Consider the following 98,065-nt stretch of genomic DNA (forward strand, 5'->3'; position numbering starts at 1 on the left):
CTGCTGACGCAGGTTGGGCCAAAGTAGATGGCGTGGGAAGTAATTATACATACTTGAATGAAGGAAATTATTTACGAGTAGGAGCCGATTATAATATCATTCATCGAGATCCATTCGGCAATGCTTTATTCATTGGTTTAAGATATGGTGCTGCCAAATTCGATGAAGAATTGATTCATGCTTTTCAGGCACCAACTTGGGATATTCAGCAAGATACAGTTAGTATATCTGGGGCAAATGCTAATTGGATGGAGTTAGTTGCTGGATTAAGAGTAAGGGTTAGAAATAATTTATTTGTAGGATATACTATCAGATACAAATTAGGCGCAAGTGTAGATTCACGTTCAACGAAATTACAAGGATTTGAAATTCCAGGATATGGCAATGCAGAAAGCGGTGGGTTTAGTTTTGGTTATTCAATAATGTATCGAATTCCCTTTTTCAAACCAGAGCCTCCAAGCTTTGACAAGCTGATGGATAATAATCCAGAGTAAAAAGAAATCTTCAATAATGAAAAATCCCAAACCGATTATTATCAGTTTGGGATTTTTGGTTTAAGGTCAAAACCTAAATCTTATCTATTTGGCAAAGTTGCTTGATTGGGTTTGGTAGGCGCATTTTTCACATGTTCTTCCAACCATGAATCCATTTCGTATAATGTGTGAAGAATAGATTCCTTCGCTGCATAGCCATGACTTTCGTGAGGTAGCATTACCAACCTCGTAGTAGCTCCATGGCCTTTCAAGGCATTATAAAAACGCTCACTTTGGATTGGGAATGTTCCTGAATTGTTGTCAGCTTCACCATGAATCAATAACAATGGCTGATCTACTTTATTCGCATTCATAAATGGCGACATCGTGTTATACACATCTGGAGCTTCCCAATAAGTACGCTCCTCAGCTTGGAAACCAAATGGCGTCAATGTTCTATTATAAGCGCCACTTCTGGCAATACCAGCTGCGAACAAATCCGTATGGGCTAGCAAATTGGCTGTCATAAATGCGCCATACGAGTGACCACCAACACCAATTCTATTTCTGTCCCCAACTCCCATTTCTACCACTTTATTAATGGCAGCTTCGGCATTTGCAACTAATTGCTGAACAAACACATCATTCGGCTCTGTATCTCCTTCACCTACAATCGGCATTTCGGTGCGATCCATAATGGCATATCCACGTAGCACCCAGTAAAGTGGCGATCCCCAGCTAAGGCGTGTAAACGTATATTGACTACCTCTCACTTGACTAGCTACATCCGCAGACTTGTATTCTCTAGGATAAGCCCACATAAGCACAGGAAGTGGTCCGTCTTTCTCCTTATCGTAACCTTCTGGAGTGTATAATACTGCTGACAAATCCACACCATCAGCTCTTTTATATTTCACTAGCTCCTTCTGAATTCCTAATAGTTCCGGAGTTGGATGAGGGAATGCAGTAATTGGCTTTATGGTATTTGCCTTCAAGTCTCTCAGTTGATAATTAGGCACATCATTCTCAGATTCTCTGATAGTAATGATATGCATTTTGTCTAGATCAACCACTTTAGTAAGGCGCTCATAATAGGGTGCTTCGCATCTCCACAATATTTCTTGCTGCTTAGTATTTACATCAAAGCTGCTGAAGAAAGGCATATCTCCTTCAGGTGAACCTCCTGTAGATGTCATAAAAAGTTTATTACCCTCCCGCATCAATACTCTGTGACCGGCATCATTTCTTACGGTAAGTGGTGAACCTGGATCGTTGTAAATATCATCGTAAGAACGTCTGATCATTTCTCGCATAGGCTTATTCGGATCAGATGGATCAAAAATACTTGTCAATTCTGTTCTTGTTGCTCTCCATCTTTCATTCAAAAGAGCGAAATTATCATCACCCCATGAAATGCCCCCATATCGTAGGGAGGTTTTTGCAATTGCTTTTTTCTCACCATTAAATGGTGCTTCTAATGCAAATACAATATCTCTTACTTCAACTTCATTTCTAGGGTCGCCACCATCTTGTGCTTCCACCCAATAAAGCATTGCGTCGGCATCGGCACGCCAGCTGAAGCTTCTAGGCTTATCAACTGTGGCATCAAATCCAGTTGGACGATTTTCATCCAAAGGAAGAGAAGCAATTTTCTTGATATGCTTGCCACTTATATCGTGGATATCCACATCATAAGGAAAACTGTATGCTGGCACTAGATAAGAAAATGGTCTTTGGATAGTTTCCACCTTAATGTAATTGCCATCAGGTGATATGGAATAACTCTTGTAAAGGCCTTCCATATTTAGACTTGTGGCATTTCCATCTACGCTTATTTTCATCAAGCTTGAAGTAGCAAAATAGGCGAATAAAGTTTCGTCATAGCTATTTTGAAGCAAATCTTGGTAAGTGCGACTAGGAGCAGCATCACCAGAAGTCGCTTGAATAATTGGCCCTGATGGCACCTTTGGTGCTTGAGGATATGGGCCTCTATTAATAGGCACAGTCATCACAATCATGTTTTTACTATCTGGCAACCAAGTGATCGTAGAACCCATCACATCTACCAATTTGAATTGCCCTACTCTAGATGCGCTGCGAGTAGCGACATCTGCCATCCAAAGTTGGATTTCTGAATCTGTAGTATGTGTAAATGCAATTTTAGATTCATCAGGCGACCAACTTACATTACTTATTTTCGGATTTGATGGCAGGCCAGTAATTGGGTATTCTGCACCTGATGCCGTATTCTTCAAAATAAGCCCATTCATTCCTGATGAACGACTTGGCCCTGATGTAGCAGGATTAATTCTCATCCCTGCAATTCTCAATTCATCCTGAGCAAGATCTTCGATGGATCCATAACCTGGGCGCTCCATCAAAAGCATCCAATCTGCATTTTCAGTAAAGCTTACTGATGGAGTTGAGGGTGCTTCTACTAGCTTTGCTATTTCGGCGGGAGGCTTTTGATAGCCAAGTTTTTCCTGCGAAAAAGCCGGCATCACCATCATCACGCTAAGCAAAAGAAGACTAATTCTTTTTATTTTCGTAATCATAATCTATGAAGGTTTGAGTTTATTTGTAAATCGGCATCTAACCTTTAAATTTAGAAAAGCTTTTCCATTTTTTAATTAATAATCTCCTAAATGAAATCATCACTCCGACTTTTTGCTCTAACAGGTTTATTTATAGTTTTTTCGGTTTCTTCATGTTCCGTCATCGATCTAAGTAGCTTAGGTGCTGGACCTCTTACAGAAGGTGAAGCACGCTTGGGTATAAATGAAGCATTACTAAAAGGGATAAATAATGGTGTAACCAAGGCCTCAGTTATTGATGGTTTCTTGGGAAATCCTCTTATCAAAATTCCCATTCCACCAGAAGCACAAGGTATAGCCGATGCACTAAACAGAATTGGTTTAGATGGCGAAATTCAAAAAGCGATTACAGCAATGAACCGTGCTGCAGAAGATGCTTCCAAAGAAGCCGGGCCTATTTTTAGAGACGCTTTAAGACAACTCACCATTACAGAAGCTATTGCTATTGTAAAAGGTAGCAACGATGAAGCCACTCGCTTTTTGCAAAGAAATACGCAGGACAAACTAACGGCTGCTTTTAGCCCTATAATCAGAACTCACTTAGAAAATACAAATGCCACTCGTCTATGGGCAGATATATTTACTCGATACAATCGTATTCCACTTGTGAGACCCGTGAATGTAGATTTGGACGCTTATGTAACTCATAAAGCTTTGGAAGGTTTATTTACTCTAGTAGCCCAAGAAGAATTAGCTATAAGAACCAACCCAGCAGAGCGTACTACAGCGATCTTGAAAAGAGTATTTGGCAACGCCACAAACCCGTAATTTCTAAGAAATTAAAAAACCAATTTCTGCACAGGCTGTTATTCCTACATGAAAAAAGGGACAGCAATTGTGTGGTTGAGAAACGACCTGAGACTTCATGATAATGAGGTGCTCAGTTCGGCAATTCAAAAGACTGAATATCAAATTCCAGTATATATCATAGATCCAAGAAGCTTTGCTCAAGGCGATTTGGGATTTTCTAAAATTGGAGCATACCGATTCAAATTCTTATTGGAGGCTTTAGCAGATTTGCGAGGCTCCATGAGAAAAATCGGAGCAGACTTGCTTGTAAAAGTTGGGAAACCAGAAGATATACTTCCTGACTTGGCCCAAAACCTCAAAGCCAATGTAGTTTACACCAGTCAAGAAGTTACACAAGAAGAACTATCAGTAGAAAAAAAACTGGAGAACAAGCTCTTTGCACAAAAAATAAGTATCGAATATTTCTGGCAAAGCACATTATTTCATGTGGACGATATTTCCTATCCCGCACAACATATTCCAGATATTTTTACTGAGTTCAGAAAGGGGACAGAAAAGACCACGAAAGTACGAAAGCTACTTCCAATACCGACTGAAATACAATATCCAAAAGGATTGGAAGCTGGTGAAATTCCGAGCTTGGCATCTTTAGGTTTTGCATTGCCACCAATACAAGTAAACTCTGCCTTTCCATTTGCGGGAGGAGAAAAAACTGCACTCGAAAGAGTGAAATATTATCTGTGGGAAAGTAATCTGATTACAGAATACAAAGAAACTAGAAATGGACTTATAGGTACGGATTACTCTAGCAAATTATCTCCTTGGCTTTCACTGGGCTGTATAAGTCCAAGGTATATATATTTTGAGATCATTAGATATGAAAAAGAGCGAAAGAAAAATCAATCCACTTATTGGTTAATATTTGAGCTTATTTGGAGAGATTACTTTCGATTTATCGCTAGGAAATTTGGGAATAAATTATTTGCCGAAGGCGGACTAAAAGACAATAAATCCATAAGGTGGAGAAATGATATAGCCAAGTTTATAAAATGGCGGGAGGGTGAAACTGGGGTACCTTTTATCGACGCCAATATGCGTGAATTGAAGCTCACTGGATTTATGAGCAACCGAGGTCGCCAAAATGTTGCAAGCTTTCTGACCAAAGATTTACAGATTGACTGGCGATGGGGAGCGGCTTGGTTCGAGCACTGCCTTATCGATTATGATCCATGTAGCAATTGGGGCAATTGGGCATACGTAGCAGGTGTTGGAAACGATCCAAGAGAAAATCGCTATTTCAATATTTTAACCCAAGCCAAAAGATACGACTCAAAAGGAGAATACGTGAGAACATGGATTCCTGAAATCGCACAGATAGAAGGCTTTAAGATTAACAGACCCGATCAGCAGCAAGCCAACATAAAATACTACTCGCCATTAGTCAATATGGAAAAGTGGGTTTAAATTATCTTAAAGAGCGAATAGGAATAAAATTCTCTTTAAAACACTTCCGCTTCTTGTGAGAAATGGTTATATTGTATGGATCAAAAAATAATAGCGTTATGACGATAGAAGTAAAAAAACCTATATCGCTTGATAAGCTCAATCAAGCCTTTGAAGACTTAAACAAAGCAAGCCACAGCAAGAAAATGGCAGGCTTTAATGCCAAAAAGTATAAGGGAAAAATTAGTGGTCTTTTAAAATAACCCAACATGAACAATAACAAGATATTAATTGACACCAGAATATTGGCTGCACTATTGGATGGCAATAGTGAAATAAGCTCATTTCTTCAAGGGAAAGACGTGCATATATCTATAATAACCGAAATGGAATTGCTTGGAAATGCTAGCCTCGATACAAAGAAAATAGTGCTATTAAAGAGAATAATCCGTGAATTCACTGTAATTTCTCTTACCGATTCGGTGAAGGAGCGTGCGATTATTTTAGGTCATGAGTTTGGTGTAAATCTGGATGAAGCCATCAAAGCAGCATCTGCTATCGAAAAGCATATTCCAATGTGCTCATCCAATAAAAACCTATCCAAAATCAGTCAGCTGGATTTACTTTTAATTCATTTATAAAGACCAATTACTCTATAAAAAACTGACCAACCTGAAAAGGCACTTGACCATAGCTAAGGCCGCCGATGTTAGAAAGCACAGCAACGATCACTTCTTCTTCAGGAAAAACGATTAACCAACTGGTGCCTCCTATAGAGCCACCGGAATGCCCAAACCATTTGTATTTGCCCGCCAGAGTTCCAACTCTCCAGCCAATACCATAGCCTGTTTCGGTTCCATCATTTAGCTTTTGGCTAGTTAGCCAGATATCCAATGTTTCTTTTTTCAGATAGCCTGGTTTCATAAAAGCCTCGCCGAATTTGATTAGATCGTCTGTTGTTGAAAGAAATCCTCCTCCCGCCCATTTTATGCTATTGTCTACATGCGGGGCATGTTGCACTTCTGTAGGTGTGAGTTCATAAAACCTTGTCCGCCATGGAATAATCTCATGATTCCAATCTGCATGAGTTTTTTCCAATCCCAAAGGATTGAAAACCTCGGTCTGTACCAAGTTCAAAAATTCCTTTCCCGATGCAATTTCTGTAACTGCACTTAGTAAATTCCACCCATATGTAGAATAATTGTACTGTGTGCCAGGCTCAAAAAGTAAGGAGTCATCCTTGAAAATAGCTAGTCCTTCCCATACGGTTTCGTATTTGTCGTCGCTCAAAAATTCTGTCCCCTTGTAATGACGTACTCCCGCTATGTGGCCAGCCAATTGACGGGTGCTAAAGTCGTAAGCCTTTTTAGGAAATTGAGGTAGATAAGTATAGATAGAGGCATCCAAATCTATTTGACCTCTTTCATATACTTTGGCTAAAGCTGCGGCAGCAATTGGCTTGGAAATACTCCCAATTCGAAACCTCGTTTGAAGCGGGTCTACAGGAACCTGTTGTTCCAAATCTGCAAAACCATAGCCTTTGGACCAAACAATTTCTCCTTTTTGCCAAACAGAAATAGCCAGACCAGGCACGCGCTCTTCTTCAACAAGTGCAGACATTGCTTCGTCTGCAAGTTTTTGATCCATGTAATTTTCATCGGCACAAGCTGAATAGATGAAAACAAGAGCGCAGATGAAAAGCCAAGCAGAATTTCTCATAGTGAATCAATCAATGTTTTTTGAATCTCAATATACAATCAAATTACCTCAATTTTTCCTAATTCAGATGCCTTTAATAAAAATCAATTAATGTATTTAGCAAAAGTCAACTGATTTGTAAAATCAAGTAACGCTTATTAATTGTCTGAAAACAGCACGTCATCCTTTCCCAAAAAAAACATATCTTTGAAGTCCATTTATGAATCATTCATATTCACTCGTCATGACCTTAGATAAAATTCAAGAATTATTAGGAGACGGCGCAGAAAACCTGCTTAGCCATGAATGTAAAACCATCAATAAGGATCTCCTACATTTGCCGGGACCAGATTTTGTAAACGAGATTTTTGCAAACTCCAACCGCAACCCACAAGTATTAAGAAGCTTGGCTCAGCTATTCAATACTGGCCGTTTGGCTGGCACTGGTTACGTTTCAATATTACCTGTAGATCAAGGGATTGAGCATAGCGGGGGAGCTTCATTTGCTAAGAATCCGATATATTTTGACCCTGAGAATATTATCAAATTGGCAATGGAAGGAGGCTGCAATGCAGTAGCAACGACTTTTGGCAACTTGGCGATGATGTCTAGAAAATATGCTCATAAGATTCCTTTCATTGTGAAAATCAACCACAATGAATTGCTTACATACCCAAATAAATTTGATCAAATTATGTTTGGTTCTGTAGAGGAAGCTTGGAATTTAGGTGCAGTGGCAGTGGGTGCAACAATTTACTTTGGGTCAGAGGAATCCTCCCGCCAAATTGTTGAGGTTGCACAAGCTTTCGAAAGAGCGCATGAATTAGGCATGGCTACCATCTTGTGGTGCTATGTTCGTAATAGTGCCTTCAAAAAAGACGGCGTAGATTATCACGTAGCAGCAGATCTTACCGCTCAAGCAAATCATTTAGGAGTGACTATCCAAGCGGATATTATCAAGCAAAAGCTTCCTATGAACAACGGCGGATATAAGGCGCTAAATATGGGGAATTCGAGCTATGGCAAATTAGATGAGAGAATGTACACAGAATTGGCAACCGATCATCTGATTGATCTTTGTCGTTATCAGGTAGCGAATTGCTATATGGGCAGAGCAGGTTTGATTAATTCTGGTGGTGAATCTAAAGGTGCTTCTGATTTGGCAGATGCAGTGAAAACAGCAGTTGTCAATAAAAGAGCGGGAGGTATGGGTCTGATTTCTGGCAGAAAGGCCTTCCAGCGTCCGATGGATGAAGGCGCAAAATTGCTAAATGCAATTCAAGATGTGTACCTTAGCAAGGACATTACAATCGCTTGATTTTTGAATTTTAAAAAATTCCTATGGCTTGGTTTAGAAGAAAAGATAAAGGAATACTTACTCCCACCACAGAAAAGAAGGATGCTCCTGATGGCCTGTGGTACAAATCGCCTTCGGGCACTATTATTCATACCCGTGAGCTCAAAGCCAATAGCTATGTGTGCCCCGACGATGGCTACCATGTGCGCATTGGTTCAAAAGAATACTTCGAAATATTGTTTGATGGAAATAAATTCACCGAGCTTGATGCATCATTAAGTTCTGGCGATCCATTACAATTTGAAGACAGCAAACCTTATCCAAAAAGGATAAAGGAAACGCAAGAAAAGTCGGGATTGAAAGACGCTGTCCGCAGTGCCTATGGAAAAATCAACGGCAAGGACATTGTGATTGCATGTATGGATTTTTCATTTATTGGTGGCTCCATGGGATCGGTAGTTGGTGAAAAGATCGCTAGAGCTATTGATCATGCATTGAAAAACAAAAAGCCCTTCCTAATGATAAGCCGCTCAGGTGGTGCACGAATGATGGAAGCTGGCTTTTCGCTAATGCAAATGGCCAAAACTTCGGCGAAACTAGCTCTTTTAGATAATGCTGGTATTCCTTATATCTCTTTACTTACTGACCCAACCACAGGTGGAGTTACAGCGAGTTATGCAATGCTAGGAGATTTCAATATTTCCGAACCAGGTGCATTAATTGGTTTTGCCGGACCTCGTGTAATCCGTGAAACTATTGGCAAGGATTTACCTAAAGGCTTTCAAAGTTCAGAGTTTGTATTAGATCATGGTTTTCTCGATTTCATCGTCGATAGGAGAAACTTAAAATCGAAACTAAGCTTGCTAATTGAAATGCTAGAAGAGGATAAAAAGGCTAAGAAATAAGCTTGAGCAGTAATAGAAATTAAAACACAAAACCCGAAGCAATTGCTTCGGGTTTTGTGTTTTTGTGGAGCCGGAGAGATTCGAACTCTCGTCCAGATAAGGCGCTTGTAGCGCTTTCTACATGCTTAGTTTTACTTGGATTTTCGAGCCGAGTCGGGTGCAAAACAAACCTTAACTCAAACCTTATTTGCGATTAGTCTTACTTTTGTATCACAACCCTACAAAAGCCAGTTCTGCGTGATGATGCCCAGACGACCACCCGGCAGAACGAAGGGTGATCAGGACACATGCTAGCTAATACTTAGATTAGGCAGCAAGGGCGTAATTAGATTCGCCGTTTGAAATGTTTGAAGTTTGTTTGTTCGGGAAATACCTCCAACTCCCGGCATGCTTACACTCAACCACACATACTGTCAAAACCGGTCGGCCCCGGTCTGAGTGGGAGACAAATTTATAAATAATTTAGTTCATAGGAGAAGAAAATACTTTTATTGATGAACTTATAATGACCTTAGTATAATATACCCTCCCGCCTTTTTGCTTTTGGAAAGCTAGGCGTACTGAAATTAATTAAGCAAATTTTCCTCAAACTATTCGTTTAGCGAAAAAAAAGATTTATCATTAAATGGAAAATGAATAAACTCATCCAATACCTCTATTTTATTGCGCTCCTTTTGCCAAGCATTTGTTTTGGCCAAAATCTTAATATTGATAGCCTTAAGCATCTGGAAAGCCAAACTACAGAGCCAAAGGATAGAATTGAGATATTGAATAATCTCGCTCTACAAACTAGAGAAATTGAATTGCAAGAGGCCAAATTGTATGCTGAGGAAGCAGAAAAATTAGCTTTAGCCATAAATGATAGTCTCGGACTGGGTAGAGCCAAGGGAAACCTAGGCTGGATAAATTATCGCTTAGGTAATTGGGAGGAATCATTTAAGCAATCAAAGGAAGGCTTTCAAATTAGTAATAAGCTGGGCGACTTGGAAGAAGCTTCACGATCGCTAAATAATCTGGGCTCTATATATTATCAGCAACAAAATTACTTGGGAGCCATTCAACAATTCCAGCAGGCTTATAAAATTAGTCTGACGTTAGAAGATACCTACACTACAATTCGAAGCCTCAATAATATTGCCTTCAATTATGTGAAAGCTGGGCAGCTAGATTCTGCAATGCATTACGCCAACAAATCTATCGAATTCAATGAGCAGAATGGATCAATGTATTTGACCAGTTTCGCACAGCGGGTAATTGGTGATGTATATTTAGAAAGAGGGCAAATAGATGAGGCTATTGCTGAATTTAGAGAAGCACTTGGCCTCTCTCAGGAAATTAGTTTTCGGTCTTTTGAGGCGTCAATACTACACCGTTTGGGCAATGCATTAATTCAAAAGGGAAATGATGCCGAAGCCATAAAAACCCTCAAAACTGCTGAGAGAGTATCCAAAGAGCATGGATATATGGATGAACTGGTGAAGAGTTATAAACTCTTAGCAATTGCCTATGAAAACCAAGGAAATATTAATCGTGCTTTCCTGGCACAAAAATCCTACATCCAATTAAATGATAGCATAAACAATGAGGCAGCGAAAAGTAGACTTGCAATAACACAAGGCATGTTCGAATCTGATAGAAAGGAAACGGAACTGAAACTTCTACAAGCTGAAAATGAGCTTCAACAACATGAAATTGAAGATAAAGCTAATCTCATTGCAATAGGCATCTTTGGTATTGTCATTATAGGCGGCTTGTTATTATGGTTGATTGCGATAAATCGTAGAACTAAAATTGTGAATAGACAGCTTGAAGAAACTACGGCTATTGTAAACAAACAGAATCAAATACTTGAGAAAAGAGCAACTGAATTGGAAGAGGTGAATAGGGTTAAAAACAGAATTTTCTCAATAGTTGGCCATGATTTGCGAGCTCCGGTTGGACATGTAAAAAGTGCTTTGGAATTGCTCCACTCTGATATTCTTACCAAAGAAGAGTTTAGCAACTATCTAGGTCAAATGAAGCGGGAGGTTGATGGTGTTTTTGTAACATTAGATAACCTACTAAGATGGTCCAAAGCACAAATGGAAGGCTTTAAAATTGAGAAAGAATCACTAAACGTAGATGCGATCATAGCCAGTACTATTTCAATTTTCACAAACTCAGCCAAAGAAAAAGGAATTAGCTTCCAATTAGATATTGCCAAGGACTCAACAATTATTGCTGATAAAAACTTGCTCGAAGTAGTCATTAGGAATTTGGTAAGTAATGCTATTAAATTTTCAAAGGAAGGATCATCAATCGCTATTAAAACTCAGCAGAATGCAGTAAAAGATTTGATTGTCATCGAAGATGAAGGAATTGGCATGAGCCAAGAACAAATCAATGAAGTACTTAAAGGCTATATATTGCAATCGCAGTCAGGTACACGAAGCGAAAGTGGTACCGGCATAGGCCTTCTTATAAGCAAAGAATTTGTCGAAATGAATGGTGGCAAACTGATTATCCAGAGCGATATCAATCATGGTACCATGATCACAATCGAATTTCCTAAGGCATAAAAAAACCAGCCCACAATGTGAGCTGGTTTTATTTGTAAAATGTATATTATTCTTAATTAGAAAGTGTAACGAACACCAAACTGAGCTCTCCATCTTGAGAAGAAATCATTTTCTACCCATGGCTCAGAGCCACTCAAGTTTGATCTGAATGTTGGAGTGCCATCAGCTCTTGTTCCAGCTACTGTTAGAATTTGAGTACCTGTAGTACTGTAGCTTCTGCCCCACTCTTTGTTCAACAAGTTGCCTGCATTGAACACATCAAATGTGAATTCAAGTTTACCAGCATTCTCAGTGAATACTTCTTGCGCAATTCTCACATCAAATCTATGTTCGAAAGGAGCGAATGCACCGTTACGCTCAGCATAATCGCCTCTTCTAGAATCTAGGTAAGAGTTGTTACTGATGTAAGCATCTAACTCAGCCCATTGCTGATCAGCTGATTTAGTTACTTGACCACCACTTACAACATCCACAAGTTCGATTTCACCGCGATTTGCAGGAACGTAAACCAAATCATTACCAAATATTCTATCTCTGTTCACGTCACCATTATATGTGAATGAAATTGGTGAACCAGATTGTCCACTGTAAAATAAACCAATAGAAGTAGCTAAGTTACCTAGGTATTCTTTTCTGTAAGTCAATGCAGCAACAATTCTATGAGGTACCATGAAGTTTGAGAATGAAAGCTCAGGATCATTAGGATTAGTGTATGTTGGTACACCTCTCCAGTTAGAGATCGCTTGGCTTGAAGTACCTGGATTGATGTCTTTAGATATACCGTAAGTATAGCCTACGTTTGCGTAAAGTCCACCTACAAAAGTTTTGCTTATTTGACCAGTGAAATTAGCTGTATGACCTTTGTTTGTATTAGTCAAATAGATAATATCTGTGTAACCAGAGTTGATAAAGCTACCACCGAATCTCGGTCTATTGTCAACACCAGGAAGAGTAGTTGCCGTTCCATCTTCTAAACCTGACACATTGTAGTTTTGGTATAGAATATTGTTGATGTTTTTAGAGTAGATACCATCAAAAGTAAATACGAAACCGTCACCAAAGTTGTAATCCAAACCTAAGTTAGCTCTGAAAATCTGAGGATACTTGAAGTCAGGATCTAACACGTTGATTTCAGATGTGAAAGTAGATAAACCTAAGTCTTCAGCATCTGGCTGCGTGTTTGGATTTGGATTGAATTGGAAACCGTCAGGAAATTCGTTGAATCTACTTTGAGCTTGCAATCTACCAATCTGGATACCAGTATTAGAGTATTGGTTAGACAACCAAACGAATGGCATTCTACCTGTAAAGATACCAGCACCACCTCTTACTTGTAAACTTCTGTCACCATTTACATCATAGTTGAAACCAACTCTTGGAGACCAAAGCAAATTACCACTTGCTACTTGATTTGTTGCTAACCCATTTTCTCTTGCAATATCTGAATTGTTAAAGTCTGGGTTTGCAGTTGGTTCGTCATTCAATAAAGGAATATCAGCTCTGATACCGAATGTCAATTTCAATTTGTCATTCGCTTGGTACTCGTCTTGAGCATAGAAACCTAATTGCGCTGCACCAAATGATGCTGCCCAGTTTGGTTCGTTAGGTACATTTGAGAAAGAGTAATCGTAACTAACTGGGAATGCTTCATTTGCAGTACCTACTGTCAACCAGTCTTCTAGAGACTCATATCTATAAGAACCAAATGCTTGTCTGATGAACGCATTCTCGATTTGATAAAACTCATTGTGTGTACCAACTGTAAGGATATGCTTTCCTTTATAGAAAGTCAGGTTATCAGTAATTGTTAATACATCTTGGAATAGTCTGTTTACAGTTGAGAACTGCTCAGAACCTAATTGAATACTTCTACCACCATCCAAATCAACCCTAACATAAGGGAATGGATCATTTTGGTAAGTTCTATTATCACGTACTGAAGTGAAACCAACTCTCAATTCATTTGAAATTGTGTTTGAGAATCTAGAAGATAATTCAGCAACTGTTGTGTTTGTCTTACTTGGAAAGAACAAAGCGCCACCTGAAAGAACGAATGTATTTGCATTTCTGAAAATACTCAATGATTCAGAATTCACATAGTTATGACGGATCGAAAACTTATGTCTATCGTTGATACTCCAATCAATTCTAGCGAAAACTTTTTGCGTTTCATCTACTTCATTGAATGGAGATGCATCTCCTACGTCAGCACCTGGAGCAATTCTTTCGATTACACTTAACACTTGATCAATTTCACTTTGAGTGATGTTAGAACCTTCACCAAGACCAAATAATTTAGGCTGAGTACGTTCTGTTAATTCTCCATTGACAAAGAAGAAAAGTTTGTCTTTTATAATTGGGCCACCTAATCTGAAACCATATTGTCTTTCAGAGTAATCAGTTACTTTTTCACCTTCTGTACTTGAACCAGGAATTACACCTTTACCAGTAAGGTTTTGGTTGTTTACAAAGTAGTAAGCAGAACCTTCGAAACTATTTGAACCTGAACGAGTAATTGCATTGATACCACCACCAGTGAAACCACCCATTCTTACATCAAATGGAGCAAGTTCCACACTGATTTCTTGTATTGCATCAAGTGAAATTGGTTGAGTTCCAGTTTGGCCACCATTTGTACCAGAAGCCGCAAGACCAAATACGTCATTGTTTACGGTACCGTCAATTGCAAATTGGTTGTATCTGTTGTTAGCACCAGCAAAAGATATACCTCCCGCACGTGTATTTGCTTGTGGAGTTAATCTTGCATAGTCAGATATACTTCTGCTCAACGTTGGTAAGGAGTTGATTCTTTCAGAATCGATGTTCGTAGCTGCACCTGTTCTATCAGAGCTGAAAGTTGCATCTTGTTTTCCAGATACTACAACTTCTTGAAGAAGTGTTCCTTCATCCAACATTCTAAACGATACGTTGGCTGCTACACCTAGAGAAAGAGTAATATTTTCTTTCACTTGCGGCTCATAACCAATGTAAGATACAGTTACTGTGTAAGGACCTCCTACTCTCATACCTGGAATAGTGTATTTACCATCCATCAAAGTAGATGTAACATACCTTGTTCCAGAAGGAACATGGACTGCTAAAACGTTGGCACCAGGAAGACCTTCGCCATTTTGGTCATTTACATAACCGGTAATAGAAGATGTAGTAATACCCTGAGCTAGCACACTACCGCTCATAAATACAACACCTACTACCATCAAAATTGATAGTAAAAATTTTAGCTTCATAATAAATTGGGATTGGTTTGACATTTTTAATCAAGTCGGTTTATTCAAAAACAAATAGTAAGAACGAGTTTGGAAATACTTAATGATTTGTAAGGCAAAATTAGGTCTTTTAAAGGGGCATTGTGTGAAGAGAACATTAATTTTTGTTTACCCATTGATGGCGCAAAATTAACAATTTTTTAACCTGTTTTGCCTAATTCTGACAAAACAATTTTCAATCCGATACTCTGTTTGGTTTATTTGAAAGTTAACCAAATAAAACAAATATAGTTTTCTGAAAGACAATACAATAGAGGCAAGGCACTATTGACCGATTTGCTCCATCTTTTCATTTTGTTGAGAAATTTTTAATGCTAAATCCAGCTACTGGTTTTTCTTTAATCAGCACTTGAATTAGAGAAAATTTTCGAGTTTATCATCAGCCTGATTATCTATTCGAAAAACACCTATTCCTCCCGCCATCTTATACTCACAATCTGTCTTGTAGAACTAGTAAATAGAATTTTATGGACAAATCTTTAAATTAAGTATTACCAACCAAAGAGAAGGATTTTGAAAATAGACCTACAAAGCGGATATTGTTCTTTTGAATCCCAGAAAACTATACCCCAAAAATTATGAAACATATTTTACTTTTTGCTTTTGCAGTCTGCTTATCATTTGGCAGCATTGCTCAAGTAGATTTATCTTACTATCTACCAAAGGATGTAAGCTACAATAGCTCTATCCCAACTCCAGAAGAAGTGTTGGGCTACCATCCAGGAGAGTGGCACGTAAGCCATGATCAGGTGCTCTATTATATGCGCACAATTGCGGATGCATCAGATAGGATTACGCTTTCGGTACAAGGAAAAACCTACGAAGGTCGTCCACAATTAATACTTACCGTTACTCACCCAGAAAACCACAACAAGATAGATCAAATTAGAGAAGAGCATTTAAAACTGACGATCCCTTCAGAATCAGGCAATTTGGATGTTGCAAATATGCCTTCCGTAATTCATATGGGCTTTAGTGTTCATGGGAATGAGCCAAGCGGTGCAAATGCAGCTCTTATTACCATATATTATATGGCTGCAGCGCAAGGAGCTGAAGTAGAAGACAAACTTCGTAACACAGTTGTTATTTTCGATCCGTCCTTCAATCCAGATGGTTTACACAGGTTTTCTACATGGGTGAATCAACATAAATCGAAAAATATCTCGACTGACCCGCAAGATCGTGAATACAGAGAACCTTACCCTGGTGGCCGCGCCAACCATTATTGGTTCGATTTGAACAGAGATTGGATGCCATTGCAGCTTTTGGAATCTCAGTCGAGAATAAAAACCTATCATGACTGGAAGCCGAATATCCTTACTGATCACCATGAAATGGGCACAAACTCAACGTTCTTCTTTCAGCCAGGTGTGCCATCACGTACACACCCAATCACACCGCAAAGAAACCAGGATTTAACTGCTAAGATTGCTACTTATCATGGCAAATTCTTAGATAAAATTCAATCGCTATATTATACGAGTGAAGGTTTTGATGATTTTTACTATGGTAAGGGATCTACCTTTCCGGACATAAATGGTGCTGTTGGTATCTTATTCGAACAAGCATCTTCTAGAGGACATGCTCAAGAAAGTGATAATGGGGTAGTTACATTTCCGTTTACCATCCGCAATCAATTCACAACAACCCTTTCTACTTGGCAGGCTGGTTACGAAATGCGGGAGGAACTGAACACTTATATGAGAGATTTTTACAATGAATCGAGCAGATTAGCTGCTGCAGATCCTGTAAAAGCAATTGTATTTGGTGCTCCGAAAGATCCGGCTAGATCTTACCATTTGGCTGAAATGCTTAAAAGACACAAAATTGCCGTACACAAGCCAGCCAATGAAATCAATCGCAATGGCAAAACCTACACAGCAGAAGATAGCTACATCGTACCTATGAATCAGAAAGAATATAGGGTACTAAAAGGAATGTTCGAAAAGAGGACTGAATTTACCGACAGTTTATTCTACGATATATCTGCTTGGAGTTATTTGTTGGCTTTTAATCTGAATTATGAAGAACTGAATTCTGGTGCATTTAACAACAATATGTTAGGTGACGAATTTAGCTTTGATGATTTCCCGAAAGGAGAATTGATTGGAGGCTCATCAACCTATGCATATGCATTTGAATGGCATGGATATTATGCTCCTCGTGCTGCTTATAGATTACTGTCCAAAGGCATAAGAGCTCGAGTAGCACATGCTCCATTTACAGATGAAAGAGGAAAAAAATACGACTACGGAACTGTGGTCGTTCCACTTGGTACGCAGGATGTCCCAAGAGCCGAAATTGATGCAATCATCCAAGAAATCATAGAAAACGACGGTGTGGATGTGCACGCAATCAACGCTGGACTTACAGAAGGAATAAATCTTGGCAGTCCAAGCTTCTCAGCAATGGTGGAGCCAAAAATTGCTCTTATGGTGGATGACGGAACTTCAAGCACCGATGCTGGCGAAGTTTGGTTTATGTTAGACCAGCGCTATGATATGCCAATTACAAAATTGCCAGTAAGCTCTTTCAACTTTGCTGACCTGAGCAGATATAATGTCATCATAATGGTAAATGGCAGTTATGGCGGCATGAATAAAGAAAAAATGCAAGAATGGCTTGGCCAAGGGGGTGTAGTAGTTGCTGCAAAAGGTGCTGTCAATTGGTTTAGCAGAAATGATCTTGGTACCTACAAATTCAAAAGAAGCGAAGTAGAAAATCCGGAAGGTCGTCCTTACGAATTACAAAGTAATTATTCTGGAGCACAAGTAATTGGAGGAGCTATTTTCGAAACAAAAATGGACTTAACTCATCCAATTACATATGGCTATGTGAATGAGAATTTACCAGTTTTCCGCAATTCTACGATGTTTCTAGAAAAGCCAAACAATCCATATGCTAGCCCAATCAAATACACGGCAAACCCACTACTGAGTGGATATATTTCTGATGAAAACTTGAAAACATTGGGTGATACTCCAGCCGTAATTATATCTAGCGTGGGTAGAGGCAAAGTAATTTCCTTTACAGATAATCATGCCTTCAGAGCATTCTGGTTTGGTACCAACAAACTAATAATGAATGGAATATTCTTTGGCCACACAATAAGTGGTGGTACTACAGAGAGGTAATAATTATTACTGAATAGATTTTGAAAACGCTACTTGTTACAAAACAGGTAGCGTTTTTTATTGCTTTAGCAAAAAAGCTGAGAAGTTCCTTAGACTCTTTTCTTGCACATCAACACTTGAAACAATTGCCTTTTCAGGGCCAATTTTGCACCAGCTAAGGAAATTCTCCAAATTTTCATTTTCACCTTCTGCTTCTATATAAACACTGCCATCCGCTTTGTTCTGAACCGATCCTTTCAAATTGAGTTCAATAGCTTTGGTCAATGCTGTCATACGGAAAAATACTCCTTGCACTTTACCGTGTACTGATATATTGATGGATTTCATGATTGTAGAGGGTTATAACCTTGCTGCTTCTACGATTGCCACACCTGATGAAGTACCAATTCTATTTGCGCCAGCATTTATAAGCTCGACAGCAGTTTTAAAATCTTTGATGCCCCCAGAAGCTTTGATACCAACATAGTCAGGAAGTGTATCTCGCATTAGTTTTATATGTTCTAGTTTGGCTCCCTCTGGTGCAAAGCCCGTTGAAGTTTTCACGAAATCTACGCCTGCATCGCGACAAAGCAAACAAGCCTTTACGATTTCATCATCCGACAAGTAAGCAGTTTCGATGATAACCTTCAAAATCGCTTCATTTTGATGCGACAAATTTGCCAATTTAGCCATCTCAATTTTGACCCAAGGCATTCCCGATTTAAAAGCCGAAATATTCATGACCATATCCAGCTCGTTGGCTCCGTCATTAAGGGCAACTTTCGCTTCCTCTATTTTGGTTTCGGTCATATTGTAGCCCAATGGAAATCCGATTACTGTCACCAATTTAATATCCCTCCCGCTGATTTCTCGATGCGCTTTTTTCACCCAAAAGGGTGGAAGACATATCCCATGAAATTCATATTTAGCCGCATCTTCTACCAATTGGTATACATCTGCATCAGTAAATATGGGCTTCAAATTAGTCTGTTCTATATAAGTCGATATACTTTTCATTATGAATTAATATGGCAATCTATTTTCCGTCTAAGTAATCTTGAAGGTAGGCAAATTTTTGAGTCAGTTTGCCATTTTTGCAAATGGTGGCATTTTCAATTATTCCCTCCAAATCATCCCCTAGCAAAGCCGGTAACACTCCATCTATAAACATTCGACCGAAGTCCCGTGACGAATCCCTTGGTAATTCACAGGGCAAATTATCTATGGCCATCACATTAATATGTTTATGGCTTGAAAAAGCACTTTCAAGAGTTCCCTTCTCTGGGCAATAATCATAAACTGGATCGTCAATAGTACTTGGCTTTTTGGTACTTGGGATCGACCCTTCTATATCGCAAGTGATGTCAGCAATTACCTTAATGCTAAAATCTTCACTACGCATATCCTCCTCTTTGAATAATACTGGCGCTTTTGGATGCCAATAAGCCGCTGCAATTAAGATATCAGCTTTATGGGCATATTTGAGAAAATCACCTTCATAATTTTCTGGATGCACATAGAAATCTTGTAGATCGAATGATTCTCCGTCTTTTCTAAAATGGTAATCGTCATTATCCAATTGAGCATAAACTGGATAAGAGTAAGATTTGTTGAGAAAATCAATTGGAGATACTTTTCTAACATTCATTCCATCCAAAACCTCCATCGCTCCTTTGGCAACTCTACCGCCACCTGTGAGGATAATTTTGGCGGGAGGAAGCTGTACCTTAGCAAATTCTTGCTTGAGGGCTGCTAAGTCAAAGCAATCTTTGGCTCTCTTCAAGTGGAACAAGGAAGTACGTTTTCCATAAGTCCATATTGCATTATAAGCTCCAACGATTCCTGCATACCTACCAAAAGCAATTATTCGCTGCCCATCAGCATTCACCAAGCATTCGTAGTCAATCAGTCGAATATTCTTATCGACGATAGCTCTCAGTAGTTTCTGATTATAAGTTTGCTTTTTGATAGTATGGCTAAAGAAAAAATAGGTTTTATTAGCAATCAGATTCGCTATCGGTACCTCTTTTACACCAACCAAAATATCACAATCTTGAATATCCTCTTGTGAATCAATCCCTTCCTTATGGTACTCATCTGCAGTAAATGCTCTCACACTACTTGGCTGGAAAACTATTTTGGTATTCGGGAATTTCTCTTGGATTTCCCTCGCTTGGGAAGGGATAATTGCGCATCTTTTGTCGATGGGTACTTTATCTTCTCTTATGATAGCTAATTTTATGTGATTCATTGCTTGATTTTGTAGAAATTTTGGACGTATTTGCTTTTGATTCCGGAAAACAATTTAATATCAATCAAAATGAACTCTATCATTGCTATTGATAGCAATATATCTTTATTAATTCTGGCTTGGGCACTTTTTGGTTTGACACACTCCTTATTTGCCAACAAGCTAGTAAAAGATAAATTAACTGAAGCCATTCCTAATTATAAAAGGTACTATCGGTTTTCATACAATGTTTTTGCTTTAGTTTCCTTGGGTGGAATACTGGTTTTTAGCACACTATTACCAACCTCAACCCTTTTCGAATCGTCAGTTATTTGGGAGTTCATAGGCTTAATGTTCGCTACTTATGGCCTGCTTATTAGCCGAATAGCTTTGAAAAGTTACGGAATTCGCGAATTTTTAGGTATTGACTTTAACGATGCTCCGGTTTCTTTTAAGAAACTTAAAAGAAGCGGATTACTCGCCTATGTAAGACATCCACTTTATTGTGGAACCATCCTTTTATTTTTAGGAGTTGTCTTCTATTTTCCAACTGTAGCAAATCTTGTCAATTTCATTTCTGTATTTACATATATACTAGTAGGCATTTATTTCGAAGAGCGCAAATTGGTATATGAGTATGGCGAAGAATATAAATCTTACAAAGCTCAGGTGCCCATGTTGCTCCCAAGCTTAAAGTAAAACTATCATACGTTCTGAAATTTGAAGGTGATTGTGGAAGCCTTCACGATCAGCATGACCAATGAGGGATCATTAAGAAAAGCAGGGATCAATTAGTCTATTGGATAAAATCCTCAATCTAAATTTATTTAGCCCACCATTTCTATCAGAAGCGGCCTCTCTCAATTTTGCTATTTTCTTAATCATCTTGATTGATAGCCCTCAGTGCCTTATTCTTTCATAGAGGCAAAATCTCTTTTCTAGTAGGGTTGAGTATTGCAGTTTATTTGAGGAAAATAGAAAAGTATTGGATTAGTCATCATCAACACCCTTTCATGTATTTCGAGTGATATAGGGTTTGGGATAACGGTTTAAATATGGCTTGTGGCGGTTTCGAAGCACTTTCTTGTCCGCTTGAAACAAACTTACTCAAAAGCACAAAACTTGAATTTACCACTTTTCCCGGCATAAGTTATATACGCTGTTGGGCGCAGGCTTTATTATTTAAAGTACTTTTCAAATTCAGTGTCTTTCATTCTAAGGGTTTTGTCCTTGCCGTCAGGTGAGAATAGGTCGTGAAATATTCCGTCCCTATTTGTGTCAATAAAATGAAGGAATTGTTGTCCTTTTAATATTTTAACTACGTCCTTTATTTCAAAGTCTTTCTGTAGCGTAATTACAATACCTTCTTTATCCTTCCTGTTATAATTATCTAGGTCATTGTCTGGTTCCGATTTGTCAATTATATCAAAATAGTCTGACATTAAGCTATTCATTATTCTAAATACCTTGTCAGTGTTATTTTTTTTGATGTTGTAACCATATCCTATTATGTCATCCACGATACATTTATCTCCTGTCGATATAATCATAGTGTCTTTGTCTTCAAACTCAATTTCGAAGTCTTTACTTGCTTTCAAGGTAGTTCCTTGTCCGCAAAAAAGTGGTGGAAAGTATATTGCCATTCTTGTCTTTTTTAGCTTGCGCCCAACCGATTTGCATATGACTTGTAGCGGTTTCGAAGCACTTTTCTGTCCACCGAAACCAAACTTAGCTACGGAGCGAAAACCTTGCTGGTAGCCGTCCTCCCGCTATATGCGTTGTTGTACAGCGTTTTTTATTTTTTCTGATAATTCCTTCAATTTTTCGTCAGTCTCTTCAATTTCCATCGCTTCATTTAAATATTTCCTAATTGCGACTTTGACTGACTCCGAGTCGCCATTTTGAAGTAAAGCTGAATACGCAGCAAAATTTATGGAATCATATTCATCGTCAACGCTGTCCGCTACACCAAGAGGGTCCCATTCGTTTAGTATTTCCTTTATTCTGTCAAAGTGTTGTTTCCATTGTTTATGAAGGTTTTCAGAATCAGAATTCTCAATCAATCTGTTAGTTTCTTTTAATTCCGTCAACACTCTGTCTGCAAGATTCCACAAAGTAGAAAAGTACGTCCTTGCTTGGCCTTCAAGTTCCTTGGTTACTGCTTTTAATTCAGTCGACAATCTTTTTAAAAGGTCAAAATCAGTATTGGTCAACTTGTAATTGTATCCAATAAATTTTTCAATCAGTCCTGCTGTGTCAGTGTCCAATATTGCCAAGTCAATTCGGTGAATTTCTTCTCCTGCAACTCCTTCTGGAAAAGGTTTGCTTCTGAATTCTTGATATTTCTCTTTAATGTCGTTCATTTAAATGCTGTACAACATTGGTTAGTATATGGCAAGTAGGGCAGTAGAAAGCGATCAACTTTCAAGTTTGCACTGAGCCAAAACGTTGTATTTTGTTTTTAATATATTCATTCTTAAAAGCCAAATCAACGATTTGGCGGTGTTTGTAAATAGCACTGAACTTCCTTAAACCAAGAAACTCCCTATTTGCTATATACAGTGTTATGCACTTTTTATATCCCAAAGTGTTCCTCCGTATTTCCACATTTTGGGCATGTAATAAGTTTCGTTCCTGATATACCATGGTGAGCTACATAAGAGTAATAATCCAATCCACTTCCGGCAATTTTAAAACCATACTTGCAATATGAACACTTATGATATGGTTTATTATGCCATGCTAGAGATAGACTCGAAGATGGAATATATTCTAGTTGTACTTCAATAGCAGGTTTCGGAGCCTCTTCTTGATGAATATTTGAGTTTGGAGCTAATTGCCTTACAAAACTTGTCAAATCATGAATGATTTTGTCCTTTGTCACCATATATGCCAATTGTTCCTCTTTGGTCATGTCAATGTCAAGGAATTCCAATCTTACTCCGTAATTTTCTGTATGATTGAGAATTGCAGCGATACGCTCCAAATGATAGATTTCAACATCATATTTATCATCAATCTCTTTTTTAAGTTCTTCCCTTTCTCCTAGTCTTAATTCTTGGTTCGTAATGAAAATAATTCCATCTACAGAATTACTTTCAATCCCTTCCGCATCTTCTTTGAATTTTGTTTTAATTTCAGAAAAGTTCTTCTGCCCGCGTGGGAAATAGCATCCAGCAACAAATTTAGTGTTTCCTTTCTTGCAAAGTATATCCTTTTTACCATCTTGACCACCAAGTGGGTGCGATGGATCTATAGAGACATACTTTTCATAAATAAGAATTTGAGCAGATAATTTTTCCGAAGGACTTTGTCCTTTGTCCCAGTTGATTAATCTATGCCAAGTCTCTCTTCCGTCAGTTTGTCTACTCATAATTATTTTCTATTGTGCATAACGATTTGCATATGACTTGTGGCGGTTTTCGAAGCACTATCCTCTCGGCTTGTAACAAACTTACTTAAAAGCCCAAAACTTGAATTTACCACTTCCCCGCCATAAGTTATATACGCTGTTGGCCATCCGTTTTTTATTTTTTCAAGACACCCACATTTCGCGTTGTCCTACAATTTCCCATTCTTTATCTTTTCGTGCTAAAAATACAATACTTCCCCAACCACATAACCTTCCACATGAAAACGTGTAGTAGAAAACGGCTCTTTCTTTGTTTTCACTGAATGCAACACGAGACATGGTCATCATACCAATCCTTCTTTTATAGTCAGTAGTATCATTAAATTCCGACTCGGTTACTAATGTGTAATTTCCTGTCTTTGTGATTTGATTTATGTCAAATCCTTTGGGGTTTTCAATTCGGTTTAGTTTTCTTATCAACTTAATCCAAGTTGTGTCGACAGGGAAATTGGCTTCAAAATTTTCCTGACCTAAAATACCTTCTAAAAAGTCATTACTCTTGTAAGTTGTCAGAGTGTCGTACAGATAAATTTTCAGTTCGGAAGTGTCAAGTCTCCTATTGTTTAGAAGTTCTTCAAATTCCGTACTTTCATTTCCAAATCGCAAACTGTCTTCTTGTGATGATTCTTCCCAAAGTGGCATAGGTGGAACAGGGAGTGGCTCATAATACCATCCGGTTCCAACCAATTCAATGAATTTTTGATTTAGAATGTTTAATTCTTCACACTCCTTTTTGGTTGTGGTCGAATTACAACTTATCAGAAACGAAAGAATTATGATTATGAATGAAACTCTCATTTTTTTTAAATGGTGGCCAACATTGTATTAACGCAGTCCTGCGTTTATTTCCCATTTGTTAGATGTGGTATTTTTATTAATTTTCATTGTTTGTTTATAAACATACGTTATTCAAACTAGATATCCAATTTATCCAAAGGACTTTTAATTTGATCAAACCCTTTGGTACACATGTGGGAATAATTCCAAATACTATCAAACGTTTGTGAAATGTTTAAATGAGTTTGAGTAGAACCAGAAAAGGTGGATGGGCTTAGCTCAAGGCGCGATTCTAGGCAAACGATTAATTATCACGTCTAAGAAGAAAGGATATGAATCGATGCTTTCCTATTATCTTAAAACCTGCCATGCCGGCAGGCTGGCACAACCTATAATCCAATGAACCGCCGTATATGGTAGTGAACAGTTGTGTGAAATTACCGAGCGTAGCTCTCGTACCTACGGTGGTCATGCCTTCGGCAGATAAATGTGAGACTTGACTACTGACAAGGTAGTGGTGCACCGTGGGCTAGGAAATTAGCCCAGACAAATTCCTCAGAATCTTACACGATTGCAGTTAACCTTCAACCCTGCCAAAACCAATTTTATTTCAACTATGTAACACCCCTTCCATATCCAATTCGGGGATATAGCGGATATTTTCTTCGGTGATGCTATGTGCAAGGAATACGAATTTCTTATCAAAAATCTTATCTAGAATGTAATAGCTTACCCAATATTCATTATTGAGTTGAAATACAGAAGGGTCTATACTTTCTACTAGAGCAATACTCTGCTCTTGCAATTCCTTGATAGAATGTCTCAGCAAAGAGGTTTTCTTTTCTTCGCCATTTATGCTGCCATAGCCTTTGCTAGTAATCAATATTGTGTTGAGCTCAATGAAGTTTTTGTTGATCATATAAACGAACCAATCAAAGCTGTCTTCCAGGTTTTTCTTTCTAACAACCGCTAGGTGAACTCCCGTAACTGGCTCTATTTTCAGGTCTTTTTTCATTTCAATTACTCTCCCATTCCATTTCAAACAAATGGCCTATATGGTTTTTAAGTTTTTCTTCTACCTCATCAATGTCGATTTCCTTACCCAATTCTTTTTGCATGGATGTCACAGCTTTGTCATCTATCCCGCAGGGAACGATATGATTGAAATAGCTTAGGTCTGTGTTCACATTAAAGGCAAATCCATGCATGGTGACCCAGCGGCTGCTTTTCACGCCCATTGCGCAGATTTTACGTGGATTCCAAGTGTGGCCATTTAGCGGATTACTTTGGTCTATATCTATCCATACGCCAGTGAGGCCATTTATCCTCCCGCATTTTATGTCATATTCGGCTAAGGTGTGGATTACGGCTTCTTCCAGTAGCCGCAAATATTTATGAATATCCGTAAAGAAATTTTCTAGATCTAAAATTGGATAACCCACTATTTGGCCCGGCCCATGATAGGTAATATCTCCACCTCTATTTATTTTGTAATAGCGGGCATTATGTTTTTGGAGACCTTCTTCATTCAATAGCAAATGGCTCTCTTTCCCGCTTTTGCCAAGAGTATATACATGTGGATGCTCTACAAATAGCAGATAATTTTCCGAAGGCAATTGCGCTTGCAGCTCCACCTTTCTATTTGCAATTTTCAGGTCAACCGTTTCCTTAAATAGCACTTCTTGATAATCCCATGCTTCTTGATAGTCCATCCTACCTAAGTGGCGGAATTGCACCTTTTTGTTAATCAAATGATTCATAGGTTTTCAATTTAGCTAAAGATTTCCATGTAGCATCCCTACAATCGCTGCACAAGTCTATAAAAATCGATCATGGTTTTTCTGAATATTTCTCGGTCTTCATTTCGGCTGAATAATGGCCAAGACTTATCTCCAGAATAAATTTCCATTGCCTTGAGATCAAGCATATTTTGGTACACCTTATCGGCAAACCGGGTGTGATTATCCTTATTTCCGTATATGAAATCGATGCTTTGCTGGCGAAGACTATCATCTTCCCACGTCACTTTTATGGTATCACCTACGCTGTAAAACGAATTTGGCTCGACGATAATATAAGCCTCGTCTTCCAACCAATTGTTCACCAATGCCAAATTGAGCACAGGATAATCCTCTGTGGAATTCCTGTTTTTCATTCGGTAAACATCGATTTTGGCTTCAGATAACGTTTGCTTTTCGTAATAGCTAGAGCGCACATTTCGGAAGAATAATTTCGTAGCATCATTTGTTTGGTAAATGAGCTCTCCTGCTTCTACAGCCTTATTTTTGTCTGGATTGCAGGCAATTACAATTGTGAGAAATAAAAATAATTTCAAGCTTTTCCGCATAATAGACATACCATTATGAAGTAGAATAGTTTTGAAAAAGCGGGAGGAAATTATTTTACTTCTTCGTATTCGATATAATCACCACCTCTGAAGTTCTTTCCTTTTTTCCCTTTTGGTGGAACGTAATCTACTTTTACATTTCCATCTGTTGGACGAGCTCCAGTTGAATTATAATTGCCCGCTGAGCTTTGAAAATTCTTGTACAGTTTTTTCAAAACCCAACGGAACATAAAACCTAGGAGATAAAGTACTCCAAAGGTGATAAGCAAAAATTTTAGTAAAAAACCCATTTATTATCTACTCAAATACAGATTTCTCTCGGCGAATATTTTAAGGAAGTAATCGTCCATCAAATCGTCAATGAAATAAATTGCTTCACCAGTCGATTTCATTTCTGGACCTAGCTCCTTATTTACATTCGGAAATTTGTCGAAAGAGAATACCGGAACCTTGATTGCGTAACCTTTTTTGGTTGGTTTGAAGTCAAAGTCGGTAACCTTTTTCTCGCCAAGCATCACCTTCGTTGCATAATTTACATAAGGCTCATCGTAAGCTTTACAGATAAATGGAACGGTACGAGAGGCTCGTGGGTTCGCTTCTATGATATAAACTTTATCGTTCTTGATAGCAAACTGAATATTGATAAGGCCAACCGTATTGAGCGCCAAAGCAATTTTATGTGTGTATCGCTCGATTTGCTGAATCACAAAGTCGCCCAAATTGTATGGAGGCAATACTGCATAAGAATCGCCAGAGTGAATTCCCGCTGGCTCAATATGCTGCATTATGCCGATGATATACACATTTTCACCATCACAAATTGCATCTGCTTCGGCTTCAATTGCGCCTTCTAGGAAATGATCGAGCAATACTCTGTTGCCAGGAATATCACGCATAATCTCAATTACGTGGGTTTCTAGTTCTTGCTCGTTTATCACAATTTTCATGCTTTGACCACCCAATACATAGGATGGCCTCACCAGCAATGGGAAGCCAATATCTTTGGACAAGGTAATCGCAGATTCTGCATCTTCGATTACGCCAAAGTCTGGATAGGGTATATCATTTTCTTTTAATAAGGTAGAGAATCTTCCTCTATCTTCAGCCAAATCGAGTGAAGTGAAATCTGTTCCTAGTATTTTTATTCCAAACTTGTGAAGCTTCTCCGCTAATTTCAAAGCGGTTTGTCCACCAAGTTGTACGATTACACCTTCAGGCTTTTCATGCTTGATGATATCGAAAATATGCTCCCAAAATACCGGCTCAAAATAAAGTTTATCAGCAATATCAAAGTCTGTGGAAACCGTTTCAGGATTGCAATTAATCATGATGGTTTCGTAGCCACATTCTTTTGCAGCGAGTATTCCATGTACACATGAATAATCAAACTCAATACCCTGACCGATTCTGTTTGGCCCAGAGCCTAGTACGACAACTTTTTTGCGATCCGTTACAATCGATTCGTTTTCTTCTTCGAATGATGAATAGAAATAAGGCGTTTTTGCTTCAAATTCGGCAGCACAAGTATCTACCATTTTGAATACACGGTTGATGCCTAAGTCAATTCGTCTTTGGTGCACTTCACTTTCTAGACAATCAACCAAGTGGGCAATTTGTCTATCAGCATATCCTTTTTTCTTAGCAGCAAGAAGTAATTCTTTTGGAAGACTATCTAAAGAAAACTTTTCCATTTCCTTATCTAAGGCTACCAATTCCTCTATTTGCATCAAAAACCATTTATCAATCTTCGTTAGATTTTGGATGGTTTTGAAAGGGATACCTAATTTGAATGCATCATAAATATGGAATAATCTATTCCAGCTTGGATGTTTCAGACTATACAGGATAGCTTCTCTATCTGCTAATTCTTTACCGTCAGCTCCTAGTCCATTTCTTTTGATTTCTAGAGATTGACAGGCCTTTTGGAGCGCTTCTTGGAAATTGCGACCAATGCCCATCACTTCACCCACTGACTTCATCTGCAAACCGAGTGATTTATCCACGCCTTTGAATTTATCGAAATTCCAGCGAGGAATCTTCACAATCACATAGTCAATAGCCGGCTCAAAATAAGCAGAAGTCGTTTTGGTAATTGAGTTTTTCAATTCATCCAAATTGTACCCTATGGCTAGTTTGGCAGCAACTTTTGCAATTGGGTAGCCAGTAGCTTTGGATGCCAAAGCAGATGATCTTGAAACTCTTGGATTGATTTCAATACCTACAATTTGATCATCTTCAGGGTTTACGGCGAACTGCACATTACATCCTCCCGCAAATTGTCCAATGCCATTCATCATTTTGATGGCAAGGTTTCTCATATTTTGATAGACCGTATCAGGCAATGTCATAGCTGGAGCCACAGTAATAGAATCTCCAGTATGCACACCCATTGGGTCAAAATTTTCTATCGAACAGATAATGATAACATTACCTTTATTGTCTCTTAAAAGCTCAAGTTCGTATTCCTTCCAGCCCAAAATACTTTGCTCTACCAATACCTCATGGATAGGCGAAGCATGCAAGCCACGAGTTAGGGCTTTCTCAAAATCTTCTGCTGAGTTTACAAAACCACCTCCAGAACCACCTAGTGTATAGGATGGGCGAATTACCAATGGAAAACCAATTCTTTGAGCAATCTCATTTCCTTGCAAAAAGGATGTGGCGGTTTCTCCTTCACACACATTCACATCCAATTGCTTCATTAGCAATCTGAATTTCTCGCGATCTTCAGTGGTTTCGATAGCTTTGATATCCACACCAATAATCCTAACATCGTATTTTTTCCAGATTCCAGCATTTTCACAATCAATGGCTAGGTTGAGAGCAGTTTGGCCACCCATTGTAGGAAGTACCGCATCAATTTGATGTTTTTCCAGAATCTCAATGATAGATTTTTTCTCGAGAGGTTTCAGGTAAACATGATCTGCAGTAACCTTATCAGTCATAATGGTGGCTGGGTTACTATTGATTAGAATTACTTCAATTCCTTCTTCTCTGAGGGATCTGGCAGCTTGGCTACCTGCGTAATCGAATTCACATGCTTGGCCAATAACTATGGGGCCACTACCGATAATTAGGATGGATTTGAGACTTTTGTCTTTAGGCATTTTTTAAGAGTAGGTATAGATATTGATAAATTGGTTCAAAGTTATGGTTTAATGCCCATTATTAAAACCCGAATTTTGAAGTATTGCTCATTCATTTCAAGTAAATTGCATTACTTTGGGGTAAACAATATAATTCTTATGAAATCTATTAAATCATTTATTTTTATCGCATTTCTAATGACGATGATTGTTGGCTGTGCGGGCACAAAATCAGCTACTTCTGCAAAGGAGTTTAATCCTTCAGGATCTTGGGCTACTACGATATCAGGAACTCCGCTTGGCGATATGAATGGCAAAATGCAATTAGCCTCAGCTGGAGACACTTGGAGTGGAGATTTGGAAGCGACAGGTTATGGCACTTTCAAACTCAACAACATCAAAATTGCAGAGCGTAAAATGACTGCAATGTTTAATTTTCAAGGATATGACGTAGAGGTAGAAGGTGATTTTGTTGACGATGATAATTTAAAGGGCAATGTTTATACGATGGGAGATAGCTTCCCATTCACTGCCAAACGACAATAAAAAAATGCTGGCTCAAATCAATAAGCCAGCATTTCTATTTCAATTATATTACCAATGAGTTTACATATGTAAAGCTCTGTTGTCTGTAGCTGCTAACGCGGCTTCTTTAAATGCTTCTGTAAAAGTAGGGTGAGCATGCGAGATGCGAGCAATATCTTCTGCAGATGCACGGAATTCCATTGCAACTACAGCTTCGGCGATCATGTCGGCAGTTCTTGGGCCAATCATGTGTACGCCAAGTATCTCATCTGTTTTCTTGTCTGCAAGTACTTTTACCAAGCCGTCCAAATCCATACTTGCGCGCGCACGTCCTAAAGCACGGAATGGAAAACTGCCTGATTTGTATTCGATTCCCTTTTCCTTCAATTGCTCTTCGGTATAACCTACACCAGCAACTTCAGGCCAAGTGTAAACTACATTCGGGATAAGTAAATAATTGATATGTGGTTTTTGCCCAGCAATAGTTTCAGCTACAAACATCCCTTCTTCTTCAGCTTTATGTGCTAGCATTGCTCCTTTCACCACATCACCAATTGCATAAATATTGTCGACGTTTGTGCGAAGGTGTTCATCAACTTCCACACGACCACGATCGTCCATTTTTACACCAGCTTTGTCTAGACCAAGTTTATCTGTATAAGGTTTTCTACCAATAGAAACCAAACAGATGTCTGCTTTCACTTCTATAGTTTCGCCTTTTTTATTCTCAGCTTTTACTATTACTTCTTTGCCTTTGTTGGTTACTTCAACCACTTTATGACCTAAGTAAAAGTCAAAATCAAGCTTTTTAAGGGCTTTTTTCAGTTCTCTTCCCATGGCGCCATCCATTGTAGGAATGATGCTGTCCATGTATTCGATCACGGAAACTTTAGCTCCAAGTCTGGCGAATACAGAACCCATCTCCATACCGATAACACCACCACCAATCACTATCATGTGCTTTGGTACTTCTTTCAGATTGAGTGCTTCGGTGCTGGTGATTACTCTCTTTTTGTCTAGTTTGATAAATGGAAGAGATGCAGGTTTTGAACCTGTAGCAATAATGATTTTTTCGCCAGTAATCTTCTTATCACCACCTTCATTTAGATCGATTTTCACCGTGTTCTTATCTTCAAAAGAACCCATTCCATAAAAAACATCGACCTTATTTTTCTTCATCAAGAAAGCAACTCCTTCACAGGTTTTAGCTACGACATCGTCCTTGCGAGCAATCATTTGCGGGAGGTTTACTTTTAAGCCTTCCAAGTCAATGCCGTGTTCCTTGAAAGTATGCCCTGCATTGTGATAATGTTCTGAGGAATCTAATAGCGCTTTGGAAGGGATACAACCTACATTGAGGCAAGTACCGCCTAGGGTATTATATTTCTCGATTAATGCGGTCTTCAATCCAAGTTGTGCAGCTCTGATCGCAGCAACATATCCACCTGGTCCTGATCCGATTATTATTAATTGATAATCCATAATTTTAGCGTAATGGTCAATTGCTAAATAGCATTGACTTTATGAAAATTGAATTTTATTGAAAAAAGGGTCGATTGATATTTCGACCCTTTTCAGATTTATTTTAAACTCCTAAAAGCAATCTAGCTGGATCTTCAAGAAGCTGCTTTACTCGAACAAGGAAGCTAACAGATTCTCTACCGTCGATAATGCGGTGGTCGTAGCTCAACGCCACATACATCATGGGGCGTACGACTACTTGGCCATCTACTACCATTGCACGCTCTACAATATTGTGCATACCCAAAATCGCAGCTTGTGGAGCGTTGATAATTGGAGTAGAAAGAAGTGACCCAAATACACCGCCATTAGTGATTGTAAATGTTCCTCCAGTCATTTCTTCAATGCTTAATTTGCCATCTCTTGCTTTTCCTGCCAATCGAAGAATTTCTTTCTCGATTTGCTGAAAACTCATTTGCTCAGCATTTCTGATTACTGGCACTACCAATCCACGTGGTGTTGATACGGCAATAGACACATCGCAGAATTCATTGTAAACGATTTCTTCACCATCAATTTGAGCATTAACTGCTGGCCATTCTAATAATGCTTGGCATACTGCTTTTGTGAAGAATGACATAAAGCCCAAATTCACTTCGTATTTTTCTTTGAAGCTGTCTTTGTATTTCTTACGAATATCCATAATTGGCTTCATATCCACTTCGTTGAAAGTGGTAAGCATAGCCGTTTCATTTTTCACTGATACCAATCTGCGAGCGATGGTTTTTCTCAAATTCGTCATTTTCTGACGGTTCTGATTTCTGTCGCCGCTAGGAGCAGAAGCTTCTTTTGAAGCTGGCTTACTTTCTTCTTTCTTAGAACTTGCTTCTGGCTTCGACTTTTCTGCACTCAAGGCATCTTCTTTCGTGATTCTTCCGCCCGGACCAGTTCCTTTTACTGCTTCTGGAGAAATACCTTTTTCAGCTAATATTTTCGCAGCAGCAGGAGAAGGATGTCCATCTGCATGGCTAGATTTATTATCTTCAGTCGATTCCTTCTCAGAGGATTCTTTGCTTGAACTTTCAGGCTGGCTATCAGATGCTGCATCTTCTGTTACTTCGATTTTACAGATTAGTCCGCCTACTTCTAAAGTGTCCCCTTCTTGGGCAATTATTTGAAGTTTGCCTGTAGCTTCTGCCGGCAATTCAAAGGTTGCTTTATCAGAATCTACTTCTGCGATGATTTCGTCTAACTTCACGGTATCACCATCAGCTTTGAGCCATGTGGAAATTACCACTTCGGTAATAGATTCGCCTACAGTTGGCACACGCATTTCGATGATTTCGGATTTACCTCCCGCTGATTTTTTCACTTCAGTTTCAGCTGACCCTTCTTTTTTATCTGTAGAAGCTTCCTTGTTTTCAGGTTTGCTTTCTTCTTTTTTAGCTTCACCTTCTTCTATTTCGCAAAGTGTGGCACCAATTTCTACAGTCTCTCCTTCTTCAACCTTTATTTTTAGCACACCTGATGCCTCAGCAGTAAGCTCAAAAGTGGCTTTGTCTGATTCTAATTCAGCTATTACTTCGTCCATTTTCACCTGTTCACCGTCTTTTTTCAACCAAGAGGCTATGGTTACTTCTGTGATGGATTCGCCTACTTGAGGCACTTTCATTTCTACACTCATGATGATATTGTTAGCGTGTTGATTTTATATTTAGGAAAAAGCTTGTTGGATGATAGACGCCTGCTCTTTTGCGTGAGCGCTGCCATATCCTGTAGCAGGAGAAGCACTTGGCTTGCGAGAGATTACACCCATTTCGATATGGCGGAATACTCTATTAATATAGCCATAAGCACCCATATTTTCTGGTTCTTCTTGCACCCAGAATACTTTCGCATTTTTATATTCTTTCAACAAGCTTTCAATTTTTGTTTTCGGATAAGGGTGAAGCTGCTCAATTCTAACGATTGCTACATCTTTACGTTCTTGCTTCTCTTGTTCTTCTTGCAAATCGTAATAGATTTTTCCTGAGCAAAGTAATACTTTAGTTACCTTTTTCTTGTCAACGTAGGTATCGTCAATCACTTCGCGGAAACCACCTTTGGTAAATTCCTCAATTGGAGAAACCACTTTAGGATGACGAAGCAATGACTTAGGCGACATCACTACGCATGGTTTACGGAATGGCCATGTAAGCTGTCGACGCAGTAAGTGGAAGAAATTAGAAGGTTCAGTAATATTGGCTACTACCATATTATATTCGGCAGATAACTGCAAGAAACGCTCTGGTCTAGCATTGGAGTGCTCTGGTCCTTGGCCTTCGTACCCATGCGGGAGGAGAAGAACTAGTCCATTCATTCTTTGCCATTTTGTTTCCGAGCAACTGATGAATTGGTCTATCATTACCTGGGCTCCATTGGCAAAGTCACCAAATTGCGCTTCCCAAATTGTAAGTGCATTTGGATTTGCCATGGCATAACCAAACTCAAAACCCATTACCCCAAATTCAGATAGCAATGAATTGTAAATATGGAATTTCCCTTGGCCATCACGTAAGTTGGCTAGGTTAGTATAAGCCTTGCTCGTTTCGGCATCTCTGATCACCGCGTGTCGGTGAGAGAATGTCCCTCTCAAACAATCTTGACCCGAAAGTCTTACGATTTTTCCTTCGTCCAGAATAGAGCCGTAAGCCAAAAGTTCCGCAGCAGCCCAGTTTAGGCTCTTATCTTTACTGAACATATCCTTACGCTGTTTTAGCAATTTTTCAATTTGCTTGAGCGGTTTAAATCCTTTTGGTATGGTGGTCAGACACTTTGCAACCTTATCGATTACTTCTTGCGATATGCCAGTATCAGGCGATGCCTCAAAATCTTGTGGCTCAGATCTGCGTAGATTTTGCCACTCTTTTTCCAAAGGCTGGTATTGGTATGGAAGCGGATGCTGTTTCACCAAATTAAGCCTGTCCTGTAATAGCTGGCGGAATTCAGAATCCATTGTTTCCGCTAATTCGGCATCCACGTCACCACGTTCGATTAGCTTTTTATTATAGACCTCCCGCGGATTCGGATGCTTCGAAATGATATTATAAAGGGCAGGCTGTGTGAATTTCGGCTCATCACTTTCATTGTGGCCATGCCTGCGGTAGCAAAGCATGTCAATGAAAATATCCTGATTGAATTTTTGACGATATTCTACCGCCATTTCCACGCAGAAAACTACAGCTTCGGCATCATCACCATTTACGTGTAGTACAGGAGCGTCAATTACTTTGGCCACATCTGTACAATAAATGGATGACCTTGCGTCGTCATAATCGGTGGTAAAGCCTACTTGGTTGTTGATCACAAAATGAATAGTACCTCCCGTATGATAGCCCGCAAGTTTTGACATTTGAGCCACTTCATATACAATACCTTGGCCTGCAGCTGCTGCATCACCATGAATTAGGATGGGCAAAATTTTGTCATAATCATTACCATACATTGCATCTGCTTTTGCACGTAAGAAGCCTTCTACTACTGGATTGACAGCTTCTAAGTGAGATGGGTTTGGCGCAAGCTTTAAATTCACTTTGTTGCCAGATGGAGTAGTGATTTCAGAGCTATAGCCCATGTGATATTTAACATCACCATCACCCATTGTTAAATCTGGAACGGCCGTACCTTCAAATTCATTGAAAATTTGCTCGTAGGTTTTGCCCATTATATTTGAAAGCACATTTAATCTACCTCTGTGTGCCATCCCAATCATTGCTTCTTTCACACCCAGCTCACCAGCTTTATTGATAATAGCATCTAAAGCGGGGATAGTACTTTCGCCACCCTCAAGAGAAAATCTTTTTTGTCCAAGATACTTGGTGTGTAAGAAGTTCTCGAAAATAGCCGCTTCATTTAGTTTCGAAAGAATCCTCTTCTTCTGATCTAATGAAGGCTTGAAAGCCAATGCTTCTTTTTCTGTTTTTTGCTTGAACCACTCCAGCATTTCTGGATTGCGGATATACATATATTCAAAGCCAACTGTGCCTTCATATATATACTTAAGTGATTCAACAATTTTCTTGAGTGGCGCTCTGCCAATGCCGATTTCTTCACCCGCATTGAATTCCACATCCAAATCAGCATCTGAAAGGCCGAAATCCTTCGGGTCAAGTAGGGCTTTGTGGTCTCTTCTTTCCCTTACAGGATTGGTTTTCGACTTCAAGTGACCTCTAGTGCGATAGGCATGAATTAAGTTTCTTACCTTTAATTCTCTTTCGTCTGAGCTAGAAACAGCTGCTTGTCCATTTTCGCCAGCATAAGCTTGTGAAAATTCGAAACCCTCAAAAAACTTCTGCCATGAAGCATCAAGTGATTCAGGGTTGGACTGATATGTTTTATAAAGCTCTTCGATATAATTACCGTGAGCGTTTGCGATATATGAGTAACGATCCATTTGTAAATTGTTTCAAGGCAAAGATAAAGAGACCATTTGTTTATTAAAAACTGTATATTCGGTTAAACAAATATGAATTGATTTTCAACTATTTGAATAGCCCATAAATGCTTGGATCTCATTTTCTTGAGTGAAATCAATCTGAGCTAAACAGAATGTAGATTTCACTAAAATGAGTAACACTTCTATCATAAACTGAGCTAATAGCCAGTATTTTGTAAAAATGCGGGAGGATTTAAAAAAGTAATTAAGTCATCTGTTATGATTATCAGATATTTCAGTATCTTTGCAGTCCAAAATTTTGAACAGCGGACGAGCTCCGCAACACACAAAAACAAAAATGGCAGTAAAAATCAGATTGGCCCGTAGAGGTCGCAAGAAACAAGCAATGTACGATGTAGTCGTTGCTGACGCTAGAGCACCACGTGATGGTCGCTTTATTGAGAAATTGGGTACTTACAATCCAAACACCAACCCAGCTACTATAGTGCTTGACGAAGAGAAAGCATTTAAATGGGTAATGAATGGCGCCCAGCCAACAGATACGGTAAAAGCGATGCTTTCTTATCGTGGTGTCCTTTTGAAAAAACACCTTCAGATTGGTGTTATCAAAGGAGCGCTTACACAAGAGCAAGCTGATGCTAAGTATGATGCTTGGAAAGAAGGTAAAGACTCTGCTATTACAGGAAAAGTAGAATCACTAGCTGCTGAGAAAGCTGCTCGTGAAAAAGCAAGACTTGAAGCTGAGGCTAAAGTGAAAGAAGCTCGTGCTGAGGCAATCAGAGCTAAAAACGTAGTTCCTGAAGAAGTTGTTGAAGAGGAAGTAGCTGAAGAAGCTGCGACTGAAGAGCCGGCAACAGAAGAGGCTCCAAAAAATGAAGCAGAGGCAAATGATGCTCCTGCTGCTGAAGGAGATGCTACAGAAGAGCCAAAAGCTTAATAATATTTGAGGGATGAGGAAGGATGACTGTTTTGAATTAGGGCACATCCTCAAGCCTCACGGTCTGCAAGGCGAGCTTTGGATAATGCTCGATGTTGACTTCCCAGAAGATTACGAAGAATTGGAATCGGTTTTCCTTGAGCAATCTGGAAACCTGATTCCTTTTTTTATAGCGGATCTTCAAATTAAGGGACAGAGGGCTTTGGTTCAATTCGAAGATGTAGAAAGTTATGATGACGCTGCGGAGCTTACAGGCTCCAAATTGTACTTACCACTTTCTATCCTCCCGCCATTACCAGATGACCAATACTATTTTCATGAGCTTGTAGGAATGCAGGTAGAAGATAGTGTAAGTGGAAATATTGGAATTGCTAGGGAGATCGCATCTAGAGCTGGACAAGATTTACTTATTGTAGATAAGGATGGAAAAGAAATCCTTATTCCAATGGTTGATTCAATCCTTACCAAAGTTGACAAGAAATCCAAAGTGATCTATGTCTCTCTTCCAGATGGATTATTAGACATATACCTTTCTGAGGAAAATTGATTGATTCATGAGAATTGACATCATCACATGCTTACCACGCTTATTGGATAGCCCTTTTTCGCATTCCATTTTAAAGCGTGCCCAAGACAAAGGCCTTGTGCAGGTGCATGTGCATGACTTGCGAGACTATGCAACCAAGAAGCATAAGAATGTAGATGATTATGCATTTGGTGGCGGAGCAGGTATGGTAATGATGATTGAGCCAATTGATAGGTGTATTTCGGCTTTGAAGGCAGAAAGAAACTATGATGAGGTAATCTATATGAGTCCAGATGGTGAATTGCTCGATCAGCCTATGGCCAATGGTTTAACCTTGTGTAATAATCTCATTATACTATGTGGGCATTACAAAGGAGTAGACGAAAGAGTAAGACAGCATTTGATTACCAAGGAAATCAGTATAGGTGATTATGTATTGTCTGGAGGTGAACTAGCAGCAGCTGTATTGGCAGATTCTATCATTCGGCTATTGCCGGGTGTATTGTCTGACGAAACTTCGGCTTTAACAGACTCATTTCAGGATGGACTAGTAGCTGCGCCAGTATATACTCGGCCGGCGGAATATAAAGGATGGTCCGTTCCTGAAGTATTACTTTCGGGTCATGAGGCAAAGATAAATGCCTGGCGATTCGAACAAGCTGTGGAAAGAACAAAAGCTCGAAGACCTAAATTAGGAGAGAGCTCATAATTTTTCCATTACATTTAGAGAATTAGAAAATTTACGTATATTTGCAATCCCATTTTCAACGGGCTATAATCTTTTGCTAAAATGAGCGACCTGATTAAATTAATCGAACAGGAATATCAACCAAAAAGAGAAGGTTTTCCAACTTTCAAATCTGGTGATACAGTAAACGTACACGTGCGTATTACAGAAGGTAACAAGGAGCGTATACAGCAGTTCCAAGGAACCGTAATCCAACGCAAGAACAAGAGTACTAATGGTGAAACATTTACCGTAAGAAAAATTTCTAACGGTGTAGGTGTGGAAAGAATTTTCCCATTGTTGTCACCAAGTATCGACAAAATTGAAGTATTAAGAAGAGGTTCTGTGAAAAGAGCTAAACTTTATTATCTAAGAGGACGCCAAGGAAAAGCGGCAAGAATCAAGGAAAAAATATCTTCATCAAGATCATAAAAGAAAGAGGCTTAGGCCTCTTTTTTATTTCCCTCCATTGTGATTACGGCTTGATTTTGGATAATTTTGAATTATCTCAAACTGATAGCATGACAATCCCATTTTACAAGTATCACGGCACTGGAAACGACTTTATAATGATTGATAATCGAGAAGGGCTCCTTGGGCCAGCTTTTCGCAATCAAATTCCGATGCTTTGTCACAGACATTTTGGCATAGGTGCCGATGGTGTCATCCTTATTCAACTTCATAGAGATTACGATTTCGAGATGGTCTATTACAATCCAGATGGCAGTCAAAGCCTATGTGGAAATGGTAGTAGATGTGCGGTAGCATTTGCTCGAGATTTGAAAATGATAAAAGATAAAGCCATCTTCTTGGCTTATGATGGAGAACATTCTGCTTTTATCGAAAATGATCAGATTCATTTGAGTATGGCGGATATCGAAAAGGTGGATACTATAGCAGATGATTACTTTGTGAATACAGGGTCTCCGCATTACATCAAACTAGTACAATCCATTCAGAATTTTGATGTTGTAGGCAATGGTCGAAAAATTCGATATACGGAAGCTTTTGAGCCAAACGGAACAAACGTAAATTTTGTTGAATTGCATGTTGATGATAACGCTCTTCACATAAGAACTTACGAGCGCGGCGTGGAAGACGAAACCATGTCTTGTGGCACTGGTGTAACAGCAGCTGCTTTAACAGCTTCGGAATTAGGTTTTCAAAGCCCTGTAAGTGTACATGCACAAGGGGGTGATTTGCAAGTATCCTTTGAAAAAGATGCAGGTGGGATTTATTCCAACATCTATTTAATTGGCCCTGCCGTTAAAGTTTTTCAAGGTGATATCGAATTATAACTAAGACTGTTTGCAGATAATTACCTGTTTCTAACAAAAAGAAATTAATTTTACCTTCTTATAAAAAATATTACTGATGTTCGATTTCTTGACGAAAGGTTTAACCAAATTATTTGGTACAAAATCAGACAGAGACGTAAAGGAGTTATTGCCTTACGTACAAAAGGTAAATGACGAATACGCAAAGTTGCCTAACATAAGCGATGATGAATTAAGAGCGGCAGCGCAAGCAATTCGTGATGAAATAGATGCCTATCTAAAACATATAGATGATCAAATTGCGGATCAAAAAGAAAAGGCTGAGAATACTCCAGATGCTGACCTTGATGCCAAAGAAGATATATTCAAAGAAGTAGATCGTCTAGAACTTGAGCGTAATAAAAAGCTCGAAGAAGTTTTAGAAATTGTCCTTCCGCGTGCTTTTGCAATCATTCGAGATACGGCACGTCGATTAAAAGAAAATGGCAAACTTGAAGTTACAGCTTTAGACTATGATCGTGCTTTTGCCGTCAAACATAAGCACGTCCAAATTCAAGGAGATAAAGCTATCTGGGCCAACAAATGGGTAGTTGCTGGCAATGAACTAGAATGGGATATGCTCCATTACGATGTTCAAATTATCGGTGGGGTAGTATTACACCAAGGTAAAGTTGCCGAGATGGCGACTGGTGAAGGTAAAACTCTTGTAGCTACTTTCCCTGCTTTCTTAAATGCACTAGCTCGAAGAGGTGTCCATATTGTGACAGTAAACGACTACCTAGCAAAAAGGGATAGCGAGTGGATGGCTCCACTTTTCCAATTCTATGGAATGAATGTGGACTGTATAGATAAGCATCAGCCAAACTCAGAAATGAGACGTCAGGCTTATTTGGCTGATATCACTTATGGCACAAACAACGAATTTGGTTTTGATTACTTGAGAGATAATATGTCTCGCGAGGTGAAAGATTTGGTTCAAAGAGGCCATCACTTTGCAATGATCGATGAGGTCGATTCAGTGTTGATTGATGAGGCTAGAACTCCGTTAATTATCTCTGGTCCAGTTCCAAAGGGCGATCAGCATGAGTTTTACGAAATGAAGCCAAGGATAGCCAAATTAGTAGATGCTCAAAAGAAATTAATCGGACAATACTTAAATGAAGCCAAAAAACTCATTGCTGATGGAAATGAAGCTGATGGCGGTACAGCTCTATTTAGAGTTTTCAGAGGTTTCCCGAAATACAAGCCCCTCATTAAATATCTAAGTGAACCTGGAATTCGGTCAATCCTTCAGAAAACCGAAAACTACTACATGGCTGATAACTCTCGTTTGATGCCTGAAGCAGATGAGCCACTTTACTTCACTATTGAAGAAAAGAGCAATCAGGTGCAAATGACAGAAAAGGGTACTGAACTTATTACAGGAGAAGGCGAAGATCCAAACTTCTTTATTTTACCAGATATTGGCTTCGAAACCCACCAAATTGATAAAGCCGAAGGTTTAAGTCCAGAAGAAAAGAAAGAGCAAAAAGATAAGCTCATCAAAGATTATTCGATAAAAGGTCAAAGGATTCATACGATCAATCAATTATTGAAGGCCTATACCTTATTCGAAAAAGATACCGAATATATACTTGCAGATGGCAAAGTAAAAATTGTAGACGAACAAACGGGTCGTGTGCTAGATGGCAGACGTTATTCAGATGGACTTCACCAAGCGATTGAAGCTAAGGAAAATGTGAAAGTAGAAGATGCTACACAAACCTATGCTACCATTACTTTGCAGAACTACTTCCGAATGTACCACAAGCTAAGTGGTATGACGGGTACTGCGGAAACTGAGGCTGGTGAATTTTGGGAGATCTACAAGCTTGATGTAGTTGTAATCCCAACCAACAGGCCAATTGTTAGAGATGATCGTCAAGACTTTGTATTTAAGACAACTCGTGAAAAATTCAATGCGGTAGCCAACGAAATCCAAGAACTTACTTCTAAAGGAAGACCCGTGCTTGTAGGTACTACATCTGTTGAGATTTCTGAATTGCTAAGTAGAATGCTTACAATAAAGAAAATATCTCATCAGGTATTGAATGCCAAGCAGCACCAGAGAGAGGCTGAGATTGTAGCAGGCGCAGGACAACCGGGTGCTGTAACTATTGCAACCAACATGGCGGGTAGAGGTACAGATATCAAATTGAGTGCTGATTCTAAGAAAGCGGGAGGTTTGGCAATTATAGGTACCGAGCGTCACGAATCAAGGCGGGTTGATAGACAGCTTAGAGGTAGATCTGGTCGTCAGGGTGATCCAGGTTCTACTCAATTCTTTGTGTCATTGGAAGATAATTTGATGCGCTTATTTGGCTCTGAAAGAATTGCTAAATTAATGGATCGCTTAGGTTTAGAAGATGGTGAGGTAATCCAACACTCAATGATTACCAAATCTATAGAAAGAGCTCAAAAGAAAGTAGAGGAAAACAACTTTGGGATAAGAAAGCGTTTGCTCGAATACGATGATGTAATGAACTCTCAACGTGAAGTTATTTACAAGAAGCGTCGTAATGCGCTATTTGGCGAGCGACTTTCGTTGGATATCGTGAATATGATGTTCGATACTTGTGAGAGTACTGTAAACAGAGCTAAAGCATCTGAAGATGTAGAAGCATTCCAATTAGAGGTTATTAGTCTGTTAGGTATTTCCTTCGAAATTGATGAAGCAGAATTGAAGGCTATTAATCCAAGCGATTTAGCGTACAATTTATTTGATGCTACCTACAAGGCCTATCAAGATAAAAATGCTAAGGTTTGTGAAATGGCAGTACCAGTGCTTCGCAGTGTATTAGAAAAGCGTGGTGCAACAGTCACTGAAATTCTTGTTCCGTTCTCTGATGGCAACAAGCAAATTGGTGTCGTAGCTAACCTGCAGAAATCAGTAGATACAAACGGAGATGAACTGATCCGCAGCATGGAAAAGGCATCTACTTTGGCCATAATTGATAATGTTTGGAAAGAGCATTTGAGAGATATGGATGACTTGAAGCAATCCGTGCAAAATGCTGTGTACGAGCAAAAGGATCCATTGCTAATTTATAAATTCGAGGCTTTTGAGCTTTTCAAGAAGCTATCGGAAAGAATTAATGAAGAAGCTGTTACATTCTTGAGCAAGGCCATCCTCCCGCTTAAGCAAAACGATGAGGTAAAAGAAGCAAGGACAGCTAAACAAAGAGAGCAGAGTTATAAAGAAAGTAAAGAGGATTCCCAATCATTACTTTCAAGAGGTGGAGGATCACCTAGTCCTGCTAATCGCCCTCCTGCTGAAAAGACAATGCCTATCAAATCCGAGAAAATAATGGGCAGAAACGATAAAGTAACTGTGCAATACCCGGATGGCACTTTGAAAAAGGATGTAAAATTCAAAACAGTAGAGGAAGACGTATTGAGCAATCGCTGCGTTATAATCGACTCTTAATATCTATATGAAAAGGATAAATGGCTTTTTAATCTTATTGCTAATTGTTGCATTTGGTAGCTGTGGCCCAGCTAAAAGCAGCAAATCTCCTAGCCTCCCAGCGAGCTATTCGGAGGATTTGTCAGGCTTACGTGAAAAAAGCAAACCAGTAGCTGAAGAAGAAGAAATAGTTGTAATTACTAAGCCACCTTTTGTAAATCCTACCAGCGATGTAACGCGGGAGGTTAATGTTGTGTTAGATTCGCTGACTTCTATTAATAGGAATAGAGGGTTTATCGAAGGATTTTCCGTTCAAGTGTACTCTGGTGGTAGCAGAACCCAAGCTACCGAGACTAGAAGTAAAATAATGGAAGCGAATGAGGATATCAATCCAGAAATTACTTATGAGCAACCGAATTATAAGGTTAAGATCGGATTTTTTGCTGAGCGAGTGGAGGCCTTAAAAATTTATCAATTATTGAAAGCCGAGTATCCAAGTACCTTGATAGTTCCTGAAAGGAGAAGTTTGAGAAATGAATGAATTGAAGAGTAAAATACAAGAGCTGGCAAAAGAATTAAAGCCTTCAGTAATTGCAATGCGTAGGCATTTGCACGCTAATCCAGAACTTTCATTTCAAGAATTTGAAACTGCTTCCTATGTGGAGGCTGAATTGAAGAAAATTGGTATAAATCCAACCATTGGTGTTGCAGGTACTGGATTAACAGCTGTAATAGAAGGAAAAAATCCATCAAAGAAAGTTGTAGCATTGAGGGCGGATATGGATGCATTGCCTATAATTGAGGCGAATGATGTGCCCTACCGATCCACGAAGCCGGGAATTATGCATGCATGTGGACATGATGCACATACATCCTCTTTACTAGGAGCTGCTCGTATTCTACACAATCTTCGGAATGATTTTGAAGGAAGCATAAAACTGATTTTTCAGCCAGGGGAAGAAACTGCTCCAGGAGGTGCTTCATTAATGATCAAGGACGGCGCATTACAGAATCCAGCTCCAAAAGCTATTTTGGGCCAGCATGTGATGCCGTTAATTCCTGTGGGTAAAGTGGGCTTTCGCTCAGGCTTATACATGGCTAGTGCCGATGAAATCTATATTACAGTAAAAGGTAAGGGAGGCCATGCGGCAATGCCAGACAATACAGTAGATCCGATCTTAATCAGCGCTCATTTGATTGTGGCCTTGCAGCAGATTGTAAGTAGAAATGCAAGTCCAAAAATTCCTTCAGTACTTTCATTTGGTCATATTGAAGGCCTTGGTGCCACAAATGTGATCCCGAATGAAGTGAAAATCAAAGGAACATTCAGAACTTTAAATGAAGAATGGAGAGCTGAAGCGAAGTTGCGAATTCGTAAATTAGCCGAAGGTCTTGTACAAAGTATGGGTGGCCAATGCGAAGTAAATATTGTGGATGGATATCCATATTTAGAAAATGAGCCAGAGTTAACAAATCGTGCCCAGAATGCAGCCATCGAATACTTAGGAGCAGAGAATGTGCTTGATTTGGATATTTGGATGGCTTCTGAAGACTTCTCTTATTACTCCCAAGAGATTGATGCTTGCTTCTATCGTTTGGGAACCAGAAATGAAGAAAAGGGTATCATTTCAGGGGTGCACACTCCTACTTTTGATATAGATGAGAACTCATTAGAAATAGGAGCCGGTTTGATGGCCTGGTTAGCGATTTCAGAGTTGGAAGAAAAATAAAATTAATTTGGATGTGGCTCTATTAGTCAGGCCAGATCATTTCTACAAATTCTGCTCTCATAGCTTCGTTTATTGAGAAAGCCAGAATGATAGAAACTAGTAATCCAATACCAGCATATAGGGCATCTTTGCGAACAAGCATTAATGCTTTCTGAATTCCTTTCACTCTTCTTGCCGGGTTTGTTTTCATCATATTGATGGCGATTTCCCTCCCGCCTAATAGACCAAGGAATACCCAAGTAGTACTTATTGGTATTGTGCTTATCACTTTCAGATAAAAAAGCAATGCGGCATATACAATATCCACTATGGTAGCAGCTCTTACATCAGTTACATCTGCTTTCTCATTTACAATTCCTTGGATTTTATCTCCTTTTAAGTAGAACAATACGCCAAGCCCAGCAAAGAGATACCCAGCCATTACTACAAATTCCCACAATTCTAATTGCCTTGGCAAAACAACTGCTATGTTGGATACATCTTGCATTATCCAAACTGCCCACAAAGTACCGCTAGTAATCCATTGAAAAGGTGTCCACCATTTTCCAGCTGCTTTATTTCTAACCTTCCGTTCCAGCCATCTGGATACAAGCGCCCAAACAATTATACCAATGAAAAAAGCTAAAATATAGCCTGTGAAACTTTTCATTAATATACTTCCAATCGAACTACTTTTCGTAGAAAAAGCACTTAAGAGAAGAATTGAAGTAGATACGGGCATTCTCAATCTAGTGAGGATCAAAAGAATAATAGGCGCAGCAACTTGCAAAAACTCAAACGTAGCGGGTGCAACATCTAACCCGGGTGTATTTAATCGCTGATAGGAGACATCTCCATCATTGATCACAAAACTATAGGTAAGTGTAATTACAAGAATGGTTCCCATGAAAAGCCAAAGCCAGTACCATGGTTTATTTCCATTTGAAGAAATAAATGTTCCAATGGTTTGGATACTGTCATTGGCTATAGCTGAATAGCCAGCAAGCAGAAATGCCAACCACATGGCCAAAGTTGGATTCTTGAAAACCAACCCACTCAAAATGAGTAAACCTATAATGATGATGAGAAAACCTCTCTCTTTCCTTATGTTAGTATTCAGCCTAGACAATGCACTTGTTCCTATGGGCGACGGTGTTGATTGTTTTGATGACATTTATAAGGATTGATTTACAAGGGTTGGTAAAATGTTGTGGGTCAAAACTACTGTGCAAAAGTAGAAATTGTTTTCTGAATTAATGTTACCAAATTGTTAATCGCTAAACTCTAAATAAGGAGTTATAATAATTTTCGTACTCAAGGTATAAAATTTCTATTGAGTAATAAATTGCCTAACTTTGATTACGTTTAAAAAGGTGGTTTTAACCTTTAAATAAAAAGAAATTGTTTGGATTACCGAAATTGGATAAACTGGTAGAAAATTTATTAGGGTTTCTTGAAACTCGAATAGCACTTTTTAAAATTGAGGCAAAGGAGGAACTTGTCAAGGGAACTTCTCGCTTTTTGTTGTTCACTTTTTTTCTTTTCTTTTTTAGCTTAACCGTAATTTTTGCGAGCATTACGCTTTCTCTTTATCTTAATGAAGTTTTTAGCAGCTCCTTTTTAGGATTTGGGATAGTAACCATAATATATCTACTAATTTTTATTATCTTGATTATGACCCGGAATGCTCCCTTTTGGCAAAGGCTCATTCATAAATTGATTAATTATTCCGAAGAATCAACTAAAAAAGAAAATGGAAGACCTAGAGAAGAAAAAGGAGATCCTAAGTCGGAAGAGTAAGGATTACCTATCGCTGATGGATTCGCAAGTGGGTGATATCAAGCACGATCTTAACAGATGGGGAAAAGTAATTGCGGTGGCTGGAGGAGCCATGATTCTTTCATATTGGCTATTTAGTGGAAAGAAAGGTAAGTCACGCAAAAAGGCTCCTAAAAAAGTAAGTGAGCAACAATATTATTACCCAGAGCCTTACCAACAAGAATCTGGTTTGTTAAGAGAAATAAAGCATCAGGCTGCCTATATGATTGTAGCTTTTGCTAAACAAAAATTAGTAGACTATTTGTCATCGCTCAACAATAATTCCACTAGTGAACAAGAAAATTCTTAGTAACCTACAGCGTTTAAGGCGGGAGGGAAAAAAGGCCTTCGCCGTATTAATAGATCCTGATAAGGTATTGGATACTAATACTCTACAGCGATTAGCCCACATGAGTGTTGAGAATAAAATAGATTACTTTCTAGTAGGTGGTAGTTTACTCACGCACAATAATCTTTATCAAGTAGTCCATTGGCTTAAGGAACATACCGATATACCAGTAGTTTTATTCCCTGGCAACAGTATGCAAATTGACTTGAGAGCTGATGGGATCTTATTTATTTCCCTTATATCAGGAAGAAACCCGGAATTATTAATTGGCCAGCATGTAATAGCCGCACCTTTACTAAAGAAGAGTCAATTAGAAATTGTGCCTACAGGCTACATGCTTATAGACTCTGGCCATCCAACAAGTGCTAGCTACATGAGTCATACATTGCCAATTCCTGCTGATAAGCCTTCGTTGGCAGCTTGCACTGCAATGGCTGGCGAGATGTTAGGTATGCAATTGATGTATATGGATGCCGGCAGTGGAGCAAAAAGACCAATCGATGCAAAAATGATATCTACAGTACACCGAGCTGTAAATGTGCCATTGATAATAGGCGGAGGGATTACCTCAGCTGAAAAGGCTCAAATAGCTATGGAAGCTGGTGCTGATGTAATAGTAGTAGGCAATGGGATAGAAAAAAACCTCAATCTATTGATTGAGGTTTCTGAAAAAGTGAATTTGTTTAATTCTTTACTAAACATTCATAAGTGATTCTCTACGACGCATTTTGCCGGCAGGTATGCCAAACATCATCTTGAATCTTCTACAGAAATAGGCTGTATCTTTATAGCCAACTTCATGTCCAATATCACGAATACTCTTTTTAGTAGTCCTAAGTAGGTTTACGGCCTCCTCCATGCGTTGGTACTCAATATAATCCTGTGGGTTGATTCCCGTTAGCATTTTAAAGTACTGACCAACATAATCTTCGGAAACATTGGCCACTTTAGCCAAAACTTTGTTTGATAAATCACCACCAAGTTGCTCCTTGATATAGTTGAAAATATCGATAAGGCGTGGATCCTTGAAGTAAGTGGAGTTTGTTGTTAATTGTTCAACAAACATTCTATTATCTAAAATGTGGCGAACAACTTCTACCACAATCTCTTCCATCAATAAACTTACGATTCTGTCCTTGCCCGGTTTATGAGAGTGCTTTTCACTTATCAACCTCTCCATCAAGTCAACAATCTTTTGATTATTACGAATTACAAATGGAGGAATATCTAGTGAAGCAAAAAAGTTTACTGAATTGAAAACTTTCGTTTCAAAGGAGATAGTACTGAAATATTCAGCATCCTTATCTTTCTTATCATCAGAGTTTACAGTACCTAGATACTTTTTCTTAGTTGATAAAAATTCATCATTGGATAACCTTACAGAAGGACCTGTACCAAAAGTAATGGAAGTCATTCTACCGCCTGGCATAAATAAGATCTCACCAGCCATGGCAACTTCATCATACTTTCCGAACCTTACACCACATTTATTTAATAATATGATGCTGTTTTCTACATCATAGTAGTTATCAACTGTAATTGGGTGTATTACTTTTGTTTTAGAGGCTTTAAGGAATTTAATCCCCAAAGATTCAAGAATTTTATTATAATCTTCCATGACATTTTCCTTAGTAAAGTGGAATTTGATTTATAGGGTTTTTGTAAATTATTGTATAAACCTAATCACAATATTTGAAAGTTGCAAATACCGCGGCAGACTAATACTTAATTAAAAATAAAAGTGCTGTAAATCAGTAATTTAGAAAAAAAATATTTATGACTATTTTAAGACGTGTCTTGAGATCACAAGCTTTTGGATTTCTGATGTACCCTCATATATCTGTGTGATTTTAGCGTCTCTCATCAGTCTTTCTACATGGTATTCTTTTACATAGCCATAACCTCCATGCACTTGAACTGCTTCTGTGGCAACTTCATTTGCTACCTTTGAAGCATATAGTTTAGCCATCGCAGAATACATTGAGAAGTCTTGTTTAAGATCCTTCAACTTGGCTGCTTTCATGCATAGCAAACGAGCAGCTTCTATTTCTGTAGCCATATCAGCTAACTTAAAGGCAATAGCTTGATGTTGGTTGATAGTTTTGCCAAATGCTTTTCTTTCTTTTGAATATTGTAATGCCAATTCATAGGCTCCTGAGGCAATTCCTAAAGCTTGAGAAGCAATTCCTATCCTCCCTCCATTTAGCGTTTCCATTGCAAAACTGAACCCGAAACCATCAGCTCCAATTCTATTTTCCTTTGGTACCTTCACATCTTGGAACATTAGAGAATGAGTATCTGAGCCTCTAATACCCATTTTTTGCTCCTTCTTACCCACTACAAATCCTTCCCATTCTCTTTCTACTATAAAGGCATTTATTCCTTTATGGCCTTTCTCTCTGTCAGTTTGGGCTATTACAATATAGATAGAAGCACTGTTCCCATTTGTAATCCAGTTCTTAGTACCGTTTAATAGGTAATGATCCCCTTTATCAATAGCCTCAGTTCTTTGAGAGGTTGCATCTGAACCTGCTTCAGGCTCGGAAAGACAGAAGGCACCAATCTTCTTTCCCGATGCCAAATCGGGTAAGTACTTTTGCTTTTGCTCTTCATTGCCATAGGTCTCTATACCCCAGCATACTAAGGAATTATTCACTGACATTACTACGGAGGCGGAAGAATCAACTTTGGATATTTCTTCCATAGCGAGTACGTATGATACAGTATCCATTCCTCCTCCACCATATTTTGGATTGACCATCATTCCCATAAAGCCTAACTCTCCCATTTTCTTTATTTGAGCTGCTGGAAATGTTTGGGTTTCGTCTCTCTCAATTACACCAGGAAGTAATTCTGTTTGCGCAAATTCTCTCGCTGCGTCTCTTACCGCTAATTGTTCTTCTGTCAATGAAAAATCCATAATAAAATAATCTTTTGTGTTTTGACCCAAATTGTTAAAATAAAGGTCGAATTAAACAAATTTAATCTCTTCCTCCAAAGAACATTGTGGCGTAGTACAATAAAGTTACTATAGAGGCAAGTGCGGCAACTATATACGTCATGGCTGCCCATTTGAGAGCATCTTTGGCCATATCATATTCTGTACTTGTAACTATTCCTCTTTTATCTATCCATGCCAACGCTCTTTTACTAGCATCAAATTCTACAGGTAGTGTTACTACAGAGAATAATGTTAAAACTGAGTATGTCCCTACTACAATTATTCCGATAAATTCGTAAGGAAGATTTGCCAATAATGCTCCTCCAAAAATACTTAGTAGAACAACAATGTTTAAAATTTTACCACTTGCATTCTGAACTGGCACCATAGCAGAGCGAAACTCAAGCATACTATAGGCGGTTGCGTGCTGTACTGCGTGGCCACACTCGTGAGCAGCTACTGCCACAGCAGCCGCACTTCTGCCATGATATACATCAGGACTTAAGTTTACTGTACGGTCCGCAGGATTGTAATGGTCAGTAAGACGGCCTTCCACAGATACAACTCTTGCATCTGTAATGCCATGATCACGAAGCATAGCTTCTGCCACTTGTGCACCTGTAAGGTTGGCTGTTAGAGGTATTTGAGAATACTTCTTAAATTTTGATTTTAGTTTCGAACTTACCGCAAAGCTGATAATCATGAAACCAATGAAAATGATCCAAATCATATTATTTATTTTTAATTTTTTCGATAATGTTTGTGGTAGAGTAGCCCGATACTAATTGTATAGTTTCTACTTTTCCGCCGTTTTTGATTACGATATCAGAACCCACGATGTTCATAATTTCATAATCATTTCCTTTAACTAATACATCGGGCATTATTTGCTCTATCACTTGCAGTGGTGTCTCTTCATTGAAGAAAGTAACAGCATCCACAAAAGCCAAAGCAGCAAGCATTCTAGCTCTTGCATACTCTGTTTGTATAGGTCTATTGGGCCCTTTGATTTTGCTTACCGACCGATCCGTATTAATTGCTACTATTAGTTTTGTGCCTTTTTTCGAAGCTTTCTCAAGGTAATCGATATGTCCGAGATGAAGTATGTCAAAACAACCATTGGTAAAAACAATTTTTTCTCCTCCCGCTTTCCATTGGGATACGATTGGTAGTAATTGTTCTAAAGTTGAAATTTTATTCTCGGTCATTAGCAATTTTGTCTTCTCTTGTTTTTTTACCAGAAATCAATGCTACAAGTATCAAGGAAATCCCTCCGCCAACTACAATAAATAATGCTTGCGAAGTGTGAAGGATGGTGGCAAACAAAATGCCATCCGTTTCTTCTATGCCATAAAGTACTAAAACACTGCCAACCAATAGATGAAACGCTCCAACCCCACCTTGCACTGGTGCTGCCATTCCAATACTACCCATTGCTAAAAGCGAAAGTCCTGCACTCAATCCTAATCCACTCGTTTCTTCTAATGAAAAAACCACAACATAAGCCATAAAGAAATAACACAACCAGATAATAAATGTCGAAAACCAAAAGGCCTTTTTCTTTTTGAGATGCCTTATACTTGTAATTCCCTGCACCATCTGCCCCAAGAATCCTCTAATCTTTATAAAAAGCGGATGGGTTCTAAGTTTAGAGCTGCTCGCACTTCTTAAATAAAAGTAAGCTACCAATATGAGGATTGGAATAGCTATAACAATTATCAAAAGTACATTCAATTGGTTTTCATAACCTGTCAGTTTGTCTTGGATCAAATCCAAAAAGAAATTCTTAAGTCGACTAAATTCAATAATGAAAGTGAGTGCTAGCAATAATATTAAGGTGAGCAAATCAATAATTCGCTCAGCCACTACAGTTCCCAATGAAGTGGTAAGAGGAACTTTGTCGGTTTTTACCAATACACCACATTTGGACACTTCTCCCATTCGGGGGAAAACGAGGTTGGCTATATAGCCAACCATAACTGCCAAAAAAGTACGGAAGGTGGAGAGGCCGGTAAAGCCAATTGGCTCTAGTAGCAGGTTCCATCTGTATGCTCTCGCTATATGGCTCACAGTGCCTATTGCTAAAGACAATATAATGAATCGATAGTCAATGTCCTTGAGCTTCGAAAGCATGTATTGCAAATCGATGTTTCGAAATACAAGCCATAGCAGACCTCCTGCCACTAGAAGGGAAATCACATATCGAAGGGCAAAGCGAAGGGAGTTTTTTAATGCCATTAATTGATGCGATTACTTTCGTCAGGGAAAATCAATTTCGGTTGATGCAAGGAGCTCTCTTTTTTGTCTAAAATACAGTAAGAAATGATAATAACAATGTCACCGACTTGAGCTTTTCTTGCAGCGGGTCCATTTAAGCAAATTTCTCCAGTGCCTCTTTCACCTTTAATTACGTAGGTTTCAAGTCTTTCGCCATTATTTACATTCACAATTTGCACTTTTTCATTTGCAACCAAATCTGCAGCATCCATCAAATCTTCATCTATAGTGATGCTCCCAACGTAATGTAGTTCTGCTTGTGTGATTCGTACTCTGTGAATTTTAGATTTCAATAATTCAATCTGCATGAAAGTTTTCTTTTGATATTAAAGTCTTACTAAAATGTTGTCAATGAGTCTGACTCCCTCGATATAAGCGGCAATGCAAATAACCAGTTCATTATTTTGATTATTTTCTTTTACTTCTTGTAAGGTTATTGAATTTGCGATGGTCAAATACTCAAGGTCTAAAAATTTATCCTCCCGCAGTTCTTCAAGCAAAATGTGCTTTGTTTGAGAAGGCGATTTTCCAACTAGAAGCATTTGCTTGCCTTGCTTTAGAATTTGGAAAAGGCGGGAGGCATTTATGCGCCCTTGCTCTGTGAGTCTTTGATTGCGCGAGGAAAGTGCTAATCCATTTTCATCTCTTATAGTTTCCACTATTCGAAGCTCAATAGGAAAGTTGAGGTCTCTGATTAAACAATTAATAATTTGTACTTGCTGCCAATCCTTTTGGCCAAAAAAAGCTAAGTCAGGCTGAACTAAATTGAATAACTTAGAAACTATCAAAGCTACTCCACTGAAATGGCCAGGCCTAAATGCGCCTTCCATTACTTTTTCTAAAGAGCCAAATTGGAAAGATGTGAATGTGTATTTGGGATACATGACCTCAACTGATGGAATAAAAAGTGCATGACACCCTGCTTGCTCCAGCAGCTCTTTATCAACGGAAATCGTCCTTGGGTATTTTTCTAAATCGTCTGGATTATTGAATTGGGCAGGGTTTACAAAAATAGAGCAAATTACAAAATCACATTCTTTAAGTGCCTGTTCGACTAGCGCTATATGTCCACTGTGTAGCGCACCCATTGTAGGGACGAAACCGATTTTTTGATTGCTAGTTTTTAGGCCTGAGATCTTTTCTCGTAAAGAATTTAGAGACTCTATTAATTCCATTCCTTGTTTTATAATCTTGGCAAAGCTACGTTTTAGCTAGGAATAAATGGAATTATGGGTAAATTTTAGTATTTTTGTGCGCAATTTAATTTTCCACTCTAATTTATAGCTATTATGTCTAAGCTCCGCATTCTTTATGTTGCTAGTGAAATCAATCCTTTTTTACAAACTTCGGAAGTTGCTGAATTTGTAAGAAAGCTTCCTCAAGGCATGCAAGAGAGAGGGATGGAAATCAGAATCTTAGTTCCAAGATTTGGATTGATAAATGAGCGCAAGAACAGATTGCATGAAGTTGTTAGATTATCTGGGATCAACATTTCTGTTGGTGAAGAAGAAAAGCCATTGGTTATTAAAGTAGCTTCTATTCCAAATGCTAAGCTTCAGGTTTACTTTATCGACAATGAAGATTATTTCCATCGTAAGTCAGTTTTCTTTGACAAGGAAAATAAGTTTTACGAAGACAATGACGAAAGGGCAATATTCTTCTGTAAAGGCGTTATTGAGACGGTTAAAAAACTTGGATGGGCGCCAGATATCGTACATTGCAACGATTGGATGACTAGCCTCGTTCCAATGTATTTGAAAACTACCTACAAGAAGGATCCGTTATTCAAGAACACAAAATCAATTTTTACAATTTATGACAATTTCTTTGCAGATAAATTTAGTCCGGATCTGATTAGCAAGGCTAAAATGCTTGACATCGATGATAAAGCATTAGATCAATTGAAATCTGCCGATTTAAGAGGTTTCCTCAAAATTGGCATCCAATATGCGGACGCATCTATTAAAGCAGAAGAACAAAATAGCGAAAGTTTAAATGCAATTTTTGAAGAATTATCCAACTCAGACAAAAAAATTGATACAATCGAACAGAATGAAAACTTTCTCGATTCGTACTACAATTTATACAATGATCTTGTCAGCTAAAAATATTGGGTCAGTCATTATACTGGCCCTTTTTCTATTTTCATCGTGTGAAGAGCCAGGCAATATTGACCTAGGCATGAATCAGGATAACAGACTGGAGATCAAACTACAATCTTACACTCTTGACGGATCACAGACATTTTTCGATTCCATCAATACTAGGAATCAAACTATCATTATGTCTGGACGCTATCAAGATGGTACATTTGGTGAAGTAGAAGCGAATGCTTTTGCGCAGCTGGGTTTAGTAAATCTGAACAGGTTTTTGCCAGAGTCAGCAGTATTTGATTCTGTCAGATTAGAACTGTTTATAGACTTCTTTCATGGGAATGATTTTAGTTCGCCGCAGTCTTTTTCAGTTCATGAATTATCAGAACCTATTTATGACTCCTTGCCCTATTTTGCTTCTTCAGCTGTCAATTACGAAAGTGTAACATTAGGTGAGATAACCAAAACCTTTATTCCGGGAGCAGACTCTATTTTCACAGTAAAACTTGATGACGCCTTTGGAGACGATTTATTTACCAAAGCAAAAGCTAATGCTACTGAGTTAAGTACAAATAATGAGTTTAAGAACTATTTTAAAGGGATGGCATTAATTCCTGGAGCAAGTAATGACAAATCTGTATTAGGCTTTAACTTGCAAGACGAGAGATCGAGAGTAGTCTTATATTATCGAACTGAAACGGATACCCTTGAATATGATTTTACTTTCGCAGGGCATAATCATTTTAGCAATATAGAGTTTTCTCCACAGGGAAGTGTTTTACAAAACCTAACTGAGCCATATGAAGATGTGGATTTAGGTACAAGTAAGTATTACAATCAGTCTGGAACAGGAGTGGTTAATAAAATTGATTTTAGCCAAATAACTGAAATGTTGGATACTTTAGAGAATTTCAAAATCAATCTTGCTGAGTTGGAAATATCAGTGGATGCATCAACTGAATTTCTCAGCCCACCAAACTCTGTTCTATTCTATTATGTTGGCTCTGATGACAAAGTCGTAAATGTAGGCGGAATTGTTGGATCCATACAAATAGATGGTGGAAATCAATTAGGAGGTTCTACACCAGCTCAATTATTCTATGATTCATCCAGTAAAAAATTCAAAGGTTCTGTAACAGGATACGTCCAAGCAGTAGCTGATGGTAGAGTTCCCTATTTGGAGGTTTTTGTATTACCAGGCAGATTTGGTTCAAGCTTAAACCGCATGGTAATAGATCAGTCAGCTATAAAGCTTAACGTATATTACACGATTGTCAACGAATAAAATCTAAAGCATTTTTATGTGTGGAATAGTTGCTTACATCGGCCATAGAGAAGCCGCTCCAATAATTATAAAAGGGTTAAAGAGATTAGAATACAGAGGCTACGACAGCGCTGGAATTGCGTTGATGCAAGACCAATTAACCATTTATAAGAAGAAGGGTAAGGTAAGCGAACTGGAGGATTTTATTAAGGACAAAAACCTTAAAGCTACAGTTGGAATGGGTCATACTCGATGGGCGACTCACGGCGAACCGAACGACACAAACGCACACCCACATTATTCTTCTACTGAGAATTTGGCTATTATCCACAATGGCATTATCGAAAACTACAGTTCGTTAAAGACTGATTTAATGAACCGTGGTCATGTTTTCAAAAGTGAAACTGACTCTGAAGTTTTTATTCATTTCATAGAAGAAGTACAAACACAGAATAATTGTAGCTTGGCTGAGGCCGTTCGCCTAGCACTTTCTAAAGTGATAGGTGCTTATGCTATAGTAGTATTGAATAAAGATGAACCTAATAACCTAATTGCTGCTCGCAAAGGAAGCCCGCTTGTAATTGGAGTAGGCAAAGGCGAATATTTCTTAGCCTCTGATGCTACACCAATCATTGAATATACGAATGAAGTAATTTATCTGGACGATTATCAAATTGCTGAGATAAAGGATGGTGAACTGGAATTGAAAGATATTCAAGATGTGAAATCAACTCCATATATCCATCACTTAAATATGGAATTGGAAGCTATAGAAAAAGGTGGTTTCGAGCATTTCATGTTGAAAGAAATCTTTGAACAGCCCAAATCCATCATGGATTGTATGCGCGGGAGGTTGGATGCTAATGCTGGCCGATTGGTACTTGGGGGATTACGCGAATACATCAATACTCTAGTAAAAGCAGATCGCATTATCATCATTGCCTGTGGCACAAGCTGGCATGCTGGGATGGTTGCCGAGTATATGATCGAGGAATTTTGTCGAATTCCGGTAGAGGTTGAATACGCTTCAGAATTTAGATATAGAAACCCGGTAATCCACGAAGGTGATGTAGTAATTGCTATATCACAATCTGGTGAAACAGCAGACACGCTAGCGGCAATCGAATTAGCAAAATCTAAAGGGGCAATCATATTTGGTGTTTGTAATGTGGTAGGTTCATCAATTGCCCGTGCTACGCATGAAGGTTCCTATACACATGCGGGTCCTGAAATAGGCGTGGCAAGTACCAAGGCTTTCACCGCACAGATTACAGTGCTCAACATGATTGCTTTGCTTGTAGCTCAAAAGCGCGGGACAATATCTGAAACAAGATTTAGAGAAATGCTCGTTGAAATGGAGCAAATCCCAAGCAAAGTGGAAAGAATTCTCGAGCATAATGACGAGATCAAAGCAATTGGCGCACTTTATCAAAACGCTCGAAACTTCCTTTATTTGGGAAGAGGGTATAATTTTCCAGTGGCATTAGAAGGAGCTCTTAAATTGAAAGAGATTTCCTATATACATGCCGAAGGCTACCCTGCGGCTGAAATGAAGCATGGCCCAATCGCTCTTATTGATGAGGAAATGCCGGTCGTTTTCATTGCGCTTAAGGACAGTACTTACGAGAAAATCGTGAGTAACATTCAAGAGGTAAAAGCTCGCAAAGGAAAGGTAATTGCAATTGTTTCTGAAGGAGATACACTCATACCAACAATGGCAGATCATGTGATTGAAGTGCCAGCTACCCAAGAAGCTCTTACGCCAATGTTGTCGGTAGTTCCATTGCAGCTGCTTTCATATCATATTGCAGTAATGAGAGGCGCCAACGTAGATCAACCACGGAATTTAGCAAAATCAGTAACGGTAGAGTAAATCTCCAACTAACTTAATTGAGCTTCCTTTTTCAAGAGCGGACAAATTTTGTATCGCTCTTCTTTGGTGTCTTCCCAAAGGGCAGTAAGTAGTTGATATACATTCTTAATTCCAATTTTTTCTGCCCACTCAAATGGTCCCATAGGGTAATTGGTGCCTAGCTTCATGCCTTTGTCAATATCGGCTTTGTTTGCCGTGCCTTCTTGTAATGTATAATAAGCTTCATTTATAATCATACAAACCACCCGCGGACTTACCATTCCAACTCTATCGTCTATAAATTCTGCTTCTGTTTTCAGTTCTTGAAGTATTTCCTTTACAAAGGTTTTTTCATATCCCTTTATTGTACTAAGCTCTAAAAGCGGTCTATTGAAAAAAGTAGGCAACCCATTGAATGCTAAAAGTATAATTTCAGGTTGACTATATTGTGCGAGCAAATTATGTAATCCGGTTTTCACTAAATTTGCAAATAGAATACATTCACCAACCTCATATTTCTTATAGAGTTTTAGTCTTTCTGGAGCATCATCGATACTAAAGTCCCATATTACTACTGGGTTTTCACCTGTGTCAGGCAATGGATCATTAGCTCCCAGAAATCGAGCATCTACATGCGGAAATTTATGACCAAACTCTTCTCTATTCTTTGCGTTTCCAATTACAATCGTATGCATAATTCTTATCTTCATGGCTAAATTACGGATAGATTCAGTTTTAAAAAATTGAGTTCTGTTTAGAGGTTTATATTTATCTAATTATTAATCAACAATACCATGTCCAAGCAAGTTATAATGTCACAAAATGCACCTGCGCCTATTGGGCCATACAGCCAAGCGGTTAAAGCGGGGAATACATTATATGTATCAGGTCAAATTGCTTTAGATCCTAAAACTGGAGAATTGCATATGACCGATATCGAATCCGAAACCAAATGGGTGATGAACAACCTATTGGCGATAATAGAGGAAGCGGGAGGTAGCTTTAGCAATGTGGTAAAGTGTAGCATCTTTGTAAAAGATATGAACAACTTTGCTAAGATAAATGGTGTCTATGGAAGCTATTTCTCTGATAATCCTCCTGCCAGAGAAACGGTAGAAGTAGCTAGGTTGCCAAAAGATGTGAATGTAGAAATTTCTTGTATTGCAATAATCTAAAATGAATCTCTGGCCTGTTTATACAGAAACAATAGTACTGTCTTACGATCGGCAAACTTTATTGCTGAAGTTGGACGAAGCAATTAGGCATGTATCCGAAGGGCCAAGAATGGATAATCCAAAAGAAGATAAGGAGAAGTTATTCAATGGAGCCCTACATGAAAATGGATTCAAAATCTCAAAAAGAATAAAACATGCTGAAAATTTTCTCCCACTTATTAGCGGTGAAATTGAATCAGCCCGGTCAGGATCAATTTTATTCCTGACTTATACTTGTTTTTTCAGCACATTGATGTTCTTAGGCTTTTGGTCTGTAATCTCCATTTTGGCTGGTTTTATTTTTATTTTTCCTGGCGAAAATTTCTCTACAGGGCTTTCGTTAATTGCTTTTGGCATTGGTCAGTATATCTTATCTATGTTCTTTTTCTACCGACAAGTGAACAAAAGCAGAAAAGTACTTTTCGATATTTTGGAGATCGAGGTAGTGAATATTATTTAATGGAGCATAAAAGGTTAATATTTTGTACTTTTGCAGCCGAATAAGGAAATTATGCAAAGAGAAGTAAGAGTTAGATTTGCTCCTTCACCTACAGGAGCGCTACATATTGGTGGACTTAGAACTGCCCTTTATAACTATTTATTTGCTAAAAAGCATGGCGGTAAATTTATTCTTAGAATTGAGGATACAGACCAAACGCGCTTTGTGCCTGGAGCAGAGGAGTACATTAAAGAGTCATTAGAATGGTGTGGAATTTCACCAGACGAGGATCCTTGGCAAGGTGGCCCAAATGGCCCTTACCGCCAGTCTGAGCGCAAGCCTTCTTACATGCAATATGCCATGCAATTGGTAGAAGCAGGCCATGCATACTATGCTTTTGATACAGAGGAAGAATTGAATGATATGCGCGAAAGGCTAAAAGCTGCGCGGGTGGTAACTCCACAATACAATAGTATCACGAGGACAACCATGAAAAATTCCTTGACTTTACCTGAAGATGAAGTAAAAGCAAGATTAGCTTCTGGTGAGCCTTTCGTTATTCGTATCAAAATGCCAAGAAAAGAAGAAGTTCGTTTGAATGATTTGATTCGCGGCTGGGTAATGGTACATTCTTCTACTTTGGATGATAAAGTTTTGATGAAATCCGATGGTATGCCCACTTATCATTTGGCGAACATCGTTGATGATCATTTGATGGGTATTACGCATGTGATCCGTGGAGAAGAATGGTTGCCATCGGCTCCATTGCATGTGTTGCTATATAGATATCTTGGTTGGGAAGATACAATGCCAGAATTCTCCCACCTCCCGCTTTTGCTAAAACCTGATGGAAATGGTAAACTAAGTAAGCGTGATGCGGAAAAGCATGGTTTTCCAATTTTCCCATTAGAGTGGACTGACCCTGCAACCGATGAAAAAGTAGCTGGCTTTAGAGAAGATGGTTATTTGCCAGAAGCAATGATCAATTTTCTAGCTTTTCTGGGCTGGAATCCTGGAACAAATCAAGAGATGTTCAGCAAGGAAGAACTTGTAGAGGCTTTTACAATCGAGCGAATAGGAAAATCAGGAACCAAGTTTGACATCAATAAAGCAAAGTGGTACAATCAGCAATATATCCGATTGATGTCCGATGCAGAATTGGCTAAATCACTGAATGAAGCATTGAAGGCTAGAAGCATAAATGTGCCAACAGAGACTGTAGAAAAAATCAGTGGTTTATTGAAAGAGCGAATCACTTTTACCCATGAGCTTTGGGCAGAAGGCCAATACTTCTTTGAGCTACCAAGTGAATATGACGAAAAAGTAGCTTCTAAAAAGTGGAATGCAGATGTACTTAATGTACTTGAAAAATTTGCTGTCGAAGTTGGTGCTAAAAGTGAAATTTCTGCGGAGGAAGCTAAGGAAACATTAACTAGGATTCTTGAGGAATTAGGAATTGGTTTGGGCAAAGTAATGCAAGGCATTCGCTTGGCTTTGACTGGAGTAGGTGCTGGGCCGGATTTGATGGAAGTGATCTCTGTACTTGGACCGAAAGAAATCGTTTCTCGTGTGGAATTGGCCAAAACTAAATTAAATACGTATCTTAATTGAGATATGGCAAAGAAAGCAGACAACAGCAAAAAAGATAAAAAACCAAGAGTTAATCCAGAATTGGAGGGTTTCGAATTGAATATCGACTCATTTGGAGAGTTAACTTCTACATTTGATATCGACAGAATTAATGAATTTCTGAATAGAAATGTAGAAGACAAAAAGCTTAAGGATCGAGAAGATATTGATGAAATTAAAGGAGAAGACAATAAAAAAGAGGACAAATAAAGTTTTTTGATTTTTTGATAGAAAGGAAGGTTGATAAAATTCTCCTGAGTCATTCCAGCCTAATTTCCCTTTTCAACGAAGCGCTAAAACTGATAGTTCGTCGCAAACTGTAAATCATCAGCGCAGTTAGAAAGCAAATGCATAAACTATACTTTAAAGAATCAGCAATCATTGAGATTTACTTAAGGTAAGAGTAAATGTACTTCCCGCTCCAAATTCACTTTCCACAGATATTTGCCCACCTTGGGCTTCTATGAATTCTTTACTAATTGAAAGCCCAAGTCCAGTTCCTTCCTTTTTGGTTCCGGGTACCCGAAAATACCTGTCGAAAATTTTATCCATGTATTGCGGTGATATTCCTTGTCCAGTATCCTTTACTGAAATTTTGATGTTTTTTTCTGTTTCTATTACTCTCAAATAAATAATAGAGTTATCGTAAGAATACCGAATAGCGTTTGAAATTAAATTGGTAATAACCCAAGCTGTTTTTTCATTATCGGCTTGTATCATGGACACCACTTCCGGGCAATTAATTTCGATCTTAATTTGTTTTTGCTCGGCCTGAATTTTTGTCGCATTGATGGCATATTGCAAAATCTCCTTAGGGTCTGAAGGCATTATCGAAAGCTGAATATTTCCACTTTCTACCTGCGTCATATTTAATAATTCACCAGTAAACTTAAGCAATCGGTTTGCATCATCTTTGATACTACTTATCAAATTCTTTTGCTCCTCATTCAGTTTGCCTACACGATTGTTTTCCAATAGCTGTAAGCTCATCTTAATGGATGAAATTGGAGTCTTGAATTCGTGAGAAACATTAGCTATGAAATTTGTTTTGGCGGAATCTAATTCTTTGTATTCGGTAACATTTCGTAGGAGAATTACATGACCGATTAGTTTAGGTTCGCTTTCACCTGTGGGAACAATAGAAATGTGCTGTATATCTTTTTCAAAATAGCCTTCCTTGCCATTCGCATATATTTTCATGGGTTCAAAAGAGTTTTGAGAACTCACTACTCCATCCACATCTTTTATTAATTCCCGTAAAAGGTCATTTTTCAAAGCTAGATCTTTTGAACTAAAACCAATCATTTCAGAATCTGGAATACCTATTATATGATTAGCTTCTTCATTGGCAAAGATCACTTTCATATTTTCATCCAAACCAATTACTGGATCATGCATTTTGTCAATAAGTGTTTCCACCCGCTTTTTCTCAATCATTAGCTTGGCTAGATTGCTGTTATTATATTCTTGAAGTTTTTGAGCCATTGCATTGAAGGATTTTGCGAGCTCAACAAATTCACTCCGACCCTCAAACTTGACTCTTTCGGAATAGTTCTTCGCTGCAATTTGTTTGATACTTTCTGTTAATTCCTTGATGGGATTTGCAACATTTGAAGGAAGATTAATCAAAAGGATTAAAGCAATCAGGAAACAAATACTCCCAGTAATAGCTATCCAAAAAACCGCATTGTTGACTGACTCTTGAGCCATTTGGCTTTTCCGCTGGATAGCCTGCATATTCATATCCATTACTGCGAATATATCCGAACGAATTTCAGATTTAATCAAATTATTAGATTGATTTTCAGCGTATAAAGCAAAATTATTTCGAATTTGTTGAGTTAGATTTGCTTCATTGATTTCAGTAATATTATTTTCTTGCTTTTGAAGGTTTTCTTCAAAGGAAATAATCGCATTTTCTTTCCTGTCTTCTAATGCGATAAGCATATTTCTTGAGTACTCTAATGTTCGGTAATTATCTATCAATACATTTTCAGTATCTGATTTCAACATATACAAGTGCCGAGCACTAACAATGCTGAGCAGTAATATCATCAGAAAAAGGAGCCCAATGCCAAGGGTTAATTTCGTTTTGATTTTCACGGTACTATTTTTTATTTCTGTCTAAAATTACCTCGTCTTTTGCCATAATAGACTTTTATGTATCCTTCGAAGGAATCCATCTTAATCCTATGTAAAATTCTGACTGTATGCTTTTATCAAAAGAATAGCGTAACTCACATTTAAGTTAACCATTCCTCAACTCAAAATTACTAGGTCAATATTGCTCGTCGAAAGCTTTTTTAAAAGTTCGCTGAATACGTTTGTTGCAAGGAGAATCTTTAACAAGTTTATATGAGGTTTTCCTATGCAGATAGTTGATATTTTTCTCTGCTCAGCTTGCTCAATTATCGCTTTTGCTACTGTTGAGCTTTCTACTTTTATAATTTCTGCTCCTAATTCAGTTGCTAGTTTGAAATGGTTGATTAAATGCCTCTGCTTATCTAATGGAATTTTGTCAGCACTTTCTTTGGGAGTTTGTATATATAAAACGTACCATTTACTATGATAATAGTTTGCCAGACGTGCCGTTTTTCGAATCACCGTTTTGGCCGTTTTTTCATTACTACTGATACAGGCAAGAAACCTCTCGTGTTTTAAAGAGTTTGGTCTTGTTACTTCTGTTTCAACTTTTCTCTCAACTTGAGAGGCCACCTCTTTCAAAGCCAACTCTCGAAGTTGTAAGATATTCTCACTTTGAAAAAAATTTTTTAAAGCAGTTTCAATTTTATCCTGTTTATATATTTTGCCAGCCTTTAATCTCGCAATTAACTCGTCAGAAGTTAAGTCTATATTCACCACTTCATCGGCAAGTGCTAATACTTTGTCTGGAATTCTTTCTCGTACCTCTACACCAGTAATTTCTTTTATTTCTTCATTTAAACTTTCAATATGCTGAATATTGACTGCCGTAATTACATTGATTCCAGCGTCAATTACGTCCATTACATCCTGCCAGCGTTTTTCATTTTTACTGCCTTCAATATTCGTATGTGCAAGCTCATCCACAATTACCACTTCAGGGCGCAAGTTTATTATTGCTTGCAAGTCCATTTCCTCCAATTCTTTCCCTTTGTAAAAGAGCTTTCGTAATGGAATAATAGGCAATCCGGCAATTAACGCATGTGTTTCCTCTCGGTTATGTGTCTCGACAAACCCAATCTTCACATCAATACCATTTTTCAAAAGAGCATGAGCTTCTTGCAGCATTCGAAAGGTCTTACCTACGCCAGCACTCATACCGATATAGATTTTCAATTTTCCTCTTCTTGACTTTTTGATCAGATTCAGAAATTCTTGAGCCGATTTGCGAGTTTCTTCCATCTCTTGGATTGATAAGTAATAATGGACAAAAGTTAAACAAAATGCATTTTATAACGCCTTATTTATTAGGCATTTACCCATTATCAACTTTACAGAAGTTATTAAAATGCGATACTTAGGGAAGTGCCCGCAAAGAAATTGTTTTGAGTAGCTGTTTGAGTTCTATCCATAAATATATTATCTCTTTGGCTGTTGAAGGTTCTAGCTTCTATTCGCCATAGTACATTCTCCACAACGTTTACATCCATATTTACAGAATAGCCAAAGGTTTGGAAGCCATTTGGTGAGCCAGTAGAAACAATTACTTCATTTTTATCAGAATAATATTCAGCTCTAGCTGCAAAAGATAATTTTCCAGATGGAGAATATTTAGTTATTAAAACTGGGGAATACCAAGTATGAAAATCATTACTCCCTTTTGCTATTTGCTGTGCACCAAAATCAAACCCTGCTATCAATGCAAATTGTTGGTTAAATTGAAATTGACCATAGAAATTATGAAAGTAGCGCATTTGGCGGGTGGAATCTGGAGTATCACTGCCTATGAATGAACTGCTATTGAGGGTGATCTTTTCATTGGGTGTCCATGTGAGTTGATGACCAAATGATGGTGTTTGGTTACCCGGAACCCTTTGAATTCGCTGCCAGCCATTCAAAATTAATCCACTTAAGAACCACTTCTCGTCATCGCTTGTGTAGGATACTTTAGCGCCTGATAGAAAATATGGTGAATTTTCAGCTAGTATACTTCTGGTCATATTCCAGCAAAGGGCTCCAATTGCACTTTCGAAACCGATATGAGATCCAAAAATTCCTGCGTCTACCCATAAATTTTTGGTTTTTGAAATTTTCACACCCACATTAGCTTCAAAAATGTTTTTTAATACTCCTGGCTCAGCCGATAAGTTTGCATTAGCATAAGTGCCCGTCATTAATGCAAGTTTACCTCTGACTTTATCGTTATTATATTCGGCTTGAAGGTATCCGAAATTTAAGTTCACTTCATTATGACGGTTGAAAGAATATAAAAAATCAGGTCGGTTATGATCTACAGGATTACCAAAATCATACACGTAATATGTTTCTAAATATCCACTTACTTTAAATGGATTTTCAGATTCATTGGATTGAGCTTTTACCAAGCCAAAACTACAGAGGTTTAGCAAAATCAATCCAATCATAAATTTATTTATATTAGCCATATAGTTTGAAATTGTTTCGTTTTAATGATTCTAAAGAAATTATGGATCAAATTTGATCCTTGGTAGCTAATTGATCCAATGAAATGTTAAGCTTAAGAACATTGATTCTTTCAGTTCCGAATAATCCTAATAATGGTTTTTCGATATGTCTATCTATTAGCTCAATTACTTCCTTTTCTTCCAAATTTCTTATTTGAGCAATTCGCTTTATTTGAATTTTGGCTGCTTGAACTGAAATGTGTGGGTCTAATCCACTGCCGCTAGAAGTAACCAAATCAGATGGAATTTCGTATTTCTCAATTTCTGGATTCTGTTCCAATATATACTTAATTCTTTCTTCCACTTCAGCTAAATGGTCAGGGTTGCTCGGTCCATAATTACTGCCACCGGAACCAGCCGCATCATAATTTACTGCTGATGGGCGCGACCAAAAGTAGTTGTTTGAAGAAAAACCTTGACCAATATTAACATGATGTTCTTGGCCATTTTCAGAAATTGTAAAACCTTTTCCTTCACCAGGTGCTAATTGAGCTACGGCTAATACCGATAGCGTGTAAATGCCACAGAAAAACACCAAGGAAACAAGGGTTAATCGAATGGCCGAAATCAAATTATTTTTCATTTTTAAAAGAGTTAAATTCGGAATATTAGTCATTAATAGTGCTGATCAGCTAGGTGTAGTCCAAATAAATTTCTAGCCACCTTAATTGATCTCATATTTACAATAAAACTGAAACCATGAGATCAATTAACTTAATACCTATAAATGGCACGATCACTCCACCTAATCCGTAAATGATCAAATTTCTGCGAAGAAGGGCGCTTGCGCCAATTGGCTTGTAGGCTACACCCTTTAATGCCAGTGGTATAAGTAAAGGGATAATAATCGCATTGAAAATTACAGCCGATAGAATTGCGCTTTCAGAGCTAGAAAGATCCATAATATTTAGTCCTTGTAATGAAGGAATAGCAACAATGAAAAGAGCAGGAATGATGGCAAAGTATTTTGCCACATCATTGGCAATACTAAAAGTTGTAAGCGTTCCTCTGGTCATTAATAGCTGTTTACCAATTTCAACTACTTCGATAAGTTTGGTAGGGTCATTGTCTAAATCCACCATATTACCTGCTTCTTTAGCTGCTTGGGTACCACTATTCATAGCAACTCCTACATCTGCCTGCGCTAATGCCGGAGCATCATTTGTACCATCTCCCATCATTGCAACTAAACGGCCTTCAGCTTGCTCCTTTTTAATATAATTCATTTTGTCCTCAGGCTTAGCTTCAGCAATAAAGTCATCTACGCCCGCTTTTTCAGCGATATATTTTGCTGTTAAAGGATTGTCTCCTGTAACCATTACAGTTTTTATTCCCATTTTTCGAAGACGTTCGAAGCGTTCTTGTATACCCGGTTTTATGATATCCTGCAACTCAATAACACCAATAACCTTTTCATTTTCAGATACAACTAAAGGAGTCCCGCCATTGCTTGAAATCTGGGTTACTCGTTCTGCAATTTCAGTAGGGAACTCGTAACCTGCTTTTTCAGATAAATCCTTTATGGCATCAGCAGCTCCTTTGCGTATTCGAGTGCCATCTTGAAGGTTTGCACCACTTGATCTGGTCTCTGCTGTGAATTTTATAGTTTGAGAAATGTGTGATTTTGATTCCGATAAAATTGATTTCAAGTCTCCACTATTTGCAATCTGCTCACTTAACTCTATAATCGATTTACCTTCAGGGGTTTCATCTGCCATTGAGCTCAATACAACTGACTTTATAAACTGATTTTCATCTATGCCCTTAACAGGATAAAAGTTTGTTGCCTTTCTATTGCCAATAGTTATTGTTCCAGTTTTGTCCAACAATAAAACATCAATATCACCAGCAGTTTCTACAGCTTTTCCTGATTTTGTAATTACGTTGGCTCTAAGTGCTCTATCCATCCCTGCAATTCCAATAGCTGAAAGTAAACCTCCAATTGTGGTGGGAATTAAGCATACAAACAACGAAATAAAAGCAGCTATGCTAATCGGTGTATTTGCATAATCTGCAAAGGGTTTTAGTGTAACGGTTACAATAATGAACACTAAAGTAAAGCCAGCTAGAAGTATTGTCAATGCAATTTCATTTGGCGTTTTTTGACGACTTGCTCCTTCTACTAATGCAATCATTTTATCCAAAAAGCTTTCGCCTTGCTCGGTAGTAACTTCTACAACTATTTTATCAGATAATACCTTCGTGCCTCCCGTCACTGAAGATTTGTCACCTCCCGCATCACGAATAACTGGCGCGGATTCTCCCGTAATAGCACTTTCATCAATAGTTGCTAAGCCTTCAAGAATTTCACCATCAGCAGGTATTATATCTCCAGCTTTACAAATAAAAACATCTCCTTTTTTGAGCTTCGATGAAGAAATTGTCTCACCACTTTTTAGCATGGCAGGAGTTTCTTCCCTTGTTTTCCGCAAACTATCGGCTTGTGCTTTTCCCCTTGCTTCAGCAATTGCTTCAGCAAAATTTGCAAATAGTAGGGTAATTAATAGCAAGGCAAATACCGTTAGATTGTATCCGAATGAACCTTGCGAATCACTCGTGAGTGAGAATATTGTAACTGCAAACATTACAATTGTTCCAATTTCTACAGTGAACATTACTGGATTACGGAACATAATTTTTGGATTGAGCTTAACGAAGGCTTCTTTTAGCGCTTCTTGAAGCAAATCTTTCTGAAACAGGCTCGTATTTTTGACTGTCATTTTTTACAATATTTAGAATTGGTTCAAGGAAAAGTATTCGGCTATAGGTCCTAAGGTTAGGGCAGGGAAGAAAGCAAGTGCTGCAACGATGGCAATCACTGCAAAAACCAGAATCCCAAATGTGCTTGTATCTGTTTTAAGCGTTCCTGCACTTTCAGGTATATATTTTTTGGAGGCTAGAATACCTGCAATAGCTACCGGGCCAATAATGGGTAAGTATCTGGCTAATAACATGACTAAACCTGTCGCGATATTCCAGAATGGGGTATTATCTCCCAAGCCTTCAAACCCACTTCCATTATTTGCTGATGCTGAACTGAATTCATAGAGCATCTCACTAAAACCATGAAAACCTGGATTATTAAGCCAACCTGAATAAGCTTCTGGATTTCCTGCATAGAGAAAACTCGCTAAAGCTGTACCGCCCAAAATCATTAATGGGTGAAGAAGTGCAATGATCATCGCTATTTTTACTTCTTTAGCTTCTACTTTCTTTCCCAAAAATTCGGGTGTTCTACCTACCATCAGGCCACCTATGAAAACTGCTAGAATGATAAAGACATAAAAATTGATAAAACCAACACCAACACCTCCATAAAAGCTGTTAATCATCATACCAAGCATGGTAAACATCCCAGTGAGCGGAGTCATGCTATCATGCATAGCATTCACTGATCCATTACTCGTACTTGTGGTATTTATAGCCCAATAGGCAGATGCCGCTGAGCCAAATCTAATTTCCTTGCCTTCCATGCTGCCCATATCTTGTGATATGCCCAATTCGGCGATCGCAGGATTACCGTTCATTTCAAAGTAAATGGAAGGAATTGCAAGACATAGAAAACCTGCTGTCATGACACCGTACACCATTAAAGCAAGCTTTCTTCGCTTTACGACATAGCCCATGGCAAATACCAAAGAAATAGGGATCAAAAAGATAAAAACAGTCTCGAGAATATTTGTAAGGTAATTGGGGTTCTCCATTGGATTAGTAGAGTTTGGGCCATAATACCCTCCGCCATTTGTACCTAATTGCTTGATTGGAATAAATGCAGCTGCAGGCCCTCGACTAATATTTTGTTCAATACCTTCAAGAGTGGTAATGGTATCCTTTCCTTCAAATGTCATTGGAGTGCCATTGAATACTAAAATAACAGCACCAATAAACGCAATGGGTAATAGGATCCGGGTATTTGTACGCACAAAATAACTATAGAAATTTCCAAGCTTATTTGTAGTTCTCTCTTGCATTGCATTGAACACTACTGCGCAAATAGCAATACCTGTGGCGGCACTTATAAATTGCCATAGCATTAAAATAAGTTGCCCCATGTAGGACAATCCCGTTTCACCTGAGTAGTGTTGTAGGTTGGTATTACTAACAAAACTTACTGTGGTATTAAATGCCAAATCCCAACTCATCGATGGATTATTGTCTGGGTTCAATGGCAACCAAGCCATGTTAGAAAGGACAAATAGAGAAATGACAAACCAAAATGCATTGATGGTTAAAAGTGCCATCAAATGCTGTTTCCAATTCATTTCCACCTTTGGATCAATGCCGCTAAGCTTGAAAAATAATTTGTCGAGTGGATTGAAAATGGTATCCAACCAGGTATTTTCATAATTGAAAATTTTACCAATGTAGCGACCTAAAGGAATTGCTAAAACTATTACAATTGCATACATTAAGAGTACGCCAAGTATTTCCGTGTTCATTTTTTTAGTTTATTAATAGGTTATAAAGCCAAACCAGTAATTTGAAACTTCCTAAGACTATTAGGAAAATGACGAAGATTTTAATAATAGTTTTAAAGTCTTCGTTGAATTGCTTCTTGCTCATTCCTATTTAAAATTTTTCAGGTTTGACCAACACAAAACAGAGATAGCCGAATACAGCTATAGCGATAAAGAATAATGCTATCATGGAGAATTGATTTTGTTTGTTTCGATTAATACTTTGATATATCCAGCCCAAAGGCTTTTTGGAATTTTTTTGAGATGGTTAATCAAATCTTTAGCACCTAGTTTCAATGCAATTACTGAGAGGAATTCATTCTCAATAGCATTGCAAGTAAAAAGTTGCTTTTGTTGATACACCTGATCTATTGCATTGAGAATTTCTCGGGTCTTTTCTTCTTCAATATGGAGAGCACAATAGGCTCCGAAATGGTTTAGCACTTCGTAGATTACATATTTACCATTCTCTAAAGCGGGAGGATAAATTTCGGGAAATTGCTTTTCCAGTTGTTGAAGGAAATCACTCATACTATTAGATATTTTCGAAGACATCAATAGCTTTGTATAATAGCGTAAATAATGCTAGGCCTGTGAGGTACATTAGAATTATCATGTCTTATGGATTTAAATGCCGCAAGAATTGATTTGCCTACAGTACTCAGCTTTCAGTTGCCTAGGAAATAACCTAAGGTACTCTCTCCCCCACTTGTAGTTTATTTCTAATAGCTGGGAAAGAGATAAAATGAATTTATTAGCGATTAAGGATCGTGTGTAATCACTTCCTTTCACAAAAAGACTCTCCACTTTTCCGTAGAGTTTTTTAACCTTTTTCTTCTGCCCCTTGAAGATTGCATCAAGTGCTTTGTGCTCTAATTCTTCAATTTTTTTTGACTCAATATCTAGTCGATTTTTCATAAGAAAACATTTGATTTTGTTTCCTTATGCCAAATGCTGTTCCTGTTAAATTGATGGGTATGTAAAAATCTGATTATTAGATATATATAGCATAATTTTAAATAAGAGGAAAATAAAAACCCTTTCGTTTTGAAAGGGTTTTCCTAGCATTTTGAAAGGGTTATTTTAATGAATGAATAATTATGTAACAGATATGATATTTTCATTCCAAACCATATTCGGAAATCTTTCTGTAAAGAGTAGTTAATGCTATTCCTAATAATTCGGCAGTTTTTGTTTTATTTCCATTAGTATAGTTCAATACTTTTTGGATGTGGATTTTTTCAGCACTTGCTAATTCAAATGCAGAAAGTGATTTTCCATTTTGGGTTGGACTAGAAATACTTTGGATATCGCTTGGCAAATGTTCCAAATTCAATTCATCATCACACAGAATTACACTTCTTTCAATTACATTTTTTAGCTCTCGTATATTTCCATTCCATTTATGTTGCTTCAAGGCTTCAAAGTATTCTTTTGAAACCGATTTAATCTTTTTGTTAGTTTTAAAAAATGATGAGTTTAAAAAGTTTTGCGCCAATAATTCAATATCAATTACCCTTTCCCTTAATGGTGGCAAATGAATCTGAAATACTGAAATGCGATAATATAGGTCTTCTCTAAAATGCCCTTTTTCAATTTCTTGCAGCAAGTCTCTATTTGTAGCGGCGATGATCCGTACGTTTACCTTAGTAGGCTTACTGTCACCTACACGAATAAACTCACTGGTTTCTATTACTCGCAACAATTTGGCCTGTAAGTCCAAGGCCATTTCTCCTATCTCGTCTAGAAAAATTGTCCCGTTATTTGCTTCTTCAAATAACCCTTTTTGGTCTTTTATAGCACCAGTAAATGCACCTGCCTTATGACCAAACATTTCACTTTCCAATAATTCTTTGCTAAAAGCTGAGCAGTTTATTGCGACAAAACTCTGTTTTCTTCTATGGCTTTCCTGATAAATAGCTTGGGCAAATACTTCTTTTCCTGTACCCGTTTCACCAGTTAGCAAAACGGTCGTATCAGTAGAAGCAACTTTTTTAGATAAGTCAATTGCCTCTTTTATCGCCTTGGATTTGCCAATTATTTGATCAAAAGAATGCTTAGTTGCCAATTGCTTTTCTAATTGTAACACTCTCTTGGCCAAATCTACTTTTTCTATCGCTCTATTTAACAGCGGTATTATTTTGTTATTATCATCCCCTTTGGTGATATAATCAAAAGCTCCATTCTTAATAGCTTGCACGCCATCAGAAATATTTCCGTAGGCCGTTAATAGTACAATTTCAGGAATGGGATATTTGTCTTTAATTTTCTTTACTAAATCTATTCCATTGCCATCCGGAAGTTTTACATCGCACAGGATTACATCAATATCAGTCCTTTCCATTCTTGTCAAAGCTGATTTACAATCTTCCGCTTGAAACACCTCAAACCCTTCCAAACTTATAATTCTAGCTAATAGAACTCTTAGTTTCTCCTCATCATCTATAATCAGAATTTTTCTCAAAATATTTTATCTATCTGTTTAAGTAAAATTACAATAATTAATATACTCAATAGTAAGCAATAAGTCTTTTGCTTATAAATACTTATTCAACATCTACTATACGACAGTATCAATCCTTAAATGTTCAGTTTCTTGCGAATCACATAACAAGTAATATTCTCTTATTCAATCCGTTTCGGAATTCTTCTAGCATAATACCAGCCGATGATTGGGCCTGGCGCAAGTATCAGCAAGAACAATGAGCTTGACACCGAATTATAGAGCCACTCAGTAAGCTGTAAGCTGATAATAGTGATAAAAAACCCCAGGCTTACCGTAATAGTCAATGCAGTTCCTACAAGTTCCTTTGGCGCAGTTTGGGCATTGAGTGTAGAGAGTTGCGGCGAATCGCCAGCCACTGCAAAGCCCCACACGAGTAGATATGCTATAAAAGCCCACACAGGTAAAACAAGTAATATCGGCGATAGTAAGCAACATATTGCGGAGGTTCCCAAAAACAGTACAGCAACTTTTCTGCTGCCTATTTTCAAGGCAATACTTCCTCCCGCCATACATGCCAAACTGCCGGTAGCAATCACTACAAATGTCCATAAGCTCACCGACAAATCTTGTTGATTTTGCTGAGCATAAAGGCTTATCATAATAGGAACGAAAGCCCAGAAAGTATATAATTCCCACATGTGGCCAAAATATCCAAATGCAGCTTTTCGGAAATCCTTTACAGAGAATACAGCCAAGATTTCTTTGGGCTTAAATTTCGCAGATTTCACTTTCAATGGACCATCACCTACCAAAAAGTAGAGCAAAAATCCGCCAAAAGATGCAATAGCTGAGGTGGCAATAATTACCCATTTCCAATCAACGTTACCTCCCGAATAACTCAAAAAATGTGGAAATGCAGTACCAAGAACCAATGCGCCAACCAAATAGCCCAAGGCCATACCGAGCTTTTTGCCATACCATTCCGATGCGATTTTCATTCCAACAGGATAAATACCCGCCAAAAAGAATCCTGTAAGAAAGCGGGAGGATAAAAGGAATACATAATCTGCAGGCCATAATAAAATGGCGGCATTCATTGCAGAACCTGCTAATGCACAAAACAGAAATACTCGACTCGATGAGAATCGATCAGAAATGCCAGAAAGCGCAAATAGAAATGTGCCAATAATAAAGCCCAACTGAACCGCAGAAGTAATACTTGCCATCGAATCTGCCGGAAAGGCAAACTCAGCTGATATTCTAGGCAATATGGCATTCCCAGCAAACCATAAGGAGGTGCCGGCAAATTGTGCAAATATGATTATTGGTAGCGTGAGTTTAGGATTAGAACTGATAACTTTTGCCATTGGCTATCAATCAAACCGCGTTTCGTACTTCCCTTTCATATACTCAACTGACTCTGCAATTAAGGTTTCTAGTACTTCCATATCTATATCGCTAAGCTTTTTTACATACAGACAGGATTTGCCTGTTTTGTGCTTACCGAGTTTCTCCATAAGCTCCCCGTACTTGCTGAAGCCCGCCATAATGTAGAGTGTGAGATTTTGCTTACGTGGAGAAAAGCCCACTACCGGCCAGTCGCCACTATTACCTGTAGCATATACATAATGATAGGTACCAAAACCCACAATGCTCCCTCCCCACATTTTCGGTTCGGAACCTGTGATTTTGCGCATCAATTTGATTATTTCAAAGCTATCCTCCCGCTTTTTTGGATCTTCTACCCGGTTGATAAAAGCTTCAACACTCTCATCTGTTGGTTTAGTTTTTAATTCAGCCATTTTCTCAATAGTTAAATGATTACTTTTTCCTTTCTACATTTCCTTGAAATAAAAGCCAAGTTCCCGGATCTAAACTTATATGGCTAGGCACTTGGCTAGAGGGCAAGGGAATTTGACTTGTTTTTTCGTCTATCTCGATCGTATATATCTGCGGTAGATTATTCCCTTCAGTATATACAGCAATATCGATAGGAAAGCGGAATACATGACCGGGTTGGATTTGTTCAAAATCAATAATGGCAGCTTTAGCCTCTGCATTATATTCCCATTTTGCTTCAATTATAGGATGGCCGGGCTGGCGAAGCCATTGCTCAAAAAACCAAGATAAATCCTCTCCGCTTACCTCTTCCATCACCTTACGCAAGTCATCAGAAAGGGCATTTCTATTTTGATATTGCGCGTAATACGCTCTAATGCCATCTCTGAAATGGGTGTCCCCAATTTCCTTTCTAAGCATGTGTAGCACCCATGCTCCTTTTTGGTAAGAGTTTGGACTGAGCAAACGATTGAGGTCTGTAATGAGTGTGTCCAATACAGGAGAATTTTTGGTGCCTTCCCAATGCTTCACTACAGTGAATCGTGCTTGCTGCATTCCTTCGGCAAGCTTTTCCCGACCATAATAATGCTCAAAATACAGCTGGGTAAAATAGGTTGCAAAACCTTCGCTCAGCCATATATGATACCAATCCTTTTCCGATACCGAATTACCAAACCACTGATGGGCAACTTCATGAGCGATAAGGCCTTCTGCTGCGCGGTCGCCAGTCACAGAGCTTTCGCTATAGAAAATATTACTAGCATTTTCCATTCCGCCATAGCGAGTTTTGGACTGCACATTCGCAAGCTTTTCATAACTATAAGGACCTACATAATAATTGAAAAATTCGAGTGATTGTGTAGCCAATGCATAATCGTAAAAACCCTTTTCTCGGTCTTGTGGATACACCCAGCTTTGTACGGCTACTCCATCAATTATCTCCTCTGTTTTGATGGCGAAACGCGCAGCACCCATTACCATTACTTTTGTCGCAATATCCACATCGGTTTCCCAATGGGTTCTCCGCGTAGCATTATCTATGTCGGTAGATTCTACAAATGCTCCAGTACCTATCACTTGATAATGGTTGGGAGCGGTTACGATAAAAGCGCAGCTCGCCTTATCTGATGGGTGATCCACTACAGGCAACCAATGATGAGCTCTGTTTGGCCAATTATCGCCAAAGAAAGTGCGCTCTCCATATTTATTTTGAGAAATGATTAAACCATTCTGTGGAATTCCTTGATAAGTGATTTCAATTTCGTGTGAGATACCAGTTCCTGTATTAATACTTACACGATTGTTGGTATGCTCAAAAACTAAATCCCTCCCACTTTTTTTATCCTTGATACTACTGATAGACATTCCATTTCCTTCGGCATTTTTATTCACCAAATCTAAGGTGAAGGAGTCTTTTGTTTGATCCAGGTATTGAAGTTGAATAATGGCTACGCCTATTAATTCATCTGTGTCATCAGCAATTTCTAAGTGAAACTCGTAATGCTGAATATCCAAATTTCGATCCACAGGATAAGGATCTTGCGCTTGAAGGAAGAAGAAAGAAAGGCTGAAAATAAAACTTAGGAGGTATTTCATGAAAAAGCGGATTGATTAGCTAAATATAATCAATCCGCTTTGTATAATAGGAATGCTTTTTACCATTACCTGTCTTTTATCGGTTCCATTTTCACCTCTATGTAGTCTGGAGTATATTTCATCATTGCACCTGTGGCTACATCTATCGCCCAAAATAGAATATTGAAAAGATTGAGCACCGAAACAGGGTTGAAATCTGTAGGTGGTTGAATAACCTTATTTTCATATCCTTCTTTTTTCAATACGACCGTCTCACCAGTAAAGCCTTTTTTAAGTCTTACAGAAGTTGGTGTTGTTCCTTGATACATTCCGCCAACTTCTACTCGTGTGTCTGGAACATCGGAGTCGATGGTTACATTTTGTCTAGAGCCAGTGAAAATAGTAGCGCAACTAGAAAATATGATTTGCGATGAAATGATTAATAGAAGGAATAATGCTTTACGTTTCATATCTATTTTTTTTGCAAAAATAGATAATTTACTAGGCCTTATCCAATAAAAAATTACCTAAATAAAGGTTAGTACTGTTTTAAATGAAGCCTTATTCATCATATCTACAGTTGCTCTATTACCTCCTGCAGCACCGCCTGCGCCACCAGCACCACCAATTCCTGCTCCTGGTCTGCCAGCATTTCCTTGACGTCCTCCTCCAGCCCCACCGCGCATGCCGCCACCCATTGGAGCACCACCCATTTGGGCACCACCTTGAGCCATACCATTAACTACTACTTCCATTTCTATGCTGTTTGCAACATCTCTAGGATCACCATTGTCTATAAAAAGCTGATTTAGAGGAATTTTATATTCATAAACCAAATGCTGGTCTTCATTCCAATTAACCCCTAAGTTAATTCCATTGCTATTGTCTAATGTTTGCTGGCCTTTGAATTTGCCAACAAATCCATCTGCTAAAAACACTTTATTTCGAAGCAGAAAAAGCTCCTTCATATACTCCATATCAGGTCTCTGACCTGGTTCGGTTCTTATTTGTGGCATTGTAGACTCACCATCTGCACTGTAAGGGTGCAATAGTTTGCCAGTAGTTTTCTTTTTTCCTGTCTTTGTAGTGAAGTTTAGCACTAGCCCATTTCTCATTATTTTCTGCTGAAAAGGCATTTGCTCTGCCACTAGCAAAATATATAGGAATTCATCGTCGGCAACAGCCTGATAGGATAAGCCAGTTTTGTCTTCCTTGCTGAGGTTTTCCATTGGCCATTCTTGATACTTTCCATCCAAAACCGGAGTAAAGTCAGCCTTAGATACCATAAGCTGAGCCTGCGCAAATCCGCTTAGCAGAAATGCGCAAATTAGAGTTGAAATTGATTTTTTCATGTGGTTGAATTTCCACCTTTGATGGCAAATCTTCAATTGAGTTTAATGCTTCTTTTGAATTTATATTCAGTAATTATAATGAATGTAAAACATTGTAATACAGATTGATATAGTAATGTCAAAAATTGAAAGCCGAACAAAGAATCAAAAGAGTCGTGTCAATAAAAGGATGCTTGTAATCCTTTATAGAATTAGAAATATATAGATAATTTTAATCTGAGTATAATGAATATCCTTAACCTACTTATCCTTCCTCTAAAATTGATTTTGCAAATACCGCAAGGGGTTCCTAACCCAGAGGACGGCTCTCCGCTGAGTATTGAATCTACAGCTGATGTATTCCTATATATTGTAGCACCAATCATGATGGTAATCTTATGGTTTGTGGCGCGCAGTTGGCGCAAAAGAAAAAAGCGGGAGGAGGAAGAAAGAAGAAATAAAAATAAAGACAAATAATAAATTTAACCCGCCCAGCCTTCTCTATCCAAGCTTCTGTACTGGATGGCTTCAGCCAAATGCTCTATTTTAATTTCCTTACTATCGGCAAGGTCGGCAATGGTTCTAGAGACTTTCAATATGCGATCATAAGCTCTGGCTGAAAGTCCTAGCCTTTCCATGGCAGTTTTGAGTAATGTCCGACCAGCATTATTTATTTGGCATACTTCCTTCACCATTTGCGATGGCATCATCGCATTGGAGTATATTTCAGGGCTTTCCTTGAAGCGGTGGTTTTGTACTTCCCGCGCTTTTATTACTCGCTCACGTATTTCGGCACTGCTTTCAGTTTTACGCGTTCCAGTCATTTCGTCGAACGAAACGGGTGTTACTTCCACATGCAAATCTATGCGGTCCAGCAAGGGTCCACTCACTTTATTCAGATAGCGCTGCACTATACCTGGCGCGCATACGCACTCTTTTTCTGGATGATTATAGTAACCGCAAGGACAAGGATTCATGCTGGAAATAAGCATAAAATTGGCTGGAAAATCTACCGAAATTTTAGCTCTACTAATGGTGACTCTTCGTTCCTCCAGCGGTTGGCGCATTACTTCTAATACGGTACGCTTAAACTCAGGTAATTCGTCCAGAAAGAGCACTCCATTATGTGCCAATGAAATTTCCCCAGGTTGTGGATTTCCTCCTCCTCCAACTAAAGCCACATCCGAAATCGTATGATGGGGGCTTCTAAATGGTCGGCGAGTAATGAGGGACGCTTCATCACCTAATCTGCCAGCTACAGAGTGAATTTTGGTAGTTTCCAATGCTTCATTTAAACCCAAAGGCGGGAGGATAGAAGGAAGACGTTTGGCTAGCATCGTTTTGCCAGCACCAGGTGGGCCAATCATGATAACATTATGTCCTCCCGCTGCTGCAATTTCTAATGCGCGCTTTATATTTTCCTGACCTTGGACATGTTCAAAATCAGCTTCATAATCATTTAGCTTACTGAAGAAAATATCCCGAGTATCTTGCTTCAAGGGTTTAATTTCTACCCTAGACTCGAAAAAATCTATAGCCTCTTTCAGCGTTTCCACTGGAATCACGTCCAAATTATTGACTATTGCGGCTTCGCTTGCATTGGCTTTGGGTAATACAAAACCTTTGAACCCTTGCTTGCGAGCTTCAATCGCAATGGGCAAAACTCCTTTGATAGGTCTGAGTGTGCCATCCAAAGCCAATTCGCCCATGAGCATATATTGGTCGAGCGTATCTGAGAATATTTGACCCGATGCGCTTAATATTCCTAAAGCAATTGGGAGGTCATAAGCCGAGCCTTCCTTTTTCACATCAGCCGGTGCAAGGTTTATTACCACTTTTTCACGTGGCATTCGGTATCGTAGGGTTTTTATGGCAGCTTCTACTCTTTGCTGGCTTTCTTTTACCGCATTGTCTGGCAGGCCTACCATGAAGAATTTGATGCCCTGACTCACATTTACCTCAATGGTAATCACATCGGCATCTACTCCATATACTGCACTTCCATAAACCTTTGCAAGCATTGTTTATTCAGTCATTTTCTCAATCAAAAATATAAGCGAGTGAATCACCTTTATATGAATTTCCTGAATGCGATCGGCATATCCATCATGTGCCACTCGAATTTCAATGTCAGATAAAGCAGCTAGTTCGCCACCATTTTTCCCGGTAAGGGACACTACTGTCATTCCTTTTTGCCTTGCACATACTGCCGCTTTTATCACATTAGCCGAATTGCCACTTGTGCTTATCGCCAACAGAATATCGCCCTTCTGGCCAATTGCCTCTACATATCGAGAGAAAATATGATCAAACCCATAGTCATTACCCACGCAAGATATATGGCCAGGGTTAGAAATTGCAATGGCAGGCAAGGCCCTACGGTTTTCTCTGTATCTCCCGGTAAGCTCTTCTGCAAAGTGCATAGCATCACAATGTGACCCACCATTTCCACAGGCAATTACTTTCCCTCCTCTCAGAAAGGAGTCAACCATTGCTCTAGCAGCTGATTCAATTTTTTGCAAATTCTCACCCGAGTTCAAAAAACCATCCAATACATTCCTGGATTCTGTAAGTTCTTTTTGAATTAAAATTTGGTAATCCATTTTCTATTTATGACTTGAAAATCCAGTATTATCTTCATCAGAGGCCTTTCTCGGAGGGATTTCAGCAGTTTGTGCTTTTCTCTGCCAGTTGTTTTTTTCCTTTTCTAAATCAAACATCTCTGCTTTGATATCTTTGATTTTATCTAAATACATCTTTTCCATCTTTTGAGTGCTTTTCACCTGTATAGCCTGGCGGATCATAATGATGATGAAAACCAATAAGCCAATCAATGTCCACCAAATAAATAATGGAACAAAGGCGGGAGGAATTAAATCACGGCTGTCAAGCAATGCCATTACAACGGTTGCAAGTAACCAAGTGAGATGTATTATGCTGAATGTTTGGACTTTTTGTGACATGGGAATTGTAGTTATGCTACTAAGCTACAAAAAATATGAAAACACTTTGTCAGCTTTGCTGAATTTGGCTTAGCTTTTTATACAATCCATCTCTTTCAATCAACTCGGAATGACTGCCTCTTTCGATAATCTCGCCCTTTTCTACCACGATTATCTCATCTGCATGTTGGATCGTACTCAATCGATGCGCAATCACTAGCGAAGTTCTGTTCTTCATTAGATTGAACAATGCATCTTGTACGAGCTTTTCAGATTCAGAATCAAGTGCAGAGGTGGCTTCATCCAATATCAAGATTGAAGGGTTTTTGAATACCGCCCTGGCGATGCTCAATCGCTGTCTTTGGCCACCGCTGAGTCGCGTGCCACGCTCACCTATCATCGTATCGTAGCCGTTTTCAAGCTGTTCGATAAAAGCATGCGCATTTGCAATTTTGGCGGCTTTTATCACATCCTCCTTGTTAGCATCGGGTTTGCCAAAAGCGATATTTTTGAAAACAGTGTCGTTAAAAAGTATTGACTCTTGGGTAACGATACCCATGTGTTTTCTCAAATCAGCAATTTTGTAGGAACGAATATCTTCTCCATCAATCCAAACAGCTCCTTTTGTAGGATCATAAAAGCGAGGAACCAAATCTGCAATGGTAGATTTACCTCCACCAGAAGGCCCTACAAGCGCCACTGACTTCCCTTTTTCGATACGCAAATTCAACCCTTTGAGCACCCACTCCTTATCGTAAGAAAACCACACATCTTTAAACTCAATTCCTTGCTCAAAATCATTCATGACCTTGGCCGGCTCAGGATCAGTAATGGCGGGAGGTGTATCTATAATGGCAAATATTCTATCACCAGACGCAATTCCTCTTTGGATATTGGAGATGGCTTGGGAAATAGCTTTCGATGGATTTAAAACTTGAGTGAATAAAATGATATAGGTGAAAAATGCACTTGCAGATAAGTCAGATTCTTGGTTGAGCACCAAATTGCCACCATAGAGCAAAATACCCGCTACCACAACCACACCTAAGAATTGAGAAAGTGGTGGAGCAAGTTCATTTTTGCGTGCCATTGAAATATTGATTCCGGAATATTCAGCAACCTCCCGCCCAAATACCTGACTGATATAGTTTCTTGCCGAAAAAGCTTTTATTACTCTGATTCCAGAAAGTGTTTCTTCTAAAATATTTACGATTCTCCCTAGAGATTCCTGACTTTGGGTTGCCTTTTTCTTCAATCTCACCGTAATGGCAGAAATCAAATAGCCAGTTACTGGCAAAAACAATATGGTGAAAAAGGTAAGTTTCGCTGAAATAGCAAATAGCAGAACAAAGGTTATCAGAATGGTTGCCGGCTCCCGAAATGCTACTTTCAATGTGCTAACAATCGTATTTTCCACCTCCTGCACATCATTGGTAATGCGTGACATCAAATCACCCTTACGCTCATTGGTAAAATAGCCCAAATGCAACTCACTAGCCTTATCGAAAATATCCATTCTCAGTTTTTCGATCACCTTAGCCCTGATTTTAGCCAATAGCACATTCGAAACATAAGTGAAAACATTGGCTAGCAACACTGAAAAAACAATCACTGCACATACATATTTCAAAGTGCCCATTTTCCCCTGCGTTTCTGAGGCCTTTACCAGAAAATGGTTGAAAGTATGCATGAAATAGTCTAGCGAAAGGCTAAACTCTATGGGTTCTTTGTATTTCGCAATTTGCTCTAGATCTACTTGCTCGAATACTACATCGAAAAGTGGCTTGAGCAAAGCATAGTTGAGCAAGCCAAAAATAATCGCCAAAGTGGCAAAAAAGATATATCTCGGCAAATATTTCCCATAAGGTTTGGCATAGGTCAATATTCGCAGATAGGTTTTCATTTCAGGAAAGGAATTAAATAGAAAATCAACAAGGACTAAAATTCATGATCACGATGTGGAATATTCCATCGTAGCAATAGCTGCGTAAAGGTAGTATTCTCCTTTTTGCCAGTGTTCACTTCTTGAGATAAATTTCGTATAGTCTGGCGAAGGTCAACGAATAAATTGTGCTTGAGCATGTAAGAAGCCGTAAAATCATACAATTGCAGATCGCTACTATTGCCTTGGCCTACTTCATTGTCAAAATCCTGAACTCGCGAGTCTGTGTTTCTCATCACATCGCCACCAAAATTTTGCCCCGGCAGATCGCTTCCAAATTTGGTGAGGATTGCCTTAGCTGTAATAGATAATCTATCGATCGGCTGATAACGCAATATCCCAACCACCTCCCGCAAATTCGCACCCATTGGATGCGCTAATGGTTGCCTGAAATGTGCCGCATTCATAAGATAGTTTTTGCGCGCATAGGTGTATGGTGTAATATGATTTACCTCCGCTTGTATATCCAAATTAGAGATCTCCAATACGTCAAAATACTTGACGCCAATTTGAGAAGCTATATTATTGTTCCACGCTCCATTGCCAAATTCTTTCAGCTGCAAGCCATCAAAATATGCCGTACCATATACGCTCATGGTATTGAACAAATTCCATCGTACATCCAAACCAGTCGCTTTGTTTTCGCCAGGTTCGTTTGTATTGAAAAGCGAGCGAGTGAAAATAAAGGGATTGAAATAGGCGATTTTTATTGGAACAGCTTTATTGATATTCTCATCACCATAGATTATTTGCTCAAACACACCGATATTCAAATTGGGCGTGACATCAAATCCCAATCGATGTAGTGTCATGTATTTCTTTGGAAACTCACCATCGATAGAGCCTGTAGCACCAGCAAAAGCAGTTGCCCGAAGTTCCGTAAATAGATTGGTGAGTTGTAAGCGTTTCCCTATTTGTGTATCGAATTTTAAGAATAGGTAATTGGTAGAGAAATCAGAAAGCAGCAAGCTTCGATAGCCATGCCCAATAAAATTACGATCATAGCCAAATTGCACATTAAGCTTCTCTACTGGATCGAAGGTGATGTAAGCGCGCCCTGTTAGGAAATCCACTCCACCTTCTTTGAAATCCTTCCAAAAGCCTTCACCTGGAATAGCAAAGTTTTCTTGCTCAATATATTCTCTCACATAAGTTGGAAAGCGAGCTTGATTCTCTCCTACATACGTATAAAAACCCAATGAATTGGCAATTTGTCCACGTACTTCCAATCCTCTGGTATTGATAAATGTTGGCTCATCTATATCATTTTCGCGACCCATTCCTACATGCAGCACAGGGTTTATATGTAATTGAAAATCATCGTCAGCGTAATGAAACAAATCAGACTTCTTTTTATAAAAGTGCTTTAGGGTTGGTTTCTTGCTATCTGGATTTACCGTAGTAGACCATTCCCAATTGTCCTGCACCAAATATTCCAAGTTGAATTTGTCTTGTTGGCTGAGCGCGAGCGTATCATTTTCACGGAGGAAATCTGCAAGCAAAGCCACATTCTTTCTTTGCCAAGGTTTCATGGCAAAGTCTGAAGATATAAAACCACTCTTCACTTGATATCTTTCGATAAGGTGATAATAATCTTTATTCAATGGCACATTCACACTTTGCCCTTTGCTCGCAAGCGGGAGGAAAGTCCATGCAATACCAAAAGCGATGATATAGTTTATAGAATTACGCATGGTTAAAAATCGTGATCACGTTGAGAAAGATTTAAACGAAGGCCAATCTGTGTAAATAAAGTAGTACGATCTCGGCTACTGATTTCGCTAGTAAGATTGCGGTACACGGTGCGAAAATCTGCATACAAATTATGCTTGAGCATATAAGAAAGTGTAAGGTCGGCATAAAGAATTTTGGTGTCGATACCTTGGCCTATCACGTTACCATAGTTTTGCTCGCGAGAGGTATAGGGTTTTAATATATCTCCACCCCAATTGGTGTCCGCATCATCTGCTCCAAACTGGTTGTAAAAACCTCTAGCCACAATGTGAAGTCTTTCTCTAGGCTGGTAGCGAAGTATTCCCACCACTTCTTTGAAATTGGTGCCAAAAGGATGCGCAATAGGTTGCAAAAAGTGCGTATAACTATTGAAATTATCTTGATGCGTGTAATTATACGGTCTAGTGATATTACCTTCCACTTGTAAATCCAGATTGCTGACGCCAAATGCATCTATGTATTTCAAGCCCGTTTGTATGCCAAATTTGTTTGCCCACCAACCTTCACCTGAGCGAATTTCTTCGAGGACAAACTCATCAAAAATCACTTGGCCATAAAATGAAAATGAACTTAAGAAATTCCACTTATAATCGATCCCAAGTAGTGCATTATCCGCAGAACCCACCTGCTGTTCGGTAGCTCTAAAGAATATGGCTGGCACCATATATCCCAACTCAATTGGGTTGGCTCCATTTTCTCTTTCACGTCCATACACTACCGTTTCGAATATGCCGAGGTTGAAATTTTTGCCAATATCAATTCCCAATCGGTGGAAGGCTTGGTATTTCTTTGGAAAGCTCTCGCCAATGCTAGATTCGCCGTAAATGCCATAAGCATCCGCACGCATCACATTTTGGATCATTGTGTAATTGAAATGACCCAGTTTTGCATTTGCCTTGATGTAGAAATTGTTGTTGCCAAAGTCCGACAGAATCATTGAACGATGACCATTCCCAATAAAATTGCGATCGAAGCCCGCTTGTAAGTCTATATGCTTGGCTACTTTGGTGGAGACATTGAATCGAGGTGTAGTAAATGAATGTCCTTGATTGCCCATGTTGTCGAAATAACCTTCACCGGGAATCACGCCCACATCGCTAATGCGGTCTTGCACATAAGTTGGGAATACTGCCCAGTTTTGTGTGAAATAGCCGTAAACGGCAACTCTATTAAATAGCGATCCGCGTACTTCAGCACCAATGCTGCTCATAAATCTTACATTACCTCCCGCTTCTGTATCTACTCCTACACTTGCACCAAGGACCGGATTCATTTGGTATCTAAACCAGCGGTCACCTGTTCTTTGAATATCCTCAATTCCCGTAAATCTATATTTATCGAGAAAGATCTCATCTCGATCCCAATTGGCATGTTCCGAAAATTCCCAATTGTCATCTGCCAAGTATTGTAGATTGAAAAGATCTTTGGACGACCAAACCTGACCTGACGAAAGCAACGAATCTGCCAGCATTGCGACTTCATTTCGCTTAAGTGGCTTCACCGTGCTAAACAAACCCGGCATTAAGCCTTTCGATTTTATTTCGTAGCGCTCTATCAGGTGATAATAATCTCTATTGAGAGGCACATGCGTACTTTGCGCAAAAGTTGAAATCTGTGTGAACAGAAGAGCAATGAGAAGAATGACTGAATTTTTGATCATATTAGTACGGATGCTACAAGTATAGCACAAATTCGAAAAATTTGGGCAATGTTAAGCCCAAAGCCTCCATTCAAAATAGACTACAAAGCTAAAATTGATATTGAATTCTATCGTTTATTTGTAGACTAAAATGTATCATTTCTTTTGAAAGACGAAAAAGAAGTAAATTTGATCAAGTAATTTGTGATATTCGCAAAATCTTCTGAGCTACATTTGGTTATTGAAGAGGATAACTTTATCTTTGCCCCTCTTTTTTGGGAAGAGAAGCATTAAAAATAATTTCGTAATGAGAAAAGATATACATCCAAACTACAGAGAAGTTGTGTTTTTTGACACATCTACAGAAACCCAGTTTATCACTAGGTCTACCATTTCTACTCCAGATACTATTGAAGTTGAAGGTAAAACTTACCCTTTGGTGAAAATTGAAGTAAGTTCTGATTCTCACCCTTTCTACACTGGTAAGAAAATGCTTGTGGATACAGCTGGTAGAGTTGAGAAGTTCAACAGACGCTATACTAAGAAATAATTATTTCGATTTTATCGATAAATTGAAAGTCTCTCTGAATAATCGGAGAGACTTTTTTTATTTTTGGCTATGCGTATTATTCTTTTTGATCAGCCCAACATCCGAATGGATTTGTTGCCATTCACTTTTACCCGACCCATAGCCGACTTGCGGGTGGGTATTCTCACCATTGCCGAGAAGTGGAGCAAATATTTTCAGTCTCCTATTTCATACCTAACTCAAGCTTATCTCACAGCTAAATTCCCACTTGTGGCTGATGATGAAAATCTACTGATCAATGGCGCATTATTACCTGATGCAGGGTTGATCAAAGCCATCCAAGCTTTAAAGCTAGGAGAAGCACTTTCTCGTAATGGACTTTTGTTGGCAGCCAAATGCAATAAGGAGACTGCCGAAAATTGGCAATTAGAAAAAGTTGATTTTAAGCAAATTGAATATCAAAATGAGGTAACGGCAATTCTGAAGCCTTGGCATATTTTCCAGCTCAATGGACAGGAAATCCGAAAAGATTTTGTGCTGCTAACTGAAGGAAGAAAATCACAAACCATTACCGATCCGCATGTAATCATGTACGGTAAGGAAAATATATTTATAGAAGAAGGCGCAAAAATAAAGGCTTGTATAATAAATGCAGAAGAAGGGCCTGTGTACATAGGGAGAAATGCACAAATACATGAAGGAGTGATGATTCATGGACCATTGGCTCTTTGCGAATCTGCTCATTTGAATATGGGCGCCAAACTAAGAGGTGATAATACCATCGGGCCATTTTGTAAGGCGGGAGGTGAAGTGTCCAATTCGGTAATGCTGGGCTATTCCAACAAAGGTCACGATGGCTTCTTGGGTAATTCTGTAATTGGTGAATGGTGCAATATTGGCGCTGATACGAATACGAGTAACCTTAAAAACAATTACGCCTCAGTGAAGCTCTGGAGTTATTCCTCCCGCCGATTTGAGCAAACGGGACAACAATTTTGCGGATTGATGCTGGGCGATCATTCCAAGTGCGGAATCAACACGATGTTCAATACAGGAACAGTGGTAGGCGTTGGCGCCAATATATTTGGAGCGGGATTTCCTCGCAATTTTATTCCATCATTTGCTTGGGGCGGTGTTGGCACAATTACTACGTATCGAATCGAAAGTTTTTTTGAAACCGCCGATGCCATGATGGGCAGACGAGGATTAGCCTTATCGGAAGTTGATAGAGAGATTTTCCATTATATCTTTGCCCAAACTCAAGAGAGCCGAGCTTAAGCATGCAATTTTCAGAAATACCAGGTTTACAAACAGAAAAAGAAATTCTCATCCGGAGTGTTCAAGATGCGCATTTGGCTCATGCTCAGTTGTTTTTGGGCAAGCCAGGTTCAGCAAATCTCGCGCTAGCAATGGCTTTTGCTACGTATCTCAATTGCGAAAATCCAAGCGAAGCAGACTCTTGTGGCACTTGTTCGGCTTGTACCAAAAATGCCAAAGCCATCCACCCCGATGTGCAATTTGTATTTCCGATTGCCAATATTGCAAAGGATATGATGAGCCACAATTACTTACCTCAATGGAGGGAGTTTTTGAAAAATAGCATTTATGGCGATATCAATACTTGGAATGCCGTATTTGGTGCGCAGGATAAGCAATTCAATATTGCGAGAGCCGAGAGCTATCAAATCACCTCTAATCTTTCGATGAAAGCTTATGAAGGAGGTTACAAGATTTTGATTCTTTGGCTGCCAGAATATTTGCATTCCTCTACGGCTAATGCCTTGCTCAAAATATTGGAAGAGCCACCTGAAAAAACGATTTTCCTACTGGTATCTACCAATTTGGAAAAAGTGTTAGGAACTATTCAATCAAGAACTCAAATATTCAGAATTCCTGCCTTCAGCGATCAAGATGTTGCTCACTATCTCCATAGCAATATGGAAGTGCCGCAGGACAAAGCGAACGACTTGGCAATAATGGCCGATGGCAGCATAAGCCAAGCCCTTTCTTTGCTGGAAGAAGGCAATGAAGTCGCAACAGATTTCTTTATAGATTGGATGCGACATTGCTGGGAAGCCGATTTTATTGCGCTCAATCAGGATATGGAGCTTTTCCATAAAATGGGCAAGGAATCACAAAAGAACTTATTCAATTATGGCCTGTATATTTTTAGAGAGAGCTTATTGGGAAATTTCTCCATCAATTCTTTGCAGAAATCAATGGGCGAACTCAATTCATTTGTGCAGAAATTTTCAGCGCAAATGAATTTGGAGAAAATTCAATTTCTCTCAGATTTATTCAACGAAGCTCACTATCATATTGAGCGAAATGCCTATGCCAAATTGGTTTTTATGGATACATCAATTGATATTGCCAAAACCATTCGGAAAAAATGAAAAGCACAGTAGAGAAGAAGACCATTGGTAGATTTGAATTGGTAGATTTGCCCGAGTGGGATTTATATGGACTTAGAGCCAAAACGGACACGGGAGCTTATTCATGCTCTATCCATTGCCACGAAGTAAAGCTAAAACAAGCGGGAGGTAGCGAGATCCTAGAGTTTCAATTGCTTGATCCGGACAGACCCAACTATCACGATAAAATATACCAAACCAAAGATTTCCGTATCAAAAGAGTCACCAATTCCTTTGGACAATCCGAGGAGCGTTTCTTAGTGAAAACTAAAATAATGTTATTTGGAGAGTTGGTCGAAACTGACTTTACTCTTACTGATAGAGGAACCATGCGATTTCCTATTTTGCTTGGCCGCAAACTACTAAAAAGGAGGTACCTTGTGAATGTGGATCGAACCAACTTATCCTATAAATTTCTGAAAAAAATAAAGTCCAAATGAAAATCGCGATATTATCTAGAAACCCAAACCTGTACTCCACCCGCCGTATGGTGGAAGCAGCAAAAGCACGTGGCCATGAAGCAGTCGTGATTGATCATTTGAAATGCGATATTTTCATCGAACCGAACGATCCCCACATCTTATATCGTGGACATAGGCTTGAAGGCATCGATGCAATTGTACCTAGAATTGGGGCCTCTGTTACCTTTTATGGTACAGCAGTAGTTCGTCAGTTCGAGATGATGAACGTATTCTCTGCTACAGAATCCCAATCAATTGTGCGTTCGAGAGACAAGCTGCGTAGCTTGCAAATCCTCTCCAGAGCAGGTTTAGGAATGCCCAAAACGGCTTTTACCAATTACTCCAACAAAGAGCATAATCTGGTAGAAGAGATTGGTGGCGCGCCGCTAATTATCAAATTGCTTGAAGGAACTCAAGGACTTGGTGTTGTATTGGCGGAAACGAGAAAAGCTGCGCAATCGGTAATTGAGGCATTCAATGGATTGAAGGCTCGTATCATCGTGCAAGAGTTTATCAAGGAGTCCAAAGGAGCAGATATTCGTGCATTTATAGTGAATGGCGAAGTGGTTGGCGCTATGAAACGTCAAGGAAAAGAAGGCGAATTCCGGTCGAACTTGCACAGAGGAGGCACTGCTTCTATCATTAAATTATCAAGGGCTGAGAAGGCTGCTGCTTTGAAAGCCGCAAGTGTATTGGGCTTGGCAATAGCTGGTGTTGATATGTTACAATCCGCACGTGGGCCACTGATTATGGAAGTAAATTCTTCACCAGGATTGCAAGGAATTGAAACGGCTACAGGGATAGATATTGCCGGTAAAATCATTGAATACATTGAGCAAGCAAAACCAGCCAAAAAGCGAAATGTAATTAAAGCAAAAAAGGGAGCCTAATGACAAAAGTACGCATTGGTACAAGAGGGAGTAAGCTGGCTTTGTGGCAAGCCGAAATGGTAGCCGAGCAATTAAAAGCGGGAGGTTTAGAGCCAGAACTTGTACTTATTGAAACCAAAGGTGATAAGGTGCTCGATGTGAGCATTTCTAAAATCGGTAGCAAAGGCGTTTTTACGGAGGAAATTGAAGCACAACTAGAAGCTGGCTCGATCGATATTGCCGTCCATAGTGCCAAGGACATGCCTTCGAGCCTGCCGTCAGGTTTTCAATTAATCAGCTTTAGCGAGCGTGAAATTGTTTCTGATGTATTGATTTCTAGGATGGACGGAGCTTCACTTAGCCACAAAGAAGGTCTTCGATTGGGAACTTCATCTACCCGCCGTGTGGCACAATTGAAACGCTACTACCCACAACATAAAATTGTAAATGTGAGAGGCAATTTGCAAACTCGTTTGCAAAGAATGGACGAGGGAAAATGCGACGCATTGCTATTGGCCTATGCCGGCGTTCATCGTATGGGCTATGCAGATCTGATCAAAGAATACTTACCTAGTGAGCAATTTATTCCTCCCGCTGGTCAAGGCTCGGTCACTATCGAAATACACAAGAGTTTGGATAGTCAATTGGCCCAATCCATTCGCGAGCTTTGTAATCACGACATTACTGAAAACAGAATATTAGCGGAAAGAGCATTCCTCAATTTGTTGGGTGGAGGTTGTAGCGTACCCGTTTTTGTACTTGCCCAATTCGAAGGAGAAGAATTACATTTGCACGGTGGCGTAGTTGCTTTAGATGGAAGTCAATTAATTGAATCCAGAAAAAAAGGCAAAGCATTCGATGCAGTAAGTATTGGCAAATTGGCAGCACAAGAGGTAGTGGCCAAAGGAGGCCGAGATCTATTATTAAAAATTAAAAACGAATTATAAAATCATGCGTAATCTCTCAATTTTATTCGTGGCAATATTTGCCTTTGCTTGTGGTCCTCAGGAAGAGGTAGTCACTATTTCTACTGAATTTGGAGATATGAAGGTGGTCTTGTACGACGATACACCTGTTCACAAAGAGAATTTTTTGAAGTTGGCAAAGTCCGGTGAATATGACAGCACCATTTTCCATAGAGTGATATCGGGTTTTATGATCCAAGGTGGCGATTTGTCAACCAAGCCGGAAGGCGGTCAGAGTTCATCTGAGGTAATTCCTGCGGAGATATTGCCTCATCACTTTCATAAAAAGGGAGCACTGGCAGCAGCTCGTATGGGCGATAATGTAAACCCGGAAAAGAATAGCAGCGCTACTCAATTTTACATTGTCCAAGGAGTAGTGTTTACTCCAGAGCAGATTAGCGACCTTGCCGAAAACAATTATATTTCTCAACAACGCACTTTATTCAACCAATTATTGGCCAAACCAGAATATAAGTATCTGGCTGATTCGGTAGCAAAGTATAGTCAAACGGGCGATATCGCAGCCTACACAGAGCTGCTTAATAACTCCATGGAAATCCTCGAAAGGGAATTTGGGCCAATTGTAAAGAAGGAATATCCGCAAGAACATACAGATGTGTACAAAACCATAGGCGGTTCACCGCATTTGGATTATGATTACACTGTTTTCGGTGAAGTAATCGACGGACTTAATGTGATAGATTCGGTAGCAGCGGTAGAAAAAGGACCAAATGACAGGCCTTTGGATAGAATCGGAATCAAAATGAGTGTAGATAAAGTTTCAGTGAAGAAATTAGAAGAAGAATACGGTTACAAAAAAGAAGAGTAATGAAAATACTCGTCACCGGTTCTAATGGTTTGCTTGGACAGAAACTCACTGAGTTAATTCTCAAAAGTGGCAAGCACGAATTGATTGCCACTTCTCGAGGTGAGGATCGACTAAATGCGGAAGGATATCGCTATTACACAATGGATACCTGCCGTCTAGACCAAATTTTGGAAGTAGTGCAAACGGCAAAGCCCGATGTAATCATCCATACCGCAGCCATGACCAATGTGGATCAATGCGAGCTCAATCAAGACGACTGCTTCATTCAAAATGTATTTGCAACCAATAACATCATAGAAGCGGCAAATGCAGTAGATGCATTCCTTGTTCATTTATCCACAGACTTTATATTCGATGGACAAGACGGCCCTTATGCTGAAGAAGGAAAGGCCAATCCCGTGAGCTACTATGGTGAAACCAAGCTTGAAGCAGAAAAGCTGGTAATCGAAAAAGCAAAGCATTGGGCTATAGTACGTACGGTACTTGTTTTTGGAATTGTGAAGGATATGAGCCGTAGCAATATTGTGCTGTGGGTGAAAGATAGTCTTACAGCTGGAAAGCAAATAAAAGTGGTGGATGACCAATGGCGTACGCCCACTTTGGCCGAGGACTTGGCAATGGGTTGCTTATTAATAGCCGAACAAAAAGCGGGAGGAATCTGGAATATTTCAGGGGAGGAAATGCTTACTCCTTACGAAATGGCGATAGCTACTGCCAGCTATTTTGAACTAGATCAATCGTTAATTGAGCGAGTAGATTCGACCATTTTTACCCAGCCGGCTAAGCGTCCACCGCGCACTGGATTTATTATTGAAAAAGCTAAAAAACAATTAGGATATGAACCGCACAGTTTTAGAGAAGGTCTAAAATTGCTAAGTGAGCAAATATCCTCCCGCTAATCCGACCATAAACTATATTTAAACCTAATTTAATTTTTTGTTTATCTATTTTTTATGAAATTGTTGCCTTAATAATTCGAACATCACATCAATTTAACCAAAACCTTAAAGATTTATGGCTGCATCACCAAGTCCTGAAAGTCGTGGTCAATGGGGATCCAGTTTTGGATTCATCATGGCTGCCGCTGGCTCAGCAGTAGGGCTGGGAAATATTTGGCGTTTCCCTTACATCACCGGAGAAAACGGTGGTGGTGCCTTTGTTTTCGTTTATATCCTATGTGTTATTTTAATCGGGCTTCCGCTCCTTTACAATGAGCTAGCTCTTGGGCGACTCACTGGTAAAAATCCGATAGGAGCGATGAAAGCAACCGCCAAAAACAAACTATGGGTGATTCCTGGGATTATCAGTGTGGTAATTTGTTTTATGGTGCTTACCTATTACTCTGTAATTGCTGGCTGGACAGTTGGCTACATTATTACCGAGCTAATCAATATCCCTGTAGATTTTGATGTATTTATCGAAACGCCGAGATACATTATTCCGCTTACCTTCTTCTTCATGATTATTACTATTGTGGTAATATTAGGTGGTGTGTCTGGTGGTATCGAAAAGGCGGCTAAATTCCTTATGCCGGTTCTATTCTTCCTTATCCTAGCGATCGCCATCAGAAGTGTGACCTTAGACGGCGCAATGGCAGGTGTTGAATATTACTTGAAGCCTGATTTTGCTAAAATTAACGGTAAGGTAATACTTGCTGCACTTGGCCAAGCATTCTTCTCGATGAGTGTGGGTTGGGGTCTTATGATCACTTACGGCTCGTATTTGCCAAAAACTGCAAACATTGTAACTAGTGGCATGTGGATTGGCGCAATGGATACAATCGTAGCTCTTTTAGGTGGTCTAATGGTTTTCCCTGCTGTATTCGCACTCGGTATGGAGCCAAACTCAGGTCCAGCACTTGTATTCGATGTACTACCTCAAGTATTTAATGCCATACCTGGTGGAGCTATAATCGGCGCACTTTTCTTCTTATTGCTAATGGTAGCAGCTTTAACTTCAACGATCTCGATGCTTGAAGTACCTGTAGGCTACTTTATTGATGAGAAAAAAGTAAACCGTAAAAAGGCAGCTTGGCTAGTAGGTATTGCGGCAATGGTTATTTCTATCCCATCTATTATGAGTTCCGTTGATGATAGTTTTTTCAGTACAGTAACTATGAAAATTGGTTCTATTGAGAAAACAGGCTGGTTCGATATTATGGACTGGGTATTCGGAACATTGGGCGTAACCGTGCTTTGTTTCTTATTAGCAGTATATAGTGGCTGGTCATTTAATACCAAAACACTTGTTAACGAAATATCACTTGGAGCTCCTGGCTTTAATAAGGGAATTATTGGAAGCCTTACTCCAGGTCATATCTGGATCTTCTTTATCCGTTTTGTTTGCCCGATAGTAATCGGCCTAGTACTTCTCGATTTGTTTGGAGTATTTGGAACCGCAGCGGGAGGAGGTTGATCATTTTCCAGAATTAAAAGCATATAAAAATAGCCCGGCATTCTTGTCGGGCTATTTTTTTGAGCTGGTCTTAGGAAACAAATGTATGAGCCCGCAAGGATATTGCATTCCAAACCGCTACACTGGCAGCTGGGAGAGATGTGGTCATGTTGTAGAGCCGCAATGCATTAGCGGCTGTAGGGTGGATTTTTTAGAGGTATGGCATTGTCGGATTGCAAATCCTCCTTACAGGGTTCGCCATTGCAAATGTCGAACAGGTGGTGATTGTTATTTGGCTGGCTTAGTATCAGAATCGCTTTTGAGGAAGTCATACTTTTTCTGCTTGTCCTTCCATCTTTCTAAAGCATATTGCTGCATGTCATCTATTTGGTCTTTTTCATCGATAATTTCAAAGCCAAGCAATGACTCGATGATATCTTCTAGGGTCGTAATTCCATCCATCCCGCCATATTCGTCGATCACGAGTGAAATGTGCTCTCTCTTGGCTAACATTTCATCCCAAGCTTTAAACAGCGTTGTACTCTTGCGAAAAGTTAAAATATCTCTTTTAATGTCCTTCAGCTTGAGGTCGAATTGGTCTTCGGCTAGTTTTTCGAAAACCATGGCTCTAAACACGTAGCCTGTAATATTGTCTTTGTTAGTTTTATAAATTGGGATTCTAGAAAAATGCAAAAACTCTTTGTTCTCCAAAAATTTCTCTAAAGTCATATCCTCATGTGCTGTTACCACAACCACTCTTGGCGTCATGATTTCAGAAACCTTTATATTCTTAAGCTTTAGGAGGTTTTGAATGATTTTATTTTCATTCTGAGCAAATATGCCTTCTTCCGTACCAATTCTTGCCAATGCAGAAACTTCCTCTCTACTGGTTGTCAACTCAGCCTCACTTCTTGACAACATCTTTGTAAGAACAGATGAAGCAACCACAATTGGGTAGGTCAAGAAAACCATAATATTGATAATTTTCGCAGAAATACCAACCAATGATTTGCTGTAATTCGCTCCTAAAGTTTTGGGAATTATTTCTGTAATCACCAAAATCAAAATGGTAAGGACTGCCGATACTACTCCAAAATAACCCTCACCAAAAACAACAATTGCCTGCGCACCTACTCCAGCCGCGCCTACTGTATGAGCTATCGTGTTTAGAGAAAGTATAGCAGATAGAGGTTTGTCAATATCTTCTTTCTGCTTTAGCATTGTTCCAGCGCTCTTATCTCCATTTTCAAATCTAGACCTGAGATAGGATATTGGTGTAGAAAGTAAAACCGCCTCCATGATAGAACAAAGGAAGGAAGTGAACAAGGCTATAAATAAATAAACGAGAAGTAAAGTCATCTTATTTGTTTATGCTTTTTAGAATATAAACTACCTATGTAAAACTAGATAATGCGCTATTTCTAATCAGGACTGGTTTCGGTTAATATACAAAGATTCTCCATTATCACACAGTTGAAACCATGGACCATGGAGATTTCGATCTCCTTATGAGTTGGAAATGATTGAAGCTTCAGTTAAAAATTCTGTTAATCCTACCATTCTGTAAATTCCAATTCAGACAATTACCATAGCAGTGGGTAATCTGCTTTGAATTGATCCTCGGATTAAAAATCTTTCTTAGATGTGGTTCGACATTGCAAATGCCGAACAGTTGGTTAGCACTCTAAAACGTATAAAAATAAAAAATCCCAGCCTCAAAACGGTTGGGATTTTTCTGATAATCAAAACCTAATTAACTTACTTTAATCTTCTTAACAGGCTTTGACACAGCCACCTCTTTCTTAGGAAGAGTCAAACGAAGGATCCCATTCTCATACTTTGCATCAATCTTATCGGTAAGTAGATTCTCAGGCAAAGAAAATGAGCGACTGAAAGAATTATAAGAAAATTCTCTTCTGCGATAGTTCTCTTTTTCCTCTTTCTTTTCTTCTTCTTTTTCTGCACTAACACTCAGAATACCATCATGAACCTCAACTTTTAAATCATCGCGATTCAGTCCGGGCACCGCAAGTTCAATTTTATAATCCTTACCATTTTCAATGATATTCGCTTCAGGAATCACAAGAGAGCTGTCAAAATCAAGTAGATTCCCATCAAAATCGAGCATCGAAGGCCCGAAAAATCTGTCTGTGTTGAAGAATTCGTTTACCAAGCTTGGAAACGCTCTTCCATTTCCTTTTTTTGTTAATACGAGTGACATATTTTTATTTATTTAGAGTTTTAACTGATAAGTTTAAAAACTAATCTAAGTTATTTATCATTAATGACTTACGGAATGACAGAGATCACTAGGGTAGATGATTTATATCAGGAATTTGCGGAGAAATTCTGTCGATTTTTCCTTTCCTCAAACCCACATTCCATCAGAATGGCATGTTTATAGAATATTTACCGATAATTAGCAACGACTATGAAGGAGTCGAATGTATTGGGCACCTCATTCAAAATCCAATTCCTAGTTGCAGACCCGCAAGGTTTCAGAAACCTTGCGGGTCTTTATCCATTTGTCTGAACTATGGAATAAGCGCCTACAAACCACTTTACAATTCTATAAAGCCGGATTACAAATCCTCCTTATCTGTAGTTCGACATTGCAAATGGCGAACAGGTGGTTAATATGATTTCCTTTTTTTGCTAGCTCCAGAGGAGCGAAATATCCATAGGACAATGGAGAAGCACAAATCAATTTTACCGACCGTAGGTGGGCGTCCCGCACAGACGTCTGAACCAAGGATAAAACTCCTAAAGACCGATTAGAATGTTATAAAGTCGGATTACAAATCCTCCTTATCTGTAGTTCGACATTGCAAATGTCAAACAGTTGGTCAAATTTCTATTTCCTATTCCATAGTTCCTTACCGAGATATAGTCTATTTGTCAGCAGCTCTTCATAAATAGCATTCGTATTATCTCCATTCAGAAAAATCAAATACCCATTTTTCGATTTTGGAAATAGTATAGCTAATGTGCTAACTCCTGGGTCTTTTCCTGAATGTAAAATGGCATATTCATTATCGCTAAAACCTGTCAGAATTTCCCAGCCTAAACCAAAAAAATCATCTTCCTTAAGTTTAACCTGAGGTTTGAGCATTTCTGTGAATAGCTTTTCGGAAAGCTCTGCTCCATTTATAACATACTCCAAAAAATTTCCATAATCTTCAACGGTTGTCAAAAGGTTCGCTGCAGCATTTGCTTCATAGTATTTCGCAGTTTCTATCCTCTCTCCACTTTCATCAAAGTTTTGAGCATATCTTTTTTCTTCCATTGTGGCATCCCACCAAAATCTTGTATCAGTCATTTTAGCCGGTTCAAACAAATGTTCTTTTGCTAATTCTTCTATGCTTCTCCCCAATTTATTTTCAACAGCCTTTCTCAGATATTCAAATCCTTCGCCTGAATACTGATACTTGGTTCCAGGTTCAAACTCAAAGGCCAGTTTGTTGGATTCGGACATATATCGCCAATTCGGAAATCCCGTTTGATGCGTCAATACAAGCCTTGGCGTTAGTTTTTTGTGTCGCATATCTTGCCCTAGATCCGGATCTATCCAATATTTATATAAAGGCTCATCCAAGTCTAAAATTCCTTTATCAACAAGCTTTAAAATGGTAATGGCAAATATCGGTTTTGTAAGTGAAGCCACCTTGAATATGGTATTTAATGGCGCTTCCTCCTCCTTATCCAAAGTCCCATAAACCTCCACTTTTGATAACTTTCCATTTTCAATTATTCCAACTCCTAGCGCAGGCACATTGCTTTTCTTTAATATCTGTTCGATACTCGTATCTCCAGCTTCCTCAAATGATGGATCCTGATGGTCATAGCTGAGCACCTCACTTAATTTCCAAATTTGGTCATGTACCAGCCACACATGTGTAAATTTTGCTGTACTCGTCCATATATCATCTTTGTCACGCTCTCTTAAGTAAAAATGATGAATCCCTTTCTGTATGGCTCCATATAAAATTCCATTGTTGTAAAGAGGATAAACTTCTAGGCTTGTTTCTTCAATCTTTCGAATGGGTTTTTGTACAGCGTTTGAGCAAATGTATTTTTTAGTATTGTACAAAAAGATCGCCTTGTCCTGATGTAAGCTTCCCTGATATTTGGGCCATTTAAAAGTTTCTTTTCAGTTGTTATCAAAAGTAGGTGCCTGCTGCATGTA

The 98,065-nt window shown here is 38.8% G+C and carries 90 protein-coding genes and 1 other RNA gene (1 of these 91 cut by a window edge); 39 read left to right on the plus strand and 52 right to left on the minus strand.

Annotated features, from left to right (window positions below; all coding sequences use genetic code 11):
- On the plus strand, positions 1–494 hold the 3' portion of the coding sequence (locus ACOXY8_RS08360; RefSeq protein WP_458331119.1) for a DUF6048 family protein. The gene continues 190 nt to the left of window position 1, outside the view; the window shows 494 of its 684 coding nt (coding positions 191–684); its start codon lies off the left edge, out of view; the stop codon is at positions 492–494.
- Between the two features lie 80 nt (positions 495–574).
- Here the strand turns inward: ACOXY8_RS08360 and ACOXY8_RS08365 are convergent, their stop codons facing one another.
- Positions 575–3,028 (minus strand): S9 family peptidase, encoded by a 2,454-nt coding sequence (locus ACOXY8_RS08365; protein WP_458331120.1) that lies wholly within the window; start codon positions 3,026–3,028, stop codon positions 575–577.
- 90 nt (positions 3,029–3,118) lie between these two features.
- Between ACOXY8_RS08365 and ACOXY8_RS08370 the strand changes: the two genes are divergently transcribed.
- From ACOXY8_RS08370 to ACOXY8_RS08385, 4 genes are all read left to right on the plus strand, one after another.
- Positions 3,119–3,835, plus strand: a complete 717-nt coding sequence (locus ACOXY8_RS08370) for a DUF4197 domain-containing protein (protein ID WP_458331121.1) — start codon at positions 3,119–3,121, stop codon at positions 3,833–3,835.
- Positions 3,836–3,883: 48 nt separating this feature from the next.
- Positions 3,884–5,281 (plus strand): DASH family cryptochrome, encoded by a 1,398-nt coding sequence (locus tag ACOXY8_RS08375; RefSeq protein ID WP_458331122.1) that lies wholly within the window; start codon positions 3,884–3,886, stop codon positions 5,279–5,281.
- 98 nt (positions 5,282–5,379) lie between these two features.
- Positions 5,380–5,523 (plus strand): hypothetical protein, encoded by a 144-nt coding sequence (locus ACOXY8_RS08380; protein WP_458331123.1) that lies wholly within the window; start codon positions 5,380–5,382, stop codon positions 5,521–5,523.
- A gap of 6 nt (positions 5,524–5,529) precedes the next feature.
- A complete protein-coding gene (locus ACOXY8_RS08385) occupies positions 5,530–5,901 on the plus strand; it encodes a PIN domain-containing protein (RefSeq protein ID WP_458331124.1) in 372 nt (123 codons plus the stop codon).
- 7 nt (positions 5,902–5,908) lie between these two features.
- Here ACOXY8_RS08385 and ACOXY8_RS08390 read toward each other — a convergent pair whose 3' ends face one another.
- Positions 5,909–6,979 carry a serine hydrolase domain-containing protein gene (locus ACOXY8_RS08390; protein ID WP_458331125.1) on the minus strand — a complete coding sequence of 357 codons (1,071 nt, stop codon included), beginning with the start codon at positions 6,977–6,979 and terminating at the stop codon, positions 5,909–5,911.
- A gap of 223 nt (positions 6,980–7,202) precedes the next feature.
- Between ACOXY8_RS08390 and ACOXY8_RS08395 the strand changes: the two genes are divergently transcribed.
- Positions 7,203–8,276, plus strand: coding sequence for a class I fructose-bisphosphate aldolase (locus ACOXY8_RS08395; RefSeq protein ID WP_458331126.1), 1,074 nt, complete (start codon positions 7,203–7,205; stop codon positions 8,274–8,276).
- A 23-nt stretch (positions 8,277–8,299) separates the two neighbouring features.
- Positions 8,300–9,160, plus strand: coding sequence for an acetyl-CoA carboxylase, carboxyltransferase subunit beta (gene accD / locus ACOXY8_RS08400; protein ID WP_458331127.1), 861 nt, complete (start codon positions 8,300–8,302; stop codon positions 9,158–9,160).
- A 62-nt stretch (positions 9,161–9,222) separates the two neighbouring features.
- Here the strand turns inward: accD and ssrA are convergent.
- Positions 9,223–9,591, minus strand: a transfer-messenger RNA (tmRNA) gene (gene ssrA / locus ACOXY8_RS08405).
- A gap of 201 nt (positions 9,592–9,792) precedes the next feature.
- Here ssrA and ACOXY8_RS08410 point away from each other — a divergent pair.
- On the plus strand, positions 9,793–11,718 hold the full coding sequence (locus ACOXY8_RS08410; protein ID WP_458331128.1) for a tetratricopeptide repeat-containing sensor histidine kinase: 1,926 nt from the start codon (positions 9,793–9,795) through the stop codon (positions 11,716–11,718).
- 56 nt (positions 11,719–11,774) lie between these two features.
- Here ACOXY8_RS08410 and ACOXY8_RS08415 read toward each other — a convergent pair whose 3' ends face one another.
- Positions 11,775–14,966: a TonB-dependent receptor gene (locus tag ACOXY8_RS08415; protein ID WP_458331129.1), complete on the minus strand. Its 3,192-nt coding sequence runs from the start codon at positions 14,964–14,966 to the stop codon at positions 11,775–11,777.
- A 617-nt stretch (positions 14,967–15,583) separates the two neighbouring features.
- Between ACOXY8_RS08415 and ACOXY8_RS08420 the strand changes: the two genes are divergently transcribed.
- Entirely contained in the window at positions 15,584–18,139 is a 2,556-nt protein-coding gene (locus tag ACOXY8_RS08420) for a M14 family zinc carboxypeptidase (RefSeq protein ID WP_458331130.1), read from the plus strand.
- A gap of 57 nt (positions 18,140–18,196) precedes the next feature.
- On the opposite strand, the gene ACOXY8_RS08425 is transcribed toward ACOXY8_RS08420, so the two are convergent.
- The 3 genes from ACOXY8_RS08425 to ACOXY8_RS08435 are packed head-to-tail and all read right to left on the minus strand — an operon-like array spanning position 18,197 to position 20,369.
- Positions 18,197–18,466 carry an acylphosphatase gene (locus tag ACOXY8_RS08425; RefSeq protein ID WP_458331131.1) on the minus strand — a complete coding sequence of 90 codons (270 nt, stop codon included), beginning with the start codon at positions 18,464–18,466 and terminating at the stop codon, positions 18,197–18,199.
- 12 nt (positions 18,467–18,478) lie between these two features.
- Entirely contained in the window at positions 18,479–19,135 is a 657-nt protein-coding gene (deoC, locus tag ACOXY8_RS08430; RefSeq protein ID WP_458331132.1) for a deoxyribose-phosphate aldolase, read from the minus strand.
- Positions 19,136–19,154: 19 nt separating this feature from the next.
- A complete protein-coding gene (locus ACOXY8_RS08435; RefSeq protein ID WP_458331133.1) occupies positions 19,155–20,369 on the minus strand; it encodes an NAD(P)-dependent oxidoreductase in 1,215 nt (404 codons plus the stop codon).
- Positions 20,370–20,438: 69 nt separating this feature from the next.
- Between ACOXY8_RS08435 and ACOXY8_RS08440 the strand changes: the two genes are divergently transcribed.
- Positions 20,439–21,047, plus strand: a complete 609-nt coding sequence (locus ACOXY8_RS08440) for a methyltransferase family protein (protein WP_458331134.1) — start codon at positions 20,439–20,441, stop codon at positions 21,045–21,047.
- Between the two features lie 479 nt (positions 21,048–21,526).
- Here ACOXY8_RS08440 and ACOXY8_RS08445 read toward each other — a convergent pair whose 3' ends face one another.
- From ACOXY8_RS08445 to carB, 9 genes are all read right to left on the minus strand, one after another.
- Entirely contained in the window at positions 21,527–21,991 is a 465-nt protein-coding gene (locus ACOXY8_RS08445) for a hypothetical protein (protein ID WP_458331135.1), read from the minus strand.
- Between the two features lie 126 nt (positions 21,992–22,117).
- Positions 22,118–22,711, minus strand: coding sequence for a hypothetical protein (locus ACOXY8_RS08450; RefSeq protein WP_458331136.1), 594 nt, complete (start codon positions 22,709–22,711; stop codon positions 22,118–22,120).
- Positions 22,712–22,923: 212 nt separating this feature from the next.
- Positions 22,924–23,721 (minus strand): hypothetical protein, encoded by a 798-nt coding sequence (locus ACOXY8_RS08455; protein WP_458331137.1) that lies wholly within the window; start codon positions 23,719–23,721, stop codon positions 22,924–22,926.
- A 162-nt stretch (positions 23,722–23,883) separates the two neighbouring features.
- Positions 23,884–24,558, minus strand: a complete 675-nt coding sequence (locus tag ACOXY8_RS08460; protein WP_458331138.1) for a hypothetical protein — start codon at positions 24,556–24,558, stop codon at positions 23,884–23,886.
- Between the two features lie 589 nt (positions 24,559–25,147).
- On the minus strand, positions 25,148–25,552 hold the full coding sequence (locus tag ACOXY8_RS08465; protein ID WP_458331139.1) for a hypothetical protein: 405 nt from the start codon (positions 25,550–25,552) through the stop codon (positions 25,148–25,150).
- 1 nt (position 25,553) lies between these two features.
- The gene (gene lipB, locus ACOXY8_RS08470; protein WP_458331140.1) at positions 25,554–26,297 is read right to left on the minus strand and encodes a lipoyl(octanoyl) transferase LipB; all 744 of its coding nucleotides are present in this window, start codon (positions 26,295–26,297) and stop codon (positions 25,554–25,556) included.
- Positions 26,298–26,335: 38 nt separating this feature from the next.
- The gene (locus ACOXY8_RS08475; RefSeq protein ID WP_458331141.1) at positions 26,336–26,872 is read right to left on the minus strand and encodes a hypothetical protein; all 537 of its coding nucleotides are present in this window, start codon (positions 26,870–26,872) and stop codon (positions 26,336–26,338) included.
- A 62-nt stretch (positions 26,873–26,934) separates the two neighbouring features.
- Positions 26,935–27,174: a hypothetical protein gene (locus tag ACOXY8_RS08480; protein ID WP_458331142.1), complete on the minus strand. Its 240-nt coding sequence runs from the start codon at positions 27,172–27,174 to the stop codon at positions 26,935–26,937.
- Between the two features lie 3 nt (positions 27,175–27,177).
- Positions 27,178–29,991: a carbamoyl-phosphate synthase large subunit gene (gene carB / locus ACOXY8_RS08485; protein WP_458331143.1), complete on the minus strand. Its 2,814-nt coding sequence runs from the start codon at positions 29,989–29,991 to the stop codon at positions 27,178–27,180.
- Positions 29,992–30,129: 138 nt separating this feature from the next.
- Between carB and ACOXY8_RS08490 the strand changes: the two genes are divergently transcribed.
- A complete protein-coding gene (locus ACOXY8_RS08490) occupies positions 30,130–30,516 on the plus strand; it encodes a hypothetical protein (protein WP_458331144.1) in 387 nt (128 codons plus the stop codon).
- A 60-nt stretch (positions 30,517–30,576) separates the two neighbouring features.
- On the opposite strand, the gene lpdA is transcribed toward ACOXY8_RS08490, so the two are convergent.
- The 3 genes from lpdA to ACOXY8_RS08505 all read right to left on the minus strand — a co-directional run bounded on the left by lpdA (position 30,577) and on the right by ACOXY8_RS08505 (position 36,388).
- Entirely contained in the window at positions 30,577–31,977 is a 1,401-nt protein-coding gene (gene lpdA, locus ACOXY8_RS08495) for a dihydrolipoyl dehydrogenase (protein WP_458331145.1), read from the minus strand.
- 103 nt (positions 31,978–32,080) lie between these two features.
- Entirely contained in the window at positions 32,081–33,640 is a 1,560-nt protein-coding gene (odhB, locus tag ACOXY8_RS08500) for a 2-oxoglutarate dehydrogenase complex dihydrolipoyllysine-residue succinyltransferase (RefSeq protein ID WP_458331146.1), read from the minus strand.
- A gap of 30 nt (positions 33,641–33,670) precedes the next feature.
- Positions 33,671–36,388: a 2-oxoglutarate dehydrogenase E1 component gene (locus ACOXY8_RS08505; protein ID WP_458331147.1), complete on the minus strand. Its 2,718-nt coding sequence runs from the start codon at positions 36,386–36,388 to the stop codon at positions 33,671–33,673.
- A 340-nt stretch (positions 36,389–36,728) separates the two neighbouring features.
- Here ACOXY8_RS08505 and ACOXY8_RS08510 point away from each other — a divergent pair, with 340 nt between their 5' ends.
- The 8 genes from ACOXY8_RS08510 to ACOXY8_RS08545 all read left to right on the plus strand — a co-directional run bounded on the left by ACOXY8_RS08510 (position 36,729) and on the right by ACOXY8_RS08545 (position 45,033).
- Entirely contained in the window at positions 36,729–37,328 is a 600-nt protein-coding gene (locus tag ACOXY8_RS08510) for a 30S ribosomal protein S16 (protein ID WP_458331148.1), read from the plus strand.
- Between the two features lie 13 nt (positions 37,329–37,341).
- Positions 37,342–37,875 (plus strand): ribosome maturation factor RimM, encoded by a 534-nt coding sequence (gene rimM, locus ACOXY8_RS08515; RefSeq protein WP_458331149.1) that lies wholly within the window; start codon positions 37,342–37,344, stop codon positions 37,873–37,875.
- Positions 37,876–37,882: 7 nt separating this feature from the next.
- The gene (gene trmD / locus ACOXY8_RS08520; protein ID WP_458331150.1) at positions 37,883–38,563 is read left to right on the plus strand and encodes a tRNA (guanosine(37)-N1)-methyltransferase TrmD; all 681 of its coding nucleotides are present in this window, start codon (positions 37,883–37,885) and stop codon (positions 38,561–38,563) included.
- Between the two features lie 81 nt (positions 38,564–38,644).
- A complete protein-coding gene (rplS, locus tag ACOXY8_RS08525) occupies positions 38,645–39,013 on the plus strand; it encodes a 50S ribosomal protein L19 (RefSeq protein ID WP_458331151.1) in 369 nt (122 codons plus the stop codon).
- A gap of 89 nt (positions 39,014–39,102) precedes the next feature.
- Positions 39,103–39,879, plus strand: coding sequence for a diaminopimelate epimerase (gene dapF / locus ACOXY8_RS08530; protein ID WP_458331152.1), 777 nt, complete (start codon positions 39,103–39,105; stop codon positions 39,877–39,879).
- Between the two features lie 76 nt (positions 39,880–39,955).
- The gene (gene secA / locus ACOXY8_RS08535; RefSeq protein ID WP_458331153.1) at positions 39,956–43,324 is read left to right on the plus strand and encodes a preprotein translocase subunit SecA; all 3,369 of its coding nucleotides are present in this window, start codon (positions 39,956–39,958) and stop codon (positions 43,322–43,324) included.
- A gap of 7 nt (positions 43,325–43,331) precedes the next feature.
- Positions 43,332–43,844 (plus strand): SPOR domain-containing protein, encoded by a 513-nt coding sequence (locus ACOXY8_RS08540; RefSeq protein ID WP_458331154.1) that lies wholly within the window; start codon positions 43,332–43,334, stop codon positions 43,842–43,844.
- Positions 43,837–45,033, plus strand: a complete 1,197-nt coding sequence (locus ACOXY8_RS08545) for a M20 metallopeptidase family protein (protein WP_458331155.1) — start codon at positions 43,837–43,839, stop codon at positions 45,031–45,033. Before ACOXY8_RS08540 ends, ACOXY8_RS08545 begins: the two co-directional genes overlap by 8 nt.
- 22 nt (positions 45,034–45,055) lie before the next feature.
- Here the strand turns inward: ACOXY8_RS08545 and ACOXY8_RS08550 are convergent, their stop codons facing one another.
- A complete protein-coding gene (locus ACOXY8_RS08550) occupies positions 45,056–46,186 on the minus strand; it encodes a hypothetical protein (RefSeq protein ID WP_458331156.1) in 1,131 nt (376 codons plus the stop codon).
- 245 nt (positions 46,187–46,431) lie between these two features.
- On the opposite strand from ACOXY8_RS08550, the gene ACOXY8_RS08555 reads away from it, so the two are divergent.
- From ACOXY8_RS08555 to ACOXY8_RS08565, 3 genes are read left to right on the plus strand one after another with little or no spacing between them, the layout of a single operon-like run.
- Entirely contained in the window at positions 46,432–46,812 is a 381-nt protein-coding gene (locus ACOXY8_RS08555) for a phage holin family protein (RefSeq protein ID WP_458331157.1), read from the plus strand.
- Complete coding sequence (locus tag ACOXY8_RS08560; protein WP_458331158.1) at positions 46,766–47,140, plus strand: hypothetical protein; 375 nt, start codon at positions 46,766–46,768, stop codon at positions 47,138–47,140. Before ACOXY8_RS08555 ends, ACOXY8_RS08560 begins: the two co-directional genes overlap by 47 nt.
- Positions 47,121–47,891, plus strand: a complete 771-nt coding sequence (locus ACOXY8_RS08565; RefSeq protein WP_458331159.1) for a phosphoglycerol geranylgeranyltransferase — start codon at positions 47,121–47,123, stop codon at positions 47,889–47,891. The genes ACOXY8_RS08560 and ACOXY8_RS08565 overlap by 20 nt, the downstream gene beginning before the upstream one ends.
- On the opposite strand, the gene ACOXY8_RS08570 is transcribed toward ACOXY8_RS08565, so the two are convergent.
- From ACOXY8_RS08570 to panC, 7 genes are all read right to left on the minus strand, one after another.
- A complete protein-coding gene (locus ACOXY8_RS08570; RefSeq protein ID WP_458331160.1) occupies positions 47,874–48,797 on the minus strand; it encodes a helix-turn-helix domain-containing protein in 924 nt (307 codons plus the stop codon). The genes ACOXY8_RS08565 and ACOXY8_RS08570 overlap by 18 nt on opposite strands.
- 162 nt (positions 48,798–48,959) lie before the next feature.
- Positions 48,960–50,099, minus strand: coding sequence for an acyl-CoA dehydrogenase (locus tag ACOXY8_RS08575; protein ID WP_458331161.1), 1,140 nt, complete (start codon positions 50,097–50,099; stop codon positions 48,960–48,962).
- Positions 50,100–50,160: 61 nt separating this feature from the next.
- Complete coding sequence (locus ACOXY8_RS08580; protein ID WP_458331162.1) at positions 50,161–50,850, minus strand: zinc metallopeptidase; 690 nt, start codon at positions 50,848–50,850, stop codon at positions 50,161–50,163.
- A gap of 1 nt (position 50,851) precedes the next feature.
- Positions 50,852–51,328 (minus strand): D-glycero-beta-D-manno-heptose 1-phosphate adenylyltransferase, encoded by a 477-nt coding sequence (gene rfaE2 / locus ACOXY8_RS08585; protein WP_458331163.1) that lies wholly within the window; start codon positions 51,326–51,328, stop codon positions 50,852–50,854.
- On the minus strand, positions 51,315–52,358 hold the full coding sequence (locus ACOXY8_RS08590) for a lysylphosphatidylglycerol synthase transmembrane domain-containing protein (protein WP_458331164.1): 1,044 nt from the start codon (positions 52,356–52,358) through the stop codon (positions 51,315–51,317). The genes rfaE2 and ACOXY8_RS08590 overlap by 14 nt, the downstream gene beginning before the upstream one ends.
- The gene (gene panD / locus ACOXY8_RS08595; protein WP_458331165.1) at positions 52,358–52,705 is read right to left on the minus strand and encodes an aspartate 1-decarboxylase; all 348 of its coding nucleotides are present in this window, start codon (positions 52,703–52,705) and stop codon (positions 52,358–52,360) included. Before panD ends, ACOXY8_RS08590 begins: the two co-directional genes overlap by 1 nt.
- Positions 52,706–52,723: 18 nt before the next feature.
- Positions 52,724–53,572: a pantoate--beta-alanine ligase gene (gene panC / locus ACOXY8_RS08600; RefSeq protein WP_458331166.1), complete on the minus strand. Its 849-nt coding sequence runs from the start codon at positions 53,570–53,572 to the stop codon at positions 52,724–52,726.
- A gap of 114 nt (positions 53,573–53,686) precedes the next feature.
- Here panC and ACOXY8_RS08605 point away from each other — a divergent pair, with 114 nt between their 5' ends.
- The 3 genes from ACOXY8_RS08605 (at position 53,687) to glmS (ending at position 57,627) form a co-directional block, all read left to right on the plus strand.
- On the plus strand, positions 53,687–54,502 hold the full coding sequence (locus ACOXY8_RS08605) for a glycogen/starch synthase (protein WP_458331167.1): 816 nt from the start codon (positions 53,687–53,689) through the stop codon (positions 54,500–54,502).
- 76 nt (positions 54,503–54,578) lie between these two features.
- Positions 54,579–55,775 carry a DUF4270 family protein gene (locus ACOXY8_RS08610; protein ID WP_458331168.1) on the plus strand — a complete coding sequence of 399 codons (1,197 nt, stop codon included), beginning with the start codon at positions 54,579–54,581 and terminating at the stop codon, positions 55,773–55,775.
- A 16-nt stretch (positions 55,776–55,791) separates the two neighbouring features.
- Positions 55,792–57,627: a glutamine--fructose-6-phosphate transaminase (isomerizing) gene (glmS, locus tag ACOXY8_RS08615; RefSeq protein ID WP_458331169.1), complete on the plus strand. Its 1,836-nt coding sequence runs from the start codon at positions 55,792–55,794 to the stop codon at positions 57,625–57,627.
- Positions 57,628–57,635: 8 nt separating this feature from the next.
- Here glmS and ACOXY8_RS08620 read toward each other — a convergent pair whose 3' ends face one another.
- Complete coding sequence (locus ACOXY8_RS08620) at positions 57,636–58,316, minus strand: 3-hydroxyacyl-CoA dehydrogenase family protein (protein ID WP_458331170.1); 681 nt, start codon at positions 58,314–58,316, stop codon at positions 57,636–57,638.
- An 84-nt stretch (positions 58,317–58,400) separates the two neighbouring features.
- Between ACOXY8_RS08620 and ACOXY8_RS08625 the strand changes: the two genes are divergently transcribed.
- Genes ACOXY8_RS08625 through ACOXY8_RS08640 form a run of 4 tightly spaced genes read left to right on the plus strand, consistent with a single transcriptional unit; the run spans position 58,401 to position 61,098 of the window.
- The gene (locus ACOXY8_RS08625) at positions 58,401–58,781 is read left to right on the plus strand and encodes a RidA family protein (RefSeq protein WP_458331171.1); all 381 of its coding nucleotides are present in this window, start codon (positions 58,401–58,403) and stop codon (positions 58,779–58,781) included.
- Between the two features lies 1 nt (position 58,782).
- The gene (locus tag ACOXY8_RS08630) at positions 58,783–59,280 is read left to right on the plus strand and encodes a hypothetical protein (RefSeq protein WP_458331172.1); all 498 of its coding nucleotides are present in this window, start codon (positions 58,783–58,785) and stop codon (positions 59,278–59,280) included.
- A gap of 51 nt (positions 59,281–59,331) precedes the next feature.
- The gene (gene gltX / locus ACOXY8_RS08635) at positions 59,332–60,870 is read left to right on the plus strand and encodes a glutamate--tRNA ligase (RefSeq protein WP_458331173.1); all 1,539 of its coding nucleotides are present in this window, start codon (positions 59,332–59,334) and stop codon (positions 60,868–60,870) included.
- A gap of 3 nt (positions 60,871–60,873) precedes the next feature.
- Entirely contained in the window at positions 60,874–61,098 is a 225-nt protein-coding gene (locus ACOXY8_RS08640) for a hypothetical protein (RefSeq protein WP_458331174.1), read from the plus strand.
- Positions 61,099–61,266: 168 nt separating this feature from the next.
- Here the strand turns inward: ACOXY8_RS08640 and ACOXY8_RS08645 are convergent, their stop codons facing one another.
- The 15 genes from ACOXY8_RS08645 to ACOXY8_RS08715 form a co-directional block, all read right to left on the minus strand.
- Positions 61,267–62,991: an ATP-binding protein gene (locus ACOXY8_RS08645; RefSeq protein ID WP_458331175.1), complete on the minus strand. Its 1,725-nt coding sequence runs from the start codon at positions 62,989–62,991 to the stop codon at positions 61,267–61,269.
- Positions 62,992–63,147: 156 nt separating this feature from the next.
- Positions 63,148–64,272: a sensor protein KdpD gene (locus tag ACOXY8_RS08650; RefSeq protein WP_458331176.1), complete on the minus strand. Its 1,125-nt coding sequence runs from the start codon at positions 64,270–64,272 to the stop codon at positions 63,148–63,150.
- Between the two features lie 101 nt (positions 64,273–64,373).
- Positions 64,374–65,474: a porin gene (locus tag ACOXY8_RS08655; RefSeq protein WP_458331177.1), complete on the minus strand. Its 1,101-nt coding sequence runs from the start codon at positions 65,472–65,474 to the stop codon at positions 64,374–64,376.
- Positions 65,475–65,520: 46 nt separating this feature from the next.
- On the minus strand, positions 65,521–66,096 hold the full coding sequence (locus tag ACOXY8_RS08660) for a K(+)-transporting ATPase subunit C (RefSeq protein ID WP_458331178.1): 576 nt from the start codon (positions 66,094–66,096) through the stop codon (positions 65,521–65,523).
- A gap of 97 nt (positions 66,097–66,193) precedes the next feature.
- The gene (gene kdpB, locus ACOXY8_RS08665) at positions 66,194–68,233 is read right to left on the minus strand and encodes a potassium-transporting ATPase subunit KdpB (protein ID WP_458331179.1); all 2,040 of its coding nucleotides are present in this window, start codon (positions 68,231–68,233) and stop codon (positions 66,194–66,196) included.
- A gap of 12 nt (positions 68,234–68,245) precedes the next feature.
- The gene (gene kdpA, locus ACOXY8_RS08670) at positions 68,246–69,952 is read right to left on the minus strand and encodes a potassium-transporting ATPase subunit KdpA (protein ID WP_458331180.1); all 1,707 of its coding nucleotides are present in this window, start codon (positions 69,950–69,952) and stop codon (positions 68,246–68,248) included.
- 130 nt (positions 69,953–70,082) lie between these two features.
- Complete coding sequence (locus ACOXY8_RS08675) at positions 70,083–70,160, minus strand: potassium-transporting ATPase subunit F (protein ID WP_458331208.1); 78 nt, start codon at positions 70,158–70,160, stop codon at positions 70,083–70,085.
- On the minus strand, positions 70,157–70,501 hold the full coding sequence (locus tag ACOXY8_RS08680; RefSeq protein WP_458331181.1) for a DUF7674 family protein: 345 nt from the start codon (positions 70,499–70,501) through the stop codon (positions 70,157–70,159). The genes ACOXY8_RS08675 and ACOXY8_RS08680 overlap by 4 nt, the downstream gene beginning before the upstream one ends.
- A 96-nt stretch (positions 70,502–70,597) precedes the next feature.
- Positions 70,598–70,888 carry a DUF7674 family protein gene (locus ACOXY8_RS08685; RefSeq protein WP_458331182.1) on the minus strand — a complete coding sequence of 97 codons (291 nt, stop codon included), beginning with the start codon at positions 70,886–70,888 and terminating at the stop codon, positions 70,598–70,600.
- Between the two features lie 202 nt (positions 70,889–71,090).
- Positions 71,091–72,434, minus strand: coding sequence for a sigma-54-dependent transcriptional regulator (locus ACOXY8_RS08690; protein ID WP_458331183.1), 1,344 nt, complete (start codon positions 72,432–72,434; stop codon positions 71,091–71,093).
- Between the two features lie 161 nt (positions 72,435–72,595).
- The gene (locus tag ACOXY8_RS08695) at positions 72,596–73,783 is read right to left on the minus strand and encodes an MFS transporter (RefSeq protein WP_458331184.1); all 1,188 of its coding nucleotides are present in this window, start codon (positions 73,781–73,783) and stop codon (positions 72,596–72,598) included.
- 6 nt (positions 73,784–73,789) lie between these two features.
- Entirely contained in the window at positions 73,790–74,218 is a 429-nt protein-coding gene (locus ACOXY8_RS08700) for a DUF1801 domain-containing protein (protein WP_458331185.1), read from the minus strand.
- Between the two features lie 19 nt (positions 74,219–74,237).
- Entirely contained in the window at positions 74,238–75,851 is a 1,614-nt protein-coding gene (locus ACOXY8_RS08705; RefSeq protein WP_458331186.1) for a M1 family metallopeptidase, read from the minus strand.
- Between the two features lie 65 nt (positions 75,852–75,916).
- Positions 75,917–76,300 carry a PEGA domain-containing protein gene (locus ACOXY8_RS08710; RefSeq protein WP_458331187.1) on the minus strand — a complete coding sequence of 128 codons (384 nt, stop codon included), beginning with the start codon at positions 76,298–76,300 and terminating at the stop codon, positions 75,917–75,919.
- A 57-nt stretch (positions 76,301–76,357) separates the two neighbouring features.
- A complete protein-coding gene (locus ACOXY8_RS08715; RefSeq protein WP_458331188.1) occupies positions 76,358–77,182 on the minus strand; it encodes a hypothetical protein in 825 nt (274 codons plus the stop codon).
- A 225-nt stretch (positions 77,183–77,407) separates the two neighbouring features.
- On the opposite strand from ACOXY8_RS08715, the gene ACOXY8_RS08720 reads away from it, so the two are divergent.
- Positions 77,408–77,638 carry a hypothetical protein gene (locus ACOXY8_RS08720; RefSeq protein WP_458331189.1) on the plus strand — a complete coding sequence of 77 codons (231 nt, stop codon included), beginning with the start codon at positions 77,408–77,410 and terminating at the stop codon, positions 77,636–77,638.
- Between the two features lie 5 nt (positions 77,639–77,643).
- Here ACOXY8_RS08720 and ACOXY8_RS08725 read toward each other — a convergent pair whose 3' ends face one another.
- From ACOXY8_RS08725 to ACOXY8_RS08750, 6 genes are read right to left on the minus strand one after another with little or no spacing between them, the layout of a single operon-like run.
- A complete protein-coding gene (locus ACOXY8_RS08725; RefSeq protein WP_458331190.1) occupies positions 77,644–79,182 on the minus strand; it encodes a YifB family Mg chelatase-like AAA ATPase in 1,539 nt (512 codons plus the stop codon).
- Between the two features lie 3 nt (positions 79,183–79,185).
- Positions 79,186–79,764 carry a D-sedoheptulose 7-phosphate isomerase gene (lpcA, locus tag ACOXY8_RS08730; protein ID WP_458331191.1) on the minus strand — a complete coding sequence of 193 codons (579 nt, stop codon included), beginning with the start codon at positions 79,762–79,764 and terminating at the stop codon, positions 79,186–79,188.
- Positions 79,765–79,767: 3 nt separating this feature from the next.
- Positions 79,768–80,124 carry a hypothetical protein gene (locus tag ACOXY8_RS08735; protein WP_458331192.1) on the minus strand — a complete coding sequence of 119 codons (357 nt, stop codon included), beginning with the start codon at positions 80,122–80,124 and terminating at the stop codon, positions 79,768–79,770.
- 49 nt (positions 80,125–80,173) lie between these two features.
- Positions 80,174–82,006 carry an ABC transporter ATP-binding protein gene (locus tag ACOXY8_RS08740; RefSeq protein WP_458331193.1) on the minus strand — a complete coding sequence of 611 codons (1,833 nt, stop codon included), beginning with the start codon at positions 82,004–82,006 and terminating at the stop codon, positions 80,174–80,176.
- Positions 82,007–82,041: 35 nt separating this feature from the next.
- Complete coding sequence (locus tag ACOXY8_RS08745; RefSeq protein WP_458331194.1) at positions 82,042–83,739, minus strand: capsule assembly Wzi family protein; 1,698 nt, start codon at positions 83,737–83,739, stop codon at positions 82,042–82,044.
- Positions 83,740–83,741: 2 nt separating this feature from the next.
- A complete protein-coding gene (locus ACOXY8_RS08750) occupies positions 83,742–85,439 on the minus strand; it encodes a hypothetical protein (RefSeq protein ID WP_458331195.1) in 1,698 nt (565 codons plus the stop codon).
- A gap of 286 nt (positions 85,440–85,725) precedes the next feature.
- Here ACOXY8_RS08750 and ACOXY8_RS08755 point away from each other — a divergent pair, with 286 nt between their 5' ends.
- From ACOXY8_RS08755 to ACOXY8_RS08795, 9 genes are all read left to right on the plus strand, one after another.
- Complete coding sequence (locus ACOXY8_RS08755) at positions 85,726–85,968, plus strand: type B 50S ribosomal protein L31 (protein WP_458331196.1); 243 nt, start codon at positions 85,726–85,728, stop codon at positions 85,966–85,968.
- Positions 85,969–86,037: 69 nt separating this feature from the next.
- On the plus strand, positions 86,038–87,225 hold the full coding sequence (locus ACOXY8_RS08760; protein WP_458331197.1) for a GlmU family protein: 1,188 nt from the start codon (positions 86,038–86,040) through the stop codon (positions 87,223–87,225).
- 2 nt (positions 87,226–87,227) lie between these two features.
- Positions 87,228–88,343, plus strand: a complete 1,116-nt coding sequence (locus ACOXY8_RS08765; RefSeq protein WP_458331198.1) for a DNA polymerase III subunit — start codon at positions 87,228–87,230, stop codon at positions 88,341–88,343.
- Positions 88,340–88,801 (plus strand): ATP-dependent zinc protease family protein, encoded by a 462-nt coding sequence (locus ACOXY8_RS08770; RefSeq protein WP_458331199.1) that lies wholly within the window; start codon positions 88,340–88,342, stop codon positions 88,799–88,801. The genes ACOXY8_RS08765 and ACOXY8_RS08770 overlap by 4 nt, the downstream gene beginning before the upstream one ends.
- Positions 88,798–89,712 (plus strand): 30S ribosomal protein S6--L-glutamate ligase, encoded by a 915-nt coding sequence (gene rimK, locus ACOXY8_RS08775; protein WP_458331200.1) that lies wholly within the window; start codon positions 88,798–88,800, stop codon positions 89,710–89,712. The genes ACOXY8_RS08770 and rimK overlap by 4 nt, the downstream gene beginning before the upstream one ends.
- Positions 89,712–90,638 carry a hydroxymethylbilane synthase gene (gene hemC / locus ACOXY8_RS08780; RefSeq protein ID WP_458331201.1) on the plus strand — a complete coding sequence of 309 codons (927 nt, stop codon included), beginning with the start codon at positions 89,712–89,714 and terminating at the stop codon, positions 90,636–90,638. Before rimK ends, hemC begins: the two co-directional genes overlap by 1 nt.
- Before the next feature lie 4 nt (positions 90,639–90,642).
- The gene (locus tag ACOXY8_RS08785) at positions 90,643–91,485 is read left to right on the plus strand and encodes a peptidylprolyl isomerase (protein ID WP_458331202.1); all 843 of its coding nucleotides are present in this window, start codon (positions 90,643–90,645) and stop codon (positions 91,483–91,485) included.
- On the plus strand, positions 91,485–92,384 hold the full coding sequence (locus ACOXY8_RS08790) for an SDR family oxidoreductase (RefSeq protein ID WP_458331203.1): 900 nt from the start codon (positions 91,485–91,487) through the stop codon (positions 92,382–92,384). The genes ACOXY8_RS08785 and ACOXY8_RS08790 overlap by 1 nt, the downstream gene beginning before the upstream one ends.
- Positions 92,385–92,499: 115 nt before the next feature.
- Complete coding sequence (locus ACOXY8_RS08795) at positions 92,500–93,900, plus strand: sodium-dependent transporter (RefSeq protein ID WP_458331204.1); 1,401 nt, start codon at positions 92,500–92,502, stop codon at positions 93,898–93,900.
- Between the two features lie 267 nt (positions 93,901–94,167).
- On the opposite strand, the gene ACOXY8_RS08800 is transcribed toward ACOXY8_RS08795, so the two are convergent.
- From ACOXY8_RS08800 to ACOXY8_RS08810, 3 genes are all read right to left on the minus strand, one after another.
- On the minus strand, positions 94,168–95,238 hold the full coding sequence (locus tag ACOXY8_RS08800) for a CNNM domain-containing protein (RefSeq protein WP_458331205.1): 1,071 nt from the start codon (positions 95,236–95,238) through the stop codon (positions 94,168–94,170).
- 394 nt (positions 95,239–95,632) lie between these two features.
- Positions 95,633–96,100: an Hsp20/alpha crystallin family protein gene (locus tag ACOXY8_RS08805; RefSeq protein WP_458331206.1), complete on the minus strand. Its 468-nt coding sequence runs from the start codon at positions 96,098–96,100 to the stop codon at positions 95,633–95,635.
- A 633-nt stretch (positions 96,101–96,733) separates the two neighbouring features.
- Positions 96,734–97,969, minus strand: a complete 1,236-nt coding sequence (locus ACOXY8_RS08810) for a serine hydrolase domain-containing protein (RefSeq protein ID WP_458331207.1) — start codon at positions 97,967–97,969, stop codon at positions 96,734–96,736.
- Positions 97,970–98,065 lie beyond the last annotated feature (96 nt).

The sequence above is a fragment of the Peijinzhouia sedimentorum genome, from assembly GCF_049340005.1.
Classification (GTDB): Bacteria; Bacteroidota; Bacteroidia; order Cytophagales; family Cyclobacteriaceae; genus CAXBDP01.

Coding starts and splice junctions, on each gene's coding strand:
- ACOXY8_RS08580 (WP_458331162.1), bottom strand. CDS start 50,850: ATGATTTGGATCATTTTCATTGGTTTCATGATTATCAGCTTTGCGGTA.
- ACOXY8_RS08450 (WP_458331136.1), bottom strand. CDS start 22,711: ATGAACGACATTAAAGAGAAATATCAAGAATTCAGAAGCAAACCTTTT.
- ACOXY8_RS08675 (WP_458331208.1), bottom strand. CDS start 70,160: ATGATAGCATTATTCTTTATCGCTATAGCTGTATTCGGCTATCTCTGT.
- ACOXY8_RS08720 (WP_458331189.1), top strand. CDS start 77,408: ATGAATATCCTTAACCTACTTATCCTTCCTCTAAAATTGATTTTGCAA.
- ACOXY8_RS08385 (WP_458331124.1), top strand. CDS start 5,530: ATGAACAATAACAAGATATTAATTGACACCAGAATATTGGCTGCACTA.
- kdpB (WP_458331179.1), bottom strand. CDS start 68,233: ATGACAGTCAAAAATACGAGCCTGTTTCAGAAAGATTTGCTTCAAGAA.
- ACOXY8_RS08380 (WP_458331123.1), top strand. CDS start 5,380: ATGACGATAGAAGTAAAAAAACCTATATCGCTTGATAAGCTCAATCAA.
- ACOXY8_RS08455 (WP_458331137.1), bottom strand. CDS start 23,721: ATGAGTAGACAAACTGACGGAAGAGAGACTTGGCATAGATTAATCAAC.
- ACOXY8_RS08490 (WP_458331144.1), top strand. CDS start 30,130: ATGAAATCTATTAAATCATTTATTTTTATCGCATTTCTAATGACGATG.
- ACOXY8_RS08480 (WP_458331142.1), bottom strand. CDS start 27,174: ATGGGTTTTTTACTAAAATTTTTGCTTATCACCTTTGGAGTACTTTAT.
- panC (WP_458331166.1), bottom strand. CDS start 53,572: ATGGAATTAATAGAGTCTCTAAATTCTTTACGAGAAAAGATCTCAGGC.
- ACOXY8_RS08700 (WP_458331185.1), bottom strand. CDS start 74,218: ATGGCTGAATTAAAAACTAAACCAACAGATGAGAGTGTTGAAGCTTTT.
- ACOXY8_RS08590 (WP_458331164.1), bottom strand. CDS start 52,358: ATGGCATTAAAAAACTCCCTTCGCTTTGCCCTTCGATATGTGATTTCC.
- rfaE2 (WP_458331163.1), bottom strand. CDS start 51,328: ATGACCGAGAATAAAATTTCAACTTTAGAACAATTACTACCAATCGTA.
- accD (WP_458331127.1), top strand. CDS start 8,300: ATGGCTTGGTTTAGAAGAAAAGATAAAGGAATACTTACTCCCACCACA.
- ACOXY8_RS08685 (WP_458331182.1), bottom strand. CDS start 70,888: ATGAAAAATCGACTAGATATTGAGTCAAAAAAAATTGAAGAATTAGAG.
- ACOXY8_RS08640 (WP_458331174.1), top strand. CDS start 60,874: ATGGCAAAGAAAGCAGACAACAGCAAAAAAGATAAAAAACCAAGAGTT.
- ACOXY8_RS08435 (WP_458331133.1), bottom strand. CDS start 20,369: ATGAATCACATAAAATTAGCTATCATAAGAGAAGATAAAGTACCCATC.
- ACOXY8_RS08465 (WP_458331139.1), bottom strand. CDS start 25,552: ATGAAAAAAGACCTGAAAATAGAGCCAGTTACGGGAGTTCACCTAGCG.
- ACOXY8_RS08570 (WP_458331160.1), bottom strand. CDS start 48,797: ATGGAAGATTATAATAAAATTCTTGAATCTTTGGGGATTAAATTCCTT.
- ACOXY8_RS08620 (WP_458331170.1), bottom strand. CDS start 58,316: ATGAAGATAAGAATTATGCATACGATTGTAATTGGAAACGCAAAGAAT.
- ACOXY8_RS08795 (WP_458331204.1), top strand. CDS start 92,500: ATGGCTGCATCACCAAGTCCTGAAAGTCGTGGTCAATGGGGATCCAGT.
- glmS (WP_458331169.1), top strand. CDS start 55,792: ATGTGTGGAATAGTTGCTTACATCGGCCATAGAGAAGCCGCTCCAATA.
- ACOXY8_RS08740 (WP_458331193.1), bottom strand. CDS start 82,006: ATGAAAACCTATCTGCGAATATTGACCTATGCCAAACCTTATGGGAAA.
- lpcA (WP_458331191.1), bottom strand. CDS start 79,764: ATGGATTACCAAATTTTAATTCAAAAAGAACTTACAGAATCCAGGAAT.
- ACOXY8_RS08440 (WP_458331134.1), top strand. CDS start 20,439: ATGAACTCTATCATTGCTATTGATAGCAATATATCTTTATTAATTCTG.
- ACOXY8_RS08750 (WP_458331195.1), bottom strand. CDS start 85,439: ATGATCAAAAATTCAGTCATTCTTCTCATTGCTCTTCTGTTCACACAG.
- ACOXY8_RS08545 (WP_458331155.1), top strand. CDS start 43,837: ATGAATGAATTGAAGAGTAAAATACAAGAGCTGGCAAAAGAATTAAAG.
- gltX (WP_458331173.1), top strand. CDS start 59,332: ATGCAAAGAGAAGTAAGAGTTAGATTTGCTCCTTCACCTACAGGAGCG.
- ACOXY8_RS08745 (WP_458331194.1), bottom strand. CDS start 83,739: ATGCGTAATTCTATAAACTATATCATCGCTTTTGGTATTGCATGGACT.
- dapF (WP_458331152.1), top strand. CDS start 39,103: ATGACAATCCCATTTTACAAGTATCACGGCACTGGAAACGACTTTATA.
- ACOXY8_RS08630 (WP_458331172.1), top strand. CDS start 58,783: ATGAATCTCTGGCCTGTTTATACAGAAACAATAGTACTGTCTTACGAT.
- hemC (WP_458331201.1), top strand. CDS start 89,712: ATGACAAAAGTACGCATTGGTACAAGAGGGAGTAAGCTGGCTTTGTGG.
- rplS (WP_458331151.1), top strand. CDS start 38,645: ATGAGCGACCTGATTAAATTAATCGAACAGGAATATCAACCAAAAAGA.
- ACOXY8_RS08765 (WP_458331198.1), top strand. CDS start 87,228: ATGCAATTTTCAGAAATACCAGGTTTACAAACAGAAAAAGAAATTCTC.
- ACOXY8_RS08655 (WP_458331177.1), bottom strand. CDS start 65,474: ATGGCTAATATAAATAAATTTATGATTGGATTGATTTTGCTAAACCTC.
- ACOXY8_RS08510 (WP_458331148.1), top strand. CDS start 36,729: ATGGCAGTAAAAATCAGATTGGCCCGTAGAGGTCGCAAGAAACAAGCA.
- odhB (WP_458331146.1), bottom strand. CDS start 33,640: ATGAGTGTAGAAATGAAAGTGCCTCAAGTAGGCGAATCCATCACAGAA.
- ACOXY8_RS08375 (WP_458331122.1), top strand. CDS start 3,884: ATGAAAAAAGGGACAGCAATTGTGTGGTTGAGAAACGACCTGAGACTT.
- ACOXY8_RS08770 (WP_458331199.1), top strand. CDS start 88,340: ATGAAAAGCACAGTAGAGAAGAAGACCATTGGTAGATTTGAATTGGTA.
- lipB (WP_458331140.1), bottom strand. CDS start 26,297: ATGAATCATTTGATTAACAAAAAGGTGCAATTCCGCCACTTAGGTAGG.
- ACOXY8_RS08460 (WP_458331138.1), bottom strand. CDS start 24,558: ATGAGAGTTTCATTCATAATCATAATTCTTTCGTTTCTGATAAGTTGT.
- ACOXY8_RS08395 (WP_458331126.1), top strand. CDS start 7,203: ATGACCTTAGATAAAATTCAAGAATTATTAGGAGACGGCGCAGAAAAC.
- ACOXY8_RS08800 (WP_458331205.1), bottom strand. CDS start 95,238: ATGACTTTACTTCTCGTTTATTTATTTATAGCCTTGTTCACTTCCTTC.
- ACOXY8_RS08785 (WP_458331202.1), top strand. CDS start 90,643: ATGCGTAATCTCTCAATTTTATTCGTGGCAATATTTGCCTTTGCTTGT.
- ACOXY8_RS08420 (WP_458331130.1), top strand. CDS start 15,584: ATGAAACATATTTTACTTTTTGCTTTTGCAGTCTGCTTATCATTTGGC.
- ACOXY8_RS08550 (WP_458331156.1), bottom strand. CDS start 46,186: ATGTCATCAAAACAATCAACACCGTCGCCCATAGGAACAAGTGCATTG.
- panD (WP_458331165.1), bottom strand. CDS start 52,705: ATGCAGATTGAATTATTGAAATCTAAAATTCACAGAGTACGAATCACA.
- ACOXY8_RS08560 (WP_458331158.1), top strand. CDS start 46,766: ATGGAAGACCTAGAGAAGAAAAAGGAGATCCTAAGTCGGAAGAGTAAG.
- ACOXY8_RS08660 (WP_458331178.1), bottom strand. CDS start 66,096: ATGAAAAATAATTTGATTTCGGCCATTCGATTAACCCTTGTTTCCTTG.
- rimK (WP_458331200.1), top strand. CDS start 88,798: ATGAAAATCGCGATATTATCTAGAAACCCAAACCTGTACTCCACCCGC.
- ACOXY8_RS08425 (WP_458331131.1), bottom strand. CDS start 18,466: ATGAAATCCATCAATATATCAGTACACGGTAAAGTGCAAGGAGTATTT.
- ACOXY8_RS08390 (WP_458331125.1), bottom strand. CDS start 6,979: ATGAGAAATTCTGCTTGGCTTTTCATCTGCGCTCTTGTTTTCATCTAT.
- ACOXY8_RS08755 (WP_458331196.1), top strand. CDS start 85,726: ATGAGAAAAGATATACATCCAAACTACAGAGAAGTTGTGTTTTTTGAC.
- ACOXY8_RS08725 (WP_458331190.1), bottom strand. CDS start 79,182: ATGCTTGCAAAGGTTTATGGAAGTGCAGTATATGGAGTAGATGCCGAT.
- ACOXY8_RS08790 (WP_458331203.1), top strand. CDS start 91,485: ATGAAAATACTCGTCACCGGTTCTAATGGTTTGCTTGGACAGAAACTC.
- ACOXY8_RS08610 (WP_458331168.1), top strand. CDS start 54,579: ATGAATCAGGATAACAGACTGGAGATCAAACTACAATCTTACACTCTT.
- secA (WP_458331153.1), top strand. CDS start 39,956: ATGTTCGATTTCTTGACGAAAGGTTTAACCAAATTATTTGGTACAAAA.
- ACOXY8_RS08805 (WP_458331206.1), bottom strand. CDS start 96,100: ATGTCACTCGTATTAACAAAAAAAGGAAATGGAAGAGCGTTTCCAAGC.
- ACOXY8_RS08505 (WP_458331147.1), bottom strand. CDS start 36,388: ATGGATCGTTACTCATATATCGCAAACGCTCACGGTAATTATATCGAA.
- ACOXY8_RS08650 (WP_458331176.1), bottom strand. CDS start 64,272: ATGGAAGAAACTCGCAAATCGGCTCAAGAATTTCTGAATCTGATCAAA.
- ACOXY8_RS08705 (WP_458331186.1), bottom strand. CDS start 75,851: ATGAAATACCTCCTAAGTTTTATTTTCAGCCTTTCTTTCTTCTTCCTT.
- ACOXY8_RS08760 (WP_458331197.1), top strand. CDS start 86,038: ATGCGTATTATTCTTTTTGATCAGCCCAACATCCGAATGGATTTGTTG.
- ACOXY8_RS08365 (WP_458331120.1), bottom strand. CDS start 3,028: ATGATTACGAAAATAAAAAGAATTAGTCTTCTTTTGCTTAGCGTGATG.
- carB (WP_458331143.1), bottom strand. CDS start 29,991: ATGCCTAAAGACAAAAGTCTCAAATCCATCCTAATTATCGGTAGTGGC.
- ACOXY8_RS08370 (WP_458331121.1), top strand. CDS start 3,119: ATGAAATCATCACTCCGACTTTTTGCTCTAACAGGTTTATTTATAGTT.
- ACOXY8_RS08445 (WP_458331135.1), bottom strand. CDS start 21,991: ATGGCAATATACTTTCCACCACTTTTTTGCGGACAAGGAACTACCTTG.
- rimM (WP_458331149.1), top strand. CDS start 37,342: ATGAGGAAGGATGACTGTTTTGAATTAGGGCACATCCTCAAGCCTCAC.
- ACOXY8_RS08540 (WP_458331154.1), top strand. CDS start 43,332: ATGAAAAGGATAAATGGCTTTTTAATCTTATTGCTAATTGTTGCATTT.
- deoC (WP_458331132.1), bottom strand. CDS start 19,135: ATGAAAAGTATATCGACTTATATAGAACAGACTAATTTGAAGCCCATA.
- ACOXY8_RS08695 (WP_458331184.1), bottom strand. CDS start 73,783: ATGGCAAAAGTTATCAGTTCTAATCCTAAACTCACGCTACCAATAATC.
- ACOXY8_RS08575 (WP_458331161.1), bottom strand. CDS start 50,099: ATGGATTTTTCATTGACAGAAGAACAATTAGCGGTAAGAGACGCAGCG.
- ACOXY8_RS08410 (WP_458331128.1), top strand. CDS start 9,793: ATGAATAAACTCATCCAATACCTCTATTTTATTGCGCTCCTTTTGCCA.
- trmD (WP_458331150.1), top strand. CDS start 37,883: ATGAGAATTGACATCATCACATGCTTACCACGCTTATTGGATAGCCCT.
- ACOXY8_RS08680 (WP_458331181.1), bottom strand. CDS start 70,501: ATGAGTGATTTCCTTCAACAACTGGAAAAGCAATTTCCCGAAATTTAT.
- ACOXY8_RS08735 (WP_458331192.1), bottom strand. CDS start 80,124: ATGTCACAAAAAGTCCAAACATTCAGCATAATACATCTCACTTGGTTA.
- ACOXY8_RS08415 (WP_458331129.1), bottom strand. CDS start 14,966: ATGAAGCTAAAATTTTTACTATCAATTTTGATGGTAGTAGGTGTTGTA.
- ACOXY8_RS08605 (WP_458331167.1), top strand. CDS start 53,687: ATGTCTAAGCTCCGCATTCTTTATGTTGCTAGTGAAATCAATCCTTTT.
- ACOXY8_RS08715 (WP_458331188.1), bottom strand. CDS start 77,182: ATGAAAAAATCAATTTCAACTCTAATTTGCGCATTTCTGCTAAGCGGA.
- lpdA (WP_458331145.1), bottom strand. CDS start 31,977: ATGGATTATCAATTAATAATAATCGGATCAGGACCAGGTGGATATGTT.
- kdpA (WP_458331180.1), bottom strand. CDS start 69,952: ATGAACACGGAAATACTTGGCGTACTCTTAATGTATGCAATTGTAATA.
- ACOXY8_RS08625 (WP_458331171.1), top strand. CDS start 58,401: ATGTCCAAGCAAGTTATAATGTCACAAAATGCACCTGCGCCTATTGGG.
- ACOXY8_RS08710 (WP_458331187.1), bottom strand. CDS start 76,300: ATGAAACGTAAAGCATTATTCCTTCTATTAATCATTTCATCGCAAATC.